Source organism: Brevundimonas goettingensis (assembly GCF_017487405.1).
GTDB lineage: Bacteria > Pseudomonadota > Alphaproteobacteria > Caulobacterales > Caulobacteraceae > Brevundimonas > Brevundimonas goettingensis.
This window is the reverse complement of sequence record NZ_CP062222.1, coordinates 2,277,251-2,392,593: the sequence shown is the minus strand read 5'-3', so window position 1 is coordinate 2,392,593 and position 115,343 is coordinate 2,277,251. Positions and strand designations below refer to the sequence as shown.

Genomic DNA, 115,343 nt, shown 5'->3' with positions numbered 1-115,343 from the left:
TATACAGCCTGGAATATCGGCGCGAAGCGCAAGTTGAACGACCGAATTTCCCTCGACCTGAGGTGGTACGACACCGACGGCCATGAGTACGGCAACCAGTATGACGGCCGTTTGGTCGCCGCGTTAACTCTTTCTCTCTGATTTTCCCGTCTTTCTAGGCACGTGGGTCCGCCCGCCTGCGACCCTCGACAAGGAACCCGCCATGCACCTGAGCAATGTACCGATCGGCAGGAAGCTGATCCTCGCCTTCGCCGTTGTTCTTCTGGCCATCGGCGCCATGGGCGCGACCATGGTCGTCAATCTGACGGCGCTCAGGAAGTCGGACGTCCAGCGCACCCACGGCAATGAAATGGTGCGGGACACCTCCGCCGCGGAGTTCTCCCTGGCCCGCCAGGAGAACAGCTTCCGCGGCTATCTGGTGTCGGGTGATGCCTACTACATCGACCGGATCAACACCCATCGCGCCAGCTTCAAGGCCAAGTTGGAAGAGCTGAAGACCGCCGCCTCGCCCGAGGCCGTCGCCAAGATCGACGACGCCGGCAAGGCGGCCGACACCTGGTACGACCTGGTGGTCAAGAAGGGTCTGGCCCTGGCGGCCAATCCGGCGACCAAGGCGCAGGCCGAGGCCATGGTGGCCCACGACGGCGAGGCCGACGCGGCCATGGGGCCGGTCGAGGACGCCATCGACGGTCTGAAGACCATCAACACGGCCAACCTTGATGCGGCCCGGGCGCTGCAGAAGAGAGCCACCGCCATGGTCGAATGGAGCCTCTATATCGGCCTGGCCATGACCATGCTGATCGCCGTCGCCGCGAGCATGGTCCTGTCGCGGGCCATCGCCACGCCGGTCCTGAAGATCGCGGGCTACATGCGCAAGCTGCAGGCCGGTGACAACAACGTCGAAATCCCCGAAGCCAGCCGCAAGGACGAGATCGGCCAGATGGGCGTCGCCGTCCTGGCCTTCCGTGACGCCGCCCTGGACAAGATTCGTATCGAGCAGGAGGCGCTGGCCAACCGCTCGCAGTCCGAGATCGACCGCGCCAACGCCGAGGCCGAAAAGGCCCGTACGGCCGAGGAAGACGCCGTCGCCCTGGGCGCCCTGGCCCAGGGTCTGGCCGCGATCTCGGCGGGCGACCTGACGCACCGCATGACGGCCCAGGTCGCGCCGCGCGCCGAACAGTTGAAGACCGACTTCAACTCCGCCGTGGCCCAGCTGCAGGACGCCATGTCCGTGGTGGTCACCAATGTCGCGGCCATCCGCTCGGGTTCGGGCGAGATCAGCCAGGCCGCCGACGACTTGTCGCGCCGCACGGAACAACAGGCCGCCAGCCTGGAAGAGACCGCCGCCGCGCTCGACGAGATCACCGCCACCGTCAACCGCACCGCCTCCGGCGCGCGTCAGGCCTCTGACACCGTCCAGGCCGCCAAGGGCGACGCCGAGACCTCGGGCAATGTCGTTCGCGACGCCGTCTCGGCTATGGGCGCGATCGAAAAGTCGGCCCAGGAGATCAGCCAGATCATCGGCGTGATCGACGAAATCGCCTTCCAGACCAACCTTCTGGCCCTGAACGCGGGCGTCGAGGCGGCGCGCGCCGGTGACGCCGGCCGCGGCTTCGCGGTCGTGGCCTCCGAAGTCCGGGCCCTGGCCCAGCGCTCGGCGGAAGCGGCCAAGGAGATCAAGGTGCTGATCTCGGCCTCGACCACCCAGGTCAACGCGGGCGTCAATCTGGTCGGCCAGACCGGCGAGGCCCTGCAGCGCATCGTCAGCCGCGTCGCCGAGATCGACGGCCTGGTGTCCGAAATCGCCGCCTCCGCCCAGGAGCAGGCGACCGGCCTCCAGCAGGTCAACACCGCCGTCAACCAGATGGACCAGGTCACCCAGCAGAACGCCGCCATGGTCGAACAGTCGACCGCCGCGAGCCATTCGCTGTCGCAGGAGGCCGAAAGCCTGGCCGGATCGGTGGCGCGCTTCAAGATCGGTTCGCCCTCGGCCGCCCGCGCCGCGCCCCGCTCGGCGGCTCCTGCGCCCCGCGCCGCGCCGCAGCCGATCCAGCGCCCGGTCGCCCAGATGCGCACGGTCAGCCATGGCGGCGGCGCCGCCGTCGTCCGCCGCCCTGATCCGGTGGCCTCCGAAGATGGTTGGGAGGAGTTCTGATGACCGCGTCCGTCGTCCTGCCGCCGGTTCTCGACATCCTGTACGCGGAGCCCCTGCGGGCTGAGCTGCTGGCCCTGCGCGGCGAGCCGGTCGCCGTCGACGCCTCGGCCGTCGAGCGTCTCGGCGGCCTGTGCCTGCAGGTGCTGATCTCGGCGCAACAGACCTGGGCCCGCGACGGCCAGGCCCTGACCATCAACACCCCATCCGAACCCTTCGCCACCCAATGGAAGATGTACGGCGCCGCTCTCCCGGCGACCGTTCAGGGAGAGCCCGCATGACCAAAACCGTCCTAACCATCGACGATTCCCGTACGATGCGTGACATGCTGATGATGGCCCTCGTCGACGCGGGCTATCATGTGATTCAGGCCGTCGACGGCATCGACGGGCTGGAGACGCTGAGCGCCGAGGGCGCCGACGTCATCATCACCGACATCAACATGCCCCGCCTGGACGGCTTCGGCGTCATCGAGGGCGTACGCGCCGACCCGAACCACCGCCAGACCCCGGTGCTAGTCCTGACCACCGAGAGCGACGCCGCCAAGAAACAGCGCGCCCGCGACGCCGGCGCCACCGGCTGGATCGTCAAGCCTTTCGACCCGGCCAAGCTGGTCGAAGCCGTTCGCCGGGTGGCCGCCTGATATGACCGACGCCGCAGATCCCTTTGAGGCCATCAAGGTCGTCTTCTTCCAGGAGTGCGACGAATTGCTCGGCGACCTGGAAGCGGGTCTGCTGGCGATGGAATCCGGCGCGGCCGATGACGAGACCGTCAACGCCGTGTTCCGGGCCGTCCATTCGGTCAAGGGCGGGGCAGGGGCCTTCGGCCTCGACGCCCTGGTCCGTTTCGCCCACGTGTTCGAGACCCTGCTCGACGAGCTGCGCTCGGGCCGCAAGCCTTGCGACGACATCACGGTCAAGACCTTGCTGCGCGCCTCCGACGTTCTGGCCGACCACATCGCTGCGGCGCGGGGCCAAGCCCCCGAGGTCGACGAGGCCCGCTCGGCCGGCCTGGTCGCCGAGTTGGAAATCCTCACCCACGGCGTGGCCAGCGCGCCCGCCGCCCAGGCCCCGGCCGAGGAAGAGCCCGTCTTCACCCCGGTGATGATGGCGGCGCCGGCCGTTGCCGAGGCCGACGGCCTGCCCGAGGCCGACGAGTTCGGCTTCCGCCCCGTGGCCTTCAGCTTTGCCGGCCTGGACGACGTCCCGGCCGAGGCTCCGGTCGAAACCGCCGCCGCGACGGGCGACGTCTGGCGCGTGGTCTTCCGCCCGCACGCCCGCCTCTACGCCAACGCCAACGAGACCGGCATCCTGCTGCGCGAGCTGTCGCGCCTGGGCGAGATGACGGCCGAGCTGGACGTCTCCGCCTTGCCGACCCTCGATGAGCTGATCCCCGAGGAAGCCTATCTGGTCTGGACCATCGACCTGACGACGACCGCCGGCGAAAGCGCCGTGCGCGACGTCTTCGACTTCGTCGAAAGCGACTGCGACCTGTCCATCCGTCCGGCCGCCGGCGCCGCTGCGGTCGAGGTCGCCGTTGAAGCGCCCGCCGAGGCCGCGCCCGCCGAGTTCGACATCGCCGCCCTGATGGCCAGCGCCAAGGCCGACGTCTCCGCCCAGGCCGCCGCCGCTGCGGCCCCCGTCGCTGCTGCGGCCGCCGTCGCTGCTCCGGCCCCGGCTCCGGCGCCCGCCGCGACGCCGGCTCCGGTGGAAGCGGCTGCCGCTCCGGCTGCAGCCCCGACACCGGCCCCGACGCCCGCCGCTCCGGCTCCGGCCGCGCCCGCCGCTGCTGCTGCCCCTGGGGCGCCCGCAGCCCAGGCCGCGGTGACCATCCGCGTCGATCTGGACCGCGTCGATCGCCTGATCAACGTCGTCGGCGAGCTGGTCATCCAGCAGGCCATGCTGGCCCAGCGCGTCATCGAGAGCGGCCTGGCCCGTTCGTCCGGCATCTCGGTCGGGCTCGAGGATCTCGAGCTGCTGACGCGCGAGATCCAGGACAGCGTCATGGCCATCCGCGCCCAGCCGGTGAAGTCGGTGTTCCAGCGCATGCCGCGTCTGGTTCGCGAGGTAGGTGAAATGACCGGCAAGCGCGTGCGTCTGGTCACCGCCGGCGAGGACACCGAGGTCGACAAGACCGTGGTCGAACGCCTGGCCGAACCGATCACCCATATGCTGCGCAACGCGATCGACCATGGGCTGGAAAGCCCGGACGACCGAGTCGCCGCCGGCAAGCCCGCCGAGGGCACGGTCCGTCTGGCCGCGCTGCACCGCTCGGGCCGGATCGTCATCGAGATCGGCGACGACGGGCGCGGGATCAACCGCGAACGGGTCAAGGGCATCGCCATCTCGCGCGGCCTGATCGCCGAGGACGCCGTCCTGACCGACGACGAAATCGACAACCTGATCTTCCTGCCGGGCTTCTCGACCGCCGAGACCATCACCGACGTCTCGGGACGCGGCGTGGGCATGGACGTGGTCAAACGCTCGATCCAGGCGCTGGGCGGGCGGATCTCGATCAGCTCGGTTCCGGGCAAGGGTTCGACGTTCACCCTCAGCCTGCCTCTGACCCTTGCTGTGCTGGACGGGATGGTGGTCACCGCCGCCGAACAGACCCTGGTCGCGCCCCTGACGGCCATCGTCGAGAGCCTGACCCCGCGCGCCGAGGACATCCACTATGTCGGCGGCCACGATCCGGTCATTCGCTTCCGCGACCAGTTCGTGCCCCTGATCGACGTCGCCCTGGGCATGGGCTTCCGCGATGCCCCGGCGGCCGCCGAGGGCGGTGTCGCGGTGATCATCGAGACCGAGGCCGGCGCCCGCGCCGCCCTGTTGTTCGACGCGATCCAGGGCCAGCGCCAGGTCGTCATCAAGAGCCTTGAGACCAACTACCAGCAGGTCGAGGGCGTGGCCGCCGCGACCATCCTGGGCGACGGCCGTGTCGCCCTGATCCTGGACGTGGACGCCATCGTCGCCTCGTGGCGGCGCAAGGCGACCCGCGTCGAGGCCGCCCGTCCTGACTTCAAACTCGCGAGCTGATCATGACCGAAGCTTCCAACGCCGCCGCCTCGCGCGAACTGATCGCCTTCCGTATCGGCGAGCAGGAGTTCTGCGTGGACATCATGTCGGTGCGCGAGATCCGCGGCTGGACCCCCGCGACGCCGCTGCCGCGCGCGCCCGGCTTCATGAAGGGTGTGATCAACCTGCGCGGCGCCGTGCTGCCGATCATCGACCTGGGCGCCCGCTTCGGCCTGCGCACCTCCGAGCCGACCGCCCGTCACGTCATCATGGTGGCCCATGTCGGCGGCCGCATGGTCGGCCTGCTGGTCGACGCCGTGTCGGACATCATCCAGCTGACGGATGAGGCCGTGCAGCCGACCCCGGACGTGGCCAGCGAGCAGGTGAAGACCTTCGTCAAGGGTCTGTTCGCCATCGACGGCCGCATGATCAGCCTCATCGAACTCGACCGTATCATCCCCGACGCCGCCGAGGCCGAAGCCGCATGAGTACGTCCGCCGGGCGTGAGTCCCTGGTCGAAGGCGAGTTCGTCTTCACCGCCGAGGATTTCCGCCACATCGCCCAGATCCTGCACAGCCATGCAGGGATCGCCCTGAACGAGGGCAAGGCCGCGCTGGTCTATTCGCGCCTGGCCAAGCGGCTGCGCACCCTCGGCCTGCGCAGTTTCCGCGACTACTGCGCCCTGATCCAGGACGCGGCGGGCGTGGACGAACGTCAGGCGATGACGGCGGCCCTGACCACCAATGTGACCCGCTTCTACCGCGAGCCGCACCATTTCGATCACCTGCGGGACGAGGTCATGCCGATGCTGGCCGCGCGCGCCCGCAGCGGCGGCCGGGTCCGCCTGTGGTCGGCGGCCTGCTCGAACGGGCAGGAGCCCTATTCGATGGCCATGACGGTGTTGTCCGTCCTGCCGGAAGCCAATGATCTGGACTTCAAAATCCTGGCCACGGACATCGATCCCAATATGGTCGCCGACGGCATCGCCGGCGTCTATCCGGAGGAAGCGCTGGATCCGGCGCCCCCGGCCCTGCGCAACAAATTCTTCGAGAAGGCCCCCTCGCAGGGCCGCAACATGATGTCGGCCGGCCAGGCCCTGCGCGACCTGATCAGCTTCAAGGAGCTGAACCTGATCGGTGACTGGCCGATGCGCGGCAAGTTCGACGTCATCTTCTGCCGCAACGTCGTGATCTATTTCGACGACGCGACCCAGGAGAAGGTCTGGAAGCGGTTCACCCCGCTGATGAACCCCGGCGCGACCCTGTACATCGGCCATTCGGAACGCGTCAGCGGTCCGGCCGTCCAGCAGCTGAACACCAGCGGCCTGACCACCTACAGGCTGGCGGCATGAGCGCGCCCGTCCGTGTCCTCGTCGTCGACGACAGCCCGACCATGCGCGGCCTGATCACGGCCGCCCTGCGCCGCGATCCCGAGATCGAGGTGATCGGCTCGGCCGCCGATCCCTTGGAAGCGCGCGCGCTGATCAAGGAACTGAACCCCGACGTCATCACCCTGGACGTCGAGATGCCCAATATGAACGGGCTGGAATTCCTCGAGAAGATCATGCGGCTGCGGCCTATGCCGGTGGTCATGGTCTCGACCCTGACCCAGGCCGGCGCCGAGATCACCCTGGAAGCTCTGGAAATGGGCGCCGTCGATGCGGTCGGTAAGCCGGGCGCGGGCGTCACCGCCGCCGAGGCCTTCTCCGAACTGACGCTGAAGGTGAAGACCGCCGCCCGCTCGCGCGTTCGCGCCCGGGGTCCGGTCGAGACCGTGCGTGCGCACCATGACTATCGCGCTTCCGCCGACCACATCCTGGCCATCGGCGCCTCGACCGGCGGGGTCGAGGCCCTGCTCACCATTATCTCGGCCTTCCCGGCGGACTGCCCGGCGACGGTCGTGACCCAGCATATGCCTGCGACCTTCACCGCCAGCTTCGCCGCGCGCCTCAACAAGGCCTCGGCGGCGACCGTCACCGAGGCCGTTGACGGCGCGCCCCTGATGCCGGGCCACGTCTATATCGCCCCGGGCGGCCTGACCCATCTGGAGGTGCTCGGCACGACGCCCCGCTGCCGCCTGAGTGAAGGGGACACCGTCAGCGGCCACCGTCCGTCGGTCGATGTGCTGTTCCGTTCCGTCGCCCGTCTGCGCCGGCCCATGACCGGCGTCATCCTGACCGGCATGGGCCGCGACGGCGCGCAAGGGTTGCTCGAAATGCGTGAAGCCGGCGCCCACACCGTGGGCCAGGACGAAGCCTCCTCTGTTGTTTACGGCATGCCGCGCGTCGCCCACGAGATCGGGGCCGTCGAGCGCCAACTGCCGCTGTCGCGTATTTCATCCGCCATTCTCGACCTGTGCGCCGCGCCCCCGCGCGGCGCCGCCGCCTGAGGTACCCCCATGCCTGCCGCCTCCGCTATCCATACCCTGATCGTCGACGACCAGATGTCGATGCGTGGCCTCGTGCGCACCAGTATGCAGCAACTGGGCTTCCGCGAGTTCCGCGAGGCTTCCGACGGCGAGGCCGCCCTGCGCGAGATGATCGGCAAGCCCGCGCACCTGATCATTTCCGACTTCAACATGCCGAACCTGGACGGCCTGGGCCTGCTGCGCGCCATCCGCGCCCACCCCCCGACCTCGGGCTGCGCCTTCATCATGCTGACCGGCCGCGCCGATCGGGACCTGGTGGCCCGCGCGGTCCAGTTCGGGGTCAACAACTATCTGGTCAAGCCCTTCACCGTCGCCCAGCTCAAAGAGAAGCTGGAAGGCGTCTTCGGTCCCCTGACATGATGTCGGAAGCGGCCCTGGCGACCGAAAAGAGGATCCATGTGGGCCAGGGCGAGCACCACATCACCTCTGATCCGAATGTGATGCTGACCACCATCTTGGGCAGTTGCGTCGCCATGTGCCTGCGCGATCCGCAAGCGGGCGTGGGCGGCATGAATCACTTCCTGCTGCCCGAGGGCTCAGGGGCGGGGACCGACGCGGGCCGCCGCTACGGCGCCTATGCGATGGAACTGCTGATCAACGACGTGCTCAAGGCCGGCGCTCGCCGCGAACGTCTGGAAGCCAAGCTGTTCGGCGGCGGCCGGATGTTCGATTCCCTGCGCGACGTGGGCATGCAGAACGCCGACTTCGCCGAGCGCTTCCTGGCCGACGAAGGCATTCCGATCGTGGGCGGCAGCCTGCGCGGAAACGGCGGTCGCCGCCTGCACTATTGGCCCACGACCGGTCGTGCCCTGCAGCGCGCCGTGACCGACAGCCATGTGCCGGTCCAGGCACCGCCGAAGCCGGAGCCCGTCGCCTCGGGCGCCGTGGAGTTGTGGTGATGTTGTCGCGTAGTCGCACCCTTCTGACCGCCGTCTCCGACGAACTGGCCGAGATCCGCGCCCAGGTCGACGAGCTGTCGGGGCTGACGTCCGAGCTGATGGGCTATTGCCCTCCCGAGAAGCTGAGCGGCGTGATGGCGCGCATCCAGGACTTCGACCTGCTGATCCAGCGCCTGGACGGGCTGAGCGGCCTGTCCGCGGCCCTGGGCGCCGGCGTGCCCATGGACACCGCCCTGCAGGTCCTGACCCTGACCGACCAGTCCAACCGGCTGAGCCCGGGTGCAACCCAAGCGTCCGCTGACAAGGCTTCGGGCGATCTGATGCTGTTCGACTGACATGTCGCGCCGCAAGCCTGACATCAACGAAAGGGTCAATCTGGCCCGCTCGTCCGTGCTGCTGGTCGACCATAACCAGAAGTCGCTCGACATGCTGAGCTCGATCTTCCAGGGCTTCGGCGTCAAGGAACAGATCAAGCGCATGACGACCGAGGACGCGGTCAAGGTCGTGGACGAGCGCGACCTCGACCTGATCCTGATCGACTCGGCCATGCCGGACATGGACGGCTATGAATTCACCCGCTGGCTTCGGCGCGATACGCCGCCGCCGGTGCGCTACACGCCGGTGATCATGCTGGTGGGGCACGCGGCCCAGTCCAAGGTCCAGAACAGCCGGGACTGCGGCGCCAGCTTCGTGGTCACCAAACCCCTGACCCCCACTGTCCTGCTGCAGCGCATCCTGTGGCTGGGCAATGACGAGCGCCAGTTCGTCGAGGCCGACACCTATGTCGGCCCGGACCGTCGGGTGCGCAATTTCGGCCCGCCCCTGGGCGTGCCCGGCCGTCGTAGCGGAGACCTGTCCGAACACGTCGGCGCCGCCAGCGAGGCCAATATGGACCAGTCGGCGATCGACATGATGATGAAACCGATGAAGGTGCAGCTGTGAGCGAAGCCAAGACGTTCAAGGTCAAGAGTTCGCTGTCGAAACAGCTGTTCGAACCGGGCGGCCGTCTGGTCCGCGACGCTGAACGGCTGGCGGGCGAGGCGCTCAACACCCATCGCGACGAAGCGATGGCCATGATCTCCGCCACCCTGGACGAGCTGGAGGCCGTCTGCGCCGAGGCGGCGGAGGGGGCCGGCCCGCAGGTCTATACCCTGGGCGCCAAGGTCATCGACCTGGCCGCCTTCTTCGACACGGGCCCGCTGCACGATGCGGCCTACAGCCTGTGCGAGGTTTCGGACCGGATGATCAACGCCGGCATCTGGCACTGGCCGTCGATCACGGTGCACCTGCAGGCGATGCGTCTGATCATCGCCAGCGGCTGCCGCACCGGGCGGACCAGCGAGACCTTGCTGGACGGCCTGCGCAAGATCTCCCAGCGAGCCTAACCGCCCCCTGACTACTGACGCGCGACCTGGGCGTCGAACACATAGCCCTTGCCGCGCAGGGTCACGATAAGGTCGTGGCCGCTCTCGTCCCTGAGGCGTTTGCGCAGGCGGCTGATCTGGACGTTGATGGCCCGGTCGCGGACCTCGGTCTCGCCCTCGTGGGCGCTGTTGATCAGCTGGGCGCGGGTCAGGGCCCGGCCCGGGTTCTCGGCGAAGGTGCGCAGAAGGTTGAACTCATTGGGCGTCAGGGCGGTGGATTCGCCGTCGGCCTTGACCAGGCGCCGGCGCAGCAGGTCCAGCTGCAGGCCCGCAAAGGTCAGGACGCTGGCGGCGCCGGCCTGGGGCGGTCTGGCGCGACGCAGGACGGCGCGGATACGCGCCAGGAGTTCGCGCGGATTGTAGGGTTTGGTCAGATAGTCCTGGGCGCCCATTTCCAGCCCCAGGATGCGATCGGTGTCTTCGCCCAGGGCGCTGGCGACGATCACCGGCGGGCCCATCTCGGAAAGTCGCCGGCACAGGGCCAGGCCGTCGCCGCCGCGCATCGAGACATCGAGCAGGATAAGGTCGGGGCGGTCTTCCTTGAGACGGCGTTCCATCTCCGGAAGAGTGTTCGCGCAACGGGTCACGAAGCCCTGTCGGCCGAGGTAGCCGCAGAGTGGATCACGATGATCATGCGCCTCGTCGACGATCAGGATGGCGGGCGAAGATGAACTGTGCATGAACAGTTTGTGCCTGCCAAATAGGGCAGGCGGATTGCACATTCGTTATACGGCTCAGTCGTTTGACACGTTCTGATACAGAGCGGGTTGCTGGTCGCGACCCTGACACCGGGGGCATGAAAAAGGGCGGAGACCCGAAGATCTCCGCCCCCTTCCGTTTCCCGATCGGGATGGATCAGAAGGACTTGCTCAGGTTGATGAAGAAGGTCCGTCCAACGTAGTCGTAGCCCGAATAGAGCGGGGCGTTGCCGACCCGGCTGACGATGCCCGCCGAGAGGGTCGGCGGCTCTTCGTTGAAGAGGTTGCGCATTCCCGCCGTGGCGGTCCATCCGTCAGAGGCGTACTGCACCGAAGCATTGTGCAGATAGTAGTCGCTGACTTCGGCGTCATAACCGAGCGATGCCAGAGTATAGCCGTAGTTCTTCAGGTAGTACTGGTCGTAGCCCATGGCGTCGATCCACTCGATACCGTAGTGCACCGTCCATTTGTCGAAGGCATAGGCGGCGTCGAAGTTGGCGCTGAACTCCGGCGTGCCGATGGTGCCGACCTCGTCCAGGACCGGATCGTCAGCGAACAGGGTGCTGTAGCGCTCGGTCATCTGGGTGACGCCCAGATTGAAGATCGCCCGGCCCGGTCCGAACTCATTGGTATACCGCACGGTGTAGTCGATGCCGTGGACGACGTCGGTGGCGACGTTGACGTAGCTGTCGTGCACCGTCAGGGCGCCGGTCGAGGCATTGCGGTCGATCAGGGCGCAATAGCCGTTGTCTGCCGAGAATTCGGCGGCGGCCGAGCTGTAGCAGAGGCTCAGGATGCTGCCGTAACCGATGCGCGAGACCCCGTTGTCGATCTGGATCTCATAGTAGTCGGCCGCGAGCGACAGCTTGCCCCAGCCGTCCGGCAGTTTCGGCTGCAGGATCAGGCCGACGGTCAGGTTGTCCGAGGTTTCGGCGCTCAGGTTGTTGTCGACGCCGCCTGAGGTGATGACGGCCACACTGGAGGTCTGGGTGAAGGTGGTCGCCAGACCCTCGCTGGCGCAGTTGGCCGCCACGATGGCGTCGGTGCCGACGTCGCCGTAGTTGTTGCAGGGGTCGTTGGAGGAGCTGACGTAGCCCGAGGTCGCGCCGACGAACTGCTCAAACAGGGCCGGGGCCCGGTAGGAGGTGCCGTAGGAGCCGCGGAACGTCAGGAACTCGAACGGCTGGTAAACCAGACCCAGTTTGTAGGTCGAGTCATCGCCGTAGGACTCATAGTCGGTCCAGCGGGCCGAACCGGTGAAGGTCAGGGCCTTGGCGAACGGCAGGTCGGCCAGGATCGGCACCTCCACTTCGCCGAACAGTTCGGTGACCGAGTCGCTGCCGCGGGTGATGGCCGAGGTCGAGTAGTTCCAGGTGTTTCCGGTCTGGGAATCGATGCCGGGCGTGTCGTCGATCGAGGACTTGCGATACTCGGCGCCGACATAGGCCATCACCTGACCAGCGGGCAGGGTGAACAGCGGGCCGTCGAAGCCGATGCTGGCGACCGTCTCGTCATAGATGGTCGTGCCGGTGACGTCCTGCTTGACGTAGTTGACCCAGGCCTGGGGCAGGTCGCCGCCGATGACGGCCGAGGTCAGATAGGGCGCCGCGACGCAGTTCGCGTCCGTGCTGACGCAGGAGAAGCTGCCGTCGGCGTTCTTGACGACATTCAGGCTCTTCTGCAGCCGGTCGGTGAGGAACTGCTCGGTCGTGTAGATCGACTTGGAGCGGGTATAGCTGACGTAGGCGTCGTAGTGCCAGTCGGGCAGGAACAGGTCGCCGCGGATGCCGGCCAGTTCCTTGGCGAAGTCGACCCGCTGCTGGCTCTCGGTGTTGCCGAAGCCGATGAAGGCGCGCACGCCGACAGCGGAGCCGGGGTTCAGGCCCTGGCTGGACGAGGCATAGGTGCTGCCCGCGAGGTTCGACGGGATCAGCGGGCTGCCCTTGGCGTAGTCGAGGACCAGCTGACGGTAGTCGGTGGAGCTGGACTGGCGCTGGTTGACCAGGACCTCGCCATAGACCTGGGCGTTGCCGAGGGCGTGAAGGTCGTAGGAGCCTTCCAGATAGCCGGTGGTCACATCGACCGGCGTGATCAGGGAGGTGTTCAGCATGTCCGGGTCGTAGGTGGTGCGGACGCTGGTGTTGGTCGCCGAGTTACCGACGCCCTCGAAGCCGACGAGGCCCGTGGTCACCGCCGAGTTCGGGCGCCAGCGGTTGAATGAGGTTCCCACCGCATTGGTCGCGCCCACGCCCGCGATGGTCGAGGTGCCGATGGTGTTGATCGTCACGCCGCCCGAGTTGAGCGAGAAGCATTTCGACAGGCCCGTGTTCGGGTCGATGTAATCCGAGCCGTCGGCATAGGAATCGGTCGGGCAGGAGGTGAAGGCCCGGTCGCCCAGCGACAGTTCCTCACGCACATAGCGCTCGGCCGAACCGGCGATGTGCCAGCGGTCGCCGTGGGTGCCGGCCACGATCGAGAAGCGGTTCTCGTCACCGCCGCCGTTGGCGTCGTTGGTGAAGTTGTACTGGCCCGCGACGGTGACGCCGTCGACGCCCTTGTCGGTGACGATGTTGACGACGCCGGCGATGGCGTCCGAACCGTAGATCGACGAGGCGCCGTCCTTCAGGATCTCGATGCGCTCGATCATGGCGGTGGGCAGGACGTTCAGGTCGGCCGAACCGACCGAGCCGCGCGAACCGGCGGGGGCGACGCGGCGGCCGTTCAGCAGAACCAGGGTGCGGGTGGCGCCCAGGCCGCGCAGCGACAGGGTGTTGGCGCCGGGGCCGCCGTTCACGACATAGCCGCCGTAGGCGTTGTTGATCTGGGCCGTGCCGCCCGTCACCGCCGTGCCTTGCAGCAGGGAGGTGGTGGAGGTGAAGCCGGCCAGGGTGGCCTCGTCACGCGTGATCACCTGGACCGGCGACGGCGCATTGTAGTTGTCGGTGCGGATGCGCGAGCCGACGACGACGACTTCCTCGACCTGATCGGCGGCCTTGTCCTTGTCCTTGTCGTCCTGCGACGTGCTGCTCGTGTCCTGGGCCAGGGCGGCGGCGGGCAGGGCGGCCGGAACCAGGGCGGCCAGGCCGACGACCACCGTCGTACTCAGAAGATGTTTTCTCAAATCGATCATGCGTCCCGCAGGCTCCTGTGTAACCGAGAGGTATTTCGGAGCTCGTTCCGGCCCCGTCGCGGGCAATAAGTGTCATGATGTCGATGCAAGAAAGCCGTAAATCGTATAGAACGCGGGTATTAAGGCGGGTGTATCCCTATAAACACTAGATTCTGTCGTTTTGTATCTCATTATTTCCACTACTGAATGTTCGACAACTTATGGTCTCGAGTATTACGCATGAAGTCGGGAATGATGTCTTTGGGGCGAGATTGGGGCGTAGCGTCAGAAAGCCCCCGCGATGCGGACATGGGTCGGCCTTCGGCGGCGACGCCGGCTGCGGCTTCTCTGCGGGATTCAGGCGGGGCCGGCGCCCTGGAGGATCAGGGTCGCGGTAAGGCCGCGCGGCTTGCGCGAGCGCAGCACCAGACGCGCCCGGTTGTCGCGCGCCAGTCGGCCCGCGATGGTCAGGCCGAGACCCGATCCGCCGGTCTCGCGCGAGCGGGAATCCTCGAGCCGCACGAAGGGCTCCAGCACCCGTTCCAGATCGGCGTCGGCGATGCCGGGACCGTCGTCCTCGATGTCCAGCAGAACCTTGTCGCCCTCGACGCGGGCCGAAATCCGGGCGTTGCCGCCGTGGACGACCGCATTCTCGATCAGATTGGCGACGCAGCGCCGGAGCGCCCTGGGGCGGACCATGACGTCGCAGTCGCAACCTTCGGTGAAAACCACGGGTCGCCCCGCATCGGCCTCGTCGTCGGCGATCGAGCGCAGCAGGGAATCCAGAGCCATGCGGGCGAACGGTTCCTGGCTCGGCTCGCTGCGCGCCAGTTCGAGGCCTTCCTTGACCAGGGCCTGGGTCGCGGCGAGGTCGCCGAGCAGCCGATCCTTCAGCTCCGGGTCCGACACCTTCTCGACGCGGAGGCGCAGGCGGGTGAGGGGGGTCTGGAGATCGTGGGTGACGGCGGCCAGAACCTGGGCCTTGTCGACCATGGCCTGCCGAAGCCGGGTCTGCATGGTGTTGAAGGCGTTTGCCGCCTGACGCACCTCGGTCGGGCCGGCCTCGGCCATCGGCGGGGCGTCGAGGCTTTCGCCCAGGGCCTGGGCCGCCGTGGCCATCTGGCGCACCGGCCGTGAGGCGAAGCGAGCGACGAAGAAGGACAGCAGGGCCAGGGCCAGGGCCTCGACGCCGAGGAACCAGGGGTCGAGCACGCGGGGGCGCGAGGCCGGCGGCGGGGCGCCGGTCACCATGGAGAATTTCGCGCCCCGGACGTCGACGAAGTCGATGATCCAGCAGGCGGGCGGGTTGAGGCCGAGCGCCTGGGCCTCGGTCTGGACCGCCTTCTCGTGCGAGGCGTCGACCACCACGCGGGCGTCGCGGCCGTCGTTGCGGCGGCAGGCGGTGGACTCCGTCGTCCAGGCGATGGCCCGAATCTCGCCGAGGCGGCCGTCGGACAGGCGGCGGTTCAGCTCGAGGTCCGGCTTGTCTCGCACGGCCGTGGCGGGACGGGGTTGCAGACCGGCGGCGCCGGTTCGGGCCATGTCGGCCGCCTCGGTCGGATCCAGTCCCTTCAGCACAGAAGCGTAGGATTCGATCCGGTCCGTGGTCCGCTCCGCGCGGAAGGCCATCAGGTCGGCCCGGTAGCGCACGTCGGCGATCGACAGGGAGGCCAGGGCCGCCAGCCCCGTGCCGAACAGCAGGATGACGAACAGCCGCCCGGTCATCGAGCCGAGGAAGCGTTCGATCCAGGCCTGCGAGCCCGTCCGCGGTCCGGCGCCGGCCTCCGTCACGTCAGGACGACATTGGCGGCCAGGACATAGCCTTCGTTACGGATGGTGCGGATCAGGACCGGCCCTTCGGCGCCGAATTTCTGGCGCAGGCGGCTGACCTGGATGTCGACGGCCCGGTCCAGCGCGTCTTCCTGGCGCACCCCGCCCAGCGAGATCAGCTGTTCACGGCTGAGCACTCGATTGGCATATTCGACGAGGACCTTGAGCAGCCGGTACTCGGCGCCGGACAGGACGACGACGCGGCCGTCGGGGTCGTGCAGCAGCCGCTGCTCGAAGTCGAAGGACCAGCCGTTGATGCGCGCGGCCCGCGCCTCCAGCGGCGTCAGATTGGTCGGCAGGGTACGGGTCCTGCGCAGCACGCTGCGGATGCGGGCGATCAGCTCGCGCGGCTCGAACGGCTTGGTCAGATAGTCGTCGGCGCCCATCTCGAGACCGACGATCCGGTCCACGGCCTCGGCCCGCGCCGTCAGCATGATGACCGGCACGGCCGAGTCGGAGCGCAGGTCGCGGCAGAGCTTCAGCCCGTCCTCGCGCGGCAGGTTCAGGTCCAGAAGAATGATGTCGGGCTCGTGCGCGGCGATGGCGCTGCGCATCTGCGACCCGTCGGCGGCGGTGTCGATCTGGAAGCCGGCGTCCGACAGCTGTTCGGCAAGCATGACGCGGATGTCGCGGTCGTCGTCGACCAGGAGGATGCGTGCGGGAGTGTCCATGGCCGCATCCTGAAACGATCTGTCGCTCCTCGCGCGGGTCATTTGGTTTCAGCTCTTGTCGCCAGTGGTTTCGACACAGTGTGACACAACTTTCTGATTTCACGACAAAGAGAGAGACCCCGGGAACCTAACTGGGCCGTTAGGACCTGGCATTCGGAATATGGCGCCGCATGCGCCGGATCGGCGCCGCGCGAGCATTAAAGAGACCATGACCCAGAACACCGACCCCTCGCTGAAGACCGAACCCCAAGCCTCGGGCGCCTCCCGCCCGCGCCAGATCGGCCCGCGTCATCTGACCCGCACCCAGAAGCTGATCGGCACGGTGGTCGCCCTGATCGTCGTCGGCCTGCTGGCGGTAGTGGTGGCCATGTCGCTCGGCGGCGACAAGGGCGGGGACGGCCAGCAGGGCGGACCGGGCGGCCCCGGAGGACCCGGCGGCGGACGTCGCGGCGGTCCGGCCAGCACGGTGGGCGTGGCCACGGCGGCCAGCGCCGACATCCCCGTCCTGATCGAGGCGCTCGGCACGGTGACACCCGCCGCGACCGTGACGGTTCGGCCCCAGGTGTCCGGCGTGATCACCCAGGTCTTCTTCCGCGAGGGCCAGATCGTCCAGCGCGGCCAGGTCCTGGCCCAGATCGATTCCCGCGCCTTCCAGGCCCAGCTGACCCAGGCGCAAGGCGCGCTGCAGCAGAACACGGCCCAGCTGGCCGCCGCCCGCGTCACCCTGACCCGCTATGAGACCCTGCAGGGGCAGGACTCGATCGCGACCCAGGACGTCGACACCCAGCGTGCGCTCGTCCAGCAGCTGGAAGGCGCCGTCACCGCCAACCGCGGCGCGGTTCAGGCAGCCCAGCTGAATCTGACCTTCAGCCGGATCACGGCGCCCGTCACCGGCCGCATCGGCCTGCGGGTCGTCGATGTCGGCAACTATATCGGCGCGGGCGACAGTTCGGGCCTGGCGGTGATCACCACCACGACGCCGATCGACGTCGAGTTCACCGTGCCCCAGGACAAGATCCCGGCCATCCAGCAGCGCGTCTATTCCGGCGCGACCCTGCCGGTGCTGGCGCTGGACCGCACGCGCACGACGACGCTGGACACTGGCACCTTCTCGACGCTGGACAATGTCGTCGGCACCACGACCGGCACCGTGCGGGGCAAGGCGCGCTTCGCCAATGCCTCGGGCGCCCTGTTCCCCAGCCAGTTCGTCAACGTCCGTATCACCCTGGACACCCTGAAGGGCGCCGTGGTCGTGCCCGCGACGGCCGTGCGTCAGGGAACGGACTCGGCCTTCGTCTGGCTGGTCAAGGCCGACAACACCGTGACCAAGCGGACCATCGTCACTGGTCAGGCGACCACGACCCAGGTCGTCATATCCTCCGGCCTCAGCCTCGGCGACAAGGTCATCACCGAGGGCGGCGACCGGCTGACCGAGGGCGGCAAGGTGACCGTGGCGGGGCAGGCTCCGGCCGCCGGCGCGCGCGGTCAGCACTCGGGCCAGCGGCGCAACCGTCAGCAGGCCCAGTAAGCCGATGAGCCCCTCGCGTCCCTTCATCCAGCGCCCGGTCGCGACCGCACTGCTGATGCTGGCCATCGTGCTGGCTGGCTTCGTCGGCTTCCGCATGCTGCCGCTCTCGGCCCTGCCGCAGGTCGACTATCCGACCATCCAGGTCCAGACCCTGTATCCGGGCGCGAGCCCCGAGGTCATGAGCCAGACCGTCACCGCCCCGCTGGAACGCCAGCTCGGCGAGATGGCGGGGCTGGACCGGATGAGCTCGGTCAGTTCGGCCGGCGCCTCGGTCATCACCCTGCAGTTCGGGCTGAACGAGACGCTGGACGTCGCCGAACAGGAGGTCCAGGCCGCGCTGAACGGCGCGAGCGCCCTGCTGCCCGCCGACCTGCCGGCGCCGCCGACCTACGCCAAGATCAACCCGGCCGACGCCCCGGTCCTGACCCTGGCCATCACCTCCGACACCCTGCCGCTGACCGAGGTGCAGAACCTCGTCAACACCCGCCTGGCCCAGAAGATCAGCCAGACCGCGGGCGTGGGTCTGGTCAGCCTGTCGGGCGGCCAGAAGCCGGCGATCCGCATCCAGGCCGACACCCAGGCCATGGCCTCCTACGGCATCACCCTGACCGACATGCAGTCGGCGATCACGGCCGCCAACGCCAACGGCGCCAAGGGTAGTTTCGACGGCCCGACCCGGACCTATACGATCAACGCCAACGACCAGTTGCTGACGGCCGATGACTACAAGAACCTGATCGTCACCTATGCCGACGGCGCGCCCGTCAGGCTGTCGGACGTGGCCAGGGTCATTGACGGCGCCGAGAACTCGAAACTGGGCGCCTGGGCCGACGAGAAGCCCGCCATTCTGCTGAGCGTCCAGCGCCAGCCGGGCGCCAACGTCATCGCTACGGTCGACGCCATCAAGGCGCGCCTGCCCGAGCTCCAGACCCAGCTGCCGGCCGCCGTCGACATGCAGGTCCTGACCGACCGGACGACGGGCATCCGCTCGTCGGTGCATCACGTCGAGTTCGAACTGGTTCTGGCCATCATCGGGGTGGTGCTGGTGATCTTCCTGTTCGTGCACAGCCTGCGCGCGACCCTGATCGCCAGCCTGGCGGTGCCCATCTCCCTGATCGGCGCCTGCGGGGCGATGTATCTGCTGGGCTACAGCCTGAACAACCTCAGCCTGATGGCCCTGACTATCGCGACCGGCTTCGTCGTCGACGACGCCATCGTCATGATCGAGAATATCTCGCGCCACATCGAGAAGGGCGAGAAGCCCATGGCGGCGGCGCTCAAGGGCGCGGGCGAGATCGGCTTCACCATCATCTCGCTGACGGTGTCCCTGATCGCGGTGCTGATCCCCTTGCTGTTCATGGGCGATGTGGTCGGGCGGCTGTTCCGCGAATTCGCCATCACCCTGGCCATCACCATCCTGATCTCGGCGGTGGTCTCCCTGACCCTGACGCCGATGCTGTCGGCGCGCTGGCTGAAGCCGGAATCCGAAGGCGAGCTGAAGGGGATCAGCCGCTACAGCGCCCGCCTCTTCGCCGACGTCGAGCGGCGCTATGAAAAGGGTCTGGACTGGGTGTTGCGACATCAGCCCCTGACGCTGGGCATTGCGGTGGCCACCGTCGCCCTGACCGCCGTCCTCTATCTGGTCATCCCCAAGGGCCTGTTTCCCGTGCAGGACACCGGCCAGCTTCTGGCCCGGACCGAGGCGACCAGCTCCATCTCCTACGCCCGGATGAGCGAGCTGCAGCAGCAGGCCGCCAAGGTCATCCTCGCCGACAAGGACGTGAAGTCGCTGAGCTCCTTCATCGGAGTGGACGGGACCAATAACGCGACCCTGCACAACGGCCAGATGACCATCAACCTGAAGGACGGTCACGGCTCGCAGGACAAGATCATGGCTCGGCTGAAGTCGGAGGTCAGCGAGATCGCGGGCCTGCGCCTGTTCCTGCAGCCCACCCAGGATCTGACCATCGACACCGAGACCGGCCCGACCCAGTACCGGCTCGCGGTCGAGGGCGCCGACACCGCCGTCGTCAAGGAATGGGCCGGCAAGCTGGCCGCCGCGATGGAAAAACAGTCCAAGCTGCGGAACGTCTACAACGACGCCAGCGCCACGACCTCGGCGGCGCTCGTCGACGTCGATCGCGACACAGCCGCCCGTCTGTCGATCACCGCGTCCCAGGTGGACGAGGCCCTCTATAGCGCCTTCGGCCAGCGGATCGTCTCGACCATCTTCACCGAGACCAACCAGTATCGCGTGATCCTGGAGGCCGACCCGACCCTGGTCACCGACCTGAACACCTTGGGCCAGCTGAACCTCAAGGCCGAGGGCGGGGCCGCGCCGCTGAGCGCCTTCGCCACCATCCGCGAGCAGCAGTCCCCGGTGCAGGTGACCCACGTCGCCCAGTTTCCGGCGACGACCATCGGCTTCGACGCCGCGCCCGGCGTCTCGCTCGGCGCGGCGGTGTCGCAGGTGCGGGCGGCGATCAAGAGCATCGACATGCCGGCCAGCGTGACGACGACCTTCCTCGGCAGCGCCGGCGCCTATGAGAACTCCCTGACCAACCAGCTGTGGCTGATCCTGGCGGCGGTGGTCTGCGTCTATATCGTGCTGGGGGTTCTGTACGAAAGCTACGTCCACCCCCTGACCATCCTGTCGACCCTGCCGTCGGCGGGCGTCGGGGCCCTGTTCGCCCTGCTGATCACCGGCAACGATCTGGGCGTTATCGGCATCATCGGGCTTATCCTGTTGATCGGTATCGTGAAAAAGAACGCGATCATGATGATCGACTTCGCGATCGATGCGGAGCGGACCGAGGGCAAGTCGCCGCGCGAGGCTATCTATCAGGCGGCGGTGCTGCGCTTCCGGCCGATCCTGATGACGACCATGGCCGCGCTACTGTCTGCCGTGCCCCTGATGCTGGGCATGGGGGAGGGCGCGGAGCTGCGCCGTCCGCTGGGCATCGCCATCTTCGGCGGCCTGCTGGTCAGCCAGCTGCTGACCATGTTCACCACCCCGATCATCTACCTGGCCTTCGACAAGCTGGGGCCGAGAAAGACCCCGACCGGCGCCGCCGGTTCGTCCGAGGACGACGGCCCGCTGTCCAAGGACCTCGAAGGTAATCCGGAGCCTGCCCGGTGAACCTGTCCCAGCCTTTCATCCGGCGGCCGATCGCCACCATCCTGCTGAGCATCGGCCTGGCGCTCGCGGGCATCGGCGCCTTCTTCGTCCTGCCGGTCGCGCCCCTGCCGCAGGTCGACTATCCGGCCATCTCGGTGCGGGCCAGCCTGTCCGGCGCGAGCCCCGAGACCATGGCCTCCAGCGTCGCCACCCCGCTGGAGCGCCGGCTGGGCGTGATCTCCGACGTCAATGAGATGACCTCGTCCAGCTCCTCGGGCTCCACGCGGATCAATCTGCAGTTCAACCTGAACCGCAACATCGACGGCGCGGCGCGCGAGGTGCAGGCGGCGATCAATGCGGCGCGGGCCGACCTGCCCGCCTCGATGCGCAGCAATCCGACCTATAACAAGGTCAATCCGTCCAGCGCCCCGGTGATCATCCTGGCCTTGACCTCGGACACCAAGACGCCGGGCCAGATCTATGACGCGGTGTCCAACACCGTCTCCCAGCGCATCGCCCAGGTCGACGGCGTCGGCGAGGTCGAGATCGGCGGCGGCTCCCTGCCGGCCGTGCGAGTCCAGATCAATCCGTTCCAGCTCAACACCTACGGCATAAGCCTGGAGGACGTACGCGCCGCGATCGAGTCCGCCAATGCCGACCGGCCCAAGGGCGCGGTCGAGGGCGACGGTCGCCGCTTCCAGATCTACACCACCGCCGCGGGCCGCAACGCCACCGACTATTCCAACCTGGTCATCGCCTGGCGTGACAACGCCCCGGTCCGGCTGTCGGACGTGGCGACCGTCGCCGACAGCGTGGCCGACACCCGCACGCTCGGCCTGTTCAACGGCAAGCCGGCGATCATCGTCCTGATCACCCGCGAGCCGGGGGCCAACGTCATCAAGACCGTAGATGGCGTCCGCGCCGTGGTGCCCGAGCTTCAGGCCCAGCTGCCCAGCGACATCAGGATCCAGGTGGCCTCGGACAGCACCAACTCCATCCGCTCGTCCCTGCACGAGATCGAGCTGACGCTTATCGTGTCCCTGATCCTTGTGGTGCTGGTGGTCTCGGCCTTTCTGCGCACGGCCTCGGCGACGATCATCCCGGCTGTGGCCACCGTGGTGTCCCTGCTGGGGACGTTCGGGGTCATGTATCTGCTGGGCTTCTCGCTGAACAACCTCTCGCTGATGGCGATCACGGTCGCGACCGGTTTCGTCGTCGACGACGCCATCGTCGTGCTGGAGAACACCCAGAGGCACATCGAGGCCGGGATGGAGCGGGTCAAGGCGGCGTTGCTCGGCGCGCGCGAGGTCGGCTTCACCGTCCTGTCGATCAGCGTCTCACTGGTCGCCGTCTTCATTCCCCTGCTGTTCATGGGCGGACAGGTCGGACGGCTGTTCCGCGAGTTCGCCGTGACCCTGTCGGTCGCGGTGATGATCTCCCTGGTCATCTCCCTGACACTGACGCCGATGATGTGCGCCTTCATGCTGAAGCGGCATCCCGAGGGTCACCGCGAGAACTGGCTGGCGCGCCAGTTCGAGAAGGCCTTCACCTTCGTCCAGAACGTCTACTCCTGGTGCCTGGACTGGGCTTTGGCGTGCAAGCCGCTGGTGGTGCTGTCGCTGGTCGCGATCATCGCCCTGACCGGCTACCTCTATGTCGTGGTGCCCAAGGGCTTCTTCCCGCAGCAGGATTCCGGTCAGCTGATGGCCGGGGTGCGGGCGGACGAGAGCGTGTCCTTCCAAGCCATGTCGACCAAGCTGAAGACGGTCGTGGACATCATCCACAAGGACAAGGCGGTCGACACCGTCGTCGGCTTCACCGGCGGCGCCCGGGCCGGCGGGGCCTTCATGTTCGTCAATCTGAAGCCGCTCAAGGAGCGGGGCGAGAACGGTCAGGCGGTCATCGCCCGACTGCGGCCGCAGCTGCAGAAGGTCGCCGGCATCAGCGTCTTCCTGAACCCGGTGCAGGACGTGCGCATGGGCGGGCGATCGTCGAACTCGACCTATCAGTACACCCTGATCTCGGACTCCAGCGCCGACCTGAAGACCTGGGCCTCCAAACTGGCCGAGGCGATGAAGGCCCGGCCCGAACTGACCGATGTCGACTCGGACCAGTCCGAAAACGGCGTCGAGACCTTCATCAACATCGACAAGGACACGGCCGCGCGCATGGGGATCACGCCCCGGGCCATCGACAACAGCCTCTACAACGCCTTCGGTCAGCGGCAGGTCGCGACCATCTATGAGGACATCAACCAGTATTCGGTCATCATGGAGTGGCAGTCGGCCTTCGCACAGGGTCCCGAGGCCCTGAACGACGTCCAGGTCCCGACCAGTGGCACAGGTGCGACCACCAATGCCGTGACCAACCCGGCCCTGCGCGATCCCTCGACCGGCACGGCCCTGGCCACCACAACCACGCCCATGACGCCGCTCTCGGCCATCTCCAGCGTCAGCCAGCAGCCGACCGCGACCTCGGTCAATCACCAGAACGGGGAGCTGGCCACCACCGTCTCCTTCAACCTGGCAGACGGGGCCAATCTGGACGACGCCAAGGCCGCCATCGCCGAGGCCGAGGCCTCGATCGGCATGCCCATCAATGTGCGCGGCTCCTTCGCCGGCACCGCCGCCAGCGCCAATGATCTGGCCAAACAGATGCCACTGCTGATCGGCGCGGCCCTGGTCGCCATCTATCTGGTGCTGGGTATCCTGTACGAGAGCTACGTCCACCCGCTGACGGTGCTGTCGACCCTGCCGGCAGCGGGCGTCGGGGCTGTGCTGGCCCTGATGCTGTTCAACATGGAGTTCTCGGTCATTGCCCTGATCGGGGTCTTCCTCCTGCTCGGCATCGTGAAGAAAAATGCCATTCTAATCATCGACTTCGCCTTGGATGCCCAGAGATCGCGCGGGCTGACGGCGGTGGAGGCGGTGCGGGAGGCGTCGCTGCTGCGCTTCCGCCCGATCCTGATGACCACACTGGCGGCAGGGCTCGGCGTCCTGCCGCTCGCCATCGGCTTCGGCGAGGGGGCGGAACTGCGCCGTCCCCTGGGCATCACCATCATCGGCGGCCTGATCGCCAGCCAGCTTCTGACCCTGCTCACCACCCCCGTCGTCTACGTCTATCTCGACAAGCTGCGGGGCAGGAAACGCGACGAGAGCGCCCTTGCGCGCCACATCGAACCGGAGACCACGACCGCATGACCCGCATCCCTGCAAAGACAGCGGCGGCCCTGTTCGGCGTCGCCCTGCTGACCTCCGCCTGCGCCGTGGGGCCGAACTATGTGGTCCCGACGACGGTCGCCGCGCCACTCAGCTTCAAGGCCCCGACGGGCTGGAGCGTGGCCGCGCCCGGCGACCGTCTGGACCGCGGCGACTGGTGGACCCTGTTCGGCGATCCGGTCCTGAACGATCTGGCCGCCCGCGCCGAAACCGCCAACCAGACCATCGCCGCCGCCGAGGCCTCATATCGTCAGGCCCGTGCCGCGACGCGCGAGACCCGGTCCAGCCTGTTCCCGACCGTGGACCTCAGCGGCTCGGGCGCGAAGTCCGGCGGCGACGGTTCGACCGCCGACAGCGAGAGCTATCAGGTCGGCATCGGGGCCAGTTGGGAGCCGGACCTGTGGGGACGCATCCGCCGTTCGGTCGAGAGCTCCAACGCGCAGACGGAGGCCAGCGCCGCCGATCTGGCCAGCGCACATCTGTCGATCCAGGGCGAGCTGGCGGCAAATTATCTGAACCTGCGTGAGGCCGACGCCGAGACGGCCATCCTGAACCAGACCATCGTCGCCTATGAGCGGGCGCTGACGATCACCCAGAACCGCTACGACGCCAAGATCGCGCCGCGCACCGACGTGCTTCAGGCCCAGAGCCAGCTGGCCACGGCGCGCTCGACCCTCGTCGGGCTGGAGCGCACCCGCGCGACCTATGAGAACGCCATCGCGGTTCTGGTCGGCGAGAACCCCAGCAGCTTCACCCTGGCGGCGGTTAGTGACTGGACCCCGGTCGTGCCTGACGTGCCTCTGGGCGTGCCGTCGGAAATTCTGCAGCGCCGTGCGGACATCGCTTCGGCCGAGCGGGCGGTGGCGGCGGCTAATGCGACCATCGGGGTGGAGCAGGCGGCCTTCTTCCCGACCCTGTCCCTGACCGGATCGGCGAACTCCTCCGCGTCGAGTTTGGGCGACCTGTTCTCGGCCTCGACCAATGTCTGGTCGCTTGGGCTGGGTCTGGCCGAGACGGTGTTCGACGCCGGCGCGCGGGGGGCACGCGTTGAACAGGCGCGCGCCGCCTATGACGGCACGGTCGCGACCTATCGCCAGACGGTGCTGACCGCCTTCCAGGACGTCGAGGACCAGCTGACGGCGACGGGGGTTCTGGCGCGCCAGTACGCCCTGCTGCAGGAGGCTTCGACGGCCGCCGACCAGACGGAGGCGGCGATGCTGAACCAGTATCGCGCCGGACTGGTGGCCTATACCGACGTCATCTCCGCCCAGACCAGCGCCCTGACCGCGCGCCGCAACCTGCTGCAGGCCGGCGTCGATCGCCAGACCACGGCGGTGGCGCTTATTCAGGCCCTGGGTGGCGGCTGGACGGCGGCGTCTCTGGCCAATCCGTAGATTCGGGGCCCTAGCGCAGATAGTCGGACAGCTTGACCGACATCAGCATGTTCAGGGTCGAATAGGCCGTCTGCAGCTGGGTCTCGTACTGGGTCGCCAGGACCGACGCCTCGGCCAGATCGGCCTCCTTCAGGGTGCTGACCAGATCGGACAGGGCCGAGGCCCTGGCGTCCGCGCGGTCGGCGATGGCCTGAAGCCGCGTCGCCCCCGCCGACAGCCCGGCCTGCAAATCCGCGACGTCCGAGGCGCCTGTCTGGACCTGATCCAGCGCGGTCGCCGCATCCGAGGTCCCGTTGATCAGACCCTTCAGCGCCTCGACCAATTGGGCGATGGCCGGGTCGCCGGCGTTGACGCCCAGAGCCACCGTCTGACCATCTGAGGCCGTGAAGACACGCTCGTCCGTGCTGCCCAGATAGTAGCTGTCGGCGGCGCCCGAGACATAGTCGGTCAGGTTCACCGCCGTGGCGTCGGTCGCGGTCCCGGCGAACAGGGACTGGTCCGAGAACTGGCCGTTGAGGATGCTCTGCAGGTCTTCCAGCCACCCCTGGGCCGTCGCGGCGAGGTCCGTCGTGTCATTGGCGCTGACGGCGGAGGCGAGGGTGGTGGAGATGGTGTCCGTCAGGTCGGTGATCGTCCCCAGCGCCGACCACGACTGCTGCAAGATCGTCAGGGCGCTGGTCGCCGCCGCCGACTGGGCGGTCGCCGTCTCATAGGCCGTCTGCTGGCGCGTCAGGGCCCCTGCCGAGACGCCGAGCCCGCCGAAGGTCGAGGATTTGAGCCCGCTCGCCGTCTGGGCCTGCACGTCCGCCAGCTTCGCCTGGGTCCCGAGGCTCTGGTTCAGGAGGTAGAGGGACTGGCTGAAGGTCGCGACCCGGCCGATCATGACGCCGCCATCGAAACCAGGGTGTCGAACATGTCCTTGATGGCGCTCATCAGCTGGGCGGTGATTTCGTACTGCTGCTGATAGAGGCTGACGAGGGCGGTCTGTTCGTCGAGGTTCACGCCCGTGACGTTGCTGAGGCTGTTCTGATAGCTCTCCGACAGGGCGGTCGAGAGGGCCGCCGCGCTGGAGGCCTTCGACACCGTCGAAGCGGCCGAGGCGAGGACGTTGGAGGCGTAGAACAGCAGGCTGGTGGTCTGGGCCGACAGCTTGCCGGAGGCGGGCAGGGCGCGGTCGGCGCCCAGGGCCGTGAGCATGGCCTGGACGCCGCCTGTTCCACCCGAGGCGACCGCGCTCGCATTGACGGCCGCCGACGAGTTGAGGGTCGAGGTCGCCAGCTTGCTGCTGTCGGACAGCAGGCCGGCGGAGACGCGGATGGTCGAGGCGTCCGACCCCGTGAAGACATCATTGAAGCCCAGATACGCGTTCAGCGTCTCGCCCGAACTCGTCAGGGCCGCGCTGGTGTCCAAGGCGATCCCGCCGCTGGCGCTGGAGATCGTCAGCTTGCCGTCGGTCAGGCTGGCGGTGACGCCGGACACCCCGTTCAGGGCGGTCATCAGATCGGCGACGGTGCTGATCCCGGACAGGTCGAGCGTGGTCGATCCAGTGGAGGTCCCCGAGGTCGTCATCTGGACGACGGTCAGACTGCCGGTCAGGGACAGGGCGTCGCCGGAGGCGACCGACAGGCTCGATGTCAGGCTGGACGGCGGATAGGCGGCGGAGCTGGCAGCGGCGGTGTTGACCGCGTCGATCACCCCGGCGGCGAGCGTATCCAGCGCGGCCTGTTCGGCGGGCAGGATAGTGTCCCGCAGGGCCAGCAGACCGCCCAGCTCGCCGGTCGTCAGGCTGGAGGTCACATCGTGGCCGTTGACGGTCACGCCTGACAGACTGTCGGGATAGGTCGTCGAGGCCGAGACCGCGCTGGTCGAGAAGCCGAGGACGCTGGCCGTGTCCCCGACCAGCTGCTGGCCGCTGGTGGTGTAGACGTTCAGCCGCCCGGAAGCGTCCTCATAGCTGGTCACCCCGATCAGGCTCGCCAGCGAGGTCATGGCCGTGTCGCGGGCGTCGGCGAGGCTGGCCGCATCGCCCTGACCGGAGACGATCCGGGCGTTCAGGCCGCTGATGGTGGTCAGGAGATCGTTGATCTGGGTGACGGTCGCAGCGATGGCGCTGTCGGCGTCCTTGCGCAGCGACTGGATGCCCGAGGACAGGTCGCGCAGGCCGTCGGCCAGTTCGCTCGCGGCCGACACCACATCGGAAGCGCTGGTCGTCGAAGAGCCCGAGGCGAGGCTGGTCAGGGCCGTGGACAGGGCGGAGGTCAGGCTGGCGATGTCCGAACCATCGTCGGTTCCGCCGAGCAATGTGTCGTAGCGGCTCAGGGTGTCGTCGACGGCGGTGTCATAGCCCGCCTGGGCCGCGCTGGTGATGACCGACTTCAGCAGATAGCTGTTCGTGGCTCGGGTGACCGTGCCGGTGCTCAGACCCAGGATCGACGTCTGGGACGTCGCCGCGTAGGTCTTCGAGGTGTAGCCGGCCGTGCTCGCGTTCGCGACATTGGTCGTGCTCAGGGCGACCTGATACTGGGCCGTCGACAGGGCCGCAGAGGCGTTGGCGAGGACGCCGCCCAGGCTCATCTGTCGCCTCGCGGCCGGGACCGGCTGAGGCGCACCCCGGCGCCATAGGCGTCACGCGCCCCGGCGCCGTGGTTCAGGCAGACGATCTCGGCGGCGTGGCTGGCCATCCCGGCGCGCAGCACCTCGGCCCGGGTCTTGAGCGCGGCTTCCAGAAGCTGGACGTCGGAGATCAGCACGGCCCTGTCGTCCCAAGGCAGGGTCGCCAGCTTCGCGGCGATGTCGCGCGCCATGGCGGCGGCCTCTTCGTAGCCCTCGATGATCGGCAGGCTGAAGCCCGCGCCGCGCGAGCGCCGGGCCTTCGCCAGCAGCCGTTCCAGATTTTTCGCCGGATCGGAGCCGGGCATCAGCGGACGACCGAGATCAGGGTGTCGAACATGTCTTTGACGCTGGACACCACCTGGGAGGCGGCCGAGTAGGCCTGCTGGGCCACGATCATCTTGTTGAACTCGGTCGCCGTGTCGGTGGTCGAACCTTCCAGGGCGCTGGAGACCACGTCGCCGCCCGCGCCGACACCCGACAGGTTGATCTGGGCCTGACCGCTGGAGGCGCTGGCCTTGAAGGTGGTGCCCGAGACCTGGGTCAGGCCCGAGGCGTTGGCGAAGGTGGCGACCGGGATCTTGTAGATCGTCTTGGTCAGGCCGTTGGAGAAGGTCGCGCTGACCGTCCCGTCCGAACCGATCGAGACGCCGCTGAGGGTGCCTGCCGCCATGCCGTCGCTGGTGATCTTCGTCACCGCGATGGTCGGGTCGGTGGCGCCGGAATCGTACTGGGTCAGGCCGGTCGACGAGCCGACGGCGCCCAGGTTCAGCGCGACCGTGGCGTCCGAGGCGCCGTCGTTGAAGCTGAAGGTGACCGACGACGGATCCGGATTGATAACCGACGGCAGGCCGTTGCTGTCGAAGGTGATGCTGACCGTATTGGTCGCCGCCGTCCCGGTCTCCTCGCCGCTGCCGGCCGAATAGGGATTGCTGACCGCCAGCGACCAGGTGTTGGCGTCGGTCTTGGTCCAGGTCTGGTCGAAGATGTGGGTCGCGCCGAGGCTGTCGATCACCGAGGAGGTGGTGGTGAAGCTGTCGCCGACGGCGGCGTCGGCCGGCAGGTTGGCGGCGACCGTCAGACTGGTGCTGGCCGAGGCGGGCGAGGTCAGGTTGGAGACGTTGATCGCCTGCAGGCTGGAGGCGCCCGTGGCGGTCACCACGCCATCGGCGTCGGTGGCGTAGCCTTGGAGGTAGTAGCCTTCGGAGTTGACCAGATAGCCGGAGGAGTCGGTCGTGAAGCTGCCGTTGCGGCTATAGGCCAGGTCCGCGACGCCGCCGGTCGGGCTGCTGGTCACGGCGAAATAGCCGTTGCCGTTGATGGCCAGGTTGGTGTCGACCGTCGAGGTGGAGATCACCCCCTGAACCAGCATGGCCCGGCTGAGCGAGGTCGAGACCCCGCCAGCGGCGATGCTGGATTCCATGCTGGAGGAGACCAGCGACTGGAACGACGTGTCCTTGACCTTGTAGGCGGTGGTCGAGGAGTTGGCGATGTTCTCCGAGATCGACGACAGGGCGACGCCCTGGGCGGTGAGGCTGGAAACGGCGGAGGCGAGGGCGCTGGACAGGGTCATGGGGGCGCTCCTCAGGCCGAGGCGTAGAGTTTGAGGATGTCGTCGGCGGAGATGACCGCGTCCCCGGCCTGATAGGCCGTGGTCCCGCTGTCGAAGGTCACCGCGTCGATCTGGGCGAAGGCGGTCACGGCGTTGACCGTGCCCACGCCGTCGGCGTCGCTGGACACCGAGGTCAGGGTCAGGACGTCGCCATCCTCGACGCCCGTGAGGTCGGACTGATCGAGGGAGAAGGCGTGCTGGCCGCTGGCGGTCTCGCCCGTGCCGGACCAGACCACTTCGCCGTCCTGATTGGTCACCACCAGGGCCGTGGAGGCGGCGTCCGATCCGACCGTATAGGTCCAGGAGGCCGAGCCGCCCTGGACGGGGGCGTCGGTGCTGTCGATTTCGGCGGTCTTGCCGATGTAGTCCGCGCCGCCCGAAGTCAGCATGGCGGTCAGGGACGAGGACAACGCCGAAAGACTGTCGTTGGTCTCGGTCTGGGCCCCCAGCTGGGCATAGCCGACCAGCTGGTTGGTGAAGTCGGTGACGTCCGTCGGCTCGAGCGGGTTCTGCGTCTTCAGCTGGGTGACCAGGATCTGCAGGAACTGGTTCATGTCGAGCGTCAGGGCCGACGACGAGGATGTCGCTGCCGAGGTCGTCGTCGCGACGGATGAAACGGTGGTCATGGCGTCGGCCCGGTCCGGTTGCTGTCACGGGTTCAACGAGACGACCGAAACGGATGGGGCGCGAAAAAATGCGCGGGCCCTGATTTTTCTCACGGCGAAAGAAAACGCGCCCCAAACGCGTCGGCCGCTCCGTTCCATCTGCGGGACCGGAGACGAGAAACGTTCTCCGACCCCTCCGGCGTGCATTCCGCGCGCCGGCGTCAGTCTGGAGAGAACGAGGAAAGAATGCCTGTCATCTCAACGAATACCGCCGCCAACACCGCCCTGCGCTATCTGAACGCCAATTCGGCGGCGCAGTCGGCCTCGGTGGCGAAACTGTCGAGCGGCCAACGCATCCAAAGCGCGAAGGACGACGCGGCCGGCCTGGCCACGTCGACCAACATCGCCGCCGATGTGGTGGTGCTTGAACAGGCCTCCATCAACGCCCAGCAGGGAACCGCGGTGCTTCAGACCGCCGACGGCGCCCTGTCCCAGATCAGCGACATCCTGCAACGCATGAAGTCGCTGACGGCCCAGTCCCAGACCGGGTCGGTGGACGATGATGGCCGCGCCAACATCGATGCGGAGTACCAGCAGCTGCTGGAGGAAATCGGGGACATCGCCTCCTCGACCAACTTCAACGGCTCGACCCTGCTCGACGGCGCGGGCGACTATGCGAGTGGCGTCTCCTTCCTCCTGGGCACCAGCAGCACCGACACGCTGACAGTGACCATCGACGGGGTGACGGCGAGCGATCTCGGCATCGACAGCACCAGCGTGGCCACCGCGGATGACGCGGCGGATGCGATGGACGCCATCGATACGGCGATCAACACCATCTCGACCTCGCGGGCCAATGTGGGCGCCAGCCTGTCGCGCTTCGACTATCGGGCGAGTGTCATCGACACCTCGCTCGAAAACCTGGAGGCCGCGAAATCGGCCATCAGCGACGTCGACCTGGCCTCCGAGCAAACCAACTACACGACGCTCTCGACCCTGACCCAGGCGGCCATCGCCGCCCTGAGCCAGGCGAACAGCATGAGCCAGTCGCTGTTGAAGCTGCTCCAGTAAAGGCGCGGGCGGGGGTTCGCCTCCGCCCGTTCCCCTGCCCAGCCGCTTGACCCATCTGAACGGACAAACCCCATGGCCAGCGTCGCCGCCACTGCCTCGACCTCCGGGTCGGCCAGCTACATCACCTCGATTTCCTCGGGCCTGGACACCGACGCCCTGATCGATGCGGCGGTGGCCCAGAAGACCGCGCGCGCCGACACAATCGACGCCAAGGTCACCGAGAACACGACGAAGATCAGCGCCTATCAGGAGGTCCAGACCCTGGTCGCGGCCGTGTCCGACGCCATGGAGTCTCTGGCGCTGCCGGCCTGGTCCAGCCTGGGGTCGGAGAACGCCTTCGACAACCGCTCGGGCTCCCTGACCACCGCCTCGGGCGCGGCGGTGTCGGGTCTGGCCGTCGACGTCGACAGCGAGGCGGCGACCGGCATCTATTCCATTGAAGTGGTCCAGCTGGCCCAGGCGATGAAGGTCGCCGCGACGGCCGCGCCTTCCACGACCGCGCTGGGTCTTGCCGGGGTCATGTCGGTCGGCGTCGAGGGCGGGACCGCCGCGAACATCACCGTCGCCGCCACCACGACGCTCAGTGACCTGGCCAAGGCCATCAACGCCCAGACCTCGACCACCGGCGTCCAGGCCTCGCTCGTGAAGCTTGATGACACCAACTATCAGCTCGTGCTGTCCGCCGTGGACACCAATGAGACCATCGTCCTCGGGACTGTCAGCGGCGACGACGTGGCCCGGTCGGTCGGCCTGACCGACGCCGATGGCGGCTTCACCAACGTTCTGCGCGAGGCCCAGCCGGCCATCATCACGGTGGACGGCGCCACCGTCACCCGTTCAACCAATGAGATGACCGACGTCATAGACGGGGTCAGCTTCTCCCTCGCCGGGGTCACGACCGAGGCCGTCACCCTGACCATCACGGCTGACAACTCCGGGGTGAAGACCGCGATCAGCGACTTCGTCACCGCCTACAACGCCCTCAAGCAATATGTGCTCGACCAGCAGGCGGTGTCGTCCAGCGGCGGGGCCTCGGACGACGCGGTCCTTTTCGCGGACAGCCTGTTGCGCTCGCTGGACCAGACGCTGAAGACCCTGATCAACGGCGCCAGCGCCTCGTCCTCGGGCGACATCAGCCGGCTCAGCGATATCGGCATCACCTGGACTTCGGACAATCTGCTCGAGATCTCGGACGAGACCGCGCTCAACGACGCCATCCTGTCCAATGCGAAAGCCCTGGAGAGCTTCTTCGAGACCGACTTCACCGCCTCGGACTCGGGGCTGAAGCTGCTGCGCAACAATACCTCCAGGTCGCTGGACTTCACTTTGTCGATCACGATCGACGAGAGCGGGGCGATCACCGGCGTCACGGCCGATGGCGACGACGCGGCCTTCACCATCTCCGGCTCCCGTGTCGTGGGGGCCACGGGCACGGCCTATGAGGGCATTACCTTCATCCTGGCGCCGGCCTCGTCCGGGGACATTTCGGTGTCGATCCAGCAGGGGTTCGCCAACCTGCTGACCCAGGCGATGACGCTCTACGACAGCTCGACCACCAGCCTGATCCAGCAGCGCATCGACTCGATCGAGACGGTCAACGAGGACCTGACCACCCGGTCCGACAAGATCCGCACGGACGCGGATGCGTATCGCGAAAAGCTCGTGACCAAATACGCGAACATGGAGGCCGAGCTGACCCAGGCCAAACTTCTTCAGGCCCAGATCGCGGCCATTCTCGGGAACACTGACGACGATGAGTAACACCGCCTACGGACGGGCCAGCATGGCCTATCGCGCCTCGGGTCTGCTGATCCACGAGCCCGCCAGCGTCGCCCTGGCCCTGCATCAGAAGCTCTACGCCGCGGTGACCTCGGCAAGCCTTGCCGAGGAGCAAAATCGGCTCGACGAGATGACGACCCACGTCCAGACCGCCACCAGCCTGCTTACGGCTATGAGAATGCACATGAATTTCGAACTCGCGGGGGCTGATGGACGCCGTCTGGCCGAATTCTACCGCCGGCTCCAGCGCCAGATCGTCGCCGCCGGAATGTTGCGGGAGGGAAGCCCGGAGTGGTCGAACATAACCGCCCAGATACGCAATGTTATGTTGGGGCTGTCCAAGGCCACAAGCCGGCAACACTAGGCGCCCCAAGCTTACATCATTGAAATATAAGGAGAAAATGTCAGATTTGGCATGTCGATTGCTGCGCGTAGGGCAGTTGAATGCTGGATCTGACCGATGTCCGCCAAGCCCGCGCCCGCTCTGAAACAGACCGTCCTCGAGCCGGTCGTCTGCCGTGACGACCTGCCCGACGAGGTCCTCTACGTCCGCCTGAGGGAGGGAGATGATCTGTGCCTTCGGGTGCTGATGGATCGCCACAGCCGCATGGCCCAGATCATCTGCCGCAACATCGTCGGCGACCCCGACGAGGCGATGGATGTGGTGCAGGAGGTCTTCTTCACCCTGTGGCGCCGGGGCGGGTGGACGGCGGAGGGGGCGAAATTCTCGACCTGGCTGCACCGGGTCGTGATCAACCGGGCCATCGACCACCGCCGCCGCCGGCGCGACGCCCCGACCGAAGACACGGTGTTGGCCACCGCGCTCGAGGCTCATGACGACCACGGCCCGCTCCCGGCGGATCGCGCCATCGAACAAAGACAGGCGGGCGACCGCCTGAGAGCGGCCGTCGAACGGCTGCCGGACGCCCAGAAGCAGGCCATGCGCCTGCACTATTTCGAAGACGCCGACGTGCCCGAGATCATGGCGCGGATGGCCACCACCGAGAGCTCGGTGCGTTCACTGCTCAAAAGGGGCAGGATGGCGCTCCGGGACGATTTGCGGAATCAGAAGAAGCTCTGGACCCATGACCATGACCGAATGGCGCGACCATCTTGAAATCCTCGGCCCCGACCTCAGCGTCTGGCCGCCGCGCCTCGCCGAGGCGGGCATCGCCCTGATGAGCATATCGCGCGAGGCCCAGGACATTTTCGCGGTCGCCAGCGGCGCTGCGGCGCCGGAAGCGGCGCCGACGGGCGTACAGCCTTCCGCTAACTGATCAACCGTCACCAATCCGCGGCTGGAGCTTCATGCGCCGGTCGCCGCCCTGTCGCCTGACGGGCACGGAGCGCCGCTAACTCCTGCGAAGCTGTGCAGGGGATCTGAAAAATGGCGCGTCACGACACACTGAAGAACGGCCTTCTGGGCGCGACCGCCCTGGTGGCGACCCTGGGCGGGGCGACCGTCGCCTCGGCCCAATCAACGGACCAGACGAGCCAGGTCGAGGACGTCATCGTCACCGCCCAGCTGCGCGCCCAGGACCCGATCGAGGTCCCGTTCGCCCTGACGGCCTACACCGGCTCCTTCCTCGAGAAACTGGGCGTCCAGGACTTCGAGGAGCTGTCGGCCTATGTCCCCGGCTTCCTGGTGCAGAACCAGTCGCCGAACAACGCCGGCTTCGTGATGCGCGGCATTACCTCGGACTCGGGTGAAGCCACCGTCGAGCCGCGCGTCTCGGTCTTCCAGGACGGCGTCTCCATTTCCAAATCGCGCGGCTCCTATGTCGAACTGTTCGACATCCAGCGCGTGGAGGTCGCCAAGGGCCCGCAGTCGACCCTCTACGGTCGCGGCGCCCTGATCGGCGCGGTCAACATCATCCAGAACAAGCCCCTGGTCGGCGAGTATGACGCCGCGGCCCGCGCCAGTGTCGGCAATCTCGACTACCGCATGGCCGAACTGATGCTGAACGTCCCGGTCGGCGAGACCGGCGCCATCCGCTTCTCCACCCGGATGAAGACCCGCGACGGCTATATCGAAAACCTGCTGGGCGGATCGAACTACAACAGCGTCGACACCCGGGCCTTCCGCCTGTCGGGCGCCTTCGAGCCCTCGAACCGCCTGCGCGTCGACCTGATCGCCAACTATCAGACCGACAATCCGGCCGGCACCTCCTTCAATTCGATCGCCTATACGCCGCAGGACCCGAACACCGGCGCCGTGCTGGGCGTGCGCGACGCCAATGAGGGTGCGGCCCTGACCCCGGGCGGCAATTTCGACGGCGGCAAGACCTTGGGTCTGGACCGCGAGGTCTGGGGTGTGACGGGCATCGTCAAGGCGGACCTGACCGACAGCCTCACCCTGACCTCGACCTCCGCCTACCGCGAGTTCGACAGCTATGAGACCTTCGATGCCGACGGCGTCTCCCTGCCGCTGCTGACCGCCGCCGAGGATGCGGAAGGCAAGCAGTGGAGCCAGGAGTTCCGCCTGAACTACGACAACGGCGGCCGCGTCTCGGGCTTCGCCGGCGTGGGCTACTTCAAGGAAGAGGGCTCGCAGCGCGGCGTCACCGAGTTCAACGAGCGCATCGCCCTGGCCCAGCTGTCCGGCCTGCTGGACGGCGCCCCGGGCGTGGCCCTGCCCAACACCCTGCCGCTGGCCGCCTACAGCTCCTCGGCCCTGATCAACCCGATCCTGGCCGGCCTCGGCATCCCGGCGCCCTTCATCCCGGGCATCGCCGCCAATCTGAAGTCGAGCCATATCGAAGAGGCGACCAACTCCAGCGAGCTCGAATCCTGGGACCTGTTCGCCGACGGCACGTTCAAGGTCACCGACCGCCTCGAGCTGTCGGCCGGCGTGCGCTACACCCGCGACGACAAGACCACGGGCTTCTCATCCCAGGTGGACAACGGCCGTTCCATCGTCGGCTCGCTGCTGGCGCTCAGCGCGATCCCGCCGGCAGGCCAGCTCGCCTTCCTGACGGCGCTCGCCACCCCCGGCGCCGCCACGGCCCCGGTCACCGCCGCCTTCCCGCTGTTCGGCTTGACCTATCAACCGACCGCCGGCAACGGCTCGACGGTGACGCAAGGCCTCGAGGACGACGGCTTCACCTGGCGCGCCACCGCCCGCTACGCCCTGTCGGACGACGCCAGCATCTACGCCAACTACGCCCGCGGCCGTCGCCCGATGGTTCTGGCCGCCAGCACCCCGACGGCGCCCTATGGCGCCCCGCGCTTCACCGAAGTCGCCTCGGAACAGGTCGACAGCTATGAGGTCGGCTACAAGTCGGCCCTGATGGATCGCCGCCTGCGCCTCGACGCGGCGGCCTATCTGTACAACTACGAAAACTTCCAGACGACGGTGCAGCAGGGCACGCTGTTCGTCACCACCAACGCCGGCAAGGCCGAGAGCTATGGCTTCGAAGGCCAGCTTAGCTGGGCGATGACCGAGCAGGTCGAGGTCTTCGGCACCTACGGCTACAACCACTCGCGCTTCAAGGCGGGCATCTATGACGGCAACAAGTTCCGCCTGTCGCCCGACAACCGCGCCTCGGTCGGCCTGATCTGGAGCCTGCCGGTCGCGGGCGGTTCGCTGGAAATCCAGCCGACCTACACCTGGCAGTCGGAGATGTTCTTCGACGACAACAACGACCGCGCCGACCTGCAGACCCGCAACTTCGTCGCCGACACCGCCGTGGACGAGGTCCAGGACGCCTACGGCCTGCTCAGCCTGCGCGTCCGCTACGCCCCGAACAACGCCAACTGGAGCGTCGAGGTCTTCGGCGACAACCTGGCCGACGAGAAATTCATCAAGGACGCGGGCAACACCGGTGACGGTCTCGGCATGCCGACCTTCATCGCCGGCGAGCCGCGCACCTACGGCCTGATCGTCAGCCTGCATTACTGAGAGTAGAGCGTCATGACGATCGACCGCCGCGGCCTCCTGAAGTCCATCGGCGCGGCGGGGGCGGCGTCAGCCGTCGCCACGACCGCCCATGCCGAGACGGGGGCGGTCGCCTTCCGGCACGGCGTCGCCTCCGGCGATCCGTCGACGACGGCGGCGATCTTCTGGACGCGGGTCACCCCCGCTGACGCTTCCAGCGCTGCAATTCCGGTGGTGCTGGAGGTCGCGTCCGACGCGGCCTTCGCCCACATGGTCCGCCGCTCCACCGGTCTCTCGGCGGATCCGGCGCGCGACTTCACCGTCAAGCACGACCTTGACGGTCAGGGGCTGAAGCCCGGGACCGAGTATTTCTATCGCTTCATCGCCGCAGGCGTGACCTCGCCGGTCGGTCGGGTGAAGACCCTGCCGGAGGGCGCGACGCCGGACGCGGCCCTGGCCGTCGTCTCGTGCCAGCTCTATCCGGGCGGTCTGTTCAACGCCTATGACGCCATCGCCAGATTGGACCGCCTCGACGCGGTGATCCACCTCGGCGACTATATCTACGAATACGGCGCAGAGGCCGACGACTACGGCATGAACGCCGGCGCCGCCCTGAACCGTATCCCGGAGCCGGCGCACGAGATCGTCACCCTGGCCGACTACCGCCAGCGTCACGCCCAGTACAAGACCGACCCCGACCTTCAGGCCGCCCACGCCCGCGCCGCCTTCATCTGCGTCTGGGACGATCACGAGGTCGCCAACGACATCTGGAACACGGGCGCGGAGAACCACCAGCCCGCCACCGAGGGTGACTTCAATGCGAGGAAGGCCGCCGCGCTCAGGGCCTGGTTCGAATGGATGCCGATCCGCGAACCGGTCCCCGGCAAGATGGCCGAGGCCATCCAGCGGACCTTCCACTTCGGCGATCTGGCCAGCCTGATGATGGTCGAGACCCGGCTGCAGGGGCGTCAGCAGCAGCTGACCTACGCCGCCGACATCACGATGAAGCCCGGCCCGGACGGCAAGCCTGTCCCGGACGCCGCCGCCTTCGAGGCCAAACGCAACGCCCCCGAGCGTGACCTTCTCGGCGACGCCCAGCGCGACTGGCTGGGCCGTGAACTGGCCGCCTCCAAGGCTGCTGGCCGTCCCTGGCAGATGCTGGGCAACCAGGTCGTGATGGCCCGCGTCGCCGGACCCAACATCGCCGCCATGGCCACGCCGGAGCAGATCTCGGGCATGCTCGGCGGGCTGCCGCCGTCGATCCGCGCCCAGGTGGAAGGCTCGATCGCACTGTTCGCCCAAGGCCTGCCGTTTAATCTCGACAGCTGGGACGGCTATCCGGCCGGGCGCGAGCGTCTGTATCAGACCTTCAAGACGGCGGGCGTCCAGCCCATCGTCCTGGCCGGCGACAGCCACTCCTTCTGGGTCAACGACCTGGCCGATAACGCCGGCGAACGGGTCGCGGTCGAGTTCGGAACCAGCTCCATCTCAAGCCCCTCGCCGCAGGACGCCATCGGCGACTTCCCGCTCGGCATGGCGCTGGACATCGCCAACAAGGAGGTCCTGTTCTGCGACCAGAGCTCCAAGGGCTATATCCTCCTGACCCTGACTCCGACCGAGGCCCGCGCCGATCTGGTCGGAGTGTCGACCATCGTCGCCAAACCCTACGAGGCCAAGGTGGTGACGCGCTGGAGCGTGGCCAAAACCGACGCCGGCCTGGGCCCGACGAACCGCATCTGACACCGGTGGACCCGACCAGCCCCGGCCACTAGGCTTCCTTCAGGGAAGAGCGAACAGGGGCGGAAATGGCTGGCAAGTTGACGCGACGCGAGGTGATCGCCGTCGGCGCCGGAGCGGTGGCCGCGGGCCTCGCCGGTTCGGTCGCGGCCCGGGACGCGGTCGCGACGGTCGAGCGCTGGGGGCTGCACGAGGTCGAGCTGACGGGCGAGCCGACCGGGAATCCGTTCGACGTCAACCTCTCCGCGGTCTTCACCGACGGTCGCACCACGCTCGAGGTTCCGGGATTCTTCGACGGCGCCAACGACGGGCAGGGGACCTGGCGCATCCGCTTCTCGCCGCCCGGGACGGGGGCCTGGCGTTGGACCAGCCGCAGCGATCTGCCCGTCCTGAACGGCCGGAGCGGCGTCGTCGAGGCCGTGGCGCCCGGCGCCGGCAATCATGGCCCGGTCGGGGTGGTGGAGACCTTCCACTTCGCCCATGCGGACGGCACGCCCTTCCGCCAGCTCGGCACCACCAGCTACGGCTGGACGCACCAGCCGGAGGCCCGGCGGCGCGAGACGCTGGAAACCCTGAAGGCTTCGCCGTTCAACAAGATCCGCATGCTGGTCTTCCCCAACGCCTCGGTGAAGACCAACGACGATCTGGCCCCCTTCGTGCGCACCGGCCCGGGCGACAAGGACTGGGATTTCACCCGCTTCAACCCGGCCTTCTTCCAGCGGCTGGACGCCTGCGTCGCCGCCCTGTGCGAGATGGGAGTCGAGGCCGACGTCATCCTGTTCCACCCCTATGACGGCCGGTTCGGCTTCGACGAAATGCCGGCCGACGTCGACGCCCGCTACGTCCGCTATGTCGTCGCCCGGCTGTCGCCGTACCGGAACGTCTGGTGGTCGCTCGCCAACGAGTTCGACGTGGTCAAGGCCAAGACCGCCGACGACTTCGACCGGCTGGGGCGGCTGGTCCAGGCCCGGGATCCGCACGACCGGCTGCGCTCGATCCACAACTGGCGGGCCCTGTTCGACAACGGCCGACCCTGGGTCACCCATGCCAGCCTCCAGAACGGCTCGGCCGTGATCGATGACGCCCGCGCGGTCCTCTACCGCGACGTCTGGAAGAAGCCGGTCGTCTTCGACGAGGTCCGCTACGAAGGCGACATCGCCGAGCGCTGGGGCAATCTGACGGGGCTGGAAATGGTCCGCGCCTTCTGGGAGGGGCTGGTCGCGGGGACCTATGTCGGCCATTCCGAGACCTTCGACAATCCGGACGACGACTACTGGCTAGGCGCGGGTGGGTCGCTGCGGGGTCAGAGCGCGCCGCGTCTGGCCTTCTTCAAGGCGGTGATGGAGGCGGGGCCGACGCCCGGCTTCGAGCCCATCGACAAATGGTGGGAGCGGCATGTCGGCGGCAAGGCCGGGCAGGTCTATCTGCGCTATTTCGGCGAGGCCGCGCCCGACGGCTGGACCGTGGACATCCCGCGCGACGGCCTGACCGGCGGCGAACGCTTCACTGTCGACGTCATCGACACCTGGAACATGACTGTCGAGCGCCTGCCCGGCGTCATGACCCTGAGCCAGGGCGCGACCAAATACACATGGCATGATCCGGAGCGGCCGGTGGTCGCCCTGCCGTCGCGCCCGTGGATGGCGGTCCGGCTCGCGCGCGAACACGCATAAGTAGTATAGAATTCATCTCTGTCGGGTTAGAAGGGGCGGCCTGAAGGAGTCGCCCGTGCAGCCGTCCCGTCTTTCCGACATCGCCCAACCGGACCCGGAGCGCGCTATCCGCGTCATGGTCGTCGATGATTCCGCCGTGGTGCGCGGGCTGATCGCGCGGGCTCTGGAGGCCGATGTGGCGGTCACTGTGGTCGCCCGGGCCGGGAACGGGCAGGCGGCCCTGGCCCAGCTGGAGCATGTCGAGGTCGACGTCATCGTGCTGGATCTGGAGATGCCGGTGATGGACGGGATGACCGCCCTGCCGCTGATCCTGGCGCGACGGCCGGGGGTCCGGGTCATCGTCGCCTCGACCCTGACGTTTCGCAATGCAAGGTTGTGTCTGGACACGCTTCAGGCGGGCGCTTCGGACTATGTCTCCAAGCCCGAGAGCGGCGGGCTGGTGAATGCCGAGGCCTTTCACCAGCAGCTGCTGGCCAAGGTCCGAGCCCTCGGCGGGGCGCCCGAGCCTGGCGGGGGCGCGCCAACCCCCGATCCGGCGCCGCGCCCATCGCCGCGTCCGGTCCCGCCGCCATCAGCGCGAACCACCCGGCCCGAGATCATCGTCATCGGCGGCTCGACCGGGGCGCCGCCCGCCCTGGTTCAGGTGTTCGAGGCCCTGCGCGGCCTGACCCTGCCCATCCTCCTGACCCAGCATATGCCGCCCATGTTCACCGCCCTTCTGGCCGAGCAACTGTCGCGCGCCGGCGACCGGCCCTGCCGCGAGGCCGTGGACGGAGAGCCGGTGGTTCCGGGCCGCGCCTATGTCGCCCCCGGCGGCTGGCACATGACGGTCGAGCGTGCCGCGTCAGGTCCCGTCATCCGGCTGGATCACGAGCCGCCCGAGCATTTCTGCCGTCCCGCCGTCGATCCCCTGATGCGCAGCGTGGCCCGCACCTACGGCGCCTCGGCGCTTGCTGTGATCCTGACCGGAATGGGGTCGGACGGGGCCTCCGGCTGCGCGGCCATCGCAGAGGCGGGCGGCCGGTTCGTGGTTCAGGACGAGGCGACCAGCGTGGTCTGGGGCATGCCGGGCGCCGCCGCCCGCACCGGCCGCGTCGAAGCGATCCTGCCTCTGTCGCGGATCGGGGAATGGCTGAGGCGGGCTGCGGCATGACCGGGGCGATCAGCGACATCGAGGCCTTCCGCCGTCTGGTGCTGGAACGCTCGGGCCTGAGCCTGGGGGCCGACAAGGACTATCTGCTGCAGAGCCGGCTGACGCCCCTGATGCGCGAGGAAGGGCTGGCCACGCTGGAGGCCCTGTTCGCCCGGCTGCGCCTCGACCCGCGCGGTCGGCTGGCCCAGCGGGCCATCGACGCCATGGCCACGCACGAGAGCTATTTCTTCCGCGACGCCACCCCCTTCGACCAGCTGCGCGACACCCTGCTGCCGGCGCTCGTCGCCCGACGGACCGGCGCCCGTCGCCTGCGCATCTGGAGCGCCGCCTGTTCCAGCGGACAGGAGCCCTATTCCCTGGCCATGCTGCTGCTGGAAGAGCGGCGGCTTATGCCCGACTGGACCGTCGAGATCCTGGCCACCGACATGTCCCAGCCCATCCTCGACCGGGCCCGGCGCGGCGTCTACAGCGATTTCGAGGCCTCGCGCGGCCTGTCCGAGGCCCGCCGCTCGCGCTGGCTGAGACGCGAGGGTGGCGACTGGTCGATCGCGCCGGAGGTCCGGGCCCTGGTCGAGTTCCGGCCGCACAATCTGATGGACGGCACGGCGGGCATGGGCCGGTTCGACCTGATCTTCTGCCGCAACGTCCTGATCTATTTCGAACAGCTGCAGAAGCGCTGGGCCTTGGCCCGCCTGTCGGAGGCGCTGGAGCCTGACGGGGCCCTGGTGCTGGGCAGCGCCGAGACCGTGGTCGGTCTGGACAGCGCCTTCGAGCCCATGCCCGGCCTGCGCGGCGCCTTCCAGCCGCACGACCGGTCCGAACGTCTGCGGGCCTAGCCTTCAGGGTATGAAAAAGGGGCGCGGCCAGGGTCGCCGCGCCCCTCCCGGACCTCGCCGATCCGCCGATCAGGCGGAGGCCAGCTTGTCCATCTCCAGCGTCAGGGCCTCGGCCTGCTGGGCTAGTTCGCCGGACGCCTTGAGCAGGTCGGCCGAAGCGTCGCTGGTCTGGACGGCGGCGGCGTTGACCCCGGCGATGCTCGACGACACCTGCCGCGTCCCCTCCGCCACCTGGGTGACGTTGGCGGCGATCTCGCGCGTCGCGGCCGACTGTTCCTCCACCGCCCCCGCGATGGCCGAGGCGATGTCGGCGACCTTGCGGATGGTGTCGGTGATGCCGCCGATGGCCCCGACCGAGGTCTGGGTCGCCGACTGCATGGCCGAGACCTGGGACGAGATTTCGTGCGTCGCCCGGGCCGTCTGGTCCGACAGGCTCTTTACCTCGGAGGCCACGACCGCGAACCCCTTTCCGGCCTCGCCCGCCCGCGCCGCCTCGATGGTGGCGTTGAGCGCCAGCAGCTTGGTCTGGCCGGCGATGTCGTTGATCAGGGTGACGACATTGCCGATCTTCTGCGCCGCCTGTGCCAGGCTCCGGATCGAGTCCGAGGCCTTGTCCGCCTCGGTCACTGCATGCTGGGAGATGCTGGAGCTCTCGGCGACCTGACGGGCGATCTCGCCGATGGAGGCGGTCAGCTCCTCGCCCGCCGACGACACTGTCTGGACGTTGACCGAGGTGATCTCGGCGGCGGAGGCGACCATTCCAGCCTGACGCGTGGTCTCCTCGGCGGTCACCGCCATCCCCTCGGCCGTGGCCCGCATCTGGGAGGCGGCTGAGGCGACGATGCCCGATATCTGCGTCACGCGCTCGGCGACCCGCTTCTGGGCGGTGATGTCGGTGGCGTATTTGACGACCTTGAAGGGCCGGCCGGCGCTGTCGAGGATCGGGTTGTAGCTGGCCTGGATCCAGATTTCGCGCCCGTCCTTGCCGAGGCGGCGATACTGGCCGGCGTCATATTCGCCGCGGCCCAGCTTCTCCCAGAAGCGACGGTACTCGGCGCTGGCGGCGTATTCGGGATCGACGAACAGGCTGTGGTGGCGACCGACGATCTCCTCCAGCCGATAGCCGACCGCGCCGGTGAAATTCTCGTTGGCCGACTGGATCGTCCCGTCGACCGAGAACTCGATGACCGCCTGGGCCTTGTTGATCGCCGCGATCTGGCCTTCGAAATTGGCGGCTTCCAGCTTCTGGGCGGTGATGTCGGTGGCGTATTTGACGACCTTGAACGGCCGCCCTGCGGCGTCGAGGATCGGGTTGTAGCTGGCCTGGATCCAGACCTCCTTGCCGTTGCGGCCGAGGCGCCGGTACTGGCCCGCGTCGAACTCGCCCCGGCCCAGCCGTTCCCAGAAGGCGCGATAGCCGGGCCCTTGAGCCTCCGTCGGATCGACGAACAGGCTGTGGTGCCGCCCCACGATATCCTCCAACCGGTAGTCGACGGTGGCCAGGAAGTTGGCGTTGGCGTCCTGGATGGTGCCGTCCATGGCGAACTCGATCACGGCCTGCACCTTGTCGAGGGCGGCCAGCATGCCGGCGTGTTTGCGGTCCTCGCCGATGTCGGCCAGTTCGACCAGCTCGCCCAGCGGCCGGCCGACCTCGTCGCGCACGGCGGTGACCCGGACCGAGAAGGGGGCAGCACCGATCACGATCTCTCCGGTCCGGACATCGGGCGACCCGCCCATGCGACCGGGCGTGAAGCCGACGCCCGCCAGACCCATCCGCCCGCCCTCGGGATCTAGGGGATCGAGACCGGTGAAGGCCTGGGACAGGGCGGTGGCGTGGGCCTGCATCAAGGTCCGGGCTGCGCCGTTGACGCGCAGCACCTCGCCCATCGGGTCGAGCAGGATCAGGGCCGAGGCGGCGCCGTCCAGCGCCGCGGCGGCGAAGGCGGGGTCCAGCAAGGCCGGTTCGGGGTCGACATCAGAAGCGTGGGCGAGGGCGGGCATGGGCGTGTTCCTCCGGTGAACGGTCAAGCGGCAAGGGGAGCGGTGAGGGCGGCCGGGTTCAGCGCGGGCAGGGCCAGCACGGCCGGGATGTCGAGGACCAGCATCAGGTCGTCGTCGAGGCGGTAGAGGCCGGCGCACAGGGCGCGCCATTCGCTGGCCAGGGTGATGGGTTGCGGCTCCTGGGCGGCGAGATCCAGCCACAGGACGTCGCCGACGTCGTCGACCTGCAGGGCGTAGAGCTCGCCCGCGCTCTCGACGATGACGCACATATGCGGCTGGTCGGCCTCGCGCGGGGTCATCCCGAGGCGGCGGCGCATGTCGATGGCGGTGACGATCCGGCCGCGCAGGTTCAGCGACCCCGCCACCTCTGCCGGAGCGCGGGGCACCCGGTCGATGCGCACCGGGGCGATGACGTCCTGCACGCTCAGGACCGGCGCGCCGAAGGTCTGGTTGCCGACGCGAACCGAGACCAGCCCCTGAACCCCGTCGGTTGTCGGCTGGCTCATCAGGCGGCTCCACGGATCAGATTGTCGTCGAGGTCGGTCAGCAGCCGGTCCCGATCCAGACCATTGGCAAGATCGGCCTCCAGACTGTCCATCCGGTCGCGCGCCTCCATCCGGTAGGCGCCGAGGCCGAGCAGGGGCGTCGCATGCCAGGCCGAGGCCTGACCGAGCGTTTGCGCCAGCTGGCGGGCGCCGGGCGCCCCGGGCGTGGTGTCGGCCAGGATCAGGTCATAGACCGCACCCCCGTCATGCAGGGTCAGGGCGTCCCGGGCGCTGGCCGCCACCTCGACGCCATATCCCGCCTGGGCCAGCAACGGGCCGAGCAGCAGGCGGGTGAAGGGGCTCTGGTCCACGACCAGAATGCGCCGGTCGCCGGTCCTGGCGGCGACAGCGTCGGGAGCAGGCGTGACGCCCGCGCCGCGGCCGTAGAAGTCGAGATCGATCAGCTCGGTCGCCTGGCCCGCGACGATCAGACTGCCCGCCGCGCTCGCGCCCGCGCCGCCCAGCTGGGCCATGGCGGGACCCTCGACGATGTCCACGATCTCATCGGCCAGGACGCCGAAGCCGGTCGCGCCCCTGGCGAAGACCAGCAGCGGTCGCCGTCGTCCTTCGTCGGTTCCGTCCTCGATCAGAACCGGCCTGCCGTCGCAGCCCACGACAGGCATCAGGGCGCCGCGATACTGGATCACCGACCGACCATCGACGTGCTCGATGCTGGCGCAGTCCAGGTCCTCGATCCGCGCCACACTGTCCAGCGGCGCCGCCTTCAGCGCGGCCTCGGGGGTCCTGAACACCAGCAGGGTGCGGGTCTCGCCGGACGCCTCCGTCCCGGCCTCGGGCGCGTCCTCGGCGCCGTTGACCAGATGGCCGGCACCCGCCTCCAGCGACATCCCCTTGAAGTCCAGGATCATGATCACCGAGCCGTCGCCCATGATCGTCGCGCCGGAATAGATCTTCAGGTGGCGCAACACCGAGGCGACAGGCTTGACCACGATCTCCTCGGTGTCGAACACCCGGTCGACGATGACGCCGAAGGTGAAGGCGCCGATGCGGGCCACGACGATACAGGCGTCGGCGCGCGGGTCCTCGCGCTCCTCCAGCCCGAGCAGGGCCTGCAGCGACACCAGCGGCAGCAGCCGGTCGCGCAGCCTGAGCACCCAGGCGCCGTTGATCTCCTCGATGCGGCGGGCGGGTTGCCCGCCTCCATTGTCGCCTTCCCCTTCAGGCGCGTTCTCAATGTCGTCCGACAGAGGGCCGGCGCCCGTGCTGACCAGTTCGATGATGCTCGACTGGGGCATGGCGAACCGCTCGCCACTGGCCTCGACGATCAGGGCCGAGACGATGCTCAGGGTCAGGGGGATGCGGATCGTGAACCGGGTGCCCTGACCCTCGACCGAGGCCAGTTCGATGGCCCCGCCGATCTTCTCGATATTGGTGCGGACCACGTCCATCCCGACGCCGCGTCCCGAGACGGCGGTCACCTGGTCCGCGGTCGAGAAGCCGGGGGCGAAGATCAGCTGGCGCGCCTCGGCGTCGGTCATGGCTGCCGCCTGGGCGGGAGTGATCAGGCTGGCCGACAGGGCCTTGGCGCGGATGGCCTCGGCGGGCAGGCCGCGCCCGTCGTCGGACATCTCGACCAGTATGGCGCCGCCCTCGTGCCGGGCCTGCAGCAGGATACGGCCGGTCCCCGGCTTGCCCGCCGCGCGGCGGCGCTCGGGCGTCTCGATGCCGTGGTCCGCCGCATTGCGGATCATATGGGTCAGGGGATCCTTGATCAGTTCCAGCACCTGCCGGTCCAGCTCGGTCTCCTGACCCTGCATGACCAGTTCGATCGACTTGCCGAGGTCGGCGGCCAGGTCGCGGACCAGTCGCGGCAGCTTGGCCCAGGCGCCGGAGATCGGCTGCATCCGGGTGGTCATCACCCCTTCCTGAAGCTCGCTGGTCACCTGATTAAGCCGGTTCAGCGGTCCAGCGAAGGCGCTTTCGGGATCGGTCCTCAGGGTCTGGATCAGCTGGTTGCGGATCAGCACCAGCTCGCTGACCACGGTCATCAGGTTTTCCAGCACCTCGACATTGACCCGGATCGACTGCCCCCCGTCTGCCGAAGGGGCGGCGGCACAAGCGGGTGTGGCCGAGGACGCCGGTTCCGGCTTCGGGGCGACAGCGGGGGCAGGGGTGGGCGGGGCCAGCACCAGATCGACGGCCTCGGCCTCGGCCTCCAGCTCCAGAAGGGCCTTGCGGATGGCGGCCAGAACGCGGTCGGCGGCCCCGGTCCCCAGCCCGGGCAGGGCCGCGGCCAGGGCGATGGGGAAGTTGCCCGCGCCGCCCCTCGCGATCGCGCACAGCCCGTCTCTGAGAGCGGACTGCAGCCGGTCGGCGTCCAGCGTCCCCGCGACGGCCTGAACATCGGCGTCCGTGGTCAGGGTGAACAGGGCCGCCTCGCAGGCCGCGTCCAGCGTCGCCTCTCCGCCGAGCTGTTCCAGCAGAGGACGCGCGGCCGCCTTCGCTTCCGGCGCAGCCTCGGCGCCCGTTCCCGCGAAGATGGCGTCCAGCGCCGCGATCAGCCGGCTGTCGTCTCCGCCGGGTTCCTCGCCCTGCACGGAAAGATGGTCCACGATCTCGCGGATCACGTCCAGAACATCGAGGATGGCCGAGACCGCGCCCGGGGTGACGGCCAGGGTCCCGTCGCGAAATCCGCCCAGCACATTCTCCGCCGCATGGGCCACGCCCTGCAGCCGCGACAGGCCCAGAAAGCCGCTGGTGCCCTTCAGCGTATGGGCCAGGCGAAAGATTTCGCCCAGCAGTGCGGGGTCGTCCGGCGCCTGTTCCAGCCGGACCAGCTTCGAGTCGAGCGCTTCCAGCCCCTCGAGGGCCTCAGCCACGAAATCCCTGACGACCTCGTCCAACGGATCACTCTGTCGCGAGCCCGAACGGCCGGGCGAAGCAACCATGGCGCGAACAGGGTTAACCGGAAGTTACAACTAAAAGCTGTGCCAATTTGTCATTAACACAACCTTAGAGTGTATCATCTCAACCTCGATCCGGGCCGGGAGGGCCGGAGAGGGAGCAGGGACCATGGCGGTCGACAAGACGATGAATGTTCTGGTGGTCGATGACTACCGCACGATGATCCGGATCGTCAGGGGGCTGCTGAACCAGCTCGGCTTCCACAATGTGGACGACGCGGCCGACGGCGACACGGCCTTCCAGATGATCAAGGCCAAGTCCTACGGGCTGGTCCTGTCCGACTGGAACATGCAGCCGACGACCGGGCTGGAACTGCTTCAGCGGGTGCGCGCCGACGACGAGGTCAAGGCGACCCCCTTCGTCATGGTCACCGCCGAGGCCAAGACCGAGAATGTCGTCGCGGCGCGTCAGGCCGGAGTGAACAACTATGTCATCAAGCCTTTCACCCTGGCGGTGCTCAAACAGAAGCTGACCTCCGTCCTGGGCGAGATCTGACCATGACCCGGTCCGATTTCCTCGCCGAGATCGCCGTCATTCGCGACGTTCTGGACACCGCCGCCCAGACCCTCCTGTCCCTGTCGGAACGGGGGCTGGATCTGGCCCAGGCCCCGTTCGTCGATGCCGCCGCGATCGAGGCGACCTTCCTGGACGTGCTTCAGACCTGCGCCTTTCAGGATCTTGTCGGTCAGAGGCTGGACCGGCTGGCGGCCTCGGCGACGGGCCGCGTCGAGACCCGGGCCGACGCCCATCTGCTCAACGGCCCGGCGCCCCAAGGTCTCGATCAGGCGACGGCCGACCGCCTGATGCAGGTCGAGTGACGCGGTCATGCACCTGTCCGGAACCCGCCTCGCTCTCCGCGACGTCGAACCCCTGGTCGTGGACGACAATCCGCAGTCGACGGAGCTGCTCGGCGCCATCCTGATGGGCTTCGGCATCAGCCGGCCGACCAAATGCCACAGCGTAGAGGCGGCCCGCGAAGCCCTGCTCACACGCCGGTTTGACCTGGTCATGGTCAACTGCGAGATGATCGAGGAGGACGGCTTCACCCTGGTGCGCGAGATGCGGGCCGATCGTCAGGGACCAAACGCCTGCACCCCCGTCCTGATGCTCAGCGCCTCGACGCCCGAGTCCAAGGTGGTCCGGGCGCGGGATTCCGGCGCCAACTTCACCATCGCCAAACCGGTCTCGCCGATGATCCTGCTGGAGCGGATGCTGTGGATCGCCCAGAGCCGTCGGGCCTTCATCGACACGCCCCGGTATCAGGGGCCCGACCGCCGCTTCCGCACCGAGCCCTTGCCGCCGGGGGTTTATGAGCGTCGCGCCGAGGACCTGCGCATCACCGCGATACCCGACCGCGCCCTGTCGCAGGACGAGATCGACGGGCTGTTCACATGACCAGAGTGAGCTTCGCCCCGCCCAACCGTCTGGCGCGCATTCTGAGCGCGACTGATACGACCACGGTCGAAACCCTGGCCCGCAACGCCGAGGCGCGGGTGGAGGCCATCACTCCGGCCATCGCGATCCGGCTGGGGCCGCTGATCGGCGAACTTCTGGCCGCCTGTCGCAGACCCGATGCCGCGATCCAGGCGGACGCCCGGGCCGTGCGCCGTCTCGCCCTGTCGATCGCCGAGACCGCCGCCGTGGCGCGCCGTAACGACCTCGTGCCCCTGACCATCGACCTGTGCGACCTGCTGGACGGCTGGATCGATTGCGGCTGCTGGCGCGGGGGCGCGGTGACCGTTCAGGCCGAGGGGCTGGCCCTGCTGTTCCTCGACCGGTCGCTGGCTCCGGCGGATCAGGCGCGGCTTCTGGCCGGGCTGGCGGCCATGACCTCGGCGGTCATCCGCTCGGTCCGCCGCGCGGCCTAGCCCTCGGAGCCGGGCGTCACGAGCGGGGCGAGGGCGGCGAAGGCCGGCGTCTCTTTCGACCTCCGCGCCTGAATGGCGGTCAGGATGTCCGACGGGTTCCACAGCGAGCCCTGCATGACCGCCACCCACTCCAGCCCCTCGGCGACGGTGTGGTCGCGGGCATAGCCGATCGCCGCCTTGGACCCGGTCACGGCCAAGGGCGCCTTGCCCGCGATGGTCCGCGCCATCTCCAGCGCCGCCGCGACAACGGCCTCGGCGTCCGGCAGGACCGCATTGACGAAGCCCAGTCGTTCGGCCCGCCCGGCGGTCAGGCTGTTGCCCAGATAGGCCAGTTCCCGCACCACCCCCTCGGGCAGGATTTTCGGCAGGCGTTGGAGGCTGCCGACGTCGGCCATCATGCCGATGTTGATCTCCTCGATCCGGAACAGGGCGTCGGCGGAGGCCAGCCTCAGGTCGCAGGCCGAGACCATGTCCAGCCCCGCCCCGACGCAGGCGCCGTGCACCGCTGCGATCACCGGGAAGCGCGCCTTCTCCAGCGCCGTCAGGGCGTCCTGCAGGTCGCGCACCGCCTGATGGAAGGCTTGCCGCTGCGCCGACGTCTCGGCCGGCAGGATGGCGCCGCTGGAGAAGACGGAGATGTCCATCCCGGCGCAGAAGTTTCGGCCCTCGCCGGAGATCACCAAGGCGTGGACCTCGCCGGTCCGGTCCAGCGCCGACACGGCGGGTCCGAAGCCGCGCCAGAAGCTCATGTCGAGCGCGTTCGACGCCTCGGGCCGGGTCAGGCGCAGATGGGCGACGGCGCCCTCACGGGTGATCTCGAAGGCGGCCATGGCGGTTCCTCATCCAGCGGCGTCTCTGACGGACGCCCGGGTCCTTCCTTCCACCGCCGACCGCCCCTCGCAAGGGTGACGTCAGGTCAGGCGGCGCTGAGACTTTCGTGAACGAGGGTGGTCCCGGCCAGCGCGATCCGCACCTCGTGCAGCCGCTCCGACAGCTCGGCAGCCTTGCGCTCCAGCGTCTGGCGCAGCCGCCCGGCCCGGTCGATGTCGGACGAGGCCTGGTCGATCACCGCCCTGATTTCGACGACGGAGACGTCCAGCCGCCGCAGCAGGACGATCATCGCCGCCATCTCGCACTGATGGCCGGTGAACAGTCGCGCCCGGTTGGCGGTGCGGAACGGCCTGAGCAGGCCGATTTCTTCATAGTAGCGCAGGGCCCGCAGGCTGGTCCCGGTCATCTCGGCCAGGCGGGCGATGCCGACGACGGCGAGCGTGGAACTGGAAGGGCTCATCGTCGTCGGCTCCGGGAGAGAGGGGTCAGGCGGAGGCTTCGGTTTCGTCCGCGACCTTTCGCGGCGCATTGGCCATGGCGAACCAGTAGCCGCCCAGCGAGAGCACGCCGGTCACCACGCCCAGCCAGGTCAGGGAGATTCCCATCCCGTTCGGTCCCGAGAAGTGCGAGGCCATACCCACCACGATCACGCCGGTGATCGGGCCGCCGACCACGGTGGCGACGATCTTGAGCGCGGCGATGCTGGTGGCGCGCTCCTCGTTGGGCAGCAGGACGGCGATGGCCGCGGTGTTGACCAGGTTGACGATCGCACCGCCGGTCAGAAGGGCGAACAGCACCCAGGCAAAGCCGGTGACGGTCGGCATGATCGGATAGGCGCTGGCGGGGATGCTGATCGCGGTTGCGGCCACGGCGGGCAGCAGAATCGCGCCGCGCATCTTCAACTTCTGCGCCCAGTCAGCCGTGAAGCCGCCCAGGATCGAGCCGACCACGCCGCCGCCGAGGATCACCAGACCCACCCAGCCGCCGAACTGGCCGGGCGACTGGTGGTACTGACGCACCAGGATGGAGCCCATCCACAGGGCTGCAGCGCCCTCGGCCAGGCCGCCGGCGAAATTGCCGACCAGCAGCGGGCCCAGGAACATCTTGCGCTTCCAGAAGGCGCGCAGGGTCGGCATCAGGGCGATGCTCTGCTGCTCGACCTCATAGCGTTTGGGCTCGCGGATCAGCAGCAGGGGCAGGGTCAGGAGGGCGGCGGCGATTCCGGTCAGCAGATGGGTCTCGCGCCAGGGCGCCATGCCGGCGACGAAGGCGCTCGGATGGGCCTCCAGATAGCCGAACAGGCTGCCGCCGACGGCGAAAGCCGCCGCGACACCGGCCCAGGCCCCGATCGAGAGCAGCAGCATCGACCGGCCGCGCTTCTGCGGCATGCAGACGTCGGCCAGCAGGGAGACGACGACCGGGAAGGCCGTGCCCGCGCCGATGCCGGCGACCAGACGGGCGGCGAACAGGCCGTAGAAATCGGCGACGAAGGCGGTGGCGATGGTGCCGATGGCCCACAGCGAGGCCAGGACGACCAGCATCCGGTTGCGCGTCTTGTGGTCCACCCACCAGGCGATGGGCAGGGCCAGGATGGCGGTCGGAATGGCTGTGGCCGTGCCGACGATCATGGCCAGCTGGACGTCGGTGATCTTCAGATCGGCCTTGGCCGCCTCCTGCAGCGGGGCCAGCAGGCCGCCGACGGTCAGGGCCGTGAACAGGGTCAGGGTCAGAAGCCAGACCACGCCCCATTTGGTCTTGCGGAACTCGGCGGGCGGCGAGGCGGGGACCTCGGCGTCGTCAGCGGTGACGGTGGTCATTTTCGTTTCCTCGAAAGCGGGCCTTGAGACCCGTCTATTGTTCGCGAAGTCAGAGATCGGGCCGCGTGAGCGCCGCGTAGGTGAAGGTGCGGGCCTTGGCGCGGAACTCGCCGGAGATCGGGTCGGCGAACCGCTGGATCAGGCCGACGAAGGCCAGGTCATTCTCGGGGTCGATCCAGAACCAGGTGCCACCCATCCCGCCCCAGGCCAGGGTCCCGCGTCCCTCAACCGACCCCATCCGGCGGGGATCGTTCATGACCGAGAAGCCGAGGCCGAAGCCGAAGGCGGGATTGAAGGGCAGCAGCCTCAGGGGATGCGAGGTCGCCAGAACCGCATCGGGGATCACATTGGTCGACATCAGCTCGACCGTGACCGGCGCCAGGATGCGCACGCCGTCCAGCTCGCCCCTGTTAAGGATCATCTGGGTGAAGCGGGCATAGTCGGTGATCGTCGAGACCAGTCCGCCGCCGCCGTCCTCGAACGGCGGTGGGGCGATGAACGGATTGATCGGGGCGTTCAGGACCTCGGTGACTTCCTTCAGCCCGCCCTGGCCGTCGTCCTGATAGAAGGTCACCAGCCGGTCGGCCTTGTCGACGCCCGTCTGGAAGCCGGTGTCGACCATGCCCAGCGGGCCGAAGATCCGGTCCTGCAGGAAGTCGCCGAACGTCTGGCCCGAGATGCGGCTGACGATGACGCCGAGGATGCCCGAGGCGATGGAGTAGAACCACTCGCCGCCCGGCTGGAACATCAGGGGCTGGGCCGCCACCTTGTCGACGAAGGCCTGGGCGCCGTCCGGGCGTGCGATGGCCTCGACGAAATAGGCCTTCTCCAGCGGGTGGTAGTCGGGGAAGAGGCCATAGGCGAAGCCGGCGGTGTGGCTCATCACCTCGCGCAGGGCCGGCGCGCGTTTGGCCTCCTCGATGATCATCTCGCCGTCGGGACCGACGCCGACGCAGACCTTGAGGTTCTCGAACTCGGGAATGAATTTCGTCACCGGATCGTCGAGGACCCAGTGGCCCTCCTCGAACAGGATCATCATCGCCGTCGCCGCGATCGGCTTGGTCATCGAATAGATGCGGAAGATGGCGTCGGGGCTCAGGGGCGTCGCGCCGCCCAGCACGGCCGAACCGTGGGTCCTGAAGGCGGCGACCTTGCCGTGGCGCAGGATCAGGGTCGTGACGCCGGCGACGCGGCCCGCCTCAACCATTCCGGCCATATAGTCGTCCAGGCGTCCCAGTCGGGCGCTGTCGAAACCCAGGTCCTCGGGCCGGGCCGCGACGGGGAAACCTGCGAACTCAGCCATCTGTACTCGCTTTACGTTCGGCGGACCGGGATTCGCAGATCGCCAGGAAGCCGCCGGCCATGAATTTCGCCATCCGCGCCCGGATGGCCTCGAAGTCCTCGGACTGGCACAGGCCGCCCGACAGGTGGTCGATCCGCCCCGTGCGGGCGAGGCTCAGCGTCAGGGCGCCGGTGACGAAGTGGTAGCCCCAGAAGATGTCTTCCTCGGCCGCGTCCGGCATCGCCTTCTTGAGCAGGTCGATGAGTTGCAGCACGACGGGGTCGAAGTTTTCCCACATCACCGCCGCGCCCCAGGCCGGGGTGTTGTTCAGCTGACCGCCAAGGGCGCCGTAGTTCCGCCAGCCCTCGCCGCCCTCGATGTAGAGGTTCAGATCGGTGTCGAGGAACGCCCGCAGCGAGCCCTCGACCGTCGGATGGTCGCCCACCTCTTCGGCATAGCGCTTCATCGCCTCGACCCGGCGTCCGATCGTGATCGGCGCCCGGCGCCGCACGACCTGATGGAACAGGTCCTGCTTGTCTTCGAAGTAGTAGTGCATCAGCGAGGTGTGCACCCCGATCTTCTGCGCCACGTCCTTCAGCGTCACGCCGTACATGCCGTGTTTGGAGAACAGCTCCTCGGCCGCGTCCAGCATCAGTTCCAGGCTCTCGGCGCGCTGCTCGGCCTTGGACCGGCCCTTGGGGCGGGCGGCGGGTTTGGCGGTCGCGGCCTTGGCGGTCTTCGCCTTCGCGGCGGCCTTGGGTGCGGCTTTGGGGGTCGTCATGGCGCGGGTCTCGAGTTCGGGCGGCGGCGCCCGATTCGCGAGCGGCCTGTAAGGATCGATGGTCATCCTAAGGCCTGGCCGTAGTCCGCGCGAAGCCGCGTCTTGTCGATCTTGCCGGTCGCGGCCAGGGGCATGGCCTCGACCTGGACCACCCGGTCCGGAATCCACCAGTCCGCGACCCTGCCCTTGAGTGATTTCAGCAGTGCGCCGCTCTCGACCGAATGGCCCTGACGCGGCTCGACCACCAGCAGGGGGCGCTCGCCCCATTTGTCGTCGACCCGGGCGATGACGGCGACCAGGCCGACCGATGGATCGGCGCCGATGATGTCCTCGATATCGACCGGATTGATCCACTCGCCGCCCGACTTGATCAGATCCTTGGACCGGCCGGCCAGCGTCAGGGCGCCGCCGTCGTCGATGATGGCCAGGTCGCCGGTGTCGAACCAGCCGTCGGCATCCAGCGCCGGGGCCGCGGCCTTGAAATACTGGCGCGCCACGCTCGGTCCCTTGACCTTCAGATGGCCGACGACATTGCGCTGCTCGGGCAGGGGAACGCCCTCGGCGTCGGTCAGCAGCATGTCCAGGCCCATGGCCGGGCGGCCCGAGGCCAGGGCGACCTCGTCAGGCGGCGACAGGGTGCCCATGGGCGACAGCTCGGTCATGCCCCAGCTGGTCTGGACGCGGACGCCGAGGCGATCTTCCATGCGGCGGATCAGGCTCTCGGGCGCACCGGCGCCGCCCAGGATGATGCGCTCCAGCGACGGGACCTGCAGGTCATTGGCCTCGACATGGTCGAGCAGGCCGATCCAGACGGTCGGCACGCCGGCGGTAACCGTGACGCCCTCGCTGCGGATGAGGTGGGCCAGGCTGGCGCCGTCCATCAGCCGCCCGGGCAGGACCAGGGTCGATCCGGCTGCGGGCGCCGAGAAGGGGAAGCCCCAGGCATTGGCGTGGAACATCGGCACGGTGATCAGGGCCACGTCCGACCGCGACAGGGCCAGACAGTCCGACTGCAGCGAGCGGATGGTGTTCAGATAGTTGGAGCGGTGGGTATAGAGCACCCCCTTGGGCGCCCCGGTCGTACCCGAGGTGAAGCACAGGCCGGCGGGCGTCTGTTCGTCGAACCCGCCCCAGACCGGGCGCTCGTTCGAGCCCTCGATCATCGCCTCGAGATCGAGTTGGCCGCCTTCGACGGGATCACCGTCGAGGATGATCAGTTTTTCCAGGCTGGGGCAGCGCGCCATCAGGGCGCGCCCGACCTCGCCCAGACCCGAGCCGACGGCCAGAATCCTGTCCTCGGCCTGATCGATCATCGCGGCCAGATGGTCGGCGGTCAGTCGGGGGTTGAGGGTGTGGCAGACCATGCCGACCCCCATCGTCCCGTACCACATCTCGAGATGGTGCCGGGTGTTCCAGGCCAGGGTCCCGACCCGGTCCCCGCGCCGCAGGCCGAGGCCCAGAAGGGCGCCCGACAGCCTGCGGCTCCGGTCCAGGGTTTCGGCGTAGCTCTTCCGGGTGACCCCGCCCGGATCGGCCGAGACCACCTCGACCGACCCGTGCCATTTCGCGGCGTGGACCAGGAACTTGTCCACGGTCAGCGCATACTCCTGCATCGACCCCACGCCGCCGTACTCCACTAGAAGTTCTTCGTCAGACGGACGCCGTACTGACGCGGCGCGCCGGCGTAGCGCAGCCCGGCCTTGATCGAGGCGATGTACTCAAGATCGCCCAGGTTGGTCGAATAGGCCTGCAGCCTCCAGTCGCCCGTGTCGTAGGTCAGCTGGGCGTTGACGATGTCGCGCGCCTTCAGCTTGTCGCCGAGAGCCTCGTTGGCGAAGATCGTCGTCCAGGTCTCGGAGATATGGCTGTAGTCGATGCGCGGCGTCAGGGTCGCGTTGCCGATCTGGAAGGCGTATTCGGCCCCCAGGCTCACCGTCAGCTCCGGCGCATAGGTCTGGGCGTTGCCTTCCAGATTGACGCAGTTGCCGCTGGCCGGACCGGTGTTCTGGTCGCAGGCGCCGGTGCGGGCCCGACGCGGATCCGCTCCGTAGAAGGTCCCCAGTTCCGAGTGCGCCAGCGACAGGCCGGCGTCGAAGCCGAAGCCGCCGAACCGCCCTTGGGCCGAGGCTTCCAGACCATAGATCTTGGTGTCGCCGGTGACGTTCAGGATCGAGGTGATCGAGGCCGTCGTCGGGTCGCCGATGATGATCTGGAAATTTTTGTAGATGTCGTAGTAGGCGCCCAGCTGGGTGCGCACGTGCCCGTCGAACAGGGTCGCCTTCCAGCCCGCCTCGAAGTCGTCGACATCCTCGCCGTCGAACGGCTTGGGCGCCACGAAGGCTAGGTTGGGGCCGTTCAGACCGCCGGCCTTATGGCCGCGCGCATAGAAGGCGTAGAGGAAGTTGTTGTCGTCGAGCGTCCAGTTGAGGGCGATCTTGCCGGTGAAGGCGTCTTCCTCGTAGCGGTCGTTCTGGACCAGGGCCAGGCCCAGCAGCGGCGCGGCGAATTTGGCGTTATTTTCCACCGTCGAACGGGTGTAGCGGCCGCCGACCTGCAGCTCCAGCGCATCGGTCAGGTCATAGCTGATCTGTCCGAAGCCGGCCGCAGTGGTCTTGGGATTTTCGCCGTCCAAAATGGTGTCGTAGAGGATCGGCAGGGTCGGGGCCACATACTGGGTCGTGACGAACTGGCCGGGCGGGAAGGTGATCAGGTCGTCCTGGTAGTAGGCGCCCACCACCCACTTCAGGCGCCCGTCGTCCGGCGACACCAGGGTGAACTCCTGCGACAGCAGCCGCTGCTCGACCTTGTCGTAGAAGGTGAAGGGCAGGGTGGCCGTGCCGTCCAGGTCCGAGCGCACCATGGTGGTGCCGTACTGGGCGCCCGAGATCGACCGCAGGGTGATGCCGTTGGCGAACTCGTAGCTGACGTTCAGCACGGTCCGCGCGGTTTCGTCCTTGGCCGCGTATGGCCCGTTCGTCGCGATGGTGTGCAGCGGCAGGGTCGAGTTGTAGGGGCTGGCCGGATAGCCGCCCATGTCGTTGATCGTATAGTCGCTCTTCAGCAGGACCCGCAGCTGGTCGTTCGGCGTCCACAGCAGGCTGCCGCGCACGCTCTTGGAGTCCAGCACGCCCGGACGGCCGCGCGACGGCGTGCCGATGACGTCATAGAAGCTGTCGCGGTTCTCGCTGTTGAAGGCGAGGCGAGCGGCCAGGGTGTCGGTCAGCGGCAGGTTGATCGCGCCCTGCAGGCGGACGTCGTTGTAGTTGCCGTACTGGGCCGTGACATAGCCGCCGAGGCCGCCGAAGTCGGGGTTCTTCTCGGTGATGAAGACCGCGCCGCCGGTCGCGTTCTGGCCGGCGAAGGTGCCCTGCGGACCGCGCAGCAGCTCCAGGCTCTGGATGTCGAAGAAGGGCTCGTTCTGGAAGTAGGCGGGGAACACCGCCACGCCGTCGCGATAAGTGATGACGCCGACGCCGATCGAGGAGCTGTTCTCGGTCTTGCCGATGCCGCGGACGTTGAAACTGTTGCCCTGGCCGGAGTTCTGCACCGTCACCGACGGCATGGAGAACTGCAGGGTCTCGATATTGGTGACGCCCTTGGCCTGCAGTTCCTCGCCGCTCATGACGGAGGCGGCGACCGCGGTCGTCTGCAGGTTGGTGGTGCGGCGTTCGGCGGTGACCACCACATCGCCCAGGGTCGTGGCCTGGTCTTCAGGGGCGGTCGGTTGGGCCTGTTGGGCGTGAGCAGCACCGCACCAAAGCAGCGCGGCGACGGACGTCGAAATCCAGAGCTTCCCGGACATGGGGCTAGCCTCCCTCGTTTGCGTTTCCTCGGCGATCTGCGTCGCCATGACCGGGAAGGTCACACCGAAATTCGGTTTCGTCAACGCTCATTCAATCGCGAGTGAAGATTTGACCTTTGCTGCATTGCGGGAGCAGACTGGCCTCTTAGTCGACGCGGGCGAAGACCCGCGCGAGCAGGATGGAGACAGACGGAATGCCGGTTTCGGATCGCCCCGAAGACCCGCCGACGCCCATTGGCATGGTCGATCATCTCGACTCCGCGGGCTTCGGTCCGGGCGAGGAGGAGCTGGCCTTCGCCCGCGCCTACGTCGCCGACGGGGATATGAATCCGGCTGTTCTGGCGATGCTGTCGGACCCCGAACGCAGCGCCCGCAACGAGCGCCGCAAGGCCTGGCGGATGCAGCGCGACTGGCCCGCGCTGAGCCAGTATCGCGAGGACAATACGGCCCGCGCAGGGACCGCTGTGGACGTCGTCTTCATGGGCGATTCCCTGACCGAGATGTGGCGCATCGCCAACCCCGGCCTGTTCGAAAACGGCCACGTCAATCGCGGCATCAGCGGCCAGACCACGCCGCAGATGCTGCTGCGCTTCATGGCCGAAGTGGTCGCGCTCCGGCCCCGGATCTGTCACCTGATGGCCGGGACCAATGATGTCGCCGGCAACACCGGACCGAACACCCCGCAGGACTTCAAGAACAACATCCTGGCCATGCTGGACCTGGCGCAGGCACACGGGATCACCGTTATCCTCGCCAGCCTGCCGCCCTTCGCGACCCTGGCCTGGAATCCGGCTCTGGGGAACGTCAGCGGCCGGGTCGCCGAGCTGAACGTCTGGCTGAAGACGACGGCGGAGGCGCGCGGCCTGGTCTTCGCCGACTATTTCGCCGCCCTGACCGAAGGAGAGGGTCGAATGCGCGCCGACTTCACCCGCGACGGCGTTCATCCCACGCGGCGCGGCTATGCGGCCATGGAGCCGGTGCTGGTCGAGAGCCTGAGGCTGGCCTCGAAGGCGGGCTGAAACGAAGAGAGGCGGACCCTGCGGCCCGCCTCCCGACGTCTGCGATCGCGATGGTCTCAGTAGCTGTTGGCCGCGGCGATGATGGCCTTGGCCGTTTCTTCCGGGGCGATCAGCATGGCCAGGTGGCCCGCCTCGACCGGGACCACGGTCGAATGCATCTGCTGGGCAAACAGCATCTGCAGCGGGGCCGGGATGATGTGATCCTGCTGCGAGACGACCGAGGTCACCGGGCGCGACGACCAGGCCGCCGTATCGCCGATGGCGTTGTCGTTGACGCCGTGGAAGGTCGGGTGCTGGCTGGCGTGTAGGACGGTCTGTTCGTCGTCGGGCAGGCCGGTGGCGAACTCGGTCTTCCAAGTGGACAGCGGCCAGGTGACATAGCCGCCCGCGTCGGCGTGCAGGCTGGCGAACCAGGCCGGCGGCGGGAAGGCCGAAAGGATGGCGTTCACCGACTGGCCGGGCTTGGGTGCGAAGGCGGCGACATAGACCAGGGCCTTCACCTTGGGATTGTTGCCTGCTTCGGTGATCACCACGCCGCCGTAGGAATGGCCGACCAGGATGACGTCGCCGGCCTGGTCGTTGATGACCCGGGTGGTGTTGGCCACATCGCCTTCCAGCGAAGCCAGCGGGTTCTGCACCGCCACCACGTTCAGGCCTGCGGCCAGCAGATAGGGAACCACACGGTTCCAGCTGCCGCCGTCGGCCCAGGCGCCATGGACCAGAACCACGGTCTTCCTGGCGGGCGCGGCGGGGGTCTGGGCGGTGGCCGAGGCGGCGGTCAGGCCGCCTAGCGCGATCAGCGCGGCGGCCACGAGAGTGCGAAGCGTCCTGAACATTGAGATGAAGCCCTTCCATGGCTCCATGGTGCCGCGCCATGCGGTTCCCTGTGGAGTTGAATTCCTTATAACTCGGTTAGGCGAAGGAAGCTTGTCTGTTACCTTTGTTGAGGCGGGTCTTCAGGGGAATGTGATGGGCGGCGAGAACGACCGGACGGTGGTGCTGATTCATGGCCTCTGGGTCACGACGGACTCCTGGGCGGGGTTCAGGGAGGCGTGGGAGGCGGCAGGCTGGACAGTGGTCACGCCGACCTGGCCGGTGCTGCGCGGTCGGACCGCGGCCGAGATCAATGCCGCGCCGCCTTCGGAGCTGGGCGGCCTCAGCATCGGACGGATCGTCGACGCGCTTCAGGCCGAGATCGAGCGCCTGCCCGGAAAGCCTCTGCTGGTCGGCCATTCGTTCGGCGGCCTATTCACCCAGATGCTGCTCGACCGGGGCGTGGGTCGAGCCGGGATCGCGGTCAATCCGGCGCCGATCGGCGGTGTGGTGCACGGCTGGCTGACTTTGACCGCCGCCCTGCCGGTCATCCTGCGCTGGAACGGCTGGAACCGGCCCTGGGCCTTCACCCGCAGGCGCTGGGCCGATCGGTTCGCCAACGGCGCGCCGAAGGCGGTGCAGGATCGGGCCTTCGCTGCCTATGTAATCCCGACCTCGGGCCGGGTCTTCTATCAGGCCGCCTTCTGGGCGGGCACACGGATCGACCCCGGCCGCCGGACCCAGCCCCTGCTGATCACCTCGGGGGACAAGGACCGGCTGGTCACGCCCTACCTGTCGCGCGCGGCGTATCGTATCCAGAAGCGGTCGCCGGCGAAGACCGACTTCCTCAACTTTCCCGGCCGCTCCCACCTGCTGCTGGCCGAGCCGGGCTGGGAGGAGGTCACGCGCCAACTCATCGATTGGGCCGAGGCCAACGCCTGACTTCTAGGGATGCGCCGCCGTCCAGGCCTGGACCCGCGTCAGGGCGTTCTCGCGCAGCGACGCATAGAACAGGCCGTAGTCGTTGAGGTGATAGCTGCCGAGGTTGCGGGCCAGCGGGTCGCTGTACTCGGCGGGCGAGTCCTTCGGAATATCGACCTCCAGCATCCCCTCGCGACACCGGGCGCCGGTCAGATGCGGCAGCAGCGGCGGCATGGTCGTGGGCGCCGCCGGGAAAGGATCGCGGGGCAGGGGCATGCTGCCCGGATTGGCCTCGGGGCCGACTGTTTCCGGCCCATGGCCCTGGACCCGCCAGGTCAGGGGATTGACGCAGACGGCAACCGCCTGGTCCTCGCGCTTCCACGATCCGCGCCACCAATAGGTCGGCTTGTGCAGGATCATGCGGGCGGTCAGGCTGCCGGGCTTGCTGGAGTTCCAGGTCAGGACGCAGCCGGTCTGGTGGGTCGCGTCGCACAGCGGCAGGCCCAGTTCGGGGAAGGTGTCGGGCACATAGCCGCCGATCAGATAGGCCGCCACCAGCCGGTCCTGTAGCGGCGTGCCCAACACCTGCTCCTGCAGCAGGCGGATGGCGTGCATCACCCCCTGGCTGTGGGCGGCGATGATGAAGGCTCGGCCCCCGCCGTGTTCGGCGTTGCGGCGGACTATGAAGTCGCGGAAGTCGGCCTCGACGTCGGCATAGGCCAGATCGACCGCGCCCGTGTCGCCGAGCCCGCGCAGCGACGCCTGCCGATAGTGGGGCGCATAGATGCGGCAGCAGCCGTTGAAGACGCTGGTCTGGCCCATCAGCACCGCCTGGTTCAGCGGCGCGACCGTGTCCGACGCGTCCCAGGGCAGGTTCCAGACCGAGCTGTCGCGCGCCGTTGTCGGGTGGATGAAGAAGACGTCGGCGGGCGCAGAGGACTCATCGACGACGGTCAGTCCCGTGGGCGCCGACCGCTCCAGCCCGTTGCGGCCGGGCAGGGCCAGCCAGGCCTCCGGCCTCGCATAGTCCGGCGGGGGCGGGGCGAGGGCGACATCGAACGGCTTCGACGGCCCGCCGCCGCAGCCGGCGAGGAGGGACGCGACGGCCATCGCGGCGACCGCGAAGCCCCGCCGCGCCGCGCGGTTCATGCCGCCACTCCCGAGGCCCGGTCGTTCCAGCAGCGCACCGCCACGTCCGACGGCGTCAGATCGGTCGCGCCCGTGACGACGATCATCCGCCGCTCGCCCGCCGCCAGATCGAAGTGGTTGTCGCTGAACCGCAGATCGGCCCGATCCGAGACCAGATGGACGAAGGCCAGCCAGGTCTCCGCCGACAGATCCACGGCCAGCTCGCACGGCCCGACCTGGCGGACCTCGACCTCCGGCCGGGCGCCCTGCGCCAGCGGCAGGGTCACGATCGGCGCGAACAGTATCCGGTTCGACGGGAACAGGTTCTCGGGCGAATGCACCGTCAGCACCAGATCGTCGGCCGCCGCCGCCTCCCCGCGCCAGACGACAGCGCCGGTGTTGGGCGCTACTTCGAACCCGGCCTCCATCCGCCACTCCGAGCGGCCGTCCAGATGCGCCAGTTCGATCTCGGCCCTGCCCGACACGGGCTCCAGTCCGTCGTTGGCGATCCACAGTTCAGCGACGCCGTTCTCGACCTTGAACGAGGCCATGACCGGGGCGAAGGCGCGACGCACCGCGAACCAGCTGGCCTTCTGCACCCCGTCATAGTCGACCAGGCTCCAGCTGACGCAGGGCCAGCAGTCGTTGAACTGCCAGATCAGGGCGCCCGAGCAATGAGGCGTGCGGCGTCGGAAATGCTCGATGCCGAACTTCAGCCCCTCGGCCTGGCACCATTGGGTGAAGTCGACATAGTCCTCCAGCGTCTTTGGCAGGCCCGTCACCGGCGCCATCATCAGATCGGCCTTGCGCGCCTCGTCCTTGATCCGCGCAAGGAAGCCTTCGCTGTCGGGATGCAGATCGGCCGGGTCCATCCAGCGTTTCAGCGTCGCCAGCGCCGGCGCCGCCTGGAGCCCGAACTCCGAGACGAAGCGCGACATGTCCTCGGCATAGCGGAACCAGGACACAGCCTCGGGCGTGGCGCCGAAGTCGCCGATCATCTCGTCGCCGGGGATCGGCGGCACCCCGTGCCAGACGGTCCAGTCGTGCACGTCGCCGGCGGTCATGCCGTTGGGGTTCGAACTGCCCCACGGGCTGCCGGGGCGATACAGGGCGTTCGGATCGAGGCGGCCCAGCACCTCGGGGATCAGATCGTCATAGAGTGCCGTGCCGGACAGCCGCACCGGGTCGCCGCCCTTGTCGGTGTTGATCCGGTTCATCGCCTGGCTCTCGTTGTTGCCGCACCAGACGGCGAGACAGGCGTGGTGGCGCAGGCGGCGCACCTGTTGCTCGACCTCGATCTTGACCGAGGCCGCGAACGCCCCGTCTTCCGGATAGTGGGCGCAGGCGAACATGAAGTCCTGCCAGACCAGCAGCCCTTTGCGGTCGCACAGGTCGTAGAAGGCGTCGGGCTCATAGACGCCGCCGCCCCAGACCCGGATCATGTTCATGTTCGACGCCACGGCGTCGTCGATCAGCCGCGCATAAGGCTCCGAGGCCAGGTCGCCGACGAAGGAGCTGGCGGGGACCCAGCAGGCGCCCTTGGCGAAGATCGGCCGGCCGTTCAGCACGAAGCGGAAGAAGCTCGTGCCCGGTTCGTCCGGGTCCGGAGACTCGTCGATGGCGATCGTCCGGATTCCAACCGACTGCACGACCTCGTCCACCAGTCGGTCGCCGTCGAACAGGCGAACGCTCAGGCCATAGAGCGGCTGGTCGCCCAGGTCGGCCGTCCACCACAGCCGGGGCCGGTCGATGCGCAGGGCTCCCGAGGCGTCGCCGGGCTGGCAGGTGCGGCTGAAGACGATCGCGCCGTCGGGATCGGTAAGGGCGACCTTGACCACCAGGGCCACGTCATGGCCCGCATCGACCGTCAGATGGATTCGTGCGCTTTCCGCCGTGGCGCTCAGGGTCTCGAACCGCACCTCGCTCAGTCGCGGGCGGGCGCGGGTCTCGATGCGGGCGCTCTGCCAGACGCCTACGGTCGGCAGGTCGGGGCCCCAGTCCCAGCCCCAGCCGAACTGGGCCTTGCGGATCAGGTTGCGCTTCGACCGGCTGACCCGGTCGGTGAAGGCGGTCCAGACGGGCAGGGGCTGGTCGACGACGGCCAGGGCCGGCGGATCGAAGCGGATGGCGACCATTTGGATCTCGCCGGGCCTGAGGTGCGCGCCGATATCGAAGGCGTATCGCCGGAACATATTGTCCGTCCGACCCAGCAACTGACCGTCCAGATAGACGGAGGCGAAGGTGTCCAGACCGTCGAAGATCAGTTCGGTAACCGTATCGGCTTCGGGAGAAGGGGCGACGAATGTCGTGCGTTGCCACCATTCCCGATCCCGCACCCAGGCGGCCGCGTCCTCATTGCGACCCCTGAACGGATGCTCCAGCCGCCCGGCCGCGATCAGGGCCACATAGGCGTCACCGGGTGCCGGGACCGGCATCCAGCCTTCGCCGCCCGCGTCCGCCCGACCCTGGCCGGGGTCGAAATCGCGAAGTTCCCAGTGGTCCAGAGCCACCGAAACCCCGCCGCTCATCGAGCCGCCTCAACCTCTTGGATGAACCGGTCGACCTCGGCGTTGGCGCGCTCTCCGGCGCCGACGAAATAGTTGTGGCCGATGTCCTGGAAGGTCACGAGCCGGGCGTTGGGCAGCATCTCCGACAGTTTCTTGCCCGCCTCATAGGGCACGAGCAGATCCTGGGTGCCATGCAGGACCAGGGCCGGGACCTTCACCGCCGCCACCTCTTCCGGGGTGATGGAATAATCGATGATGGCGTGGCTCTGGGCGATGACGCCGCCCATGTTGAACGGGTCCTTGTCCAGCATGCCCTTGTCGCGGGCGATGGCGTCGTCGGGCGCCGCGTCGCCATAGCCGCCCTTGTACTTAGCCGGCTTTGCGAGGGGCTTAAGCAGCGGAATGAGGCGATAGATCAGGCTGACCAGCCATTTGGGACGCGGCGGAATGTCCGGGGTCTTGGCCATGGTGCAGCCCAGGATCAGCGACCGGCAGCGCTCCGGATAGCGGGCTCCGAACTCCAGGGCGATGCCGCCGCCCATGGAGACGCCATAGATGTGGGCGCTCTCGATCCCGGCCGCGTCCAGCACCTTCAGGGCGTCGGCGGCCATCTCGGACACCGAGGTCTTGCGCCGCGTCCCGCTCTGGCCCGTGCCCTCGTTGTCGAACGAGATCAGCCGGTACTTGTCGCCGAACGCCTCATAGACCGGGTACCACATGGCGGAGGAATAGCGATGGCCCATGATCAGCAGGATCGGCACGCCCTGGCCGCGCTCTTCCCAATGCAGTTTGATGCCGCCGTTCGAAATGAAGGGCATTCGATCTTCCTTCTCTGCCGCCGTCAGGCGTTCGCGTTTCCGGTGGCGATCTGACGTCGCCTGATCCCATGCATTCCACCGAAGGGCGGCTTCGTCAATCTTCACTCGCGATTGAATGAAAGTTGACCGCTCTCGATTTCGATGGAACATCTTACGCCATGGCGACGCAGATCGCCGAGGAAACCGCACCCCCGGAAAGGCCAGACCATCATGGCTCGCACCCTGATCGCCGGCGTCGGCATGATCCCCTTCGCCAAGCCCGGCCAGAGCGCTGACTGGGACGTCATGGCCGAACAGGCCATCCGTTTGGCCCTGACCGATGCGGGCGTCGGCTATGAGCAGATCCAGCAGGCCTATGCCGGCTATGTCTATGCCGACTCGACCGCCGGACAGTCGGCCCTCTACCGCGTCGGCTGCACGGGCATTCCGATCGTCAACGTCAACAACAACTGCTCGACCGGCTCCAGCGCCCTGTTCCTGGCGCGGCAGATGATCGAGGCGGGCGCCGCCGACTGCGTCCTGGCCTTCGGCTTCGAACAGATGCTGCCCGGCGCGCTGGGCGCCGTCTTCACCGACCGCAAGCGCACGCTGGATCCTCACCTGACCGTGCAGGAACAGATCCTCGGCAAGGACGACACCTCACCGCTCGTCGCCCAGCAGTTCGGCGGCGCGGGCCTCGACTATCAGCAGCGTTACGGCGCCCCGGACGACGTCTTCGGCATGATCTCGGTCAAGGCCCGCCGTCACGCCGCCAACAACCCCATGGCCCTGTTCCGCGATCCGATCTCGTTGGAGGAGGTGATGGGGTCGAAACACCTCTACGGCCCCCTGACCCGCTATCAGGCCTGCCCGCCGACCTGCGGCGCGGCGGCGGCGGTGCTGGTCTCGCCGGCCTTCGCGGCGAGGCACGGATTGAACGCCACCGTCGCCATTCTCGGCCAGTCGATGACGACCGACTATGCCGAGACCTTCACCGGCCGGTCGATGATGAGCGTCGTCGGCTATGAGATGACCCGCGAGGCGGCGCGATCCGTCTATGAACAGGCCAACGTCGGCCCCGACGACATCCAGGCCGTCGAACTGCACGACTGTTTCACCGCCAATGAACTGATCAGCTACGAGGGCCTCGGTCTGTGCGAAGAGGGCGGGGCCGAGCGCTATATCCGCGACGGCGGCAACACCTATGGCGGGCGCCACGTCGTGAATCCGTCCGGCGGCCTGTTGTCCAAGGGGCATCCGTTGGGCGCAACCGGTCTGGCCCAATGCTATGAGCTGACCCAGCAACTGCGTGGGACGGCGGACCGGCGTCAGGTCGAGGGCATGACCCACGCCCTGCAGCACAATCTGGGCCTTGGCGGCGCCTGTGTCGTGACCCTCTACGGCCGCGCCTAGGCCGCCACGACCGCCAGCAGCAGGCGGCGGAAGCCGTCGGCGGCCGCGACCGTCGCGGGCAGGTGCAGGCAACGGGTGTCGTCTTCCTCGACGTGGTGATAGCGGTGGATGCCGAACACCCCGGCGGCGGGGGCGTATCCGGCCTTGATCACCTCATCCAGTTCGCCCGCCGACAGGACAGCGCTGGAGACCGGCGACTCATAGCCGAGCTGACCCGCGAACACGCTCTGCGCCACGGGGACGAGTTCGGGCGAGATCGACAGCACGCGCTGGGCGTCGACATTGGGCAGGGGCGTCAGCACGCCCGGCAGTTCGCGCCAGTCCCGCGCCGCGACATTGGCCCCGAGGTGCAGCCAGAAGCGGGTCGCCTCGACCGGCGGCGCGATCTGCTTCATCGCCTCGGCCGCGCCCAGATATTCGTACTCATGCCCGGTGTTGCAGATCAGGGCGAGGTTGTAGTCGGCGAGGGCCGCCGGGGCCCAGCGGGCTATGTCCAGCCAGGCCGCGACGCCGCCGCCGCGCTCGGCCGCGCAGCCGAACCAGCCCGAGCGGGGGGTGGACACGGCGATCCATTTCGCCTTGCCGCGATCCATCCGGCCCACGAAGTTGAAGGCGTCGCGGCGTCCGCCCTGACCGTCCAGCACCAGCCTGGCTTGCTTCCGCTCGAAGGCGGCGGCGAGGAAGGGTTGGGCCTTGTCCGGGGCCAGCAGGGCGACCGGGCCGGGGAACATCGGCTGGCGGCCGTCGGCGTTCAGGGCGATGACCTTGCCGGTCGGGCCGTTGGTGATGGCGACGACCGCCTTCGCTCCCGCCGCGAAGGCCGCGTCGATCGGGCCGCGAACGGGGCGGGGCAGGGCCGAGGACCAGCGGGCGAAGGGCAGATCGACCAGGGCGATCGCGCCCTGCAGCGAGCCGGTGAAATGTCCGGCGACATCGACGCGGACCAGCGGCCCCGTCACCCCGTCCGGCCCGGTCGGGGTCACGATCGGCTGCGGATAGACGGGGACAGTCGATCCCTCCAGCGTCAGTTCGGCCTTGGTCGCCTCGAAGAAGGGCGCTTGGAAGGTCTGGCGCTCGACGGCGTATCCGGCCTTTTCGATCTCGCCCGCCAGCCAGTCGCCGCAGGCCATGTCGCCGGGCCCGCCGGCGCGCTTGTTCCCGAACCCGACGTAGCTGTTCAGGTCCGCCTCGATAAGCGCGGCGTCGGGGCCGGCCACAGAGGTCGTCGCGCCGGATGAGGGGGCGGCGGTCGCGCAGGAGGCGGTCATGGCCGCCCCACCCAGTGTCGCGCTACCGAGCGTAACGGCGCCGAGGAAGGTTCGTCTGGAAGCATCGATCATCGCGGTCGCTTTCGTCGATCTGGAACGCAGAATGTCGGGGTTCGTCTCAGCCCGCCAGTGCTACTGGCTCAGCCCCGCCTTCGCCCGCCCGCCGAGGAACAGGACGCTGACGAAGGACAGGGCGCACATGGCCGCCAGATAGACGGCGATGGGCAGGCTGGTCTGGTATTGGGCGAACAGGGCCGTGGCGATGATGGGGGCCAGACCCCCTCCGACGACGGCGCCGACCTGATAGCCCAGCGAGGCGCCGGAATAGCGCACCGACTTGGGGAACAGTTCGGCGAACAGGGCGGCTTGCGGCCCGTACATCATGCTGACGAAGGTCAGCTGGACGGTGATGGCCGCGAAGATCAGCAGGGGCTCGCGCGTCTCGATCAGGGGGAAGACGGCGAAGGCCCAGGCGCCCGACAGGAAAGCCCCCCACAGGAAGACGCCCAATCGGCCGAACCGGTCCGAGGCCGCGCCGCAGATCATCAGGATCGGGATCATCAGGGCGCTGCCGGCCAGGACCGAGAACAGCAGGACGTCGCGGTCGATCTTCAGCGTCGTCGAGCCATAGGCGATGGCGTAGGTGATGGCGATGTAGAAGCAGACGTTGTTGGCCACGAAGGCGCCGCCGGCCAGCAGCACCGTCCGCCAGTGTCCGACGATCACCTCCAGCAGCGGCGAGCGGCGCTGGGTCGGCGCCGTCTCTGCGGCCTCATCGACCTCGGTCGCGGGCTCCTGGATGCTCAGGTGGATGATCAGGCCGATCAGGATCAGGCCGACGCTAAGCACGAAGCCGATGCGCCAGCCCCAGGTCAGGAAGGCGTCGTTCGGGGTCAGGGCGCTGACGATCAGGAAGACGGTATTGGCCAGCACCACGCCCAGCGGCACGCCGATCTGGACGAAGCTGCCATAGAAGCCGCGCTTGTTCGGCGGGGCGCTTTCTATGGCGAGCAGGGCCGCGCCGCCCCACTGACCGCCGACCGCCAGCCCCTGCAGGAACCGGAGGGCCACGAGGGCGAGGGGCGCCAGGACTCCGGCGGTGGCATAGCTCGGCAACAGGCCGATGATGGTCGTCGACAGCCCCATCAGCAGCATGGCGATCACCAGCGCCTGCTTCCGCCCATGGGTGTCGCCGTAATGGCCGAACAGCATCCCGCCCAGGGGGCGCGCGACGAAGCCCACCGCGAAGGTGCTGAAAGAGGCGATCTGGGCCACGAAGGGCGGCAGGTCGGCCGGGAAGAACAGGTGCGGGAAAACGAGGGCCGCGGCCGTGCCGTAGATGAAGAAGTCGTACCACTCCACCGCGGCGCCAGCCGAGGCCATGATCGCGACCTTCAGGCCGGGCTTTTTGGCGGATTCATCCGTGCCAGACATCTCTTCCTCCGGGCTTCCTCCGGGGCGTTCTGAAGACGCCTTCCGTCCCCGGACCTTCGGCCGGGTCGCACGCGGGTGTCAACCAATTGTACAACAAAACAAAGATTATTGTCCGGCGTAGCTGATAGGAAATCTATTTGCGATGTCAGATTTGCCGTTTCAGAACGTCATTTCTCGATAGCTTAACTTAAAGCTGGCGCCTGAAAATGTCGTAACGCAACAAAAGAGGGATTGTCGTACAATCTTGACAGTGGGTGGAGGTGGGGGGATGGTCCGCCTCAACCGGCGTCAAAAAGCCGGCATCGATAAATCATGGGAGAGGTAACAAGGCATGGTTCGTTTGCTCGCGTGCTCGTCCGCGGCTCTGATCGCGGCGATGGTCCCCGGGGTGGTGTTCGCCCACACGGCGGACCCGGCTCCCGCACAGACCCAGGCTCAACAGGGTCAGTCCACCAGCGTCGGCGACGTCGTCGTCACCGCGCGTCGTCGTGAAGAGGCCGTTCGCGACGTGCCCTCGACGATCACCGCCCAGGGCGCCGAAGCCCTGGAGCAGAAGAGTCCGATCGAGGGCGTGGGCGACCTGCTCCAGCTCGTCCCAGGCGTTCGCTTCAACGGCGTCCAGTCCGAAAACCTGGCCGAGGTTTCGGTGCGGGGTTCGGGCACCCAGCGCGCGACCAGCGCCGACTCGGCCGTCGGCCTGTTCGTCAACGGCGCCTATGTCGGGTCCTCGACCCTCGGCGGCCGCAACTTCAAGCGCGTCGACTTCTTCGACCTGGCCCGTGTCGAGGCCCTCGAAGGTCCGCAGGGCGCCCTCTACGGCCGTAACTCCGAATTCGGCAGCATCAACATCGTCCTGAACCAGCCGGTCTTCCGCAACGGCGGCCGCGCCTCGGTGACCTATACCGACGACCTCGGCCAGGTTCAGTCGACCGCCATCGTCAACCGCCAGATCAGCGACAAGGTCGCGGTCCGCTTCGGGGCCCAGGTGACCGGCCAGGGCGGCGGCATCTACTACAATCCGAACCAGGACAAATATTACGACCACACCGACGGTTACATCGTCCGTGGCCAGATCCGCTACAGCTCGGGTCCGCTGGATGTGAACCTGATGGTCGATGCGCAGGACATGAACCTGCCGACCTTCGTCAATCAGTGGGTCGTGCCGGCCGGCCGGATCGCCACCCTGCCGCAGGGCTACACCGGTCCGCGCTATGACGTGCCGTCGGACGTGCCGAACGATCTGCACCAGACCGTTCAACGCGCCATGCTGACGGCCAAATACGATCTCGGCTGGGCCCAGCTGACCTCGACCACGATGGCGATGCAGTATCACTCGGTCCAGAATTTCGCCGCGGCGATCGACCTGGCGACCGAAGCCTCGTTCCAGCAGCAGGGCTGGATCGGCCTGTATCCGCTGGGCGGCACCCGCACCGACGTCAAGGACAAGACCTTCTATCAGGACGTCCACCTGACCGGCGATGCGCTCGACGGCAAGCTGCAGTGGCTGGGCGGGATCGAAGGCCTGTGGCAGGACGACGACTATAATCGCGACATCCGCACCAGCCCCTGCGCCCTGACGGCGACGTCCAGCATCTGCGGCGGCACTCCGGCTACGCCGCTCTGCTACAAGCTGATCCCGACGGCCGCCAACTGCCCGGTGACCTTCCCCCTGGCCTTCGGCACCCGTCGCGTCGTGCCGTCGAGCTACAGCTCGGCCGCCGTCTATGGCTCGATGAAGTACGACATCGGCCAGCTCTCCCTGTCGGGCGAGCTGCGCTATTCGCGCGACAACAAGGAGGCGTCGCAAAGTGATTTCCGCCTCTACACCACCACCCCGGTGGGCACGCCCTCGACCTATGAGTTCGACGAGGACAACGTCTCCTACGCCGCCTCAGCCAGCTACAAGCTGAGCCGGACCTCGCTGATCTACGCCCGCATGGGCACCGGCTATCGCGCCGGCGGCGTCAACAACGGCTCCACCGTCGCGGCGGCGCCGAACCCGCTGCAGCCGACCTACGGCAACGAACAGACCACCAGCTATGAGGCGGGTCTGAAGACCAATCTGACGCGCAACGTGTTCTTCCGTCTGTCGGCCTATCAGTCGCGGACCAAGGATGCGATCGCCCTGGTCACCGACGGCTGCACCGTCACCAACGCCTGCCTCCAGGCCGCCACCAACTTCAACATCAACGGCGGCACGATGGAAGTTAAGGGCGTCGAGGCTTCGCTCGACTCGGTCTGGCAGGTGGCTAACGGCCGCCTGACCCTGGGTCTGAACGGCGCCCATCAGGATGCGAAATGGGACGAGGTGGCGGCTGTCGCCGGCGCTCCTATCCTGGGCAGCATCGTGGCCCAGACGCCCGAGTGGACCTATTCGGCCAACGTCAACTTCCGCCATCCGGTGGGGACGAACATGAGCGGCTTCGTCAACGTCGCCTGGAACGGCCAGGAAGGCGGCGGTCAGGACACGGTCACGACTGCGACCCCCTTCATCCCGCTGGAAACCGTCAGCAACGTCGATTTCCGCACGGGTCTGGATTTCCGTCAGATCGAGGTCGCGCTGTTCGTCAAGAACGTCACGAACCAGATCATCCCGGTGCTCAAGCTGCAGCAGGTCGATATACCGCTGGCCAATCGTTACACGCGTCCGCGGACCTGGGGCGTCACCGCCACCTACCGCTGGTAAGTCCGAAAGGACCTTCCTCCCCGGAAGCATCGCCGCCTCCGTCTCGCACGGGGGCGGCGATTTCGTTTGGGGCAGGGCCGACGCCGCGTCGGGCAAAAAAGACCGGGACCGGAGCCTTGCGGTTCCGGTCCCGGTGAAGGGCCTCCGGGAGAGGCCCTCAGGCTGGAACTGTAGTCAGGTCAGGGCGGAATAGATCAGGGTCTTCAGCTCGCGCCGGATCGGATAGAGCATCGAGGGGCTGAGCTGGGTCATGAAGACCATGTGCAGCTTCTCGACCGGATCGACGAAGAAGGCGGTGGTGAACATCCCACCCCAGTAGAACTCGCCGGGCGAGCCGGGGATCATGGCGCGGGCCACGTCCTGGGTCACCGCGAAGCCCAGGCCGAAGCCGACGCCGCCGTTCTGGGTCTCGCTGAACAGGGACTGGGACATGGTCGAGAGGTCCGACCGGTTCGGCAGATGGTTCATGGTCATCAGCGCGATGGTCTTGCGCCCGACGATGCGCGCGCCGTCCAGCTCTCCGCCATTGCCCAGCATCATGCAGAAGCGGTGATAGTCGAGCGCCGTCGAGACCAGGCCGCCGCCGCCCGAGAGCAGCTTCGGCGACTGCAGATACATGCTGTTTTCGCCGCGATCGTACATGACGCGCCCGGCCGGGCCGGCGAACATATAGCAGTCGGTCAGCCGGTCGGCCTTGTCGGCCGGGACCATGAAGGCGGTGTCGTTCATTTTCAGCGGGGCGAAGATCTTCTCGGCGAAGAACCGGTCCAGACGCATGCCGGACACCCGCTGGACCACGGCACCGAGGACGTCGGTCGAGACCGAATAGTTCCACGCCTGACCCGGCGAGAACTCCAGCGGCAGCTGACCAAGTTCGTCGATGAACTGATCAAGATCCGCTTCGCCATACCAATTCTCGACCGGGCCCGCGTTGGACTTCTGGGTGCGGTAGGCCGCGTCGATGTTGGAACGGTACTGGAAGCCGTAGGTCAGGCCCGAGGTATGGCGCAGCAGGTCCAGCATGCGCATCGGCTCGGCCGGGGCCCTGGTCATGAAGGGCAGGCCGGCGCCGCCGCCGTTATAGACGCCGACGTTCCTGAACTCCGGCAGGATGTCGGCGACCGGGGTGTCGACCGCGACCTTGCCCTCCTCGACCAGCATCATGAAGGCGATCGAGGTGATCGGCTTGGTCATGCTGGCGATGCGGAAGATCGAGCCCTCGTCGATCCCCTTGTCCGAGCCCTCGCGCGCGGCGCCCTGGCTGGAGAAATGCACGATCTCATTGTCGCGGCTGATCAGGATCTGGGCGTGGGGCAGGCGGCCCGTGTCGAGGTAGCGCTCCTTCAGGAAGCCGTCGATGCGGCTCAGGCGGGCGGCGTCGAGGCCGTGTTTTTCCGGGGATTTGATCTGCATCGCTTTTCCTTCCTCGCCTGCCGGCCTCCGCTCTCGTTCGCCGTCAAGGCGCTGGGCGGAGGTTTGGAAGGCCTCGTTTCGACTTCAACAGGACGCCGCGGCCAAGCTCAAGGCCACTATTTTCTGTACCACCACAGCACGACAATTGTCGTACAAAAATTTTGACAGCGGACCGCTTTCAGCCGATGACAGGCGCAGGGTCGCCGTCAGAATGCGACCGTGAAATCGGGAGGTGCGGAGTGATCGAACTCTATCATTGCGTGGACGCGCGCTCGTTCCGCGCCCTGTGGGCGTTGGAGGAGCTGGGGCTGGAATACCGGCTGCACGATCTGCCGTTTCCGCCGCGCATCCTGGCCTCGGAATATCTGCAGCTGAACCCGCTCGGCACCATTCCGCTGCTGATCGACGGCGAGGTGCGGATGACGGAATCGGCCGCCATCCCCCAGTATCTGGCGACCCGCTACGGACCCAGCCCCTTGGCCGTGGGCGTGGACGAGGCGGACTACGGTCCCTGGCTCGACTGGCTGCACCGCGCCGAGGCGACCCTGACCTTCCCCCAGACCATCGTGCTTCGCTACACCCGGCTGGAGCCGGAGGAACGCCGTCTGGACCAGGCCGCGGCCGACTATGCCCAGTGGTTCCTGTCGCGCCTGCGGCATCTGACCCGCGCGCTCTCTGATGGCCGCGACTGGCTGTGCGCCGGGCGGTTCACCATGGCCGACGTCTGCGTCGGCTACGCCCTGCTGTTCGCCCGCACCCTGAACCTCGAACACAAGTTCAGCCCCGAAATCCAGGCCTACTGGGACCGGCTCTCGGCCCGTCCCGGCTTCAAGGCCGCGCAAGTCGCGCAAGCCGCAGCCGCTTCCGCCCGTGAGGAGATCGCATGACCGATACGCCCGCGCCCACCCCGACCGTTCCAACCCACAGCCGCGGCTACGCCCGCCTCGTCCTCGGCATGCTGCTGCTGGTCTATACCTTCAATTGGCTGGACCGGCAGATCCTCGGCATCCTGGCCCCGGCCATCAAGGCCGAGCTGCACTTGACCAACACCCAGCTGGGCATGCTGGGCGGCATCGCCTTCGCCGCCCTCTATTCGACCCTGGCCATCCCGCTCGCCGTCGTCGCCGACAAGACCAGCCGGACCTGGGTCATCACCCTGTCGATGATCGTCTGGTCGGGCTTCACCGCCCTGTGCGGCATGGCCGGCGGCTTTGCCCAGCTGTTCCTGTTCCGCCTCGGCGTCGGGGTGGGCGAGGCGGGCGGCGTGGCCCCCAGCTATGCCCTGATCTCCCAGTATTTCCCCCCCGAGCGCCGCGCCCGGGCCATCGCCGTCTATTCCATGGGCATCCCGGTCGGTCTGGCCTGCGGCGTCCTGTTCGGCGCGGCCATCGCCAAGGCCGTCGACTGGCGCGCGGCCTTCGTCGTGGTCGGCGTCGCCGGGGCCCTGATCGCCCCGATCTTCCGGCTGATCGTCAAGGAGCCGCCCAAGGCTCCCGTCGCCGCTCGCGTGCCGGTCGGTCAGGTCTTCGCCGTCTTGTCGAAGAAGCCCAGCTTCTGGCTCCTGGCCTTCGCCTCGGCGATGAGCAGCACCGCCGGCTACGGACTCGCCTTCTGGACTCCGTCGCTGCTGATCCAGACCTTCCAGTTCGACCTCACCGTCGTCTCATGGTTCCTCGGCTCCCTGCTGCTGATCGGCGGTGTCGCGGGCGTCCTGCTCGGCGGCGTTCTGGCCGACCGGCTGGGCAAGGGCGACAAGGGCGCCTACGCCAGGGTTTCCTCCATCGCCTGGCTGATCACCGCCCCCCTGTTCATCGCCGGCTTCCTGTCGCCGTCGCCGATGATCGCCTGGGCGGCCTTGCTGATCCCCAATGCGCTCAACGTCCTGTTCGTCGGCCCGGTGATGACCGCGACCCAGCATCTGGTCCCGGCCCAGATGCGGGCGACGGCGGCGGCCTGCTTCCTGCTGATCAACAATCTGATCGGCATCGGCGCCGGCTCCTGGCTGCTGGGCGGGCTCAGTGACGCGATGAAGCCCCACTTCGGCGACGAGGCCCTGCGCTGGTCCGCCATCGCCCTCGTCTGCCTCTATTTCGTGGCCTCCGCCCTGGCCCTGCTGGCGGTCAAGCCGCTGCGCAAGGACTGGGTGGACGAACCGGCCGCCTGACTCTCCGCGCCCGACTCCTCACGGGCGCGCTTCGATCAAAGGGAACTGACGATGGAAATCGATCTCTCGAACCGGGTGGCGATCGTCACCGGGGCGGGCGGGGGTCTGGGCGCGGCCCATGCCCTGGCCCTGGGCAAGCGCGGCGCCCGCGTCGTCGTCGCCGACCTCAACGCCGAGGCCGCCGGGGCTGTCGCTGCCCGGATCGAGGCCGAGGGCGGTCAGGCCATGGCCTGCGGCGTCAGCGTCACCGACATCGCCGGGGTCGAGGCCATGGTCGCGGCCGCCATGGCCCGCTGGGACCGGATCGACATCCTGATCAACAACGCCGGCATCCTGCGCGACAAGAGCTTCGCCAAGATGGACCTCGACGACTTCCGGCTGGTGCTGGACGTCCACCTGATGGGTTCGGTCAACTGCACCAAGGCGGTGTGGGAGATCATGCGCGCGCAAAACTACGGCCGGATCGTCTTCACCACCTCGTCCTCGGGCCTCTACGGCAGCTTCGGCCAGGCCAACTATTCGGCGGCCAAGATGGGCCTTGTCGGCTTGATGCAGACCCTCGCGCTTGAGGGCGAACGCTATGACATCCGGGTCAACTGCCTGGCGCCCAGCGCCGCCACAGGCATGACCAACGGCCTTTATTCGCCCGAGGTTCTGGCGGGTCTGGACTCGTCTCTGGTCAGCCCGGCGATCGTGGTCCTGGCCAGCGATGAGGCCCCCAGCCGCGCCGTGCTCCTGGCCGGCGCCGGCAGTTTCGAACAGGCTCATGTCACCATGACGCGCGGCGTCTTCCTCGGCGACGGCGAGGATGTGGCCGACGCCCTTCTGGCCCGCCTCGATGAGGTCGCGGAGCGTGACGGCGAGACCATCCCCGCGCGCGGCGAGCAGCAGCATCAGTATGAGATGAGCGTCCGCGTCGCCCAATTCGAAGACGCCCAATTCGAAGGAGTGGACGCATGACCGAACCGGTCTTCATCGTCGCGGCGCGACGCACCGCCATCGGCGGCTTCGGCGGCTCGCTGAAGGACAAGACGCCCGGCGAGCTCGGCGCCCTGGTCACCCGCTCGGCGCTGGAGACGGGCGGGGTCGATCTGTCGAGCGTCGGCCATGTGGTTTTCGGTCAGGTGATCCCTACCGCCCCGCGCGACGCCTATCTGGCGCGGGTCGCGACGATCGAGGCCGGGCTGTCGCAGGACGTGCCCGCCATGACCGTCAACCGTCTGTGCGGCTCCGGCCTGCAGGCCGTGGTCTCGGCCGCCCAGATGATCATGCTCGGCGACGCCGAGGTGACGGTCGCGGGCGGCAGCGAGGTCATGAGCCGTGCGCCCTATTTCGCCCCCGCCGCGCGCTGGGGCCAGAAGATGGGCGACGCCCTTCTGGTCGACGGGCTGAACGGCGCCCTGACCGATCCCTTCGGCGGCGGACTGATGGGGGTGACGGCCGAGAACGTCGCAGAGCGCCACGGCGTCGATCGCGCCCGTCAGGACGCCTATGCGGTCGAAAGCCACCGCCGCGCCGCCCAAGCCATCGCCGAACGCCGGTTCGCCTCCCAGATCCTGCCGGTCGAGGTCAAGGCCGGCCGCGCGACTAAGATGTTCGAGGTCGATGAGCACGTCCGCGCCGACGCCACGGTCCAGGATCTGGCGAAGCTGCGCACCATCTTCCGCGACGGCGGCACGGTCACGGCGGGCAACGCCTCGGGCATCAACGACGCCGCCGCCGCCCTGGTGCTGGCGGGCGAGAGCGCCGTGGCGCGTCAGGGGCTGAAACCCATGGCCCGGATCGTCGCCTATGGCCATGCGGGCGTCGATCCCGACATCATGGGCATGGGTCCGGTCCCGGCGACCCGCGCGGCGCTGGCCAGGGCCGGCCTGTCCGTCGCTGACATGGACGTGATCGAATCCAACGAGGCCTTCGCCGCCCAGGCCTGCGCGGTCTCGGACCAGCTCGGCTTCGACCCGGCGAAGGTGAATCCCAACGGCAGCGGCATCTCGCTGGGCCATCCGGTGGGGGCGACCGGGGCCATCATCGCCACCAAGCTGGTGCACGAGCTTGAGCGCGGGCAGGGCCGCTATGGTCTGGCGACCATGTGCATCGGCGGCGGGCAGGGCATGGCCCTGATCGTCGAGCGGGTCTGAACCCCGCGACAATCCGGCCGAGACAATCCGGAATGGGAAAGGGGGCCGCGAGGCCCCCTTTCTGCGTCAGCCGTGGCTGTAGATCGCGCGCAGGCTCAGCTTGTCGATCTTGCCCGTCGAGGCCAGGGGCATGGCCGGCAGGCGCACCACGCTGTCGGGGATCCACCATGAGGCGATGCGGCCGCGCAGGGCGCCCAGCAGGTCCTGATCGCTGATCTCCTGACCCTCGCGCAGCTCGACCAGCAGCAGGGGGCGCTCGCTCCACTTCACGTCGGCCTTGCCGATGACGGCGGCCAGCGACACCTCGGGCAGTTCGCAGACCAGGGCCTCGATCTCGGCCGGATTGATCCATTCGCCGCCCGACTTGATCAGGTCCTTGGACCGTCCCGTGATCATCAGATTGCCCTTGCGATCGATCTTGGCGAGATCGCCCGTGTCGAACCAGCCTTCGCTGTCGATGACCGAATGGCTCTGGCCGAAATAGCGGTCGATGACGGCGGCGCCGCGCACATGCAGACGGCCTTCGGTGTCGCGCTGTTCGGGCAGGGGAGCTCCGGTCTCGTCGGCGACCATCAGATCCACCCCGATGGCCGGACTGCCCGAGACATTGGCGCGGCGGTCCGGGTCGCTGAGCACGCCGAAGACGCCGACGGGTGACAGCTCGGTCATGCCCCAGCTGTTCTGCACCAGCACGCCCAGATCGCGCTCCAGCCGTTCCATCAGGGCCGGAGGGGTTGCCGCCCCGCCGAGGATGATCCGCTCCAGCGAGGGCAGTTTCTCACCCGAGGCCTCTAGGTATTCGCACAGGCCGAGGAAGACTGTCGGCACGCCCACCGCGATCGTCACGCCTTCGGCGGCGATCAGGCGGGCGAGGCTGGCGCCGTCCGTCTGACGGCCCGGCAGGACCATCTTCGAGCCCGCCGCCGGCAGGGCGAAGGGCAGGCCCCAGGCGCTGGCGTGGAACAGGGGCACGATCGGGAGGACGACGTCGGTGGTCTTTGCGCCCAGCACATCGGCCTGCAGCATCTTCAGCGTATGCAGGAAGCTGGAGCGGTGGGTGTAGGTCACCCCCTTGGGCGCGCCGGTCGAACCCGAGGTGAAGCACAGGCCCGAGGGTGCGGTCTCGGCGAACTTGCCCCATTCGACGGGCGTGTCCGCCGTGGCCAGAAGCGGCTCCAGCGTCTCGACCTTCGCCCGGTCGTGCGCAGCGTTCGCCTCGCCGTCGATGACGAAGATCCGCTCCAGCCCGGCCGCGTCGTTGGCGACGTCGAGCGCGAGCTTCAGCAGGTCGGCGCTGACGATCAGGATCCGGGCGCCGGACTGGTCCAGCATCCAGGCCAGCTGCACGGCGGTCAGGCGCGGGTTCAGCGTGTGGCAGACCACCCCCATGCCCATGATGCCGTACCAGCTCTCGACATGGTGCTGGGTGTTCCAGGCCAGGGTGGCGACACGGTCGCCGGCGACGACACCCAGACCGGCCAGCAGGCTCGACACCTTGATCGCCCGCTCGCGCAGGCCGGCATAGGTGATGCGCGCGTTCTCGCGGCCCTCGCGCGCGGTCACGACCTCGGCGTCCTGGTGCCATTTGGCGGCGTGGTTGACGATCTGGTCGAGCGTCAGGGGGAAGTCTTGCATGCTGCCGTCGATCACGGGCGCGTCCTGGGTCTGGAGAGAAAGGAAGGGGCCGGCGCGCGATCGCCGCCGGCCGGACCGGCGATCAGCCGATCACCTTCATCAGGCGCAGCCACAGCTGCTGGTCGAAGTCGGTCTCATTGGTGGCGGCGCCGGTGCGCACCACGACCAGCTTGCGGCTGGGCACGACATAGAGGCGGCGGTCGAAGGCGCCGAGCGCACCGACCAGATCGGCCGGGGCCGCCTCGATCAGCTGGCCGTCGCGACGCGCGCCCGCGGCCCGCATCGTGTACGCGCCGCCGTTCAGCCACCACAGGCGGCCATAGGCGGGGTTGGTCGAGGCCCGGTTGAACAGGGCGTGCAACTGCTCGGACGAGACCACGCGCGTGCCGTCCGCGGCCACGCCGTCATGCAGGACCATCTCGCCGAACCTCGCGACATCGTGCGGGGTGGTCACCAGGCCGGTGGCGTTGCCGACCGAGGCCAGGGCCGCCGGGCGCTGACGCCATTCGGTGTTGGTCATCCCGGTCGGGCCGGTCAGCCAGTCGCGGGTCAGGGCCTCCAGCGGCTGATGCGCCGCCGCCGCGACGATGGCCTTGGTCATCGCATAGACGGGGGTGTTGTAGAAGAAGACGGTCCCCGACGGGGCGACATAGCCGAACTGCTCGTTCAGGCCCGAGCTCATGTTCAGGACGTCGATGACCTTGATCGCGGCTTCCTGCTCGGGCGAGGCCTTGGACCAGCCCTGGCCGAGGTAGTCGGAGACGGGCTTGTTGATGTCCAGCAGGCCCTTGTCGATGGCGGCGGCGACCAGGATGGAGACGAAGCTCTTCTGCTGGGACGCCACGTCCTCCAGCAGCTCGCCGTCGGCGGCGCGGCCATAGACGAAGGCGGAGAACATCCCGGCGTCGGTCGGGGCGGGCCAGGTCTTGTCGATCAGCACCTTGCCGTCCTGGATGACGACGAAGCCGGTCGAGGCGTGGTTCTGGACGTAGGCGAGAAGGTCGCTCATCTCCGGTGAGGTCTGCTCGGCGGCGACCGTCGAACCGGTGGCGAGGGGGGCGGCGCAGGCCGCGGGGGCGACGGCCAGGACGGCCAGTGCGGCGGCTGCCGCCAGCGGATGTTTCGTCATGTTTTCCTCCGGGGTACGGCACGCTTCGATGTCGTGCTCGATGGGATTTGCGGGGCCTCGGCGATCAGGCGCGGGCCGCGCGACAGCATGATCCGGGCGACCTCGCCCTGCATGAAGTAGAGGATGTCGCGGGCGCCCTGGCTGGCCGCCTCGGCGTCGCGCGCGACCAGGGCGGCGCGCACCGTGCGCCAGTGGTCGTAGGGGCCGGGCCCGTTGGTGTTCAGCGCCAGGGCCGCATAGGAGAAGTGGAAGCGGGTCTTGCGACGGATCGACTCGATCATGCGCTGGCCATCGGCGCTGGCGCAGGCGCTCATGTCGCTGAAGATCGACTCGCTCTCCTCGATAATCCGCTCGGCGGCGACCCCGCCCTCGGCATCGGCCAGCATGCGGTCGATCTTGGTGATGATGGCGCGGATCAGGCCGTCCGTGCCGCGCAGGCAGGCGAAGCGCGCCGCCATGCCGTACAGGGCCGCGCGCACCTCATAGAGGTCGAACACTTCCTCGACGGTGGTGGAGGAGACCCGGGCGCCCCGGTTCTCCTCGATCTCGATCAGGCCGTCGTCGGCCAGGGCGCGCAGGGCGCGGCGCACGATCGAACGGCCCACGCCGAACTCGCTGCACAGACGCACTTCACGCAGCCATTCGCCGGGCGCCAGTTCGCTCCTCTGGATCTGGGCGCGCAGGGTGTGGGCCAGGTCCTCGGCGGTCGGCGCGGCGGCCTCGCCCTTGGGAGCTTTCGGAGTTTTCGCTGTGGTGGCCATGGGACGTACCTCACACGGTGTCGCTGCAATTCACGGCGACCATACCAAACTCCGTACCCGACATTCCTATTTCCCAGTGGACGCGGGAGCAAGTAATTTGTCGGACTGTACGCCTCGATTGTTGTACAATAAATCACGCATTCGACGATCCGTCGATATGCCGCGCTATTGCGGCGATCCGTCCGGAGCGGTCAGCCCATCCACTGGCTGACGGGCACGGCGGTCTCTTCCAGCGGCTGAGAGATGACGTTGACCAGGGTCGGGCCGTCATGGGCGACGGCCGCGCGGATCGTGCGCTCGACCTCCGCCGGATCCTCGACTGTCCAGGCCTTCAGCCCATAGGCCTCGGCGATGCGGGCATGGTCGGTGCGGCCGAAGTCGACCGAGAAGTAGCGCGCCCCATAGCCTGACTTCTGGCTGGCCTTGATCCAGCCGTAGGAGGCGTTCGAGAAGACGATCAGGGTGACCGGGATCTGCTTGCGCACGATCGTCTCGAGCTCCCCGACCGCGAAGCCGAAACTGCCGTCTCCCATGGCCGCGACAATTTTCGACCCCGGGCTGGCGTACCAGGCGCCGATCGCGGCGGCCATGGAGAAGCCCAGCGCCCCGTGGGCCCGGTTGGTGATGAACCGCCGCCCCGCCTGGTTGAACTGGAAATGGCCCGAGAAATAGGGGCAGGGGGTGCCGGGATCGGCGACCACGATGGCGTCGGCGGGCAGGGCGGCCTGCAGCGCGGCCAGCACCCGTTCGGGCCGGATCGGCGTCTCGTCCGAGGCGGCCAGCCGGTCGAAGGCGGCGCGCTTCCTGGCCTTCAGCGCCTTGAGATGGTCGCGGACGCCGATGCCACGCGACCGATCCGTCAGACCGCCCTCGATCCGCGCCAGCAGGGCCGACAGACACAGCCGGGCGTCGCCGACCAGCCCGGCCTCGCAGGCGTAGTTGGCCCCGACCACCATCGGGTCGATGTCGATATGGACGATGCGGACGCCCTTCGCCGGGGCGGCGCCGTGTTCGGTCGTGGTCGAGCCCGCGCGGCAGCCGATGAAGACCACCAGATCGGCGCCCTGCACCACCTCGCGCGTCTCGGGCACGCCGCCGTTGGCCCCGACAACCCCAACGGCCAGCGGGTGATCGTCCGGGATGGCGCCGTGGCCGCTGACGGTGGAGGCGACCGGAGCGTCCAGCGCCTCGGCCAGGGCGATCAGCTCCGCCGTCGCGCGCGACACGATCACCCCGCCGCCGCAGATGAAGACCGGCCGTTTCGCGCTCAGGATCGCCTCGGCCGCCGCTTCGACCAGATCCGGGTCCGGCCCCGCGCGGAAGGCGGGGAAGCGCGAGTGCTGCGCCTGGGCCCAGATGCGGTCGGCGTCCAGCGACTGCTTCTGCAGATCATAGGGCAGGCCGATATGGGTCGCGCCCGGACGCCCCGTGGTCATGGCGCGGAAGGCCTTCCTGAACAGATCCGGGATCTGGTCAACGTGGTCGGCGACGGCGTTCCATTTGGTCAGGGGAGCGAACAGCCGGTTCTGGTCCAGCTCGGTCAGGGGATAGCGGCCTCGCGCCGTGACCGGCACGTCCGAGGTGATGGCCAGCAGGGCCACCGAACTCTCGTTCGCCTCCACCACCCCCGGCAGGATATAGGTCGCCCCGCCGCCGCTCGGCCCCTCGCAGACGCCGGGCTTGCCGGTGATCCGGGCATAGGCGTCGGCCATATAGGCGGCGTGGCGTTCGTCGCGCGTCAGGACGTGTTCGATGCCGTGATCCAGCCGCGCCAGGGCGTCGTAGAAGGGCAGGCTGGTGTCACCGCACAGGCCGAAGATGTGTTTCACATCATGGGCCTGCAGCATTCGAACCGCCGCTTCGGCCCCTGTAATGCCCGTCATTCTTGCCTCCCGCTGATCGCCGGCGCTCCGCGGCGCTGACTGAATTTCCCTATCGGAATAGCGGTTTAGGCGGGGAAACGGGCCCGCGATTCCCGTTATCAATCGGCGTGAGCACAGATTGAATAGTCCAAATCCGGCGGACTGATCCCTACCATCCTCCCATAAGCTGGAGACACCAGCAGCACACGGGGAGGAATATGATGCGGAACCGCATCCTGAAATTCGCGCTACTGGCGACATCCTGCATCGCGGGATCGGCAATCCTGACATCCGCCGCATTGGCCCAGACCGCGCCGACGCCGGTCGAGCAGGACGCCGCCACCGTCGAGGACATCGTCGTCACCGCCCAGAAGCGCGAGCAGAACGTCCAGGACGTTCCGGTCGCCATCACGGCCCTGGGCGTCGAGCAACTGGCCGCCACGGGAGCCGTCAGCACATCTGACCTGAAGGCGGTGGTGCCCTCGCTGAACGTCACCACCGGCGTCGGCGGCTTCGGCCTGCCGCGCATCCGCGGCATCGGCGCCTCGGGCCAGGGCCCGGGCATCGAAAACCCGGTCGCCGTCATGGTCGATGACGTCTACTACGGCGCCGCCTTCGGCGTGCTCCAGTCCCTGTTCGACACCCAGCAGGTCGCGGTGCTCAAGGGGCCGCAGGGCACCCTGTTCGGCCGTAACGCCACCGGCGGGGTCATCCAGATCTCCACCAAGGGGCCGCAGTTCACGCCGCATGGCTCGTTCCAGCTCGGCTACGGCAACTACGACACCGCCAACGTCGGCGCCTTCTACACCGCCCCGCTCAGCGACCAGGTCGCCTTCAGCGTATCCGGCCAGTACGAGAAGCGCGGCGAGGGCTATGGCGTCAACCGCTTCACCGGCAATGACGTCATGGACGGCGACGGCTATTCGGTTCGCGCCAAGCTGCTGTGGAACATGTCGGAGGACACCTCCCTGCTGTTCTCGGTCGACGCCAACGGCCGCGACGCCTCGGACCCCACCTTCCGCAACTTCGGTCTGAACGCCCTGGGCCAGGACGTCACCGCCCAGATCGTCGCCGCCGGCGGCGACCCGGATTACGACATCTACAGCGACGTCGACCCGGTTCTGCGTGCGCGTCAGTCGGGCGCCAGCGCCATCCTGACGCATGACTTCGGCGGCGTGGCCTTCAAGAGCGTCACCGCCTATCGCGAGAGCGACCTGCGCACCTACTTCGACCCCGACGGCACCACCCAGCCCCGTCTGCGCATCGACAACTCCAACTTCGACAAGCAGTTCACCCAGGAAATCAACTTCCTGTCGGACGGCGACGGTCCGTTCAGCTGGGTGGTCGGCGCCTTCTACATGTCCGATTCGGCCGGTCAGGCTCCGGGTCGGACCACGGGGACCAACACCTTCGGCGGCAACGGTTACAGCGACACCATCACCGAGGTGACCCTGTCGTCCTACTCGGCCTTCGCCGAGGGCACCTACGCCATCAACGACAGCACCAACTTCGTCGCCGGCATCCGCTACACCTCGGACGACCGCGAGTTCACGGCCCACACCGACACCTACAACGGCGCCACCAACGTCTTCACGGCCGGCGCGCTCCAGTCGGCCAGCCGCAACTTCTCCAAGCCCACCTGGAGGGTGTCTCTGGACCACCGCTTCTCGGATCAGGTGATGGCCTACGTCAGCTATAACCGCGGCTTCCGGAGCGGGACCTATGTGCCCCAGGCGACGCCGATCATCGTGCTCGAACCGGAACTGGTCGATGCCTACGAGGTCGGGCTGAAGACGGACCTGTTCGACCGCCGCGTCCGCGCCAATATCGCGGCCTTCTACTACGACCAGACCAACGTTCAGGTTCAGCAGGTCATCGCGGGCGTCAACAGCGTCTACAACGCCCAGGGCGCCGAGGTGAAAGGCATCGACGCCGACATCACCTGGCAGGTGACCGACACCTTCCGTCTGTTCGGCGGCATCGGCTATACCGACGCCCACTACACCGAGTTCACCAACGCCATCATCTCGGTCCCGTATCCCCTGCCGGCCGGCTTCGTCATTCCGACGGGCCAGACCTGCCGCGGCACCTTCGGCAGCCCCTATGCCCAGCTCGGCGGCAACTGCCTGCTGATCGGCGACGCCTCGGGCAACCAGCTGCAGAACACGCCGAAACTGACCGCCAGCCTCGGCGGCAACCTGACCATCCCGACCGCGATCGGGTCGTTCCTCGCCGCCGGTAACGTCTATTACAACGACGGCTTCGTCGGCACGGCGGACGAGCGGGTCAAACAGGGCAGCTACGCCACCGTGGACGCCTCGGTGACCTGGCGGCCGAATGAGGGCGGCCTCTATGTCCGCGCCTGGGGCAAGAACCTCGGCGACGCCTACTACCGCAGCCAGCTCAGCGCGACCAACTCGGGCGACAACGGCACGCCGGGCACGCCGCGCACCTTCGGGGTGACGGTCGGCTACGACTTCTGATCACGGTCTTCCGGGTGTGATCCACTGGCCGGCGTCCGCACCGCGGACGCCGGCCTTTTCTTTTACGCATCAGCCTCTGTCCCCGGACAAAGAAAAGGCCCCCGGACAACGCGTCCGGGGGCCTGGATCGTCTGAAGGGGAAGCCGCCTCAGCGAATGGCGTCGAGCACCGCATTGGGCAGGTACAGCGGCATGGAGTCCTCCCACTTGCTGTCGGTCAGCATCCGCTTGCGGCCGCCGTCGGCGTCCATGATGTAGATCTGGCCGTACTGCTGGAAGGTCTGTTCATACAGGGCCGCCTCATCGCGGAAGCCGTGCTGCGAGCCGCTCCACATGATCCGCCCGTCGTGGTTCCAGACCGCATGGCCGTCGCCCGACGGATGGTCGGTGCAGCGATGCAGACCCGTGCCGTCCGGCCGGATCGTATAGATGTCGAAGCTGCCGTTCTCCTGACGCCGCGTGAAGACGATGCTCTTGCCGTCCGGCGACCAGTCGGGAAGATTGTCCGGGCTGGTGGTCAGGACGCGCACCTGACGCGTCTCCAGGTTCAGGATCCGCAGGCCCTTCTCGGTCGCGCTATAGACGCGGAAGACCAGCTCCTTGCCGTCGGCCGAATAGCTGGGGAAGCCCGAATGGGTCTCGCCGTCGGTCAGCTGTTCGGCGCCCGTGCCGTCGCGGCGCACGCGCCACAGGGCGGCCGAGGCGCGGGTCCGTTCCTGGAACCAGCCGCCCAGTCCGAAGGCGATCCATTCCCCGTCCGGCGACCAGGCCGGTTGGAAGGCGCCCGACAGGCCGATGCGCACCTGGGTCTCGTCCAGACCGCGGCCCGAGCTCTCGAAGACCTTGCGTTTCTCCTCGCCGTTCGGCCGCATGACCATGATCGAGGAATTGCCGGTCTGTTTGTCGGTGTAGACGATCCAGCCGTCGTGCGAGAGGCGCGGGAAGACGTCGATGTGGCGATAGTCCCAGTCGCGGTCCCAGCTCATCAGCGGCTTGTTGATCGGCCGCACGGGGCGGAAGGCGACCTTCTCATAGACCACCGACTTGCCGTCCGGCGTCCACGAGGGCGCGCGCAGGAAGGCCGATTTGAAGCCCGCCCGGTCCGAGGTGTAGGCGATCCCCTCGTTCGGTCCGTATTTGATCAGATAGCCGATCTCGTCGGGGCCGATGTACTGGGGCTGCAGCCGCAGCTCGGTCCCGGTGGTGTGCTCGGTCCGGTCGCCCGTGGCCACATCGACCGAGACGATCTGCGAGAAGGCGCGGCCGATATAGTTGGGGCGGCGGGCGCCCCAGGTGGCCTCGACCGTCATCTCGTGGAAGACGATGCGCTTGCCATCCGGCGACCAGTTGGGCGAGCCCTGGCAGTAGCCGGCCCTGGAGCAGATCTTTTTGAAGCCCGTGCCGTCCGGCTTGATCGCATAGATGGCCAGTTCCTGGGTGTGCTCCCAGCCGTGGCCTTCGTCGTGGCCGGTCCAGCGGGTGTCTCGGTCGCTGGAAAAGGCGATCCACTGGCCGTCGGGCGACCAGCTCGGCCGGAAGTAGCAGTCGGGCGAACCATGGTCGTCGCCGCGCACATGCCGCGTGCCCGTCAACTGGCGCGTGCGTCGCGTGCGCAGGTCCATGACCCAGATGTTGGCCCGGTAGCCGTTGCGGGTCGAGACGAAGGCCAGCTTCGTCCCGTCCGGCGACAGCACGCCCGCGTCGTCGACCGAGGTCGAGGTCACCAGCGGCGCGATCCCCGTCCCGTCGGCATTGGCGCGGAAGATATCGGACTTGCCGTCCGCATTGCGTTCCGAGGTGAAGATGATGTCGCCCGTCTTTGAGACCTGGGCGTTGTAGTCGAAGGCCGAGGCGGAGAGCAGCTTGCGCTCGTTCGATCCGTCCAGATCGGCGATGTAGAGTTCCGACACCGAAGGCGCGATGCGGTTCATCATCATCACCCCCTTCTTGCCGGGGCCGGCGATCACGGGGCCGGCGACCACCGCCTCGGCCAGCAGGGCGGCGGCGGGGACGGTGGTCAGGAATGTCCTGCGGTCCATTTCGATACTCCCAATTTCCGGTGCGCGTCTTCGAGGGCGGCTTCCGGCGGCCCGAACGGGACCGGTTTCATCTGGCCACAAAGGTAGCCAAGGCGGGAATCGGCAGGGCCATTGATTGCGGTTCCCGGCGCATTGAATCCACGCTTTCTCAGGCTTCCGTTTCCGCCTCCAGCGTCGAGCGGATCAGCCGGATGAAGTCGTTGTGGATGCGGGTCGGCAGCCAGTTGTTGCGCATCGTCACCCCCACCGCCGGCCGCGCCGCGATCGGGCCATAGGGCAGGGCGACCAGGGCGTGGCGCTCGTGCTTCAGCTCGTATTGGGTCATCAGGGTCAGGCGGTCGCTGTCGGCGATCAGCTGGCGGATGATCGGCAGGGTCGAGGTCTCGATCGGCGCCCGCGGCAGGCTGTGGCCCTGGAACAGGGCGTCGAAGCACAGCCGGCGGCTCGCCCCCTCCAGCCCCGCGATCCAGTCGTAGGTGGCGAGGTCGTCCAGCGTCACATCGGCCTTGCGCGCCAGCGGATGGTCCTTCCTCGCCACCACCTGGAACTGGGTGTGGGCGAAAACCTCATTGGTCAGGTCGGCGCTGGTCGTCTCCTGGATGATGCCGACCACAAGATCCACGTCGCCGAAGCGCAGGCGGCGCATCATTTCCGTCGCGCCTTCCGTCAGGATGCGGATGCCCGCGTCCGGATGCCGGCGCGTGAACTCGTCCAGCACCGAGGCCAGCAGCATCGAGCCGCCATAGGGCAGGGTGCCCAGCACCATCTGGCTGGCCTGGGCCCCGCGCGCCTCCTCGATCTCCTGCAGCCCCCATTCGATCTCCTGCGTCGCCAGCTTCAGCTTGCGGCCCAGGTCGACGCCGTCGGGGGTGACCATCACCCCGGTCGAGGTGCGGTGAAAGACGGCGGCGCCGAGGTTGCCCTCAAGATGCCGCACCGCCCGCTGCAGCGAGGCCTGGGTCAGTTCCAGATCGTCGGCGGCCTTGGCCAGGGACCCGCTCTCGATCACCGCGATCAGGCTGCGCACCTGCGAGCGCGACAGCCGGTTGGCGACGGTCGAGGCCGCCGCGGCATTGCCGACGCCCAGGTCCTGCAGCGCCGTCTCCATCTGGGCGAACATCCGCTGCACCCGGACGTGAAAGATCTTTCCCGCCTCGGTCAGATAGCTGCCGCTGGCCTTGCGCTCCAGCAGGGTCTCGCCGACCTCCTGCTCCAGCTTGCCCAGGGCCTGGGTCACCGCGGGCTGGGAGAGGTTGCACTCCTCCGAGCCCCGCCGGACACTGGCGAGACGGCCCACGCTTTCGAAAAGTCTGCACTGGCGGAAACTGATCTCCGCCGCCCGGGCCTTTAAATCGGCGCTCATTATGCGGTTCTCCCGATCGCTGGCCTAGCAGGGTCCGGGCGCATTTCCAAATGCCGCCTTCGGGCTGAAACCCGTGTTGTACAAGGATCGGCGGCGGGCGCCTGCGTCCCCGGCCCGTCCTGACACGACAGGAAATGTATCACCCCTGACGCCAAACCTGTGCTGCGGCGGTCGCATCCGGGGCCTAGAGAGCCCACCTAGGCGGACTGCGCCGCGACGGCGCGCGAATCGAACGGGATGACGACCATGGTGAAGGGCGAACTGCTGATCGGCGGCGAGGCGCGTTACGGCGCGGGCGAGGCGTTCAAGGCCTTCGATCCGACCCTGGGGACCGAGATCGCCCCGGACTTCGCCGGCGCCAACCTCGACGACGTCCGCATCGCCTGCGGCCTGGCCGCCGCCGCCTTCGATGAGTACCGCGCCACCTCCCTCGAAGACCGCGCCGCCTTCCTCGAGGCCATCGCCGAAAACCTCGAACGCGACGCCGACGAACTGCTGGCCCGTGCCGGCGTCGAGACCGGCCTGCCGCCCGCACGGCTCAAGGGAGAGCTCGGCCGCACCACCGGCCAGCTGCGCCTGTTCGCCCGGGTCGTCCGCGAGGGTGCCTATCTGGACGTCCGCATCGACCACGCCCTGCCGGAACGCACCCCGCCGCGCTCCGACATCCGTCTGATCCATCAGCCTCTGGGCCCAGTGGTCGTCTTCGGCGCCAGCAACTTCCCTCTGGCCTTCTCGGCCGCGGGCGGGGACACGGCCTCGGCTCTGGCCGCCGGCTGCCCGGTCATCGTCAAGGCCCACCCGGCCCATCCGGGGACCTCCGAGATCGCCGGTCGCGCGGTCATGCGCGCCGTCGCCGAACGCGGCCTGCCCGCCGGGGTCTTCGCCCTCCTGTTCGACAAGGGGATCGAGATCGGCGCCGCGCTGACCGCCGATCCCCGCGTCGCCGCCGTCGGCTTCACCGGCTCGCGCCGTGGCGGGGAGGCCCTGATGGCGATCGCCGCCAAACGTCCGCGCCCCATCCCCGTCTATGCCGAGATGAGCTCGGTCAACCCGGTCCTGCTGCTGCCCGGCGCGCTTGCCGAACGCGGCGAAGCCATCGGCAAGGCCTTCGCCGGCGCGCTCAGCCTCGGCTCGGGCCAGTTCTGCACCAACCCCGGCCTGATCCTGGCCATCGGCGAGGCTGACGACTTCGTCGCCGGCGCACGGGCCGCCATCTCCGAGATCGCGCCCACGACCATGCTGACCCCCGGCATCCACGCCGCCTATCGCGCCGGGGTCTCGGCCCTGAACGACCATGCGCGGGTGTCCTGCGTGGTTCAGGGCGCGGAAGGGGAGGGGTTGCAGGGGCAGGTCCATCTGTTCACCGCGACCTCCGCCGACCTGCGCGCCGATCCCCGTCTGGTCGAGGAAGTCTTCGGCGCCTCCGGCCTTCTGGTCCGCTGTCAGGACGCCGACGACATGGCCGCCCTGCTCGAGGATCTGGAGGGCCAGCTGACCGCCTCGGTCCACGCCGCCCCATCCGACTACCCATTGGCGCGAACCCTGATGCCGCGCCTCGAGAAGCTGGCCGGCCGCATCCTGTTCAACGGCTTCGGCACAGGGGTCGAGGTCTGCGACGCCATGGTCCACGGCGGTCCGTATCCGGCGACCGGCGACGGCCGCTCGACCTCGGTCGGGGCCCTCGCCATCGCCCGCTTCCTGCGCCCCGTCAGCTATCAGGACGTGCCCGCCGAACTCCTGCCGACGGCGCTTCGCGAGGACAATCCCGAAGGCGTCGCCCGCCGCATCGATGGGGTTCAGACGGCGGTTATCCGATAGGATTTGGTTCGCGGCAGGCAGGTTTCGGGTCGGCTCGATTGACCGGAGGGGGTGTCGGAAGCTTCAGCTTCTCAAAAGGATAAAGCAGGGGGGAGGCCCATCATGTCCGACAGAGTGAAGCTGAAGATCGCCGTCGCGGAACACCCGCACACCTCGGCCATCCGCAGCGGGGCCATCCTCATCGAGGGCGTCGACGCCGAGATCATCACGGTCAAGCCGCAGATCGGCGCGTTCCGCCGCATGGTCCGCGACGTGGAGTTCGACGTCTGCGAGATCGCGCCGACGACCTACATCATCGCCCGGGCCTATGGCGCGCCCTTCGTGGGTCTGCCGATCTTCGTGGTCCGCCGCTTCCACCACGGCGGCCTGCTGGTCCGCGCCGACGCCGGCATCAAGACGGCCAAGGATCTGGAAGGCCACAAGGTCGGGGTGCGCGCCTATTCGGTGACCACCGGCGTCTGGCTGCGTCAGGCCCTGATGGACGACTGCGGTCTGGATCCGTCCAAGGTCACCTGGGTGGTCGATGACGAGGAGCACGTCCGCGAGCTCAAGCTGCCCGCCAACGTCATCCATGCGCCCGAGGGCCGGTCCCTGGCCGACATGATGGCCGACGGCGAACTGGTCGCGGGCGTCGAGGGCGCCGCCGGCATCGGCCGCACCGGCAATCCGACGGGCGGCTGGCAGGAGGTCGAGGCCGACTATCCGGACCTCCTCCCCAACGCCGCCGAGCTGGAGGCCGACAGCTTCCGGCGCACCGGTGTCTATCCGATGCACGGCACCATCGTGGTCAAGGACTCGGTTCTGGCCGAACATCCCTGGGTCGCCCAGTCGCTCTACAAGGCCTTCAAACAGGCCAAGGACGAATGGTTGGAGCGGGTGAAGACCGAGGGGCCGCAGAACGCCTCGGACAAGAAGTACGTCAAGCTGATGGACATCGTCGGCCCCGATCCTCTGCCCTATGGCATCGAGGAGAACCGGGCGACCATCGAGGCCCTGGAACGCACCGCCTTCGAACAGGGGCTGACGCCGCGCCGCATGACCATGGACGAACTGTTCGTCGATCCGACCAAGGCCTGAGGACAAGACCATGATCATCGATTGCCACGGTCACTTCACGACCGTCCCCAAATCGTTCCGCGAATGGCGCCAGCGTCAGGTCGACGCCGCCAACGACCCGGTCAATTCGCCCCCGGTCTCGGAGGCTCACGTCACTGATGACGAGATCCGCGAGGGCGTCGGCAACGGCCAGCTCAAGCTCCAGCAGGAGCGCGGCTCGGACCTGACCCTGTTCTCGCCCATCGCCGGCCTGATGAGCCATCACCTGGGCAATGAGCGCACCAGCCTTCAGTGGGCCGAGGTGTCCAACAATCTCGTGCGACGCGTCGCCGACATGTATCCGGACAATTTCGTCCCGGTCTGCCAACTGCCCCAGTCGCCGGGCGCCCCGCCCGCCAATTCCATCCCCGAACTGCGTCGCTGCGTCGAGGAGATGGGCTTCGTCGGGGCGAACGTGAACCCGGATCCGACCGGCGGCTACTGGACCGGCAAGCCGATGACCGACCGCGAATGGTATCCGCTCTACGAGGCCCTGTGCGACCTCGACGTTCCGGCCATGGTCCACGTCGCGGCCTCCTGCAATCCGAACTTCCACGGCACCGGCGCCCATTATCTGAACGCCGACACCTCGGTCTTCATGCAGCTTCTGCAGTCGGACCTGTTCAAGGACTTCCCGACCCTGCGTCTGGTCATCCCGCACGGCGGCGGGGCGGTGCCCTATCACTGGGGTCGGTATCGCGGCATGTCGCTGGAAATGGCCAACCGCCCGCTCGAGGGTCTGCTGGACAACATCTTCTTCGACAGCTGCGTCTACCACCACCCGGGCGTGGATCTGCTCACCAAGGTGATCCCGTCGAAGAACGTCCTGTTCGGCTCGGAAATGATCGGCGCCGTGCGCGGCAAGGACCCGAACACCGGGCACTATTTCGACGACACCAAACGCTATGTCGACGCCTGCGTCAGCCTGACGGATGAGGATCGCTTCAACATCTACGAAGGCAATGCGCGCCGCGTCTATCCGCGCCTCGACGCCCTGCTGAAGGCGAAAGGCCTCTAGGTTTTCGCGCCCCGAACTTATGTCCCGGGGCCGAAGTTCGAATACCCAAATCTCCCCGCGGGGCCAAAATCAAAGGCAACGAAAACAAGGTCCCCGGGGAGGATCAGGCCACCATGTCGCGCTTCATCGACATCCATCCGCACGTCATCTCGGATGATGAAAGCCGCTATCCGCCGGCGCCCCTTTTCGGCAAGCGTTCGGACTGGTCGCAGGAACGGCCCTGTGTGGTCGAGACCCTGATCGCGGCCATGGACGAAGCGGGCGTGGCCAGGGCCGCCGTCGTCCATTCCTCGACCACCTACGGCTTCGACAACGCATATGTCGTCGATGCCTGCAACCGCTATCCCGACCGTCTGATCGCCGTCGGCTCGGTGGATGTGCGGGCGCCTGACGCGGTCGAGACCATCCGCGCCTGGACAGACCGGGGCCTCAAGGGCCTGCGTATCTTCACCGGCGGCTCGACCAAGGATTTCGATCCGACCGAGCTGGAAGACGAGGCGGCTTATCCGGCTTGGGAGCTGCTCGGCGAACTCGGCCTGACCATGTGCATCCAGACCGGCCCCGTCGGCCTGCCCCAGGTCCGGTCTCTGGCCGAACGCTTCCCGAATGTGCCGATCATCCTCGACCACCTCGGCCGCCCCGACGTCACCGACGGTCCGCCCTATGCGAAGGCGCAGAGCCTGTTCGACCTGGCCGACGTGCCCTCGATCTATTTCAAGCTGACCCCGCGCATCATGGACGACAGCGTCTCGGGCGCCGCGACCCCGGACACCCTGTTCCCGAAACTGGTCGAGGTCTTCGGCGCCGACCGTCTGGCCTGGGGCTCCAACTTCCCGACCTCGCCCGGGACCTTGTCGGAAATCCTCGCCACAGCGCAAGATCGCCTGTCGTCGCTTTCCGCCGGGGATCGGGTCCGGGTGTTTGGTGGAACCGCGGCGACCCTCTATCCGGCCTTGGCCGGCTGACGACGAACGTCCGCAGAGACGTCGAGCCAAAGACAAGAAAGTACAGGGACGGAGCCGAACATGGCGGACAGCATCACCGAAGACGGCCCCCAGGCCAGCACACGCTTCACAAAGGGATCGTGGAAGCGCTGGGGGCTGCTGGCCCTGCTGGCGGTCGGCGCCCTGATCGCCTTCGTCGACCGGGTCAACATCTCGTCCGCCCTGACGGTCGCGCCTTTCAAGGCCCAGTTCCAGCTGTCGGATCTGGATCGCGGCCTGATCAACTCGGTCTTCTTCTGGTCCTACGCCGTCTTCCAGGTGCCGATGGGCTGGGCGGTGGACCGCTATGGCGTCAAACGGCCCTATGCGATCTGCTTCGCCATCTGGTGCGTCGCCTCGGCCTGCATCGGCCTGATGCACGCCCTGTGGGGGCTGATCCTGATGCGGCTGATCGTCGGCGCCGCCGAGGCCGTGGTGGTGCCTGCCAGCTATCGCTGGATCCGCAACAATTTCCACCCGAACAACAGCGGCGCGGCCGTGGGCTTCTACATGCTGGGCGCCAAGTTCGGCCCCGCCATCGGCGCCCCGCTTGCGGCCTGGCTGATCCTGTCCTTCGACTGGCGGCTGATGTTCCTGATCACCGGCATCGCCGGCCTCATCTGGCTCCTGCCCTGGATGCTGCTGGCGAAGAACGACCTGCCGTCAAAGGCGTCTGAGGCCAAGGTCCAGAAGAAGACGGTCAAGATGCCGTTGCTCAAGATCCTGGCTAGCCCGTTGATCTGGGGCACGCTGATCGTCAACTTCTGCTATAACTATTTCACCTTCTTCTGCATGACCTGGATGCCGGCCTATCTGGTCGAGCAACGCGGCCTGACGCTCGAGAAGATGGGGCTCTACACCTTCTACAGCTTCATGGGCATCGCCCTGGTCGCCCTGGCCTCGGGCTGGGCGTGCGATCGGCTGATCCAGCGCTACGGCCGGCCAGTGCTGTTCCGCAAGATCTTCGTGGTCTCCGGCTTCGTCATCGCCTGCACCGTCCTGCTGGGCGCCCTGACCGACGACGTGAATACGGCCCTGTTCTGGAACGTGGTGTCCCTGTCGGGCCTGGGACTGACCACGGCCAACAACCTGGCGCTCTGCAGCCTGACCCTGATCCCCGCGCCCATCGTCGGTCGGGTCAAGGGCGTCCAGAACGTCGCCACGGCCCTCGCCGGGGGCGTGGCTCCGCTGGTCACCGGCTGGCTGTTGCACGCCACCGGATCGTTCGTGGCGCCGATGGCCCTGATCTTCGCCTTCCTGGTGTTGGGGGCGGTGACGGTGCTGACGCTGTTGCGGCCCGAATGGGCGCCCAAGGTCCCGGAAGACGCCTGAGCCCGGTCGCGCGAAGCGATCACCCGGAACCGAGTTTGGATTGGCGGCGCAGGGCCCGGAGGCCTAGCCCCGCCTGCAAGGAGTGAGACAGATGGCCAAGATCGTATTCGGCATGGCGGTGCCCCACAGCGGCATGCTGGGTCAGGCCCCCGAGGACTGGCTGACCAACGGCGAGCGCGACCGCAACAATCCCGAGCTCTGGTTCCGGAACCGCACCTGGACCTATCCGGAGCTGGAGGCCCACCGCGGCGCCGCCTTCGAGCCCTTCCTGACGATCGAGGAACGCACCGAACGCGCCGCCCGCTGCCGCGCCGCCCTGGACAAGATGGCCGACGCCTACAAGCGGGCAAAGGTCGACGTCTGCATCGTGCTCGGCAAGGACCAGAAGGAGATCTGGCCCGATCAGTCGCCCTCGATCACCATCTACACCGGCGAGGACGTCCACAACGGCCCGCCCCAGCGCCCGGTCTACGCCCCCGACCACCATGTCGTGCACAAGGCCTATCCGGAGTTGGCCACCTACCTGATCAAGGCTTTCCAGAAGGAGGGCTTCGACCTCAACGACCTCCAGGCCTGGCCCGAGAACGTCTGGATGGAGAAGCAGCGCGGCCGCAAGGCCGACTATCCGGTCGTCCCCCACGCCTACAGCTTCGTCTACCACCAGATCATGGGCGACGAGCCGCCGCCGCATGTGCCGGTGCTGTTCAACCTCTTCTATCCGCCGACCCAGCCCTCGATGGCCCGCTGCATCGAGTTCGGCCGCGTCCTGCGTGAGGCCATCGCGGCCTGGCCTGAGGACGTGCGCGTCGCCGTCATCGCCTCGGGCGGCCTGTCCCATTTCGTCAACGACGAAGAGTTCGACCGCGACGTCATGGGCAAGCTGGCGGCCTATGACTACGAGGGCCTCGCGGCCATTCCGGACGGCTACTACCAGTCCGGCACCTCCGAGGTGAAGATCTACTCCATCGTCATGATGGCGCTGCAGCCGACCGGCGCGGCCATGACCCTGGTCGACTACGTGCCCTGCTGGCGCACGGCCGCCGGCACCGGCGAGGGCATGGGCTTCATGTACTGGAACCCCGAAGAAGCGCCCGCAGCCGCCTGAAATCAGAAAGAAAAAAGACCATGAGCAGCACCCGCCTGAACGGCGTCATCCGGGCCTGGGAAGAGGGTCGCGTCGCCTATTCCTGCTTCGCCAAGGCGGACAAGCAATCGGCCATCGACCTGTCGGAGTCGCCATACGACGCCCTGATGTTCGAGATGGAGCACAATCCGTGGGACATGGCGGCGCTGCAGGACTCCCTGCAGTACCTGCTCAACCGAAAGCAGATCGCCTCATCGGGGACCCTGGCGCCCGCCGTCACCCCGCTGGTGCGCATCCCGGCCAATGGCGTGGAGATGAACCAGGCCTATGCCAAACAGGCGCTGGACCGCGGCGTCTACGGCATCGTCTGGCCGCACATCAACAATGTGGCCCAGGCCTATAACGCCGTCGCTTCGTGCCGCTACGGCCGGCCCAAGAACGCCCCACTCTACGAACCGCGTGGCGTGCGCGGCGATGCGCCGACGACGGCGGCGCGCTACTGGGGTCTGTCGACGGCGGAATACTACGAGCGGGCTGACGTCTGGCCCTTGGCGCCGCACGGCGAACTGCTCGTCGGCCTGATGATCGAGAGCGTCGCGGGCATCGAGAACCTCGACGAGATCCTCAAGGAAGTCCCCGGCATCGGCTTCTGCCTGATCGGGGAGGGCGACCTGTCCCAGGAGATGGGCTTCCCGCGCCAGTACGATCACCCCGAGGTTCGCGACGCCATGAAGAAGATCGCCGACACCTGCGTGCGCCACGGCGTCAAGGTCGGCAATCCGCACACCAATGCGAAGAACCACGACCGGCTGGTCGAGGAGGGCTACCGCTATCTGATGGTCGCGCCGCAGAAATCCTATGGCGTGGTCGGTCAGGTGCGTGAAGGCGCGAGCTACTGATGAACGGCGCCGAAACCCTCGTCGAGACCCTGGCCGATCAGGGGGTGGAGGTCTGCTTCGCCAACCCCGGCACCTCGGAAATGCATTTCCTGGCGGCGCTGGAGAACCCGCGCATTCGCAGCGTCCTGTGCCTGTTCGAGGGCGTGGCGACCGGCGCAGCCGACGGCTGGGCGCGGATGATGGACCGCCCGGCCTCGACCCTGCTGCACCTCGGGCCGGGCCTCGCCAACGGTCTGGCCAACATCCACAACGCCAAACGCGCCGGCGTCGGCATGGTCAATGTGATCGGCGAGCATTCGACCCGTCACCTCAAGTATGACGCCCCCCTGACCTCGGACATCCAGGGTCTGGCTCGCCCGTTGTGTCACTGGATCCGGACGACGGACGGCTCCCACGCCATCGCCGCCGACACCGCCGCGGCGGTCGCCAAGGGTAATGAGGGTCTGATCTCGGCCCTGATCCTGCCGGGCGACGCCTCCTGGGGCGAGGCGGGCGAACTCAAACGCCAACCGAAAGCCACGACGGTCCGTCCGGCCCCCGACGCCGCCCGGGTCGACCATGTGGTCAAGGTCCTGAAGTCGGGCGAGCCGACCCTGATCATCCTCGCCGGCCGATCCATGCGCGGCCTGCCGCTGGACCTCGCGGGCCGGATCGCGGCGACGACGAACTGCCGCATCGCCACCCAGTTCTTCAGCGTCCGCATCGAGCGCGGCGCCGGCCGCGCCCCGCTGGAACGCATCCCCTATGCGGTGGACCAGGCCATCGCCTTCCTGAGCGGCTTCAAGCACATCATCACGGTCGAGACGGGCGAGCCGATCGCCTTCTTCGCCTATCCGGACAAGCCCAGCCTGCTCAAGCCCGCCGACTGCCAACTGCATTCGCTGGTCGAGAAAGGCGAGGACAGCGCCGCGGGTCTGGAAATGCTGGCCGAGGCGCTCGGCGCCCTCAAGACCCTGCCGACCCTTCAGGCCCGGATCGAGGAGCCGATGCCGCAAGGCGCGCTCAACCCGACCAGCATCGCCAAGGCGCTCAGCTACGCCATGCCAGAGCACTGCATCCTGGTCGACGAAAGCCTGACCACGGGCCGGGAGTCGATGGGCCTGACCGCCGGCGCCCGGCCGCACGACACCATCCAGAACATGGGCGGCTCGATCGGTTACGGCACGCCCGTGGCGACCGGTGCGTCCATGGCCTGCCCCGACCGCCGTACCTTCTGCATGGTCGGTGACGGCAGTGCCATGTACACGATCCAGTCGCTGTGGACCCAGGCGCGCGAAGGCCTGCCGGTCACGACCATCATCTTCGCCAACAACACCTATGCGATCCTGAAGGCCGAATACGCCAACATGGGCGCGGGCGGCGAGGGCAAGGCGGCGCCCGGTCCGCGCGCCCTCTCGATGATCGACATCGACAATCCGACCATCGACTGGGTCGCCATGGCGAAGAGCATGGGTGTGCCCGCCGTCAGCGTCGACACGGCCGAGGATTTCACACAGGCGATGATCAACTCCACCCGCGAGGCCGGGCCGGTGCTGATCGAGGTCAAGCTCTGAGGGGGTTGAGGACATGAGCGATGTCATGAACGAGGTGCTCACGCTGCGCACCAATCTGGCGGAATACCCGCAGACGATGGCGATCCGGGACGGTCGCGTGACCTCCGAAATCGTCAAGCTGGACATCTGCGGGCCGGATCAGGCCCACAACGGCTTCAAGGACATGCTGCGCAAAGGCGCGTACGACGCCGGCGAGCTGGCGATCGTCACCTACCTCCAGGCCAAATGCTACGGGAAGCCTTTCGTGGCCCTGCCGGCGCCCATCTCGGGCCGGTTCCAGCACCACTGCGCCGGCTTCAACAAGGAACTCGGCTGGCTCGACCCGAAGGATATCGAGGGCAAGCAGGTCGGAGTACGCACCTATGCCCAGACCACCGGCCTGTGGGTGCGCGGCATCCTCCAGCACGAGTGCGGCGTCGATCTCGACAAGGTCACCTGGATGACGGTCGGCGACGGCCATCTCGAGGAATACACCGACCCCTCGAATTGCGTCCGGCTTCCCAAGGGCTCGGACATCGGCCAGATGATGCTGGACGGCAAACTGGCCGCCACCCTGCAGGGGGTCGACCTGCCCAAGGATCCGCGCGTGCAACGGCTGGTGCCCGATCCGTTCGAAGCGGCCAAGCGCTGGTACGCCCGCGAACAGGTCGTGCCGATCAACCACCTGTTCGTGGTCCATGAGGACATTTCGAAGACCCGGCCCGACGTGGTGCGCGAGATCTATCGCATGATCTCCGAGAGCCGCGACCTGACCGAGGGCGGCCTGCCCGACCCGTTCCCGCCGATGGGGCTGGAGGCCAACCGCAAGGGTCTGCAACTCGCCATCGACTGGGCCTTCGAACAGAAGATCATTCCGCGCAAGCTCAGCGTTGACGAGCTCTTCGACGACACCACCGCGGCCCTGGGGTGACGGCTCAGGCCGTCCCCGCGCAGCCGACCACGCCTCGCTCGCCGCTGGGGTATCGTCAGTTTCGCGAGCTGTGGACGGCCAACGCCGCCTCCAATCTCGGTAGCCAGATCCAGGTCGTCGGCGCGGCCTGGCTGATGGCCAGCCTGACCCATTCGCCGCAGATCATCGCCCTGGTCCAGACGGCGATCAGCCTGCCGACGGTGCTGTTCATCCTCGCGGGCGGGGCCCTGGCCGACAACTACGACCGTCGCACCATCATGCTGACGTCGCAGATCGCCATGCTGGTCACGGCGGTGCTGCTGGCCGGGCTGACCCTGACGCATCTGATCGCGCCCTGGTCGCTGCTGGCCCTGACCTTCGTCATCTCCATGTTCGGCTCGCTGAACAATCCGTGCTGGCAGGCCTCGGTGCGCGACATCCTGCCCCGCGACATGATCAGCCGGGCCGTGGCGCTCAACAGCATGAGCATCAACCTGGCCCGCACCGTCGGCCCGGCGCTCGGCGGCGCCCTGGTGGTCGCGGCCGGGGTGGCGGTGGCCTTCGTCGCCAATGCGATCAGCTTCGTCGCCTTCATCGTGGCCCTGATCCGCTGGACCCCGATCCGCCATCCGCGCACCGCCCCGCGAGAGAAAATCCTGCCCGCCATGGCTGCCGGGGTCCGCTACGCCGTCCATGCCCCCAACGTCAGGAACGCCGTGGTGCGCGGCGGCCTGTCCGGCTTGTCGGCCAGCGCCGTCTTCGCCCTTCTGCCCGTGGTCGCCCGCCAGCAGATGCACGGCAACGCCATGCTCTACGGCCTGCTGCTCGCCGCCTTCGGGGGCGGGGCCATCGTCAGCGCCTGGGTCGGCGGACGGCTGCGCGCCCGTCTCGCGCCGGACCAGATCGTCGGCGTCGCCGTCGTCTGTCTGGCCGGAGGGCTGGCCATTCTCGGCCTCGCGCCCCACCCGGTCGTGGCGGCTCTGGGCGCGGCCCTGTGCGGCTCCGGCTGGGTCCTGGCCCATTCGACCTACAACACCACGGTCCAGCTCTCGGCGCCGAGCTGGGTTACCGCCCGGTCGCTGGCCCTCTATCAGACCGCCACCTTCGCCGGGATGGCGGTCGGCAGCGGCCTCTTCGGCTGGGTCGCCGAGCATTTCGGCGTCTCCATGGCCCTCCTGTCTGCGGGGGGCGCCCAGGCGGCGGCAGGCGTGGTCGGCCTCTTCCTGCCTCTGCCGCGCTTCGAGGATCTCCGCGTCGAGCCGCTCGGCCGCTGGCAGGCGCCGTCCACCGCGATCGACGTCGACGCCGACGACGGCCCGGTTCAGGTCCAGCTCGAGTATCGCCCCGACCCCGAACGGATCGCCGACTTCCTCGCCGCCATGGCCCGGCGTCAACGCATCCGCAGCCGCGACGGCGCCCGCGACTGGATGCTGTGGCAGGACCTCGGCGACGCGACCCGCTGGATCGAGAGCTACCGCGTCGCCACCTGGGCCGACTATCTGCGCCACAACCAGCGTCGCACCGTCGCCGACCGCGACAACTCCGACCTTCTGCGCCAGCTCAACGCCGGCGGCGCGGGGCCGGTCATCACCCGCTGGGTCGGCCGCCGCCGCGCCTCGGGCCCGGCCCTGACCCGTCCCGCCGAACAGGGAGACCTCCTGCCATGATCCACCGCCGCACCCTGATCGCCGCAGCACTCGCGACAGCCGCCGCGCCCGCGACCGTCCTCGCGGCGGGCCGGCAGACCAACCTCGTCTACATCGGGATGCAGGGCGACACGGTGCATGCCGCGCGTTTCGATCCGCGCAGCGGCGAACTGACCGCCATCGGCCCGGTGGTCCAGGGCCTGCGCCCGACCTGGGCCGTGCGCCATCCGACGCTGCCGGTTCTCTGGTTCAATGACGAGGCGGGCGGCGACGGGGCCAGCCCCGGCGGGGTCCTGACTTACCGCGTCGATCCCACGTCCGGCGCCCTGACACTGCTCGGCAATGTACGGGCGGGGGGAGGGGGCACGACCCATCTGGCCTTCGATCGCCGGTCCTCGACCTTGGTGACCGCCAACTACGCCGGCGCCTCCTCGGCGACCCTGCCGGTCGGCCCCGACGGCGTTCCCGGCGCCCCGAGCTCGGTCCTGCACATGACCGGTTCAGGCCCGCACCGGCGTCAGGCCGCCCCCCATCCGCACGGCGGCTGGATCGATCCCGGCGGCCGCTTTGCCCTGATGGCCGACCTCGGCGCCGACCGCGTCTGGGTCCTGCCCTTCGACAGCGCCGCACAGAAATACGGCGTCGCCGACCCCGCCGCCCACGCCCCTTACGTGGCGCCTCCCGGCAGCGGCCCGCGCCACCTCGCCTCCCATCCGGACGGGCAGACCCTGTATCTGATCTGCGAACTGACGGCCGAGATCCACACCCTCGGCTGGGACGCGCGCACTGGGGTGCTGACCCACCGCCAGACCGTCTCCCTGAACAGCCCGGGCTTCACCGGAACGAACAGCGGGGCCGAGATCGCCGTCAGCCGCGACGGCCGTTTCGTCTATGCCTCGAACCGGGGCGAGAATAGCCTCGTGGTCTTCGCCGTCGATCGCCGCGCGAAAACCCTGACGCAGATCCAGTCCCTGCCGTCCGGCGGCGACAAGCCCTGGCATTTCGCCATCCACCCGAACGGCCGCTGGCTGCTGGCCGCCAATCGCGACGCCAATGCGATCCGGATCTTCGCCCTCGACCCCCGCTCGGGGCGGCTGACCGACACCGAACTGTCGCTCAGCTCGCCCACCCCGGTCCACGTCCACATCTTCTGAGACGTCGGCGCGTCTGCGCACGAAACCAATGTTCGCGCGCTCGAATTGAATAGACCCGTCTGATTTCGCTCTTGGCATAGTCGAGTCCAAGGAGCGGCAAAAGCCGCCGAGGAAACGCACGGGGGAAACATCAAGTCTTTGATGGCGATCACCTGTGTCTGACAGGAGCCCATCAGGTGAAGACCCAGTCCAGAATTCTCGCTCTGCTTGCCGGTGTCGGCGTGGCCGCCCTCAGCTCTGCGGCCTTCGCCCAGACGGCGCCCGCCACGCAGGACCCTGTCCCGGCCGAGGACGCCTCCGACGTCGGCGACGTCGTGGTCACCGGCTCGCGCGTCATCCGCAACGGCGACGCCAGCCCGTCGCCGGTCACCGTGGTCTCGACCGAGGAGGCGCTGCGCGTCCAGCCGGGCACCCTGGCCGACGCCCTCGCCATCCTGCCCGTCTTCGCCGGCAACCGCGGCTCGGGCTCCAACCCCACCTCAACCGGCAGCGTCGGCGCCGGCAATGCGGGCGCCAACTCCCTGAACCTCAGGAACGTCGGGGCCAACCGCACCCTGGTCCTGCTCGACGGTCTGCGCGTGCCGCCGACCCTGCTGAACGGCGTCGTCGACGTCGACGTCATCCCCCAAGCCCTGGTCCAGCGCGTCGACACCGTCACCGGCGGCGTCTCGGCCGTCTATGGCTCGGACGCCATCAGCGGCGTGGTCAACTACGTTATCGACAAGAATTTCAACGGCCTGCGCGCCACGGTCTCGACCGGCCTCTCGGGCCAGGGCGACGCCGCCAAACAGAACCTCTCCATCGCCGGCGGGACCCGGCTACTGGACGGCCGCGCCCATGTCGAGGGCAGCTATGAGTACCGCGACGACGAGGGCATTCCCTATCGCTCCGACCGCGACTTCATGGACCTGTGGGGCGTCGCGGGCGCCGGGACCACGGCCAACCCCTATGTTCTCTACAGCGACGTGCGTCAGGCGACCTTCCCGTTCGGCGGCCTGATCACCAGCGGCCTGTTCAACGGCCAGACCTTCGCGACCGACGGCGTCCTGCGTCCCATCGTGCACGGTGCCACGACCGGCTCGGCCGCGCTCGAGGTCGGCGGCGACGGCGGCTACTACGACTCGTCGCTGCTGGGGTCGCTGGAAGCGCAGCAGATCTTCGGCCGCTTCGATTTCGACATCACCGACCACATCCACGCCTATGCCCAGGTCAGCGGCAACCTGAAGACCAACGTCAACGCCTCCGACTACGTTCGCCTGACGAACGTGACGATGAACTCCAGCAATCCCTTCCTGGCCCAGACCTATCGGACCCAGCTGGCGACGGCGAACCAGCCGACCTTCCGCCTCAGCGAACTCTTGCGCGCGCCGCGGCTCGAGGCCGTCAGCGAGTCCGAGCAGTGGATCTATATGGGCGGGCTGAACGGCGATTTCGGCGATGGCTACAAATGGAGCCTCGACCTGGTCCACGGGACCACGGACATGGACACGACGCTGAACAACAACGTCAACAACCAGCGCTTGGCCGCGGCGCTGGACGCGGTCCAGAACGGCTCGACCATCTCCTGCTCGATCACCGTCACCAACCCGAGCCTGGCCAATGGCTGCGTGCCGCTGAACGTGTTCGGGCCGACCGCCGCCAGCGCCGAGGCCCTGGCCTGGGTGCTGCAGTCGACCCACTATTCCGCCCAGACCGTGATGGATTCGGCCTCGGCCCATGTCGACGGCTCGCCGTTCAGCACCTGGGCCGGTCCGGTCGCGGTGGCCGTCTCGGCCGAGTGGCGCAAGCTCAGCTTCTCCTCGGTCAGCGACGCCCTGCCCAGCGCCGTCGTCGACTGCACGGGCATCCGCTACAACTGCACCGCCGGCGGCGCCCTGTGGGCCAACACCTATGCTTCCAGCCCCGAGGTCAGCCAGACGGTCCAGGAGGCGGCCATCGAGTTCGACGCTCCCCTCGTCGTCGACGCCCCCTTCATCCAGTCCTTCAACCTGAACGGCGCGGCCCGCTTCACCAGCTACGACACCTCCGGCGACTACTGGACCTGGAAGATCGGGGCCGACTGGCGGATCAACGACGCCTTCCGCCTGCGCGCCACCCGCTCGCGCGACATCCGCGCGCCCACCCTCTACGAGCTGTTCGCCCCGACCAACTCCGTGCCGGTGACGACCCAGGACCTCCTGACCGGCGCCAGCCCGACGGTGCCCTCGACCGACCTGTCCAACCCGAACCTGACCGCCGAAATCGGCGACACCTCGACCGCCGGTTTCATCTGGAAGCCGATGGACGGGCTCAGCATCGCCCTGGACGGCTATCACATCACCATCTCGGACGCGGTGACCCAGATCAACGGCGCAACGGCGGCCTATCAGCGGGCCTGCTACGACAGCGGCGGCACGTCCGAGTTCTGCGCCCTGCAAGTTCGCCCGAACGGTTACACCTCGACCGCGGCCTCCAACGCCGTGACCCGCTGGTACACCAAATATATGAACATCGCCGAGGTCGAGACCTATGGCGCGGACCTCGAGGTCAACTACGCCGCGACCCTGTTCGACCGGCCGGCGGCCTTCCGCTTCCTCGCCGCCTATCAGCCGCATGTGACCTATGCCCAGCCCGGCGTGGTGACGACCGATCAGGGCGGGGTGGCCTTTGGGCCTCTGGGCGCCGCCGCCGGTCCCGACCTGCGCCTGACCGCCCTGCTGCGCTTCCAGCCGGTCGAGAACCTGACCGTTGACCTCATGCACCGCTGGCGCGACGTGATGAAGCTGGGCGGCGATCCGTCCCAGGTCTGGGCCGGCAACCGCCTCGACGCCTTCTCCACGACCAACATCAACCTGTCCTGGAAGGCGGACACCGCGGTCGGTTCGACCGAGGTCTTCCTCAATGTCTCCAACCTGTTCGACAACGAGGCGCCCGGCGGGGCCTATGCCCTGAACGGCACCCGCGCCGGCCTGCGCGACGGCTATGCGATGGGCGACGACGTCCTGGGTCGCTACTTCACCCTGGGTGTGCGCTTCCGCCTTTGAAATCGACAGTTGCGGCACAGCTTCCCGGCCCCGCGTCCGATCCCGGACGCGGGGCCGAACCTTGCTTGCTTGTAATGTGACCATGGTTTGACGCGCGCCTCTTAGGCGGCAATGATCGTGCTCCCCGAACCGCTCAGGTCCGGGGCGAGGACATCATTCATCCCCATATCGTGACCCGCGACAAAGCGGGCGGAGGCGAGCCATGCATAGACGCGACTTCCTGTCTCTCGGCTCTATCGCCGCCGGGGGGCTGATCCTGCCGTCCCTGTTCGCGGGACAGGCCATCGCCGCCGAGGAGCTGGTCTCCACCATGGACGTCGCGGTCAAGAAAACCCTCGCTGACGCCGCCATGAACGCCGCCCGGGCCGCCGGCGCCACCTATTGCGACGTCCGCATCGGCCGCTATCTGCGCCAGTTCGTGATCACCCGCGAAGCCAACGTCCAGAATATCGTCAACACCGAATCGACCGGCGCGGGCGTCCGCGTCATCGCCGACGGCGCCTGGGGCTTCGCCGCCACCAACAGTCTGACGGTCGACTCGGTCGCCAAGGCCGCGCGCCAGGCCGTGGCCATCGCCAAGGCCAACGCCCCGACCCTGACCGAGCGGGTCCAGCTGGCCCCGACGCCCGGCGTCGGCGAGGTCTCCTGGCGCACCCCCATCGTCAAGAACGCCATGGAGGTGCCGATCAAGGAGAAGGTCGATCTCCTGCTCGGCACCAACGCCGCGGCCCTGGCCGCCGGCGCCGACTTCTTCCAGTCGATGCTCTTCCTGGTGAACGAGCAGAAGTATTTCGCCTCGACCGACGGCTCCTACATCGACCAGGACGTGCACCGCATCTGGTGCCCGATGTCCGCGACCGCCATCGACAAGACGACCGGCAAGTTCCGCAGCCGCGACGGCCTCTCGGCCCCAATGGGTCTGGGCTACGAATATCTGGACGGCGCCGAGTCCGGTAAGACCGTCCTGCCCAACGGCGTCGTCGTCTATGGCCAGTCCTACGACATGCGCGCCGACGCCATCGCTGCGGCCCAGCAGGCCCGGGCCAAGTTGACGGCCCCCTCGGTCAAGGCGGGCAAGTACGACCTGGTCCTCGACCCGTCGCACACCTGGCTGACCATCCACGAGTCGGTCGGTCACCCGCTCGAGCTCGACCGCGTCCTCGGCTACGAGGCCAACTACGCGGGCACCAGCTTCGCGACGATGGACAAGAAGGACGCCCACTTCCAGTACGGCAGCGACAAGGTCAACATCGTCGCCGACAAGCTTCAGCCCGGCAGCCTGGGCTACGTCGGCTATGACGACGAGGGCGTGAAGACCAAGAAGTGGGACCTGATCCGCGACGGCAAGCTGGTCGGCTATCAGGCCATCCGCGACCAGGCCCATATCGAGGGCAAGACAGAGTCCGACGGCTGCTGCTATGCCGACAGCTGGTCCAACGTCCAGTTCCAGCGCATGGCCAATGTCTCGCTGGAAGCCGGCAAGGAGAAGATGAGCGTCGCGGACATGATCTCCAACGTCGAGGACGGCATCTACATCATCGGCGACGGCTCCTTCTCCATCGACCAGCAGCGCTACAACGCCCAGTTCGGCGGCGAGCTCTTCTACGAGATCAAGAACGGCCAGATCACCCATCAGATCGAGGACGTCGCCTACCAGATCCGCACGCCGGAGTTTTGGAACGCCTGCGCCGGCGTCTGCGACGCCTCCGACTATCGCCTGGGCGGCTCCTTCTTCGACGGCAAGGGCCAGCCCTCCCAGGTTTCCGCCGTGTCGCACGGGTCCTCGACCGCGCGCTTCAACGGCATCAACGTCATCAACACCGCCCGTTCGCTCGGCTGATCGCGCACCAAGGAGACTGACAGATGAGCATTCTTCCCGAGGCGGAGGCCAAGGCCATCCTGACCAAGGTCGTGGCCCTGTCCACGGCCGACGAGTGCACGGCCCAACTGGCCGGCTCGACGCGCGGCAACGTGCGCTTCGCCCTGAACAACGTGTCCACCAGCGGCATCGTCGACAACGTCGAGCTGTCGGTCCAGGTGGCCTTCGGCAAGCGGACCGGCGTCGCCACCATCAACCAGTTCGATGACGCGTCGCTGGAGCGGGTGGTCAAGCGGGCAGAAGAGCTGGCCAAGCTGGCGCCCGAGAACCCCGAGTTCATGCCGGCCGTCGACAAACAGACCTTCGTCCCCACCCCGACCTTCAGCGCGGCGACCGCAGCCATCACCCCCGAATACCGGGCCAAGGTGGCGGCCGACTCGATCGGGCCGTGCAAGGCCGAGAACCTGATCGCCGCCGGCTATCTTGAAGACACGACGGGCTTCGTCTGCTTCCTGAACTCCAAGGGCAACTACGGCTACCAGACCGCGACCAGCTCGGACTACACCTGCACCGTCCGCACCGCCGACGGCCGCGGCTCGGGCTGGGTCGGGGACAATGTCCAGGACGTCGCCACCTTCTCGGCCGGCGACGACGTGCGCATCGCCATGCGCAAGGCGGCCGCCTCCGCCGACGCCCAGGCGCTGGAGCCCGGCAAATACACCGTCATCCTGGAGCCCGCCGCGGCCGCCGGCCTGATCGGCTTCATGATGAACTTCTTCGACGCCCGTTCGGCCGACGAGGGCCGCAGCTTCCTGTCCAAGGCGGGCGGCGGCAACAAGACCGGCGAACAGGTCTACGGGCCCGAGGTCAACTTCTTCACCGACCCCTCCTACCCCAACGCCGCCGTCTATCCGTGGGACGATGAAGGCATGGCGCGCGAGCGCATGCAGATCGTCGAGAACGGCAAGATCGTGAACCTGAACTACTCGCGCTACTGGGCCGACAAGCAGGGCAAGACGGCCCTGGCCGGTCCGGGCAACCTGATCATGACGGGCGGCGACAAGTCGACGGCCGATCTGGTCCGCACGACCCAGCGCGGCATCCTGGTCACCCGCACCTGGTACATCCGCATGGTCGATCCGCAGACCGTGCTGCTGACCGGCCTGACCCGCGACGGCACGTTCTACATCGAGGACGGCCAGATCAAGCATCCGCTCAAGAACTTCCGCTTCAACGAGTCGCCGGTGATCATGCTCAACAACGTCGAGGAGCTGGGCCGTCCGGTGCGCGTCTCGGCCGACGAGGGCGGCAATGTCATGTACCTGCCGCCGATGAAGCTGCGCGACTTCACCTTCACCTCGCTTTCGGACGCCGTCTGATGGCGACAGCCCGGTTGGAGGCCCATCAAAGGGCATGAACCGGGCGCAGTTTCTACGTCTGGGGGCAGGGGGGCTGGCCGGGCTCGCCCTGTCCTCCCTGCCGCGTTTCGCAAACGCCGCAGGGACCTACGACTTCTGGTTCACGCGGCTGCGCTACGACTCGGGCGACTGGGACGTGGACCAGCGTATGCCGTCCAACCTGATCACCTCCCTGATCGACTACACCACCCTGCGCGTCGACCCGACCGAGCGGGTCATTCCCCTGTCCGACCCGCGCATGCTGACGGCGCCCTTCTGCTATCTGGCGGGGCACAAGCTGGTGGAGTTCTCACAGGCTGAGCGGCGCAATTTCGAACGCTATGTGAGGAACGGCGGCTTCGTCTTCGTCGACGACTGCAACCACGACATCGACGGCCTGTTCGCCCGCTCGTTCGAGGCCCAGATGCGCGCCATCTTCGGCCCGGCCGCGCTCAAGGTCCTGCCCAAGACCCACCCGATCTACCGCAGCTTCTTCACCTTCGAGGACGGCCCGCCGAACACGGGGCTCGAGCTCAACGGCTGGGGCGACGACCTGGTCCACGACTACCTCAAGGGCATCGAGATCAACGGCCGCCTCGGCGTCCTCTATTCCAACAAGGACTATGGCTGCGAGTGGGACTACGACTGGCGCAACAAGCGCTTCCTCGCCGTCGACAACACCCGCTTCGGGGTCAACATCGTGATGTACGCCCTCAGTTCCTGACTGCCTTTTCGCCTCTTCAGTTCGCTTCAGCCCCTCCCCGGGACCCGACATGACCAAGACCCTCTCCGAAGCCGACATCCAGGCGCAGCTCGCGCGTCTGGGGGACCTCCGCACCGCCATCGCCCAGGCCATCGTCGGCCAGCAGGACGTCGTCGAACAGCTGCTCATCGGCCTTCTCGCCGGCGGCCACTGCCTGCTTGAGGGCGTGCCCGGCCTCGGCAAGACCCTGCTGGTCCGCTCGCTCGGCGAGGCGCTCAAGCTGGAGTTCCGCCGCGTCCAGTTCACCCCCGACCTGATGCCCAGCGACATCCTCGGCACCGAACTGCTGGAAGAGGATCACGGCACGGGCCATCGCAGCTTCCGCTTTCAGCCCGGCCCGGTCTTCACCAACCTGCTGCTCGCCGACGAGCTGAACCGCACCCCGCCCAAGACCCAGGCGGCCCTGCTGGAGGCCATGCAGGAAAAGACCGTCAGCTACGGCGGCGTGACCCACGTCCTGCCCAAACCCTTCTTCGTCCTGGCCACCCAGAACCCGCTGGAGCAGGCCGGCACCTATCCTCTGCCCGAGGCCCAGCTCGACCGCTTCCTCCTGCACATCCGCGTCGAATATCCGACAGAGCAGGAAGAGCGCGACATCCTCGCCCAGACCACGGGCGCGAAGACCGGCGCCGTCCCCGCCGTCATGATGGGCGAAGAGGTCCTGGCGCTCCAGGCCCTGGTCCGCGAGGTGCATTTCTCCGACGCCCTGCTCAGCTGGGTCACCCGCATCGTCCGCGCCAGCCGACCGGGCGAGGGCGCGCCGGAAGAGGTCCGCAAATACGTCAAATGGGGCGCCGGTCCGCGCGCCGGCCAGTCGTTGATCCTCGCGGCCAAGGCTCGCGCCCTTCTGCAGGGCCGCCTCGCCGCGACGCGTGAGGACATCATCGCCCTGTCGGCCCCGGTCATGCGCCACCGCCTGCTGCTGTCCTTCGCCGCCGAGGCCGAGGGGCGCAGCGCCGACGACGTCGTCGCCGCCCTCGTCCGCGCCGTCCCGATGCCCAACGCCTGATCCAAAGGCTGCCCCCGCGTGACCGACCTCATTCCTCCAGACGTGCGGAGCCGGCTCAAAGCCTTGCGCCTGATCACGCGTCGGGCGGTGGGGTCGCACGGCCTCGGCCTGCACCAGAGCCACAGCCGCGGCGCGGGCCTCGAGTTTGCCCAGTACCGGGCCTATGAGCGCGGCGACGAACTGCGTCAGATCGACTGGAAGCTCTACGCCCGCTCCGACAAATTCTTCGTCCGCGAGGCCGAGCGCGAGAGCCCGGTCGCCGTCTGGATCCTGATGGACGCTTCGGCCTCGATGGGCCAGGCGGAGGGCAGCACGACCCGCTTCGACGCCGCCAAATCCCTGACCGCCTCCCTCGCCGAACTGGCGATGCAGCAGGGCGATCGCTTCGGCTGGATGGCGCTCAACGATCAGGGCCTGCGCCTGCTGCCGCCCGCCTCCGGCCTTCGTCAGCGCGATCGCCTGACCCTTGAACTCCTGCCGCTCAAGCCCGCCGGCGGCTTCGCTCGCGAGGACCAGCTCAGCCCGGTTTGGGAACGGGTCGGGGCCCACGATCTGGTCGTCATCCTCAGCGACTGTTTCGACCCCGGCGTTGTCGATCTGGCCGAGACCCTCGCCGCCGCCGGGCGCGAGGTTCTGGTCGTCGAGATGCTGACCGCCGGCGAGACGGAGTTCGCCTTCACCGGCGGCTACCGCTTCCGCGATCCGGAGACGGGCGAGGAGCTTCTGGGCGACGGCCCGGCCCTGCGCGCCGAATTCCTGCGCCGCTTCGGCGAGGCCCGCGCCGCGCTTCACGCCCGCCTCGACGCCGTCGGCATCCGCCGCGCCGAACACGTTGTGGGTCAGCCCGTCGACCTGCCGCTGCGCCGTCTGTTCGGCGCCCATGATGCGGCCGAATACTCATGACCCCGGCCCTGCTTCTGCCGCTGGGTCTGGCTGCGCTCGCCGCCCTGATCGTCCCGCTGGTCATCCATATCGCCCGGCGCAGCGAGCAGCTGCCTACCGACTTCGCCGCCCTGCGCTGGCTGCGTCAGAAGCCGCGTCCGCGCTCGCGTCTGCGCTTCGACGAATGGCCGCTGCTGATCCTGCGCCTGATCCTGCTGGCCCTCGTCGCCCTCTGGTTCGCCCGCCCGGTCCTGTTCGGCGCGGGCGACAAGGCGCCTTACATCGCGGTCGTCCCCGGCGCGGACGCCGCACAGGCGCAGACGATTGTCGGCGAGGGCAGGGGCCACTGGCTCGCCCCCGGCTTCCCCAACCTTGAGACCCCGCGCCCCACGACCACGGCGCCCATCGCCAGCCTGATCCGACAGCTCGACGCCCAGTTGCCGCCCGGCGCCCCCCTGACCGTGGTCACGCCCAAGACGCTGCAGGGCGCCGACGCCGAACGCCCTCGTCTGTCCCGTCCGGTGATCTGGCGCGTCGTCGCCGGAGCCATGCCCGCGCGCCAGCCCGCGTCCGCGTCCATCCCGCCGCTGTCGATCCGCACCGACGCCGACCATGCCTCCGGGGTCCGCTACCTTCAGGCCGCCGCCGCCTCCTGGCAGCCCGCCGGTCGCCCCGCCGACGCCGACACCGCCGAGCTTGACGCGCCTCTTCCGGACGCCAGACGCACCCTGATCCGCCTCGGCGCCGGAACCCTTCCGCCCGCCGTCATCCAGTGGATCGAGGCCGGCGGAATCGCTCTCGTCTCCTCGGACGCCGCTATCCCCGACGCGGCCCGCGCCGTCGTCTGGCGAGACGCCCTCGATCGTCCCCTGATCGAGGTCCAGGCGATGGGGCAGGGCCGTCTGCTGCGCCTCACCCACCCCCTGACCCCGTCCGAAACCCCTGAGCTGCTTCAGGCCGACTTCGCCCTCCATCTGAAGGTCGCGATCACTCCGCCCCCCGTCCAGCCCGCTCGCGTCGCCGCCGCCGACTACGCCCCCCTGACCGGCGGTCGCGCCTTCGACCCGGCGCCTCTGGACCTCAAGCCCTGGCTCGCCGTCCTCATCGGCCTCGTCCTCCTCGGCGAGCGCTGGCTGGCCACGCGCCGTTCACGGGGAGCCATCCCGTGAGCCCCGCAGCCATCATCTCCACCTGGACCGGCCCCGCCCGTCGTCGCGGCCTGTTCAACGACCTGCTGCTGGCCACGCCCGTCGCCCTCCTGATCGCCGCCCTCGGCTGGGCGATCGCAGGCCCGATGACGGGCCTCGTCCTCCTCGCCCTCGCCGCCGTCATCATCGCCGTCCTCGCCCTGCGCCGCGCCGCCCGGTTCGACCGGCTCTGGCTGACCCGGCGCCTCGACGGCGTCCGCCCGGACATGGAGGACAGCGCCGAACTCCTCTTCGCCGACCCGGCCGGCCTCGGCGTCCTGCAGCGCCTCCAGCGCGCCCGCCTCCTCGACCGCCTGAACACCGGCTCGCCCGCCGCCCTCGTCGCCGACTGGTCGCGCCGTCCGATCCTGATCCTCTGGGCCGTCGCCCTGATCGCTGTCGTCGCGGTCGCCGTCTGGCCGCGTGGCGTGAACAAGCCCGTCACCCTCTCGCCCGCCGCCGAGGGACAGGCCGCGCCCGGCGTCCCCGCCCTGGTCGGCCAGAACCTGCGCATCTATCCGCCCGCCTACACCGGCCTGCCGATGCGCGATGAGGCGAAGCTTGACGCTCGCGCGCCCCAGGGCTCCCGCCTGGAATGGACGCTGAAGTTCGACCCGCAGGCTCAGGTCCCGGCCATGGTCATGCTGGGCGGCGCGCCCCTGACCCTGACCCGATCGGGCGACAACTGGGTGGCCAGCCGGACGCTGGAGACCTCCTTCCTCTATCGCGTCGATCCAGCCCCCGGCCGCGCCGGAACCCCGCCGCTCCACCGCATCGACTCCATCGCCGACACGCCGCCTTCGGTGAAGGTCCTGTCCCCGACCGGGAGCCTGACTCTCGTCACCGCCGGCCAGCGCGGCTGGAGCCCGGTCTTCGCCGCGAGCGACGACTATGGCGTCGCCCCGACCGCCCGCCTGCGCATCACCCTGGCCATCGGGGAGGGGGAGAACGTCACCTTCTCCGAGCGCGAGATCGCGCTGGCCGGCTCCGGCCCCGCCCGCGACCGCCGCTTCTCGCCGCGCCTCGACTTCACCGCCCTCGGCTTCGGTCCGGGCAGCGACATGGTCGTCCAGCTGATCGTTTCGGACCAGCGCGCGCCCGCCCCCCAGGTCGTGCGCGGCCCCAGTATGATCCTGCGCTGGCCCTCGCCGAAGAAGGCCGAGAGCACCGGGCTGGAGGGCATGGTCAACACCACCCTCCCGGCCTATTTCCGCAGTCAGCGCCAGATCATCATCGACGCCGAGCGGCTCCTGACCCAGCGTCGTCGCCTGTCGGGCGACACCTACATTGAGCGCTCCACTGTCATCGGTAACGACCAGCAGATCCTGCGCGGCCGCTATTCCAAATTCCTCGGCGGCGAGGAGGAGGGCGAGCCCGAACTCCCCACCAGCGACGGCGCTGCGCACTCGGATGACGATGGTCATGACCATGGCGCCCCCGCGGTCCGCACCCAGACCTTCGGCGGTCCCGAGGACGTGCTGGCCGAGTTCGGCCACCCCCACGACGATTCCCCCGCCTCCAGTCTCGACCCCCAGACCCGCGCCATCCTCAAACAGGCGGTCGACGAGATGTGGCTGTCCGAGCGGGAGCTGAAGCAGGGCCGTCCCGACCTCGCCCTGCCGCACGCCAACAAGGCGCTGGAGTTCATCAAGGAGGTTCAGCGCGCCACCCGCATCTTCCTCAACCGCGTCGGCCCCGAACTGCCGCCCATCGACGCCAGTCGTCGCATGACGGGCAAGCGCGAAGGCATCGCCGGCCGCGCCCTCGCCGTCGCCCCGGTTGAGACCGGCGACGGCCCCGCCGCCGACGCCTGGCGCGCCCTGGGTCAGGGCCCTGAGGCCGTGCGCGGCCCCGTCGCCCTCGACGCCCTGGAGCGCTGGATCGGCGCCAATTCCGCGCGGCTGCCCGACCCCCTGTCGCTGTCCGGCGCGGTCGACGCCGTGCGCCGCGATCCCGACTGCGCCGAGTGTCGCAACCATCTGCGCGCCCTGCTGTGGACCGCCATGGCCCGCCCGCCCGCCGGTCTTGACCGCCGCCGCACCGCCGACGCCGCCGGCGCCCGCTACCTCAACGCCATCGGGGGAGGCGGCCAATGACTTCAATGCTGACCCCGAAGCTGATCCTCGCCCTGATCCTGACCGCCGCCGTCCTCGCGGCCTGGGTCCGGCTGATCCTGTGGCGTCGCGGCGCGCCCGCCTTTCCGCTCTGGCGGTTCGTGGTCCTGATAGGCGTCCAGCCCGTCTGGGCCGCGCTTCTCTTCCTCGGCCTCTTCCCGCCGGCCCTGCCGGTCGCCGGCGGGACCCTGACGGTCCTCACCGCCAACGCGCCGCGCACCGCCGCCGCCTCGGGCGGCCAGAGCGTCGCCCTGCCGGAGGTCGCCGTCCCGGGCGTGGAACGCGTCCCGGACCTCGGCACGGCCCTGCGTCTCTATCCCGACGTCCGCCGTATCCGCGTCCTCGGCGACGGCCTGACCGCGCGCGACCGCGATGCAGCCGGAGGCCTCGCCGTCGACTTCACTCCCACGGCTCCGCGT

The 115,343-nt window shown here is 68.1% G+C and carries 92 protein-coding genes (2 of these 92 running past the window's edge); 60 read left to right on the top strand and 32 right to left on the bottom strand.

Annotated features, from left to right (window positions below):
* From IFJ75_RS11715 to IFJ75_RS11655, 13 genes are all read left to right on the top strand, one after another.
* Positions 1-141, top strand: partial view of a TorF family putative porin gene (locus IFJ75_RS11715; RefSeq protein WP_207868369.1) — the final stretch only. The gene continues 540 nt to the left of window position 1, outside the view; only the last 141 of its 681 coding nucleotides appear in the window; its start codon lies beyond the left edge, outside the window; its stop codon occupies positions 139-141.
* Positions 142-202: 61 nt separating this feature from the next.
* Positions 203-2,155, top strand: coding sequence for a methyl-accepting chemotaxis protein (locus IFJ75_RS11710; RefSeq protein WP_225896796.1), 1,953 nt, complete (start codon positions 203-205; stop codon positions 2,153-2,155).
* The gene (locus IFJ75_RS11705) at positions 2,155-2,433 is read left to right on the top strand and encodes an STAS domain-containing protein (protein WP_207868368.1); all 279 of its coding nucleotides are present in this window, start codon (positions 2,155-2,157) and stop codon (positions 2,431-2,433) included. Before IFJ75_RS11710 ends, IFJ75_RS11705 begins: the two co-directional genes overlap by 1 nt.
* Positions 2,430-2,795, top strand: coding sequence for a response regulator (locus IFJ75_RS11700; RefSeq protein ID WP_207868367.1), 366 nt, complete (start codon positions 2,430-2,432; stop codon positions 2,793-2,795). The genes IFJ75_RS11705 and IFJ75_RS11700 overlap by 4 nt, the downstream gene beginning before the upstream one ends.
* 1 nt (position 2,796) lies before the next feature.
* Positions 2,797-5,187, top strand: a complete 2,391-nt coding sequence (locus IFJ75_RS11695; protein WP_207868366.1) for a chemotaxis protein CheA — start codon at positions 2,797-2,799, stop codon at positions 5,185-5,187.
* A gap of 2 nt (positions 5,188-5,189) precedes the next feature.
* Positions 5,190-5,654 carry a chemotaxis protein CheW gene (locus tag IFJ75_RS11690; RefSeq protein ID WP_207868365.1) on the top strand — a complete coding sequence of 155 codons (465 nt, stop codon included), beginning with the start codon at positions 5,190-5,192 and terminating at the stop codon, positions 5,652-5,654.
* A complete protein-coding gene (locus IFJ75_RS11685) occupies positions 5,651-6,517 on the top strand; it encodes a CheR family methyltransferase (protein WP_207868364.1) in 867 nt (288 codons plus the stop codon). Before IFJ75_RS11690 ends, IFJ75_RS11685 begins: the two co-directional genes overlap by 4 nt.
* Positions 6,514-7,554: a protein-glutamate methylesterase/protein-glutamine glutaminase gene (locus IFJ75_RS11680; RefSeq protein ID WP_207868363.1), complete on the top strand. Its 1,041-nt coding sequence runs from the start codon at positions 6,514-6,516 to the stop codon at positions 7,552-7,554. The genes IFJ75_RS11685 and IFJ75_RS11680 overlap by 4 nt, the downstream gene beginning before the upstream one ends.
* A 9-nt stretch (positions 7,555-7,563) precedes the next feature.
* A complete protein-coding gene (locus IFJ75_RS11675) occupies positions 7,564-7,953 on the top strand; it encodes a response regulator (protein ID WP_207868362.1) in 390 nt (129 codons plus the stop codon).
* Positions 7,953-8,492 (top strand): chemotaxis protein CheD, encoded by a 540-nt coding sequence (locus IFJ75_RS11670; protein ID WP_207932592.1) that lies wholly within the window; start codon positions 7,953-7,955, stop codon positions 8,490-8,492. The genes IFJ75_RS11675 and IFJ75_RS11670 overlap by 1 nt, the downstream gene beginning before the upstream one ends.
* A complete protein-coding gene (locus IFJ75_RS11665) occupies positions 8,492-8,827 on the top strand; it encodes a hypothetical protein (protein ID WP_207868361.1) in 336 nt (111 codons plus the stop codon). Before IFJ75_RS11670 ends, IFJ75_RS11665 begins: the two co-directional genes overlap by 1 nt.
* Before the next feature lies 1 nt (position 8,828).
* A complete protein-coding gene (locus IFJ75_RS11660) occupies positions 8,829-9,434 on the top strand; it encodes a response regulator (protein ID WP_207868360.1) in 606 nt (201 codons plus the stop codon).
* The gene (locus IFJ75_RS11655) at positions 9,431-9,877 is read left to right on the top strand and encodes a chemotaxis protein CheE (protein WP_207868359.1); all 447 of its coding nucleotides are present in this window, start codon (positions 9,431-9,433) and stop codon (positions 9,875-9,877) included. The genes IFJ75_RS11660 and IFJ75_RS11655 overlap by 4 nt, the downstream gene beginning before the upstream one ends.
* An 11-nt stretch (positions 9,878-9,888) precedes the next feature.
* On the opposite strand, the gene IFJ75_RS11650 is transcribed toward IFJ75_RS11655, so the two are convergent.
* From IFJ75_RS11650 to IFJ75_RS11635, 4 genes are all read right to left on the bottom strand, one after another.
* Positions 9,889-10,596, bottom strand: a complete 708-nt coding sequence (locus IFJ75_RS11650; RefSeq protein WP_207868358.1) for a response regulator — start codon at positions 10,594-10,596, stop codon at positions 9,889-9,891.
* Positions 10,597-10,771: 175 nt separating this feature from the next.
* Positions 10,772-13,744: a TonB-dependent receptor domain-containing protein gene (locus IFJ75_RS11645; protein WP_207868357.1), complete on the bottom strand. Its 2,973-nt coding sequence runs from the start codon at positions 13,742-13,744 to the stop codon at positions 10,772-10,774.
* Between the two features lie 336 nt (positions 13,745-14,080).
* On the bottom strand, positions 14,081-15,514 hold the full coding sequence (locus IFJ75_RS11640; RefSeq protein ID WP_207868356.1) for an ATP-binding protein: 1,434 nt from the start codon (positions 15,512-15,514) through the stop codon (positions 14,081-14,083).
* Positions 15,511-16,224 (bottom strand): response regulator transcription factor, encoded by a 714-nt coding sequence (locus IFJ75_RS11635; protein WP_207868355.1) that lies wholly within the window; start codon positions 16,222-16,224, stop codon positions 15,511-15,513. The genes IFJ75_RS11640 and IFJ75_RS11635 overlap by 4 nt, the downstream gene beginning before the upstream one ends.
* Before the next feature lie 208 nt (positions 16,225-16,432).
* Here IFJ75_RS11635 and IFJ75_RS11630 point away from each other — a divergent pair, with 208 nt between their 5' ends.
* The 4 genes from IFJ75_RS11630 to IFJ75_RS11615 are packed head-to-tail and all read left to right on the top strand — an operon-like array spanning position 16,433 to position 25,482.
* A complete protein-coding gene (locus IFJ75_RS11630; RefSeq protein WP_207868354.1) occupies positions 16,433-17,752 on the top strand; it encodes an efflux RND transporter periplasmic adaptor subunit in 1,320 nt (439 codons plus the stop codon).
* Positions 17,753-17,756: 4 nt separating this feature from the next.
* Entirely contained in the window at positions 17,757-20,891 is a 3,135-nt protein-coding gene (locus tag IFJ75_RS11625) for an efflux RND transporter permease subunit (protein ID WP_207868353.1), read from the top strand.
* A complete protein-coding gene (locus IFJ75_RS11620; protein WP_207868352.1) occupies positions 20,888-24,070 on the top strand; it encodes an efflux RND transporter permease subunit in 3,183 nt (1,060 codons plus the stop codon). Before IFJ75_RS11625 ends, IFJ75_RS11620 begins: the two co-directional genes overlap by 4 nt.
* A complete protein-coding gene (locus tag IFJ75_RS11615) occupies positions 24,067-25,482 on the top strand; it encodes an efflux transporter outer membrane subunit (protein ID WP_207868350.1) in 1,416 nt (471 codons plus the stop codon). The genes IFJ75_RS11620 and IFJ75_RS11615 overlap by 4 nt, the downstream gene beginning before the upstream one ends.
* 10 nt (positions 25,483-25,492) lie before the next feature.
* On the opposite strand, the gene IFJ75_RS11610 is transcribed toward IFJ75_RS11615, so the two are convergent.
* From IFJ75_RS11610 to IFJ75_RS11590, 5 genes are read right to left on the bottom strand one after another with little or no spacing between them, the layout of a single operon-like run.
* A complete protein-coding gene (locus IFJ75_RS11610) occupies positions 25,493-26,365 on the bottom strand; it encodes a flagellin (RefSeq protein WP_207868349.1) in 873 nt (290 codons plus the stop codon).
* Positions 26,362-28,056: a flagellar hook-associated protein FlgK gene (gene flgK, locus IFJ75_RS11605; RefSeq protein ID WP_207868348.1), complete on the bottom strand. Its 1,695-nt coding sequence runs from the start codon at positions 28,054-28,056 to the stop codon at positions 26,362-26,364. The genes IFJ75_RS11610 and flgK overlap by 4 nt, the downstream gene beginning before the upstream one ends.
* A complete protein-coding gene (locus IFJ75_RS11600) occupies positions 28,053-28,400 on the bottom strand; it encodes a hypothetical protein (RefSeq protein WP_207868346.1) in 348 nt (115 codons plus the stop codon). Before IFJ75_RS11600 ends, flgK begins: the two co-directional genes overlap by 4 nt.
* A complete protein-coding gene (gene flgE / locus IFJ75_RS11595) occupies positions 28,400-29,665 on the bottom strand; it encodes a flagellar hook protein FlgE (RefSeq protein WP_207868344.1) in 1,266 nt (421 codons plus the stop codon). The genes IFJ75_RS11600 and flgE overlap by 1 nt, the downstream gene beginning before the upstream one ends.
* 11 nt (positions 29,666-29,676) lie before the next feature.
* Positions 29,677-30,330 (bottom strand): flagellar hook assembly protein FlgD, encoded by a 654-nt coding sequence (locus IFJ75_RS11590; protein WP_207868342.1) that lies wholly within the window; start codon positions 30,328-30,330, stop codon positions 29,677-29,679.
* Between the two features lie 225 nt (positions 30,331-30,555).
* On the opposite strand from IFJ75_RS11590, the gene IFJ75_RS11585 reads away from it, so the two are divergent.
* The 10 genes from IFJ75_RS11585 (at position 30,556) to IFJ75_RS11540 (ending at position 42,435) form a co-directional block, all read left to right on the top strand.
* Positions 30,556-31,380, top strand: a complete 825-nt coding sequence (locus IFJ75_RS11585; RefSeq protein ID WP_207868340.1) for a flagellin — start codon at positions 30,556-30,558, stop codon at positions 31,378-31,380.
* Between the two features lie 72 nt (positions 31,381-31,452).
* Entirely contained in the window at positions 31,453-33,141 is a 1,689-nt protein-coding gene (gene fliD, locus IFJ75_RS11580) for a flagellar filament capping protein FliD (protein ID WP_207868339.1), read from the top strand.
* Positions 33,134-33,523, top strand: coding sequence for a flagellar protein FliS (locus IFJ75_RS11575; protein WP_207868336.1), 390 nt, complete (start codon positions 33,134-33,136; stop codon positions 33,521-33,523). The genes fliD and IFJ75_RS11575 overlap by 8 nt, the downstream gene beginning before the upstream one ends.
* Positions 33,524-33,619: 96 nt before the next feature.
* Entirely contained in the window at positions 33,620-34,276 is a 657-nt protein-coding gene (locus IFJ75_RS11570) for a sigma-70 family RNA polymerase sigma factor (RefSeq protein ID WP_207868334.1), read from the top strand.
* Entirely contained in the window at positions 34,245-34,436 is a 192-nt protein-coding gene (locus IFJ75_RS11565; protein ID WP_207868332.1) for a hypothetical protein, read from the top strand. Before IFJ75_RS11570 ends, IFJ75_RS11565 begins: the two co-directional genes overlap by 32 nt.
* Positions 34,437-34,546: 110 nt before the next feature.
* On the top strand, positions 34,547-37,060 hold the full coding sequence (locus tag IFJ75_RS11560) for a TonB-dependent receptor (protein WP_207868330.1): 2,514 nt from the start codon (positions 34,547-34,549) through the stop codon (positions 37,058-37,060).
* A gap of 12 nt (positions 37,061-37,072) precedes the next feature.
* Positions 37,073-38,776, top strand: a complete 1,704-nt coding sequence (locus tag IFJ75_RS11555) for an alkaline phosphatase D family protein (RefSeq protein ID WP_207868328.1) — start codon at positions 37,073-37,075, stop codon at positions 38,774-38,776.
* A 65-nt stretch (positions 38,777-38,841) separates the two neighbouring features.
* Positions 38,842-40,446 carry a DUF5605 domain-containing protein gene (locus tag IFJ75_RS11550; protein WP_207868326.1) on the top strand — a complete coding sequence of 535 codons (1,605 nt, stop codon included), beginning with the start codon at positions 38,842-38,844 and terminating at the stop codon, positions 40,444-40,446.
* 55 nt (positions 40,447-40,501) lie between these two features.
* Positions 40,502-41,599 (top strand): protein-glutamate methylesterase/protein-glutamine glutaminase, encoded by a 1,098-nt coding sequence (locus IFJ75_RS11545; protein ID WP_225896795.1) that lies wholly within the window; start codon positions 40,502-40,504, stop codon positions 41,597-41,599.
* On the top strand, positions 41,575-42,435 hold the full coding sequence (locus IFJ75_RS11540; protein WP_207868324.1) for a CheR family methyltransferase: 861 nt from the start codon (positions 41,575-41,577) through the stop codon (positions 42,433-42,435). Before IFJ75_RS11545 ends, IFJ75_RS11540 begins: the two co-directional genes overlap by 25 nt.
* A gap of 69 nt (positions 42,436-42,504) precedes the next feature.
* Here IFJ75_RS11540 and IFJ75_RS11535 read toward each other — a convergent pair whose 3' ends face one another.
* The 3 genes from IFJ75_RS11535 to IFJ75_RS11525 are packed head-to-tail and all read right to left on the bottom strand — an operon-like array spanning position 42,505 to position 47,821.
* A complete protein-coding gene (locus IFJ75_RS11535) occupies positions 42,505-44,436 on the bottom strand; it encodes a methyl-accepting chemotaxis protein (RefSeq protein WP_225896794.1) in 1,932 nt (643 codons plus the stop codon).
* A gap of 23 nt (positions 44,437-44,459) precedes the next feature.
* The gene (locus IFJ75_RS11530; RefSeq protein ID WP_207868322.1) at positions 44,460-44,942 is read right to left on the bottom strand and encodes a chemotaxis protein CheW; all 483 of its coding nucleotides are present in this window, start codon (positions 44,940-44,942) and stop codon (positions 44,460-44,462) included.
* Positions 44,942-47,821, bottom strand: coding sequence for a hybrid sensor histidine kinase/response regulator (locus IFJ75_RS11525; RefSeq protein ID WP_207868320.1), 2,880 nt, complete (start codon positions 47,819-47,821; stop codon positions 44,942-44,944). Before IFJ75_RS11525 ends, IFJ75_RS11530 begins: the two co-directional genes overlap by 1 nt.
* A 193-nt stretch (positions 47,822-48,014) precedes the next feature.
* On the opposite strand from IFJ75_RS11525, the gene IFJ75_RS11520 reads away from it, so the two are divergent.
* The 4 genes from IFJ75_RS11520 to IFJ75_RS11505 are packed head-to-tail and all read left to right on the top strand — an operon-like array spanning position 48,015 to position 49,774.
* On the top strand, positions 48,015-48,401 hold the full coding sequence (locus IFJ75_RS11520) for a response regulator (protein WP_207868318.1): 387 nt from the start codon (positions 48,015-48,017) through the stop codon (positions 48,399-48,401).
* Positions 48,402-48,403: 2 nt separating this feature from the next.
* Entirely contained in the window at positions 48,404-48,724 is a 321-nt protein-coding gene (locus tag IFJ75_RS11515) for a hypothetical protein (protein WP_207868316.1), read from the top strand.
* Positions 48,725-48,731: 7 nt separating this feature from the next.
* Complete coding sequence (locus tag IFJ75_RS11510) at positions 48,732-49,301, top strand: response regulator (protein WP_207868314.1); 570 nt, start codon at positions 48,732-48,734, stop codon at positions 49,299-49,301.
* The gene (locus tag IFJ75_RS11505) at positions 49,298-49,774 is read left to right on the top strand and encodes a hypothetical protein (RefSeq protein WP_207868312.1); all 477 of its coding nucleotides are present in this window, start codon (positions 49,298-49,300) and stop codon (positions 49,772-49,774) included. The genes IFJ75_RS11510 and IFJ75_RS11505 overlap by 4 nt, the downstream gene beginning before the upstream one ends.
* Here the strand turns inward: IFJ75_RS11505 and IFJ75_RS11500 are convergent.
* From IFJ75_RS11500 to IFJ75_RS11470, 7 genes are all read right to left on the bottom strand, one after another.
* Positions 49,771-50,604: an enoyl-CoA hydratase-related protein gene (locus IFJ75_RS11500; RefSeq protein ID WP_207868310.1), complete on the bottom strand. Its 834-nt coding sequence runs from the start codon at positions 50,602-50,604 to the stop codon at positions 49,771-49,773. The two genes, IFJ75_RS11505 and IFJ75_RS11500, sit on opposite strands and share 4 nt — an antisense overlap.
* 86 nt (positions 50,605-50,690) lie before the next feature.
* Positions 50,691-51,065: a MerR family transcriptional regulator gene (locus IFJ75_RS11495; RefSeq protein WP_207868309.1), complete on the bottom strand. Its 375-nt coding sequence runs from the start codon at positions 51,063-51,065 to the stop codon at positions 50,691-50,693.
* 25 nt (positions 51,066-51,090) lie between these two features.
* On the bottom strand, positions 51,091-52,422 hold the full coding sequence (locus IFJ75_RS11490) for an MFS transporter (RefSeq protein ID WP_207868307.1): 1,332 nt from the start codon (positions 52,420-52,422) through the stop codon (positions 51,091-51,093).
* A gap of 49 nt (positions 52,423-52,471) precedes the next feature.
* Entirely contained in the window at positions 52,472-53,725 is a 1,254-nt protein-coding gene (locus IFJ75_RS11485) for a serine hydrolase domain-containing protein (protein WP_207868305.1), read from the bottom strand.
* Entirely contained in the window at positions 53,718-54,485 is a 768-nt protein-coding gene (locus IFJ75_RS11480; RefSeq protein ID WP_207868303.1) for a TetR/AcrR family transcriptional regulator, read from the bottom strand. The genes IFJ75_RS11485 and IFJ75_RS11480 overlap by 8 nt, the downstream gene beginning before the upstream one ends.
* A 62-nt stretch (positions 54,486-54,547) precedes the next feature.
* Positions 54,548-56,098: an AMP-binding protein gene (locus IFJ75_RS11475; protein WP_207932589.1), complete on the bottom strand. Its 1,551-nt coding sequence runs from the start codon at positions 56,096-56,098 to the stop codon at positions 54,548-54,550.
* A 23-nt stretch (positions 56,099-56,121) separates the two neighbouring features.
* Complete coding sequence (locus tag IFJ75_RS11470) at positions 56,122-58,287, bottom strand: TonB-dependent receptor (protein WP_207868301.1); 2,166 nt, start codon at positions 58,285-58,287, stop codon at positions 56,122-56,124.
* Between the two features lie 194 nt (positions 58,288-58,481).
* Between IFJ75_RS11470 and IFJ75_RS11465 the strand changes: the two genes are divergently transcribed.
* Positions 58,482-59,306, top strand: coding sequence for a GDSL-type esterase/lipase family protein (locus tag IFJ75_RS11465; RefSeq protein WP_207868299.1), 825 nt, complete (start codon positions 58,482-58,484; stop codon positions 59,304-59,306).
* Between the two features lie 56 nt (positions 59,307-59,362).
* On the opposite strand, the gene IFJ75_RS11460 is transcribed toward IFJ75_RS11465, so the two are convergent.
* The gene (locus IFJ75_RS11460) at positions 59,363-60,142 is read right to left on the bottom strand and encodes an alpha/beta fold hydrolase (protein ID WP_207868297.1); all 780 of its coding nucleotides are present in this window, start codon (positions 60,140-60,142) and stop codon (positions 59,363-59,365) included.
* A gap of 133 nt (positions 60,143-60,275) precedes the next feature.
* On the opposite strand from IFJ75_RS11460, the gene IFJ75_RS11455 reads away from it, so the two are divergent.
* Positions 60,276-61,061, top strand: a complete 786-nt coding sequence (locus tag IFJ75_RS11455) for an alpha/beta hydrolase (RefSeq protein ID WP_207868295.1) — start codon at positions 60,276-60,278, stop codon at positions 61,059-61,061.
* A 3-nt stretch (positions 61,062-61,064) separates the two neighbouring features.
* Here IFJ75_RS11455 and IFJ75_RS11450 read toward each other — a convergent pair whose 3' ends face one another.
* The 3 genes from IFJ75_RS11450 to IFJ75_RS11440 are packed head-to-tail and all read right to left on the bottom strand — an operon-like array spanning position 61,065 to position 65,493.
* The gene (locus tag IFJ75_RS11450; protein ID WP_207868293.1) at positions 61,065-62,189 is read right to left on the bottom strand and encodes a DUF3089 domain-containing protein; all 1,125 of its coding nucleotides are present in this window, start codon (positions 62,187-62,189) and stop codon (positions 61,065-61,067) included.
* A complete protein-coding gene (locus IFJ75_RS11445) occupies positions 62,186-64,696 on the bottom strand; it encodes a beta-mannosidase (RefSeq protein WP_207868291.1) in 2,511 nt (836 codons plus the stop codon). Before IFJ75_RS11445 ends, IFJ75_RS11450 begins: the two co-directional genes overlap by 4 nt.
* Complete coding sequence (locus tag IFJ75_RS11440; protein ID WP_207868289.1) at positions 64,693-65,493, bottom strand: alpha/beta fold hydrolase; 801 nt, start codon at positions 65,491-65,493, stop codon at positions 64,693-64,695. The genes IFJ75_RS11445 and IFJ75_RS11440 overlap by 4 nt, the downstream gene beginning before the upstream one ends.
* Positions 65,494-65,703: 210 nt before the next feature.
* On the opposite strand from IFJ75_RS11440, the gene IFJ75_RS11435 reads away from it, so the two are divergent.
* The gene (locus IFJ75_RS11435; RefSeq protein WP_207868287.1) at positions 65,704-66,885 is read left to right on the top strand and encodes a lipid-transfer protein; all 1,182 of its coding nucleotides are present in this window, start codon (positions 65,704-65,706) and stop codon (positions 66,883-66,885) included.
* On the opposite strand, the gene IFJ75_RS11430 is transcribed toward IFJ75_RS11435, so the two are convergent.
* Positions 66,882-68,225 carry a hypothetical protein gene (locus IFJ75_RS11430; protein WP_207868285.1) on the bottom strand — a complete coding sequence of 448 codons (1,344 nt, stop codon included), beginning with the start codon at positions 68,223-68,225 and terminating at the stop codon, positions 66,882-66,884. The genes IFJ75_RS11435 and IFJ75_RS11430 overlap by 4 nt on opposite strands.
* A 60-nt stretch (positions 68,226-68,285) precedes the next feature.
* A complete protein-coding gene (locus IFJ75_RS11425) occupies positions 68,286-69,587 on the bottom strand; it encodes an MFS transporter (protein ID WP_207868283.1) in 1,302 nt (433 codons plus the stop codon).
* A 331-nt stretch (positions 69,588-69,918) separates the two neighbouring features.
* Here IFJ75_RS11425 and IFJ75_RS11420 point away from each other — a divergent pair, with 331 nt between their 5' ends.
* The gene (locus IFJ75_RS11420) at positions 69,919-72,273 is read left to right on the top strand and encodes a TonB-dependent receptor (protein ID WP_207868281.1); all 2,355 of its coding nucleotides are present in this window, start codon (positions 69,919-69,921) and stop codon (positions 72,271-72,273) included.
* Positions 72,274-72,447: 174 nt separating this feature from the next.
* Here IFJ75_RS11420 and IFJ75_RS11415 read toward each other — a convergent pair whose 3' ends face one another.
* Positions 72,448-73,686: a serine hydrolase domain-containing protein gene (locus IFJ75_RS11415; RefSeq protein WP_225896792.1), complete on the bottom strand. Its 1,239-nt coding sequence runs from the start codon at positions 73,684-73,686 to the stop codon at positions 72,448-72,450.
* A 239-nt stretch (positions 73,687-73,925) separates the two neighbouring features.
* On the opposite strand from IFJ75_RS11415, the gene IFJ75_RS11410 reads away from it, so the two are divergent.
* The 4 genes from IFJ75_RS11410 to bktB are packed head-to-tail and all read left to right on the top strand — an operon-like array spanning position 73,926 to position 77,988.
* Complete coding sequence (locus IFJ75_RS11410; RefSeq protein WP_207868279.1) at positions 73,926-74,573, top strand: glutathione S-transferase family protein; 648 nt, start codon at positions 73,926-73,928, stop codon at positions 74,571-74,573.
* On the top strand, positions 74,570-75,850 hold the full coding sequence (locus IFJ75_RS11405) for a spinster family MFS transporter (protein WP_207868277.1): 1,281 nt from the start codon (positions 74,570-74,572) through the stop codon (positions 75,848-75,850). Before IFJ75_RS11410 ends, IFJ75_RS11405 begins: the two co-directional genes overlap by 4 nt.
* A 51-nt stretch (positions 75,851-75,901) precedes the next feature.
* On the top strand, positions 75,902-76,810 hold the full coding sequence (locus IFJ75_RS11400; RefSeq protein ID WP_207868274.1) for an SDR family NAD(P)-dependent oxidoreductase: 909 nt from the start codon (positions 75,902-75,904) through the stop codon (positions 76,808-76,810).
* Positions 76,807-77,988, top strand: a complete 1,182-nt coding sequence (gene bktB / locus IFJ75_RS11395) for a beta-ketothiolase BktB (protein WP_207868272.1) — start codon at positions 76,807-76,809, stop codon at positions 77,986-77,988. Before IFJ75_RS11400 ends, bktB begins: the two co-directional genes overlap by 4 nt.
* A 66-nt stretch (positions 77,989-78,054) precedes the next feature.
* On the opposite strand, the gene IFJ75_RS11390 is transcribed toward bktB, so the two are convergent.
* From IFJ75_RS11390 to IFJ75_RS11375, 4 genes are all read right to left on the bottom strand, one after another.
* On the bottom strand, positions 78,055-79,638 hold the full coding sequence (locus IFJ75_RS11390; protein WP_318780992.1) for an AMP-binding protein: 1,584 nt from the start codon (positions 79,636-79,638) through the stop codon (positions 78,055-78,057).
* A 67-nt stretch (positions 79,639-79,705) separates the two neighbouring features.
* Entirely contained in the window at positions 79,706-80,752 is a 1,047-nt protein-coding gene (locus IFJ75_RS11385) for a serine hydrolase domain-containing protein (RefSeq protein ID WP_207868270.1), read from the bottom strand.
* Positions 80,749-81,513, bottom strand: a complete 765-nt coding sequence (locus IFJ75_RS11380) for a GntR family transcriptional regulator (protein ID WP_207868268.1) — start codon at positions 81,511-81,513, stop codon at positions 80,749-80,751. Before IFJ75_RS11380 ends, IFJ75_RS11385 begins: the two co-directional genes overlap by 4 nt.
* 191 nt (positions 81,514-81,704) lie before the next feature.
* Positions 81,705-83,396 (bottom strand): thiamine pyrophosphate-binding protein, encoded by a 1,692-nt coding sequence (locus IFJ75_RS11375; protein WP_207868266.1) that lies wholly within the window; start codon positions 83,394-83,396, stop codon positions 81,705-81,707.
* 200 nt (positions 83,397-83,596) lie between these two features.
* On the opposite strand from IFJ75_RS11375, the gene IFJ75_RS11370 reads away from it, so the two are divergent.
* Positions 83,597-85,858 carry a TonB-dependent receptor gene (locus IFJ75_RS11370; RefSeq protein WP_207868264.1) on the top strand — a complete coding sequence of 754 codons (2,262 nt, stop codon included), beginning with the start codon at positions 83,597-83,599 and terminating at the stop codon, positions 85,856-85,858.
* A gap of 148 nt (positions 85,859-86,006) precedes the next feature.
* On the opposite strand, the gene IFJ75_RS11365 is transcribed toward IFJ75_RS11370, so the two are convergent.
* Positions 86,007-87,896 carry a PD40 domain-containing protein gene (locus tag IFJ75_RS11365; protein ID WP_207868261.1) on the bottom strand — a complete coding sequence of 630 codons (1,890 nt, stop codon included), beginning with the start codon at positions 87,894-87,896 and terminating at the stop codon, positions 86,007-86,009.
* Between the two features lie 148 nt (positions 87,897-88,044).
* Positions 88,045-89,259: a LysR family transcriptional regulator gene (locus IFJ75_RS11360; protein WP_207868259.1), complete on the bottom strand. Its 1,215-nt coding sequence runs from the start codon at positions 89,257-89,259 to the stop codon at positions 88,045-88,047.
* Positions 89,260-89,496: 237 nt separating this feature from the next.
* Between IFJ75_RS11360 and IFJ75_RS11355 the strand changes: the two genes are divergently transcribed.
* From IFJ75_RS11355 to IFJ75_RS11260, 20 genes are all read left to right on the top strand, one after another.
* Positions 89,497-91,077 (top strand): aldehyde dehydrogenase (NADP(+)), encoded by a 1,581-nt coding sequence (locus tag IFJ75_RS11355; RefSeq protein ID WP_225896791.1) that lies wholly within the window; start codon positions 89,497-89,499, stop codon positions 91,075-91,077.
* Positions 91,078-91,179: 102 nt separating this feature from the next.
* On the top strand, positions 91,180-92,154 hold the full coding sequence (locus IFJ75_RS11350; RefSeq protein ID WP_207868257.1) for an ABC transporter substrate-binding protein: 975 nt from the start codon (positions 91,180-91,182) through the stop codon (positions 92,152-92,154).
* A 10-nt stretch (positions 92,155-92,164) separates the two neighbouring features.
* Positions 92,165-93,190, top strand: a complete 1,026-nt coding sequence (locus IFJ75_RS11345) for an amidohydrolase family protein (protein ID WP_207868255.1) — start codon at positions 92,165-92,167, stop codon at positions 93,188-93,190.
* Positions 93,191-93,303: 113 nt separating this feature from the next.
* Entirely contained in the window at positions 93,304-94,155 is an 852-nt protein-coding gene (locus IFJ75_RS11340; RefSeq protein ID WP_207868253.1) for an amidohydrolase family protein, read from the top strand.
* A 60-nt stretch (positions 94,156-94,215) separates the two neighbouring features.
* On the top strand, positions 94,216-95,505 hold the full coding sequence (locus IFJ75_RS11335; RefSeq protein ID WP_207868251.1) for an MFS transporter: 1,290 nt from the start codon (positions 94,216-94,218) through the stop codon (positions 95,503-95,505).
* Between the two features lie 91 nt (positions 95,506-95,596).
* Positions 95,597-96,610 (top strand): DODA-type extradiol aromatic ring-opening family dioxygenase, encoded by a 1,014-nt coding sequence (locus tag IFJ75_RS11330; protein ID WP_207868249.1) that lies wholly within the window; start codon positions 95,597-95,599, stop codon positions 96,608-96,610.
* 20 nt (positions 96,611-96,630) lie between these two features.
* Positions 96,631-97,488 (top strand): HpcH/HpaI aldolase family protein, encoded by an 858-nt coding sequence (locus IFJ75_RS11325; protein WP_207868247.1) that lies wholly within the window; start codon positions 96,631-96,633, stop codon positions 97,486-97,488.
* Complete coding sequence (locus tag IFJ75_RS11320) at positions 97,488-99,041, top strand: acetolactate synthase large subunit (RefSeq protein WP_207868245.1); 1,554 nt, start codon at positions 97,488-97,490, stop codon at positions 99,039-99,041. The genes IFJ75_RS11325 and IFJ75_RS11320 overlap by 1 nt, the downstream gene beginning before the upstream one ends.
* A gap of 13 nt (positions 99,042-99,054) precedes the next feature.
* Positions 99,055-99,951 carry a substrate-binding domain-containing protein gene (locus IFJ75_RS11315; RefSeq protein WP_207868243.1) on the top strand — a complete coding sequence of 299 codons (897 nt, stop codon included), beginning with the start codon at positions 99,055-99,057 and terminating at the stop codon, positions 99,949-99,951.
* The gene (locus IFJ75_RS11310; RefSeq protein ID WP_207868241.1) at positions 99,948-101,597 is read left to right on the top strand and encodes an MFS transporter; all 1,650 of its coding nucleotides are present in this window, start codon (positions 99,948-99,950) and stop codon (positions 101,595-101,597) included. Before IFJ75_RS11315 ends, IFJ75_RS11310 begins: the two co-directional genes overlap by 4 nt.
* Positions 101,594-102,730 (top strand): lactonase family protein, encoded by a 1,137-nt coding sequence (locus tag IFJ75_RS11305; protein WP_207868239.1) that lies wholly within the window; start codon positions 101,594-101,596, stop codon positions 102,728-102,730. Before IFJ75_RS11310 ends, IFJ75_RS11305 begins: the two co-directional genes overlap by 4 nt.
* 176 nt (positions 102,731-102,906) lie before the next feature.
* On the top strand, positions 102,907-105,753 hold the full coding sequence (locus tag IFJ75_RS11300) for a TonB-dependent receptor plug domain-containing protein (RefSeq protein ID WP_207868237.1): 2,847 nt from the start codon (positions 102,907-102,909) through the stop codon (positions 105,751-105,753).
* 202 nt (positions 105,754-105,955) lie between these two features.
* Positions 105,956-107,593: a TldD/PmbA family protein gene (locus IFJ75_RS11295; RefSeq protein WP_207868236.1), complete on the top strand. Its 1,638-nt coding sequence runs from the start codon at positions 105,956-105,958 to the stop codon at positions 107,591-107,593.
* A gap of 23 nt (positions 107,594-107,616) precedes the next feature.
* Positions 107,617-108,951 carry a TldD/PmbA family protein gene (locus IFJ75_RS11290; protein WP_207868235.1) on the top strand — a complete coding sequence of 445 codons (1,335 nt, stop codon included), beginning with the start codon at positions 107,617-107,619 and terminating at the stop codon, positions 108,949-108,951.
* A gap of 34 nt (positions 108,952-108,985) precedes the next feature.
* Entirely contained in the window at positions 108,986-109,693 is a 708-nt protein-coding gene (locus IFJ75_RS11285) for a DUF4159 domain-containing protein (RefSeq protein WP_207868233.1), read from the top strand.
* Between the two features lie 49 nt (positions 109,694-109,742).
* Positions 109,743-110,741 carry an AAA family ATPase gene (locus IFJ75_RS11280; RefSeq protein WP_207868231.1) on the top strand — a complete coding sequence of 333 codons (999 nt, stop codon included), beginning with the start codon at positions 109,743-109,745 and terminating at the stop codon, positions 110,739-110,741.
* Between the two features lie 63 nt (positions 110,742-110,804).
* On the top strand, positions 110,805-111,644 hold the full coding sequence (locus IFJ75_RS11275) for a DUF58 domain-containing protein (protein WP_225896790.1): 840 nt from the start codon (positions 110,805-110,807) through the stop codon (positions 111,642-111,644).
* Positions 111,641-112,792 (top strand): BatA domain-containing protein, encoded by a 1,152-nt coding sequence (locus IFJ75_RS11270; RefSeq protein WP_207868227.1) that lies wholly within the window; start codon positions 111,641-111,643, stop codon positions 112,790-112,792. The genes IFJ75_RS11275 and IFJ75_RS11270 overlap by 4 nt, the downstream gene beginning before the upstream one ends.
* Positions 112,789-114,906, top strand: a complete 2,118-nt coding sequence (locus IFJ75_RS11265; RefSeq protein ID WP_207868225.1) for a DUF4175 family protein — start codon at positions 112,789-112,791, stop codon at positions 114,904-114,906. Before IFJ75_RS11270 ends, IFJ75_RS11265 begins: the two co-directional genes overlap by 4 nt.
* Positions 114,903-115,343, top strand: the 5' portion of a protein-coding gene (locus IFJ75_RS11260) for a hypothetical protein (RefSeq protein ID WP_207868223.1). It continues 1,380 nt past the right edge of the window; only the first 441 of its 1,821 coding nucleotides appear in the window; it begins with the start codon at positions 114,903-114,905; its stop codon lies beyond the right edge, outside the window. Before IFJ75_RS11265 ends, IFJ75_RS11260 begins: the two co-directional genes overlap by 4 nt.

Bases quoted from the DNA above. Each gene is read 5' to 3' on its own strand.
- IFJ75_RS11710 (WP_225896796.1), top strand. From the start codon at position 203: ATGCACCTGAGCAATGTACCGATCGGCAGGAAGCTGATCCTCGCCTTC.
- IFJ75_RS11705 (WP_207868368.1), top strand. From the start codon at position 2,155: ATGACCGCGTCCGTCGTCCTGCCGCCGGTTCTCGACATCCTGTACGCG.
- IFJ75_RS11700 (WP_207868367.1), top strand. From the start codon at position 2,430: ATGACCAAAACCGTCCTAACCATCGACGATTCCCGTACGATGCGTGAC.
- IFJ75_RS11695 (WP_207868366.1), top strand. From the start codon at position 2,797: ATGACCGACGCCGCAGATCCCTTTGAGGCCATCAAGGTCGTCTTCTTC.
- IFJ75_RS11690 (WP_207868365.1), top strand. From the start codon at position 5,190: ATGACCGAAGCTTCCAACGCCGCCGCCTCGCGCGAACTGATCGCCTTC.
- IFJ75_RS11685 (WP_207868364.1), top strand. From the start codon at position 5,651: ATGAGTACGTCCGCCGGGCGTGAGTCCCTGGTCGAAGGCGAGTTCGTC.
- IFJ75_RS11680 (WP_207868363.1), top strand. From the start codon at position 6,514: ATGAGCGCGCCCGTCCGTGTCCTCGTCGTCGACGACAGCCCGACCATG.
- IFJ75_RS11675 (WP_207868362.1), top strand. From the start codon at position 7,564: ATGCCTGCCGCCTCCGCTATCCATACCCTGATCGTCGACGACCAGATG.
- IFJ75_RS11670 (WP_207932592.1), top strand. From the start codon at position 7,953: ATGTCGGAAGCGGCCCTGGCGACCGAAAAGAGGATCCATGTGGGCCAG.
- IFJ75_RS11665 (WP_207868361.1), top strand. From the start codon at position 8,492: ATGTTGTCGCGTAGTCGCACCCTTCTGACCGCCGTCTCCGACGAACTG.
- IFJ75_RS11660 (WP_207868360.1), top strand. From the start codon at position 8,829: ATGTCGCGCCGCAAGCCTGACATCAACGAAAGGGTCAATCTGGCCCGC.
- IFJ75_RS11650 (WP_207868358.1), bottom strand. From the start codon at position 10,596: ATGCACAGTTCATCTTCGCCCGCCATCCTGATCGTCGACGAGGCGCAT.
- IFJ75_RS11645 (WP_207868357.1), bottom strand. From the start codon at position 13,744: ATGATCGATTTGAGAAAACATCTTCTGAGTACGACGGTGGTCGTCGGC.
- IFJ75_RS11635 (WP_207868355.1), bottom strand. From the start codon at position 16,224: ATGGACACTCCCGCACGCATCCTCCTGGTCGACGACGACCGCGACATC.
- IFJ75_RS11630 (WP_207868354.1), top strand. From the start codon at position 16,433: ATGACCCAGAACACCGACCCCTCGCTGAAGACCGAACCCCAAGCCTCG.
- IFJ75_RS11625 (WP_207868353.1), top strand. From the start codon at position 17,757: ATGAGCCCCTCGCGTCCCTTCATCCAGCGCCCGGTCGCGACCGCACTG.
- IFJ75_RS11615 (WP_207868350.1), top strand. From the start codon at position 24,067: ATGACCCGCATCCCTGCAAAGACAGCGGCGGCCCTGTTCGGCGTCGCC.
- IFJ75_RS11610 (WP_207868349.1), bottom strand. From the start codon at position 26,365: ATGATCGGCCGGGTCGCGACCTTCAGCCAGTCCCTCTACCTCCTGAAC.
- flgK (WP_207868348.1), bottom strand. From the start codon at position 28,056: ATGAGCCTGGGCGGCGTCCTCGCCAACGCCTCTGCGGCCCTGTCGACG.
- IFJ75_RS11600 (WP_207868346.1), bottom strand. From the start codon at position 28,400: ATGCCCGGCTCCGATCCGGCGAAAAATCTGGAACGGCTGCTGGCGAAG.
- flgE (WP_207868344.1), bottom strand. From the start codon at position 29,665: ATGACCCTGTCCAGCGCCCTCGCCTCCGCCGTTTCCAGCCTCACCGCC.
- IFJ75_RS11590 (WP_207868342.1), bottom strand. From the start codon at position 30,330: ATGACCACCGTTTCATCCGTCGCGACGACGACCTCGGCAGCGACATCC.
- IFJ75_RS11585 (WP_207868340.1), top strand. From the start codon at position 30,556: ATGCCTGTCATCTCAACGAATACCGCCGCCAACACCGCCCTGCGCTAT.
- fliD (WP_207868339.1), top strand. From the start codon at position 31,453: ATGGCCAGCGTCGCCGCCACTGCCTCGACCTCCGGGTCGGCCAGCTAC.
- IFJ75_RS11575 (WP_207868336.1), top strand. From the start codon at position 33,134: ATGAGTAACACCGCCTACGGACGGGCCAGCATGGCCTATCGCGCCTCG.
- IFJ75_RS11570 (WP_207868334.1), top strand. From the start codon at position 33,620: ATGTCCGCCAAGCCCGCGCCCGCTCTGAAACAGACCGTCCTCGAGCCG.
- IFJ75_RS11565 (WP_207868332.1), top strand. From the start codon at position 34,245: ATGACCATGACCGAATGGCGCGACCATCTTGAAATCCTCGGCCCCGAC.
- IFJ75_RS11560 (WP_207868330.1), top strand. From the start codon at position 34,547: ATGGCGCGTCACGACACACTGAAGAACGGCCTTCTGGGCGCGACCGCC.
- IFJ75_RS11555 (WP_207868328.1), top strand. From the start codon at position 37,073: ATGACGATCGACCGCCGCGGCCTCCTGAAGTCCATCGGCGCGGCGGGG.
- IFJ75_RS11550 (WP_207868326.1), top strand. From the start codon at position 38,842: ATGGCTGGCAAGTTGACGCGACGCGAGGTGATCGCCGTCGGCGCCGGA.
- IFJ75_RS11540 (WP_207868324.1), top strand. From the start codon at position 41,575: ATGGCTGAGGCGGGCTGCGGCATGACCGGGGCGATCAGCGACATCGAG.
- IFJ75_RS11535 (WP_225896794.1), bottom strand. From the start codon at position 44,436: ATGCCCGCCCTCGCCCACGCTTCTGATGTCGACCCCGAACCGGCCTTG.
- IFJ75_RS11530 (WP_207868322.1), bottom strand. From the start codon at position 44,942: ATGAGCCAGCCGACAACCGACGGGGTTCAGGGGCTGGTCTCGGTTCGC.
- IFJ75_RS11520 (WP_207868318.1), top strand. From the start codon at position 48,015: ATGGCGGTCGACAAGACGATGAATGTTCTGGTGGTCGATGACTACCGC.
- IFJ75_RS11515 (WP_207868316.1), top strand. From the start codon at position 48,404: ATGACCCGGTCCGATTTCCTCGCCGAGATCGCCGTCATTCGCGACGTT.
- IFJ75_RS11510 (WP_207868314.1), top strand. From the start codon at position 48,732: ATGCACCTGTCCGGAACCCGCCTCGCTCTCCGCGACGTCGAACCCCTG.
- IFJ75_RS11505 (WP_207868312.1), top strand. From the start codon at position 49,298: ATGACCAGAGTGAGCTTCGCCCCGCCCAACCGTCTGGCGCGCATTCTG.
- IFJ75_RS11500 (WP_207868310.1), bottom strand. From the start codon at position 50,604: ATGGCCGCCTTCGAGATCACCCGTGAGGGCGCCGTCGCCCATCTGCGC.
- IFJ75_RS11495 (WP_207868309.1), bottom strand. From the start codon at position 51,065: ATGAGCCCTTCCAGTTCCACGCTCGCCGTCGTCGGCATCGCCCGCCTG.
- IFJ75_RS11490 (WP_207868307.1), bottom strand. From the start codon at position 52,422: ATGACCACCGTCACCGCTGACGACGCCGAGGTCCCCGCCTCGCCGCCC.
- IFJ75_RS11485 (WP_207868305.1), bottom strand. From the start codon at position 53,725: ATGGCTGAGTTCGCAGGTTTCCCCGTCGCGGCCCGGCCCGAGGACCTG.
- IFJ75_RS11480 (WP_207868303.1), bottom strand. From the start codon at position 54,485: ATGACGACCCCCAAAGCCGCACCCAAGGCCGCCGCGAAGGCGAAGACC.
- IFJ75_RS11475 (WP_207932589.1), bottom strand. From the start codon at position 56,098: ATGCAGGAGTATGCGCTGACCGTGGACAAGTTCCTGGTCCACGCCGCG.
- IFJ75_RS11470 (WP_207868301.1), bottom strand. From the start codon at position 58,287: ATGTCCGGGAAGCTCTGGATTTCGACGTCCGTCGCCGCGCTGCTTTGG.
- IFJ75_RS11465 (WP_207868299.1), top strand. From the start codon at position 58,482: ATGCCGGTTTCGGATCGCCCCGAAGACCCGCCGACGCCCATTGGCATG.
- IFJ75_RS11460 (WP_207868297.1), bottom strand. From the start codon at position 60,142: ATGTTCAGGACGCTTCGCACTCTCGTGGCCGCCGCGCTGATCGCGCTA.
- IFJ75_RS11455 (WP_207868295.1), top strand. From the start codon at position 60,276: ATGGGCGGCGAGAACGACCGGACGGTGGTGCTGATTCATGGCCTCTGG.
- IFJ75_RS11450 (WP_207868293.1), bottom strand. From the start codon at position 62,189: ATGAACCGCGCGGCGCGGCGGGGCTTCGCGGTCGCCGCGATGGCCGTC.
- IFJ75_RS11445 (WP_207868291.1), bottom strand. From the start codon at position 64,696: ATGAGCGGCGGGGTTTCGGTGGCTCTGGACCACTGGGAACTTCGCGAT.
- IFJ75_RS11440 (WP_207868289.1), bottom strand. From the start codon at position 65,493: ATGCCCTTCATTTCGAACGGCGGCATCAAACTGCATTGGGAAGAGCGC.
- IFJ75_RS11435 (WP_207868287.1), top strand. From the start codon at position 65,704: ATGGCTCGCACCCTGATCGCCGGCGTCGGCATGATCCCCTTCGCCAAG.
- IFJ75_RS11430 (WP_207868285.1), bottom strand. From the start codon at position 68,225: ATGATCGATGCTTCCAGACGAACCTTCCTCGGCGCCGTTACGCTCGGT.
- IFJ75_RS11425 (WP_207868283.1), bottom strand. From the start codon at position 69,587: ATGTCTGGCACGGATGAATCCGCCAAAAAGCCCGGCCTGAAGGTCGCG.
- IFJ75_RS11420 (WP_207868281.1), top strand. From the start codon at position 69,919: ATGGTTCGTTTGCTCGCGTGCTCGTCCGCGGCTCTGATCGCGGCGATG.
- IFJ75_RS11415 (WP_225896792.1), bottom strand. From the start codon at position 73,686: ATGCAGATCAAATCCCCGGAAAAACACGGCCTCGACGCCGCCCGCCTG.
- IFJ75_RS11405 (WP_207868277.1), top strand. From the start codon at position 74,570: ATGACCGATACGCCCGCGCCCACCCCGACCGTTCCAACCCACAGCCGC.
- IFJ75_RS11400 (WP_207868274.1), top strand. From the start codon at position 75,902: ATGGAAATCGATCTCTCGAACCGGGTGGCGATCGTCACCGGGGCGGGC.
- bktB (WP_207868272.1), top strand. From the start codon at position 76,807: ATGACCGAACCGGTCTTCATCGTCGCGGCGCGACGCACCGCCATCGGC.
- IFJ75_RS11385 (WP_207868270.1), bottom strand. From the start codon at position 80,752: ATGACGAAACATCCGCTGGCGGCAGCCGCCGCACTGGCCGTCCTGGCC.
- IFJ75_RS11380 (WP_207868268.1), bottom strand. From the start codon at position 81,513: ATGGCCACCACAGCGAAAACTCCGAAAGCTCCCAAGGGCGAGGCCGCC.
- IFJ75_RS11375 (WP_207868266.1), bottom strand. From the start codon at position 83,396: ATGACGGGCATTACAGGGGCCGAAGCGGCGGTTCGAATGCTGCAGGCC.
- IFJ75_RS11370 (WP_207868264.1), top strand. From the start codon at position 83,597: ATGCGGAACCGCATCCTGAAATTCGCGCTACTGGCGACATCCTGCATC.
- IFJ75_RS11365 (WP_207868261.1), bottom strand. From the start codon at position 87,896: ATGGACCGCAGGACATTCCTGACCACCGTCCCCGCCGCCGCCCTGCTG.
- IFJ75_RS11360 (WP_207868259.1), bottom strand. From the start codon at position 89,259: ATGAGCGCCGATTTAAAGGCCCGGGCGGCGGAGATCAGTTTCCGCCAG.
- IFJ75_RS11355 (WP_225896791.1), top strand. From the start codon at position 89,497: ATGACGACCATGGTGAAGGGCGAACTGCTGATCGGCGGCGAGGCGCGT.
- IFJ75_RS11350 (WP_207868257.1), top strand. From the start codon at position 91,180: ATGTCCGACAGAGTGAAGCTGAAGATCGCCGTCGCGGAACACCCGCAC.
- IFJ75_RS11345 (WP_207868255.1), top strand. From the start codon at position 92,165: ATGATCATCGATTGCCACGGTCACTTCACGACCGTCCCCAAATCGTTC.
- IFJ75_RS11340 (WP_207868253.1), top strand. From the start codon at position 93,304: ATGTCGCGCTTCATCGACATCCATCCGCACGTCATCTCGGATGATGAA.
- IFJ75_RS11335 (WP_207868251.1), top strand. From the start codon at position 94,216: ATGGCGGACAGCATCACCGAAGACGGCCCCCAGGCCAGCACACGCTTC.
- IFJ75_RS11330 (WP_207868249.1), top strand. From the start codon at position 95,597: ATGGCCAAGATCGTATTCGGCATGGCGGTGCCCCACAGCGGCATGCTG.
- IFJ75_RS11325 (WP_207868247.1), top strand. From the start codon at position 96,631: ATGAGCAGCACCCGCCTGAACGGCGTCATCCGGGCCTGGGAAGAGGGT.
- IFJ75_RS11320 (WP_207868245.1), top strand. From the start codon at position 97,488: ATGAACGGCGCCGAAACCCTCGTCGAGACCCTGGCCGATCAGGGGGTG.
- IFJ75_RS11315 (WP_207868243.1), top strand. From the start codon at position 99,055: ATGAGCGATGTCATGAACGAGGTGCTCACGCTGCGCACCAATCTGGCG.
- IFJ75_RS11305 (WP_207868239.1), top strand. From the start codon at position 101,594: ATGATCCACCGCCGCACCCTGATCGCCGCAGCACTCGCGACAGCCGCC.
- IFJ75_RS11295 (WP_207868236.1), top strand. From the start codon at position 105,956: ATGCATAGACGCGACTTCCTGTCTCTCGGCTCTATCGCCGCCGGGGGG.
- IFJ75_RS11290 (WP_207868235.1), top strand. From the start codon at position 107,617: ATGAGCATTCTTCCCGAGGCGGAGGCCAAGGCCATCCTGACCAAGGTC.
- IFJ75_RS11285 (WP_207868233.1), top strand. From the start codon at position 108,986: ATGAACCGGGCGCAGTTTCTACGTCTGGGGGCAGGGGGGCTGGCCGGG.
- IFJ75_RS11280 (WP_207868231.1), top strand. From the start codon at position 109,743: ATGACCAAGACCCTCTCCGAAGCCGACATCCAGGCGCAGCTCGCGCGT.
- IFJ75_RS11270 (WP_207868227.1), top strand. From the start codon at position 111,641: ATGACCCCGGCCCTGCTTCTGCCGCTGGGTCTGGCTGCGCTCGCCGCC.